Source organism: Streptomyces sp. LARHCF249, from assembly GCF_052871255.1.
Window position 1 is genome coordinate 340,584 of record NZ_JBIXJQ010000001.1, and the last position, 111,583, is coordinate 452,166.

General features: G+C 71.6%; 104 protein-coding genes and 1 pseudogene (1 of these 105 running past the window's edge). 61 read left to right on the top strand and 44 right to left on the bottom strand.

Features of this window, described 5'->3' with window-relative positions; translation table 11 throughout:
* Window positions 1-242: 242 nt before the first annotated feature.
* From ACIPUC_RS01745 to ACIPUC_RS01765, 5 genes are all read left to right on the top strand, one after another.
* Entirely contained in the window at window positions 243-446 is a 204-nt protein-coding gene (locus tag ACIPUC_RS01745) for a cold-shock protein (protein WP_030224351.1), read from the top strand.
* 299 nt (window positions 447-745) lie between these two features.
* Window positions 746-2,257: a DEAD/DEAH box helicase gene (locus ACIPUC_RS01750; RefSeq protein ID WP_446586189.1), complete on the top strand. Its 1,512-nt coding sequence runs from the start codon at window positions 746-748 to the stop codon at window positions 2,255-2,257.
* A gap of 120 nt (window positions 2,258-2,377) precedes the next feature.
* Window positions 2,378-2,683 (top strand): SCO5918 family protein, encoded by a 306-nt coding sequence (locus tag ACIPUC_RS01755; protein ID WP_446586190.1) that lies wholly within the window; start codon window positions 2,378-2,380, stop codon window positions 2,681-2,683.
* 195 nt (window positions 2,684-2,878) lie between these two features.
* Window positions 2,879-3,217: a MerR family transcriptional regulator gene (locus ACIPUC_RS01760; RefSeq protein WP_446586191.1), complete on the top strand. Its 339-nt coding sequence runs from the start codon at window positions 2,879-2,881 to the stop codon at window positions 3,215-3,217.
* Between the two features lie 275 nt (window positions 3,218-3,492).
* Window positions 3,493-4,518: an AraC family transcriptional regulator ligand-binding domain-containing protein gene (locus ACIPUC_RS01765; RefSeq protein WP_446586192.1), complete on the top strand. Its 1,026-nt coding sequence runs from the start codon at window positions 3,493-3,495 to the stop codon at window positions 4,516-4,518.
* A 335-nt stretch (window positions 4,519-4,853) separates the two neighbouring features.
* Here ACIPUC_RS01765 and ACIPUC_RS01770 read toward each other — a convergent pair whose 3' ends face one another.
* Both ACIPUC_RS01770 and ACIPUC_RS01775 read right to left on the bottom strand, forming a co-directional pair.
* Entirely contained in the window at window positions 4,854-5,405 is a 552-nt protein-coding gene (locus ACIPUC_RS01770) for a hypothetical protein (RefSeq protein WP_446586756.1), read from the bottom strand.
* 302 nt (window positions 5,406-5,707) lie between these two features.
* Window positions 5,708-7,168 (bottom strand): amidohydrolase family protein, encoded by a 1,461-nt coding sequence (locus tag ACIPUC_RS01775; protein WP_446586193.1) that lies wholly within the window; start codon window positions 7,166-7,168, stop codon window positions 5,708-5,710.
* A 324-nt stretch (window positions 7,169-7,492) separates the two neighbouring features.
* Here ACIPUC_RS01775 and ACIPUC_RS01780 point away from each other — a divergent pair, with 324 nt between their 5' ends.
* Window positions 7,493-8,074 (top strand): HPP family protein, encoded by a 582-nt coding sequence (locus tag ACIPUC_RS01780; protein WP_446586194.1) that lies wholly within the window; start codon window positions 7,493-7,495, stop codon window positions 8,072-8,074.
* 127 nt (window positions 8,075-8,201) lie between these two features.
* Window positions 8,202-9,236: a sulfotransferase family protein gene (locus ACIPUC_RS01785; RefSeq protein ID WP_446586195.1), complete on the top strand. Its 1,035-nt coding sequence runs from the start codon at window positions 8,202-8,204 to the stop codon at window positions 9,234-9,236.
* Window positions 9,237-9,346: 110 nt separating this feature from the next.
* On the opposite strand, the gene ACIPUC_RS01790 is transcribed toward ACIPUC_RS01785, so the two are convergent.
* Window positions 9,347-9,586 carry a hypothetical protein gene (locus tag ACIPUC_RS01790; RefSeq protein WP_446586196.1) on the bottom strand — a complete coding sequence of 80 codons (240 nt, stop codon included), beginning with the start codon at window positions 9,584-9,586 and terminating at the stop codon, window positions 9,347-9,349.
* A 92-nt stretch (window positions 9,587-9,678) separates the two neighbouring features.
* Window positions 9,679-11,286 carry an FMN-binding glutamate synthase family protein gene (locus ACIPUC_RS01795; RefSeq protein ID WP_446586757.1) on the bottom strand — a complete coding sequence of 536 codons (1,608 nt, stop codon included), beginning with the start codon at window positions 11,284-11,286 and terminating at the stop codon, window positions 9,679-9,681.
* 391 nt (window positions 11,287-11,677) lie between these two features.
* Here ACIPUC_RS01795 and ACIPUC_RS01800 point away from each other — a divergent pair, with 391 nt between their 5' ends.
* Together ACIPUC_RS01800 and ACIPUC_RS01805 are read left to right on the top strand one after the other, a co-directional pair.
* Window positions 11,678-12,097, top strand: a complete 420-nt coding sequence (locus tag ACIPUC_RS01800) for an SSI family serine proteinase inhibitor (protein WP_446586197.1) — start codon at window positions 11,678-11,680, stop codon at window positions 12,095-12,097.
* A gap of 219 nt (window positions 12,098-12,316) precedes the next feature.
* Window positions 12,317-12,787, top strand: coding sequence for a flavodoxin family protein (locus tag ACIPUC_RS01805; RefSeq protein WP_446586198.1), 471 nt, complete (start codon window positions 12,317-12,319; stop codon window positions 12,785-12,787).
* A gap of 46 nt (window positions 12,788-12,833) precedes the next feature.
* On the opposite strand, the gene ACIPUC_RS01810 is transcribed toward ACIPUC_RS01805, so the two are convergent.
* Window positions 12,834-13,481, bottom strand: coding sequence for a DUF6461 domain-containing protein (locus tag ACIPUC_RS01810; RefSeq protein WP_446586199.1), 648 nt, complete (start codon window positions 13,479-13,481; stop codon window positions 12,834-12,836).
* Window positions 13,482-13,685: 204 nt separating this feature from the next.
* Here ACIPUC_RS01810 and ACIPUC_RS01815 point away from each other — a divergent pair, with 204 nt between their 5' ends.
* The 4 genes from ACIPUC_RS01815 to ACIPUC_RS01830 all read left to right on the top strand — a co-directional run bounded on the left by ACIPUC_RS01815 (window position 13,686) and on the right by ACIPUC_RS01830 (window position 19,136).
* Window positions 13,686-14,384 (top strand): DUF4232 domain-containing protein, encoded by a 699-nt coding sequence (locus ACIPUC_RS01815; protein ID WP_446586200.1) that lies wholly within the window; start codon window positions 13,686-13,688, stop codon window positions 14,382-14,384.
* A 113-nt stretch (window positions 14,385-14,497) separates the two neighbouring features.
* Window positions 14,498-15,946 carry a DUF7824 domain-containing protein gene (locus ACIPUC_RS01820; RefSeq protein ID WP_446586201.1) on the top strand — a complete coding sequence of 483 codons (1,449 nt, stop codon included), beginning with the start codon at window positions 14,498-14,500 and terminating at the stop codon, window positions 15,944-15,946.
* A 101-nt stretch (window positions 15,947-16,047) separates the two neighbouring features.
* Window positions 16,048-17,088 (top strand): VWA domain-containing protein, encoded by a 1,041-nt coding sequence (locus ACIPUC_RS01825; RefSeq protein ID WP_446586202.1) that lies wholly within the window; start codon window positions 16,048-16,050, stop codon window positions 17,086-17,088.
* A 320-nt stretch (window positions 17,089-17,408) separates the two neighbouring features.
* Window positions 17,409-19,136 (top strand): ABC-F family ATP-binding cassette domain-containing protein, encoded by a 1,728-nt coding sequence (locus ACIPUC_RS01830; protein ID WP_446586203.1) that lies wholly within the window; start codon window positions 17,409-17,411, stop codon window positions 19,134-19,136.
* Here ACIPUC_RS01830 and ACIPUC_RS01835 read toward each other — a convergent pair.
* Entirely contained in the window at window positions 19,096-20,364 is a 1,269-nt protein-coding gene (locus ACIPUC_RS01835; protein WP_446586204.1) for an NAD(P)/FAD-dependent oxidoreductase, read from the bottom strand. The genes ACIPUC_RS01830 and ACIPUC_RS01835 overlap by 41 nt on opposite strands.
* 158 nt (window positions 20,365-20,522) lie before the next feature.
* Between ACIPUC_RS01835 and ACIPUC_RS01840 the strand changes: the two genes are divergently transcribed.
* The gene (locus tag ACIPUC_RS01840) at window positions 20,523-21,434 is read left to right on the top strand and encodes an NAD-dependent protein deacetylase (RefSeq protein WP_446586205.1); all 912 of its coding nucleotides are present in this window, start codon (window positions 20,523-20,525) and stop codon (window positions 21,432-21,434) included.
* A gap of 76 nt (window positions 21,435-21,510) precedes the next feature.
* Here ACIPUC_RS01840 and ACIPUC_RS01845 read toward each other — a convergent pair whose 3' ends face one another.
* Both ACIPUC_RS01845 and ACIPUC_RS01850 read right to left on the bottom strand, forming a co-directional pair.
* Entirely contained in the window at window positions 21,511-22,236 is a 726-nt protein-coding gene (locus tag ACIPUC_RS01845; protein WP_446586206.1) for a hypothetical protein, read from the bottom strand.
* A 226-nt stretch (window positions 22,237-22,462) separates the two neighbouring features.
* The gene (locus tag ACIPUC_RS01850) at window positions 22,463-23,191 is read right to left on the bottom strand and encodes a helix-turn-helix domain-containing protein (RefSeq protein ID WP_446586207.1); all 729 of its coding nucleotides are present in this window, start codon (window positions 23,189-23,191) and stop codon (window positions 22,463-22,465) included.
* Window positions 23,192-23,450: 259 nt separating this feature from the next.
* Between ACIPUC_RS01850 and ACIPUC_RS01855 the strand changes: the two genes are divergently transcribed.
* Window positions 23,451-24,677 carry a serine hydrolase domain-containing protein gene (locus tag ACIPUC_RS01855; protein ID WP_446586208.1) on the top strand — a complete coding sequence of 409 codons (1,227 nt, stop codon included), beginning with the start codon at window positions 23,451-23,453 and terminating at the stop codon, window positions 24,675-24,677.
* A 19-nt stretch (window positions 24,678-24,696) separates the two neighbouring features.
* Here the strand turns inward: ACIPUC_RS01855 and ACIPUC_RS01860 are convergent, their stop codons facing one another.
* Entirely contained in the window at window positions 24,697-25,296 is a 600-nt protein-coding gene (locus ACIPUC_RS01860) for a TIGR03086 family metal-binding protein (protein ID WP_446586209.1), read from the bottom strand.
* Between the two features lie 187 nt (window positions 25,297-25,483).
* On the opposite strand from ACIPUC_RS01860, the gene ACIPUC_RS01865 reads away from it, so the two are divergent.
* On the top strand, window positions 25,484-25,981 hold the full coding sequence (locus ACIPUC_RS01865) for a DUF2975 domain-containing protein (protein ID WP_446586210.1): 498 nt from the start codon (window positions 25,484-25,486) through the stop codon (window positions 25,979-25,981).
* Window positions 25,981-26,193, top strand: coding sequence for a helix-turn-helix domain-containing protein (locus tag ACIPUC_RS01870; protein ID WP_446586211.1), 213 nt, complete (start codon window positions 25,981-25,983; stop codon window positions 26,191-26,193). The genes ACIPUC_RS01865 and ACIPUC_RS01870 overlap by 1 nt, the downstream gene beginning before the upstream one ends.
* Window positions 26,194-26,302: 109 nt before the next feature.
* Here ACIPUC_RS01870 and ACIPUC_RS01875 read toward each other — a convergent pair whose 3' ends face one another.
* Window positions 26,303-27,514: an FUSC family protein gene (locus tag ACIPUC_RS01875; RefSeq protein WP_446586212.1), complete on the bottom strand. Its 1,212-nt coding sequence runs from the start codon at window positions 27,512-27,514 to the stop codon at window positions 26,303-26,305.
* A 163-nt stretch (window positions 27,515-27,677) separates the two neighbouring features.
* Window positions 27,678-28,712, bottom strand: coding sequence for a glycoside hydrolase family 26 protein (locus ACIPUC_RS01880; protein ID WP_446586213.1), 1,035 nt, complete (start codon window positions 28,710-28,712; stop codon window positions 27,678-27,680).
* Between the two features lie 378 nt (window positions 28,713-29,090).
* Here ACIPUC_RS01880 and ACIPUC_RS01885 point away from each other — a divergent pair, with 378 nt between their 5' ends.
* The 3 genes from ACIPUC_RS01885 to ACIPUC_RS01895 all read left to right on the top strand — a co-directional run bounded on the left by ACIPUC_RS01885 (window position 29,091) and on the right by ACIPUC_RS01895 (window position 34,309).
* A complete protein-coding gene (locus ACIPUC_RS01885; protein ID WP_446586214.1) occupies window positions 29,091-30,212 on the top strand; it encodes a nucleotide disphospho-sugar-binding domain-containing protein in 1,122 nt (373 codons plus the stop codon).
* Window positions 30,213-30,416: 204 nt separating this feature from the next.
* On the top strand, window positions 30,417-32,105 hold the full coding sequence (locus ACIPUC_RS01890) for a hypothetical protein (RefSeq protein WP_446586215.1): 1,689 nt from the start codon (window positions 30,417-30,419) through the stop codon (window positions 32,103-32,105).
* A complete protein-coding gene (locus ACIPUC_RS01895) occupies window positions 32,093-34,309 on the top strand; it encodes an MMPL family transporter (RefSeq protein WP_446586216.1) in 2,217 nt (738 codons plus the stop codon). The genes ACIPUC_RS01890 and ACIPUC_RS01895 overlap by 13 nt, the downstream gene beginning before the upstream one ends.
* Window positions 34,310-34,361: 52 nt before the next feature.
* Here ACIPUC_RS01895 and ACIPUC_RS01900 read toward each other — a convergent pair whose 3' ends face one another.
* Genes ACIPUC_RS01900 through ACIPUC_RS01915 form a run of 4 tightly spaced genes read right to left on the bottom strand, consistent with a single transcriptional unit; the run spans window position 34,362 to window position 38,364 of the window.
* Window positions 34,362-34,793, bottom strand: coding sequence for a VOC family protein (locus tag ACIPUC_RS01900; RefSeq protein WP_446586217.1), 432 nt, complete (start codon window positions 34,791-34,793; stop codon window positions 34,362-34,364).
* Window positions 34,794-34,841: 48 nt separating this feature from the next.
* Window positions 34,842-35,195: a UBP-type zinc finger domain-containing protein gene (locus tag ACIPUC_RS01905; RefSeq protein WP_446586218.1), complete on the bottom strand. Its 354-nt coding sequence runs from the start codon at window positions 35,193-35,195 to the stop codon at window positions 34,842-34,844.
* Entirely contained in the window at window positions 35,192-36,691 is a 1,500-nt protein-coding gene (locus ACIPUC_RS01910) for an ATP-binding protein (protein WP_446586219.1), read from the bottom strand. Before ACIPUC_RS01910 ends, ACIPUC_RS01905 begins: the two co-directional genes overlap by 4 nt.
* A complete protein-coding gene (locus ACIPUC_RS01915) occupies window positions 36,688-38,364 on the bottom strand; it encodes an FAD-dependent oxidoreductase (RefSeq protein ID WP_446586220.1) in 1,677 nt (558 codons plus the stop codon). The genes ACIPUC_RS01910 and ACIPUC_RS01915 overlap by 4 nt, the downstream gene beginning before the upstream one ends.
* A 221-nt stretch (window positions 38,365-38,585) precedes the next feature.
* On the opposite strand from ACIPUC_RS01915, the gene ACIPUC_RS01920 reads away from it, so the two are divergent.
* Both ACIPUC_RS01920 and ACIPUC_RS01925 read left to right on the top strand, forming a co-directional pair.
* A complete protein-coding gene (locus ACIPUC_RS01920) occupies window positions 38,586-39,590 on the top strand; it encodes a DUF4872 domain-containing protein (RefSeq protein ID WP_446586221.1) in 1,005 nt (334 codons plus the stop codon).
* A 152-nt stretch (window positions 39,591-39,742) separates the two neighbouring features.
* Window positions 39,743-40,234 carry a hypothetical protein gene (locus ACIPUC_RS01925; RefSeq protein WP_446586222.1) on the top strand — a complete coding sequence of 164 codons (492 nt, stop codon included), beginning with the start codon at window positions 39,743-39,745 and terminating at the stop codon, window positions 40,232-40,234.
* Window positions 40,235-40,270: 36 nt separating this feature from the next.
* Here the strand turns inward: ACIPUC_RS01925 and ACIPUC_RS01930 are convergent, their stop codons facing one another.
* On the bottom strand, window positions 40,271-41,644 hold the full coding sequence (locus ACIPUC_RS01930) for an FAD-dependent oxidoreductase (RefSeq protein WP_446586223.1): 1,374 nt from the start codon (window positions 41,642-41,644) through the stop codon (window positions 40,271-40,273).
* Between the two features lie 440 nt (window positions 41,645-42,084).
* On the opposite strand from ACIPUC_RS01930, the gene ACIPUC_RS01935 reads away from it, so the two are divergent.
* The 4 genes from ACIPUC_RS01935 (at window position 42,085) to ACIPUC_RS01950 (ending at window position 44,949) form a co-directional block, all read left to right on the top strand.
* Window positions 42,085-42,570 carry a lamin tail domain-containing protein gene (locus ACIPUC_RS01935; RefSeq protein WP_446586224.1) on the top strand — a complete coding sequence of 162 codons (486 nt, stop codon included), beginning with the start codon at window positions 42,085-42,087 and terminating at the stop codon, window positions 42,568-42,570.
* Between the two features lie 98 nt (window positions 42,571-42,668).
* Complete coding sequence (locus ACIPUC_RS01940) at window positions 42,669-42,956, top strand: transglycosylase family protein (protein ID WP_446586758.1); 288 nt, start codon at window positions 42,669-42,671, stop codon at window positions 42,954-42,956.
* 346 nt (window positions 42,957-43,302) lie between these two features.
* On the top strand, window positions 43,303-44,058 hold the full coding sequence (locus ACIPUC_RS01945; RefSeq protein ID WP_446586225.1) for a hypothetical protein: 756 nt from the start codon (window positions 43,303-43,305) through the stop codon (window positions 44,056-44,058).
* A 315-nt stretch (window positions 44,059-44,373) separates the two neighbouring features.
* Window positions 44,374-44,949: a putative glycolipid-binding domain-containing protein gene (locus ACIPUC_RS01950; RefSeq protein WP_446586226.1), complete on the top strand. Its 576-nt coding sequence runs from the start codon at window positions 44,374-44,376 to the stop codon at window positions 44,947-44,949.
* Here ACIPUC_RS01950 and ACIPUC_RS01955 read toward each other — a convergent pair.
* Window positions 44,939-45,940, bottom strand: coding sequence for an Acg family FMN-binding oxidoreductase (locus ACIPUC_RS01955; protein ID WP_446586227.1), 1,002 nt, complete (start codon window positions 45,938-45,940; stop codon window positions 44,939-44,941). The genes ACIPUC_RS01950 and ACIPUC_RS01955 overlap by 11 nt on opposite strands.
* Before the next feature lie 513 nt (window positions 45,941-46,453).
* On the opposite strand from ACIPUC_RS01955, the gene ACIPUC_RS01960 reads away from it, so the two are divergent.
* Entirely contained in the window at window positions 46,454-47,215 is a 762-nt protein-coding gene (locus ACIPUC_RS01960) for a CAP domain-containing protein (RefSeq protein ID WP_446586228.1), read from the top strand.
* 96 nt (window positions 47,216-47,311) lie between these two features.
* Here ACIPUC_RS01960 and thpD read toward each other — a convergent pair whose 3' ends face one another.
* From thpD to ACIPUC_RS01985, 5 genes are all read right to left on the bottom strand, one after another.
* Window positions 47,312-48,211, bottom strand: coding sequence for an ectoine hydroxylase (gene thpD / locus ACIPUC_RS01965; RefSeq protein WP_446586229.1), 900 nt, complete (start codon window positions 48,209-48,211; stop codon window positions 47,312-47,314).
* 62 nt (window positions 48,212-48,273) lie between these two features.
* A complete protein-coding gene (locus ACIPUC_RS01970) occupies window positions 48,274-48,678 on the bottom strand; it encodes an ectoine synthase (RefSeq protein WP_446586230.1) in 405 nt (134 codons plus the stop codon).
* A gap of 29 nt (window positions 48,679-48,707) precedes the next feature.
* Complete coding sequence (gene ectB, locus ACIPUC_RS01975) at window positions 48,708-49,973, bottom strand: diaminobutyrate--2-oxoglutarate transaminase (protein ID WP_446586231.1); 1,266 nt, start codon at window positions 49,971-49,973, stop codon at window positions 48,708-48,710.
* A 97-nt stretch (window positions 49,974-50,070) separates the two neighbouring features.
* Window positions 50,071-50,625, bottom strand: coding sequence for a diaminobutyrate acetyltransferase (ectA, locus tag ACIPUC_RS01980; RefSeq protein WP_446586232.1), 555 nt, complete (start codon window positions 50,623-50,625; stop codon window positions 50,071-50,073).
* Between the two features lie 277 nt (window positions 50,626-50,902).
* On the bottom strand, window positions 50,903-51,988 hold the full coding sequence (locus ACIPUC_RS01985) for a DUF5937 family protein (protein WP_446586233.1): 1,086 nt from the start codon (window positions 51,986-51,988) through the stop codon (window positions 50,903-50,905).
* 99 nt (window positions 51,989-52,087) lie between these two features.
* On the opposite strand from ACIPUC_RS01985, the gene ACIPUC_RS01990 reads away from it, so the two are divergent.
* The 3 genes from ACIPUC_RS01990 to ACIPUC_RS02000 all read left to right on the top strand — a co-directional run bounded on the left by ACIPUC_RS01990 (window position 52,088) and on the right by ACIPUC_RS02000 (window position 54,693).
* The gene (locus ACIPUC_RS01990) at window positions 52,088-53,374 is read left to right on the top strand and encodes an MFS transporter (RefSeq protein ID WP_446586234.1); all 1,287 of its coding nucleotides are present in this window, start codon (window positions 52,088-52,090) and stop codon (window positions 53,372-53,374) included.
* Window positions 53,375-53,428: 54 nt separating this feature from the next.
* Window positions 53,429-53,878 carry an SRPBCC family protein gene (locus ACIPUC_RS01995; RefSeq protein ID WP_446586235.1) on the top strand — a complete coding sequence of 150 codons (450 nt, stop codon included), beginning with the start codon at window positions 53,429-53,431 and terminating at the stop codon, window positions 53,876-53,878.
* Window positions 53,879-54,084: 206 nt separating this feature from the next.
* Window positions 54,085-54,693 carry a response regulator transcription factor gene (locus ACIPUC_RS02000; protein ID WP_446586236.1) on the top strand — a complete coding sequence of 203 codons (609 nt, stop codon included), beginning with the start codon at window positions 54,085-54,087 and terminating at the stop codon, window positions 54,691-54,693.
* A gap of 28 nt (window positions 54,694-54,721) precedes the next feature.
* On the opposite strand, the gene ACIPUC_RS02005 is transcribed toward ACIPUC_RS02000, so the two are convergent.
* The 4 genes from ACIPUC_RS02005 to lanKC all read right to left on the bottom strand — a co-directional run bounded on the left by ACIPUC_RS02005 (window position 54,722) and on the right by lanKC (window position 61,185).
* Complete coding sequence (locus ACIPUC_RS02005) at window positions 54,722-56,494, bottom strand: ATP-binding cassette domain-containing protein (RefSeq protein WP_446586237.1); 1,773 nt, start codon at window positions 56,492-56,494, stop codon at window positions 54,722-54,724.
* Window positions 56,491-58,335, bottom strand: a complete 1,845-nt coding sequence (locus ACIPUC_RS02010; protein ID WP_446586238.1) for an ATP-binding cassette domain-containing protein — start codon at window positions 58,333-58,335, stop codon at window positions 56,491-56,493. Before ACIPUC_RS02010 ends, ACIPUC_RS02005 begins: the two co-directional genes overlap by 4 nt.
* A gap of 88 nt (window positions 58,336-58,423) precedes the next feature.
* Window positions 58,424-58,558: a SapB/AmfS family lanthipeptide gene (locus tag ACIPUC_RS02015; protein WP_030962357.1), complete on the bottom strand. Its 135-nt coding sequence runs from the start codon at window positions 58,556-58,558 to the stop codon at window positions 58,424-58,426.
* Window positions 58,555-61,185: a class III lanthionine synthetase LanKC gene (gene lanKC / locus ACIPUC_RS02020; RefSeq protein WP_446586239.1), complete on the bottom strand. Its 2,631-nt coding sequence runs from the start codon at window positions 61,183-61,185 to the stop codon at window positions 58,555-58,557. The genes ACIPUC_RS02015 and lanKC overlap by 4 nt, the downstream gene beginning before the upstream one ends.
* 498 nt (window positions 61,186-61,683) lie before the next feature.
* Here lanKC and ACIPUC_RS02025 point away from each other — a divergent pair, with 498 nt between their 5' ends.
* Entirely contained in the window at window positions 61,684-62,931 is a 1,248-nt protein-coding gene (locus ACIPUC_RS02025; RefSeq protein WP_446586240.1) for a globin domain-containing protein, read from the top strand.
* Between the two features lie 36 nt (window positions 62,932-62,967).
* A complete protein-coding gene (locus ACIPUC_RS02030) occupies window positions 62,968-63,585 on the top strand; it encodes a pyridoxamine 5'-phosphate oxidase family protein (protein WP_446586241.1) in 618 nt (205 codons plus the stop codon).
* Between the two features lie 67 nt (window positions 63,586-63,652).
* On the opposite strand, the gene ACIPUC_RS02035 is transcribed toward ACIPUC_RS02030, so the two are convergent.
* Window positions 63,653-64,012, bottom strand: coding sequence for a hypothetical protein (locus ACIPUC_RS02035; protein WP_446586242.1), 360 nt, complete (start codon window positions 64,010-64,012; stop codon window positions 63,653-63,655).
* A 124-nt stretch (window positions 64,013-64,136) separates the two neighbouring features.
* A complete protein-coding gene (locus ACIPUC_RS02040) occupies window positions 64,137-64,832 on the bottom strand; it encodes an SMI1/KNR4 family protein (RefSeq protein WP_446586243.1) in 696 nt (231 codons plus the stop codon).
* Between the two features lie 152 nt (window positions 64,833-64,984).
* On the opposite strand from ACIPUC_RS02040, the gene ACIPUC_RS02045 reads away from it, so the two are divergent.
* A complete protein-coding gene (locus tag ACIPUC_RS02045; RefSeq protein ID WP_446586244.1) occupies window positions 64,985-65,620 on the top strand; it encodes a TOPRIM nucleotidyl transferase/hydrolase domain-containing protein in 636 nt (211 codons plus the stop codon).
* Here the strand turns inward: ACIPUC_RS02045 and ligA are convergent.
* Window positions 65,608-67,668: an NAD-dependent DNA ligase LigA gene (ligA, locus tag ACIPUC_RS02050; protein ID WP_446586245.1), complete on the bottom strand. Its 2,061-nt coding sequence runs from the start codon at window positions 67,666-67,668 to the stop codon at window positions 65,608-65,610. The two genes, ACIPUC_RS02045 and ligA, sit on opposite strands and share 13 nt — an antisense overlap.
* 11 nt (window positions 67,669-67,679) lie before the next feature.
* Here ligA and ACIPUC_RS02055 point away from each other — a divergent pair, with 11 nt between their 5' ends.
* Entirely contained in the window at window positions 67,680-68,069 is a 390-nt protein-coding gene (locus ACIPUC_RS02055) for a hypothetical protein (protein ID WP_446586246.1), read from the top strand.
* A 54-nt stretch (window positions 68,070-68,123) separates the two neighbouring features.
* On the opposite strand, the gene ACIPUC_RS02060 is transcribed toward ACIPUC_RS02055, so the two are convergent.
* The 5 genes from ACIPUC_RS02060 to ACIPUC_RS02080 all read right to left on the bottom strand — a co-directional run bounded on the left by ACIPUC_RS02060 (window position 68,124) and on the right by ACIPUC_RS02080 (window position 72,359).
* Window positions 68,124-68,624, bottom strand: a complete 501-nt coding sequence (locus tag ACIPUC_RS02060) for a hypothetical protein (RefSeq protein WP_446586247.1) — start codon at window positions 68,622-68,624, stop codon at window positions 68,124-68,126.
* An 87-nt stretch (window positions 68,625-68,711) separates the two neighbouring features.
* Entirely contained in the window at window positions 68,712-69,293 is a 582-nt protein-coding gene (locus ACIPUC_RS02065; RefSeq protein ID WP_446586248.1) for a maltokinase N-terminal cap-like domain-containing protein, read from the bottom strand.
* Between the two features lie 139 nt (window positions 69,294-69,432).
* Window positions 69,433-69,678: a hypothetical protein gene (locus ACIPUC_RS02070; protein WP_446586249.1), complete on the bottom strand. Its 246-nt coding sequence runs from the start codon at window positions 69,676-69,678 to the stop codon at window positions 69,433-69,435.
* Between the two features lie 164 nt (window positions 69,679-69,842).
* Window positions 69,843-71,012 carry a serine hydrolase domain-containing protein gene (locus ACIPUC_RS02075; protein ID WP_446586250.1) on the bottom strand — a complete coding sequence of 390 codons (1,170 nt, stop codon included), beginning with the start codon at window positions 71,010-71,012 and terminating at the stop codon, window positions 69,843-69,845.
* A 222-nt stretch (window positions 71,013-71,234) separates the two neighbouring features.
* Window positions 71,235-72,359, bottom strand: a complete 1,125-nt coding sequence (locus ACIPUC_RS02080; RefSeq protein ID WP_446586251.1) for an endonuclease/exonuclease/phosphatase family protein — start codon at window positions 72,357-72,359, stop codon at window positions 71,235-71,237.
* A gap of 165 nt (window positions 72,360-72,524) precedes the next feature.
* On the opposite strand from ACIPUC_RS02080, the gene ACIPUC_RS02085 reads away from it, so the two are divergent.
* From ACIPUC_RS02085 to ACIPUC_RS02095, 3 genes are all read left to right on the top strand, one after another.
* Window positions 72,525-73,460 (top strand): class I SAM-dependent methyltransferase, encoded by a 936-nt coding sequence (locus tag ACIPUC_RS02085; protein ID WP_446586252.1) that lies wholly within the window; start codon window positions 72,525-72,527, stop codon window positions 73,458-73,460.
* Complete coding sequence (locus ACIPUC_RS02090; RefSeq protein ID WP_446586253.1) at window positions 73,457-73,981, top strand: hypothetical protein; 525 nt, start codon at window positions 73,457-73,459, stop codon at window positions 73,979-73,981. Before ACIPUC_RS02085 ends, ACIPUC_RS02090 begins: the two co-directional genes overlap by 4 nt.
* Window positions 73,982-74,103: 122 nt before the next feature.
* Window positions 74,104-74,655: a pyridoxamine 5'-phosphate oxidase family protein gene (locus ACIPUC_RS02095; RefSeq protein ID WP_446586254.1), complete on the top strand. Its 552-nt coding sequence runs from the start codon at window positions 74,104-74,106 to the stop codon at window positions 74,653-74,655.
* Between the two features lie 98 nt (window positions 74,656-74,753).
* Here the strand turns inward: ACIPUC_RS02095 and ACIPUC_RS02100 are convergent, their stop codons facing one another.
* Window positions 74,754-77,618: a glycoside hydrolase family 48 protein gene (locus ACIPUC_RS02100; protein ID WP_446586759.1), complete on the bottom strand. Its 2,865-nt coding sequence runs from the start codon at window positions 77,616-77,618 to the stop codon at window positions 74,754-74,756.
* 341 nt (window positions 77,619-77,959) lie between these two features.
* On the opposite strand from ACIPUC_RS02100, the gene ACIPUC_RS02105 reads away from it, so the two are divergent.
* Both ACIPUC_RS02105 and ACIPUC_RS02110 read left to right on the top strand, forming a co-directional pair.
* On the top strand, window positions 77,960-79,468 hold the full coding sequence (locus ACIPUC_RS02105; protein WP_446586255.1) for a cellulase family glycosylhydrolase: 1,509 nt from the start codon (window positions 77,960-77,962) through the stop codon (window positions 79,466-79,468).
* Between the two features lie 15 nt (window positions 79,469-79,483).
* The gene (locus ACIPUC_RS02110) at window positions 79,484-81,244 is read left to right on the top strand and encodes a glycoside hydrolase family 6 protein (RefSeq protein WP_446586256.1); all 1,761 of its coding nucleotides are present in this window, start codon (window positions 79,484-79,486) and stop codon (window positions 81,242-81,244) included.
* A gap of 53 nt (window positions 81,245-81,297) precedes the next feature.
* Here the strand turns inward: ACIPUC_RS02110 and ACIPUC_RS02115 are convergent, their stop codons facing one another.
* The gene (locus ACIPUC_RS02115) at window positions 81,298-82,452 is read right to left on the bottom strand and encodes a hypothetical protein (RefSeq protein WP_446586257.1); all 1,155 of its coding nucleotides are present in this window, start codon (window positions 82,450-82,452) and stop codon (window positions 81,298-81,300) included.
* 177 nt (window positions 82,453-82,629) lie between these two features.
* Here ACIPUC_RS02115 and ACIPUC_RS02120 point away from each other — a divergent pair, with 177 nt between their 5' ends.
* The 13 genes from ACIPUC_RS02120 (at window position 82,630) to ACIPUC_RS02180 (ending at window position 96,577) form a co-directional block, all read left to right on the top strand.
* Window positions 82,630-83,454 (top strand): NAD-dependent epimerase/dehydratase family protein, encoded by an 825-nt coding sequence (locus ACIPUC_RS02120; RefSeq protein WP_446586258.1) that lies wholly within the window; start codon window positions 82,630-82,632, stop codon window positions 83,452-83,454.
* Between the two features lie 131 nt (window positions 83,455-83,585).
* Window positions 83,586-84,236: a GntR family transcriptional regulator gene (locus tag ACIPUC_RS02125; protein ID WP_446586259.1), complete on the top strand. Its 651-nt coding sequence runs from the start codon at window positions 83,586-83,588 to the stop codon at window positions 84,234-84,236.
* The gene (locus tag ACIPUC_RS02130; RefSeq protein WP_446586260.1) at window positions 84,233-85,141 is read left to right on the top strand and encodes a dihydrodipicolinate synthase family protein; all 909 of its coding nucleotides are present in this window, start codon (window positions 84,233-84,235) and stop codon (window positions 85,139-85,141) included. The genes ACIPUC_RS02125 and ACIPUC_RS02130 overlap by 4 nt, the downstream gene beginning before the upstream one ends.
* Entirely contained in the window at window positions 85,138-86,859 is a 1,722-nt protein-coding gene (gene araD, locus ACIPUC_RS02135; protein ID WP_446586261.1) for an L-arabinonate dehydratase, read from the top strand. Before ACIPUC_RS02130 ends, araD begins: the two co-directional genes overlap by 4 nt.
* Before the next feature lie 59 nt (window positions 86,860-86,918).
* Complete coding sequence (locus tag ACIPUC_RS02140; RefSeq protein WP_446586262.1) at window positions 86,919-87,890, top strand: carbohydrate ABC transporter permease; 972 nt, start codon at window positions 86,919-86,921, stop codon at window positions 87,888-87,890.
* On the top strand, window positions 87,839-88,714 hold the full coding sequence (locus ACIPUC_RS02145) for a carbohydrate ABC transporter permease (RefSeq protein WP_446586760.1): 876 nt from the start codon (window positions 87,839-87,841) through the stop codon (window positions 88,712-88,714). Before ACIPUC_RS02140 ends, ACIPUC_RS02145 begins: the two co-directional genes overlap by 52 nt.
* Window positions 88,711-89,886, top strand: coding sequence for a Gfo/Idh/MocA family protein (locus ACIPUC_RS02150; protein ID WP_446586263.1), 1,176 nt, complete (start codon window positions 88,711-88,713; stop codon window positions 89,884-89,886). Before ACIPUC_RS02145 ends, ACIPUC_RS02150 begins: the two co-directional genes overlap by 4 nt.
* The gene (locus ACIPUC_RS02155; protein ID WP_446586264.1) at window positions 89,883-90,722 is read left to right on the top strand and encodes a DUF6807 domain-containing protein; all 840 of its coding nucleotides are present in this window, start codon (window positions 89,883-89,885) and stop codon (window positions 90,720-90,722) included. Before ACIPUC_RS02150 ends, ACIPUC_RS02155 begins: the two co-directional genes overlap by 4 nt.
* A gap of 50 nt (window positions 90,723-90,772) precedes the next feature.
* A complete protein-coding gene (locus ACIPUC_RS02160) occupies window positions 90,773-92,113 on the top strand; it encodes an ABC transporter substrate-binding protein (protein WP_446586265.1) in 1,341 nt (446 codons plus the stop codon).
* On the top strand, window positions 92,110-92,913 hold the full coding sequence (locus ACIPUC_RS02165) for a rhamnogalacturonan acetylesterase (RefSeq protein WP_446586266.1): 804 nt from the start codon (window positions 92,110-92,112) through the stop codon (window positions 92,911-92,913). Before ACIPUC_RS02160 ends, ACIPUC_RS02165 begins: the two co-directional genes overlap by 4 nt.
* A 2-nt stretch (window positions 92,914-92,915) precedes the next feature.
* Entirely contained in the window at window positions 92,916-94,214 is a 1,299-nt protein-coding gene (locus tag ACIPUC_RS02170) for a pectate lyase family protein (RefSeq protein WP_446586267.1), read from the top strand.
* A 64-nt stretch (window positions 94,215-94,278) separates the two neighbouring features.
* The gene (locus ACIPUC_RS02175) at window positions 94,279-95,430 is read left to right on the top strand and encodes a pectinesterase family protein (RefSeq protein ID WP_446586268.1); all 1,152 of its coding nucleotides are present in this window, start codon (window positions 94,279-94,281) and stop codon (window positions 95,428-95,430) included.
* Window positions 95,431-95,452: 22 nt separating this feature from the next.
* The gene (locus ACIPUC_RS02180) at window positions 95,453-96,577 is read left to right on the top strand and encodes a right-handed parallel beta-helix repeat-containing protein (RefSeq protein ID WP_446586269.1); all 1,125 of its coding nucleotides are present in this window, start codon (window positions 95,453-95,455) and stop codon (window positions 96,575-96,577) included.
* Window positions 96,578-96,631: 54 nt separating this feature from the next.
* On the opposite strand, the gene ACIPUC_RS02185 is transcribed toward ACIPUC_RS02180, so the two are convergent.
* Entirely contained in the window at window positions 96,632-97,675 is a 1,044-nt protein-coding gene (locus ACIPUC_RS02185; protein WP_446586270.1) for a LacI family DNA-binding transcriptional regulator, read from the bottom strand.
* Window positions 97,676-98,013: 338 nt separating this feature from the next.
* On the opposite strand from ACIPUC_RS02185, the gene ACIPUC_RS02190 reads away from it, so the two are divergent.
* The 5 genes from ACIPUC_RS02190 to ACIPUC_RS02210 all read left to right on the top strand — a co-directional run bounded on the left by ACIPUC_RS02190 (window position 98,014) and on the right by ACIPUC_RS02210 (window position 104,141).
* Entirely contained in the window at window positions 98,014-99,351 is a 1,338-nt protein-coding gene (locus tag ACIPUC_RS02190; protein ID WP_446586271.1) for an ABC transporter substrate-binding protein, read from the top strand.
* Window positions 99,352-99,435: 84 nt separating this feature from the next.
* Window positions 99,436-100,488 carry a carbohydrate ABC transporter permease gene (locus ACIPUC_RS02195; RefSeq protein ID WP_446586272.1) on the top strand — a complete coding sequence of 351 codons (1,053 nt, stop codon included), beginning with the start codon at window positions 99,436-99,438 and terminating at the stop codon, window positions 100,486-100,488.
* A gap of 4 nt (window positions 100,489-100,492) precedes the next feature.
* Complete coding sequence (locus ACIPUC_RS02200; protein ID WP_446586273.1) at window positions 100,493-101,386, top strand: carbohydrate ABC transporter permease; 894 nt, start codon at window positions 100,493-100,495, stop codon at window positions 101,384-101,386.
* A gap of 65 nt (window positions 101,387-101,451) precedes the next feature.
* Complete coding sequence (locus tag ACIPUC_RS02205; protein WP_446586274.1) at window positions 101,452-102,891, top strand: GH1 family beta-glucosidase; 1,440 nt, start codon at window positions 101,452-101,454, stop codon at window positions 102,889-102,891.
* A 152-nt stretch (window positions 102,892-103,043) separates the two neighbouring features.
* Window positions 103,044-104,141 carry a baeRF2 domain-containing protein gene (locus ACIPUC_RS02210; RefSeq protein WP_446586275.1) on the top strand — a complete coding sequence of 366 codons (1,098 nt, stop codon included), beginning with the start codon at window positions 103,044-103,046 and terminating at the stop codon, window positions 104,139-104,141.
* Here the strand turns inward: ACIPUC_RS02210 and ACIPUC_RS02215 are convergent.
* A complete protein-coding gene (locus tag ACIPUC_RS02215) occupies window positions 104,138-104,593 on the bottom strand; it encodes a YbhB/YbcL family Raf kinase inhibitor-like protein (protein WP_446586276.1) in 456 nt (151 codons plus the stop codon). The genes ACIPUC_RS02210 and ACIPUC_RS02215 overlap by 4 nt on opposite strands.
* 106 nt (window positions 104,594-104,699) lie before the next feature.
* Here ACIPUC_RS02215 and ACIPUC_RS02220 point away from each other — a divergent pair.
* Window positions 104,700-104,872: pseudogene (locus ACIPUC_RS02220) on the top strand (TetR/AcrR family transcriptional regulator); the annotation flags it as partial.
* 97 nt (window positions 104,873-104,969) lie between these two features.
* Window positions 104,970-105,770, top strand: a complete 801-nt coding sequence (locus ACIPUC_RS02225) for a VOC family protein (RefSeq protein WP_446586277.1) — start codon at window positions 104,970-104,972, stop codon at window positions 105,768-105,770.
* Between the two features lie 28 nt (window positions 105,771-105,798).
* Here ACIPUC_RS02225 and ACIPUC_RS02230 read toward each other — a convergent pair whose 3' ends face one another.
* The 3 genes from ACIPUC_RS02230 to ACIPUC_RS02240 all read right to left on the bottom strand — a co-directional run bounded on the left by ACIPUC_RS02230 (window position 105,799) and on the right by ACIPUC_RS02240 (window position 107,189).
* The gene (locus tag ACIPUC_RS02230; RefSeq protein WP_446586278.1) at window positions 105,799-106,197 is read right to left on the bottom strand and encodes an ATP-binding protein; all 399 of its coding nucleotides are present in this window, start codon (window positions 106,195-106,197) and stop codon (window positions 105,799-105,801) included.
* Window positions 106,198-106,420: 223 nt separating this feature from the next.
* Window positions 106,421-106,657: a hypothetical protein gene (locus tag ACIPUC_RS02235; RefSeq protein WP_446586279.1), complete on the bottom strand. Its 237-nt coding sequence runs from the start codon at window positions 106,655-106,657 to the stop codon at window positions 106,421-106,423.
* An 85-nt stretch (window positions 106,658-106,742) separates the two neighbouring features.
* Window positions 106,743-107,189 (bottom strand): Fur family transcriptional regulator, encoded by a 447-nt coding sequence (locus ACIPUC_RS02240; protein ID WP_446586280.1) that lies wholly within the window; start codon window positions 107,187-107,189, stop codon window positions 106,743-106,745.
* Between the two features lie 316 nt (window positions 107,190-107,505).
* Between ACIPUC_RS02240 and katG the strand changes: the two genes are divergently transcribed.
* Window positions 107,506-109,695 (top strand): catalase/peroxidase HPI, encoded by a 2,190-nt coding sequence (katG, locus tag ACIPUC_RS02245; protein WP_446586281.1) that lies wholly within the window; start codon window positions 107,506-107,508, stop codon window positions 109,693-109,695.
* A gap of 58 nt (window positions 109,696-109,753) precedes the next feature.
* Here katG and ACIPUC_RS02250 read toward each other — a convergent pair whose 3' ends face one another.
* The 3 genes from ACIPUC_RS02250 to ACIPUC_RS02260 form a co-directional block, all read right to left on the bottom strand.
* A complete protein-coding gene (locus tag ACIPUC_RS02250) occupies window positions 109,754-110,128 on the bottom strand; it encodes an STAS domain-containing protein (protein ID WP_446586282.1) in 375 nt (124 codons plus the stop codon).
* 60 nt (window positions 110,129-110,188) lie between these two features.
* Window positions 110,189-110,578 carry a DUF2267 domain-containing protein gene (locus ACIPUC_RS02255; RefSeq protein ID WP_446586283.1) on the bottom strand — a complete coding sequence of 130 codons (390 nt, stop codon included), beginning with the start codon at window positions 110,576-110,578 and terminating at the stop codon, window positions 110,189-110,191.
* Between the two features lie 88 nt (window positions 110,579-110,666).
* Entirely contained in the window at window positions 110,667-111,101 is a 435-nt protein-coding gene (locus ACIPUC_RS02260) for an Hsp20/alpha crystallin family protein (RefSeq protein ID WP_446586284.1), read from the bottom strand.
* 137 nt (window positions 111,102-111,238) lie between these two features.
* On the opposite strand from ACIPUC_RS02260, the gene ACIPUC_RS02265 reads away from it, so the two are divergent.
* On the top strand, window positions 111,239-111,583 hold the 5' portion of the coding sequence (locus ACIPUC_RS02265; protein WP_446586285.1) for a type III effector protein. 339 nt of this gene lie beyond the right edge of the window; only the first 345 of its 684 coding nucleotides appear in the window; the start codon lies at window positions 111,239-111,241; its stop codon lies beyond the right edge, outside the window.

Below are 111,583 nucleotides of genomic sequence, written 5' to 3' on the forward strand. Positions count from 1 at the left end.
CCTGAGGGTTTTTCACGGCTTCAAAGAGGGCGCCGATATTTACGACCCGGGTCACCGTGCCGTGCTACTGTCGATCTCAGTTGCAGTTGTGGTTCCCAAAAATTTCAAGCACCCAGTCGGATTCGCGTCCGCTGCAAGCGCTTGTGCATTTCCGGTCCTTTTGGTCCGGCGGGGCAATCATCGCGGCGACACGTGATCCGCACGTTGCGGATCGCGTTGTACTGCCCCAAAGGAGATTTGACATGGCTACTGGTACCGTGAAGTGGTTCAACGCGGAAAAGGGTTTCGGCTTCATCGAGCAGGACGGTGGCGGCGCTGACGTGTTCGCCCACTACTCGAACATTGCCGCCCAGGGCTTCCGCGAGCTGCAGGAAGGCCAGAAGGTCAGCTTCGACATCGCGCAGGGCCAGAAGGGCCCGACGGCCGAGAACATCGTTCCCGCCTGACGCTGACGCGTACTGTGCAGCTGGGGCCCGCATCCCTCGGGGTGCGGGCCCCAGCTGCGCGTTTTCCCCGCAGTGAGTTCACCTGGGGGACGATCCGATTAATCCGCGGCCCACCGCACGAGATCCTCATCCGGGGAACCCGCCTTCGCGCCGCGTCCCCGTTTCCAGCGCCTGAGCCCGCACGTATTTTCGTCGGCCAGATTCGCTTTCACGTTCCATTCGGCCCATTCTCGCAATTCTCCGTGCGCGCGTCGCTGTGGGAATTCCTTGATATGCGCCGCATTCGAGGAAGGTTCCGCATGAACCGCACACGCACGAACACCCGCTCCGCCGCCTCCCGCACGGGCGGGAGCCGGTTCGGCTCGGCCGCCCCCAGCCGTTCCGGCGGCCAGGCCCGCTCCGGCGGCCAGGCCCGCTCGGGAGGGCAGGGCCGCTCCGGCGGCTACGGCCGCCGGCCCGCCGCCGTACAGGGCGAGTTCGCCCTCCCCCGGACGATCACCCCCGCGCTGCCCGCCGTAGAGGCGTTCGCCGAGCTCGACATGCCCGCCCCGCTGCTCGCCGCCCTCGGCGCGGAGGGCGTGAGCGTCCCGTTCCCGATCCAGGGCGCGACCCTGCCGAACACCCTCGCGGGCCGCGACGTGCTCGGCCGTGGGCGCACCGGCTCCGGCAAGACCCTCGCCTTCGGCCTCGCGCTGCTCGCCCGTACCGCCGGACGGCGGGCGGAGCCCCGCCAGCCGCTGGCCCTGGTGCTCGTCCCCACCCGCGAGCTCGCCCAGCAGGTCACGGACGCCCTCACCCCCTACGCCCGCTCCGTGAAGCTGCGGCTGGCCACGGTCGTCGGCGGCATGTCGCTCGGCAAGCAGGCCGGCGCGCTCCGCGGCGGCGCCGAGGTGGTCGTCGCGACCCCCGGACGCCTCGCGGACCTGATCGAGCGCGGCGACTGCCGGCTCGACCAGGTGGACATCACCGTGCTCGACGAGGCCGACCAGATGGCTGACATGGGCTTCATGCCGCAGGTCACCGCCCTGCTCGACCAGGTGCGCCCGGGCGGCCAGCGGATGCTGTTCTCCGCGACCCTCGACCGCAACGTCGACCTGCTCGTGCGCCGCTACCTGAACGACCCGGTCGTCCACTCCGTCGACCCCTCGGCCGGCGCGGTGACCACGATGGAACACCACGTGCTGCACGTGCACGGCGCCGACAAGCACGCCACGACCACGGAGATCGCCGCCCGCGACGGCCGCGTGATCATGTTCCTGGACACCAAGCACGCCGTCGACCGGCTGACCCAGGACCTCCTCAACAGCGGCGTACGGGCCGCGGCGCTGCACGGCGGCAAGTCCCAGCCCCAGCGCACCCGCACCCTGGCCCAGTTCAAGACCGGGCACGTGACCGTGCTGGTGGCCACCAACGTCGCCGCCCGCGGCATCCACGTCGACAACCTGGACCTCGTGGTCAACGTGGACCCGCCCACCGACCACAAGGACTACCTCCACCGCGGCGGACGCACCGCCCGCGCGGGAGAGTCCGGCAGCGTCGTCACCCTGGTCACCCCCAACCAGCGACGCGACATGACCCGCCTCATGATGACCGCCGGCATCACCCCGCAGACCACCCAGGTCCGCTCCGGCGAGGCCGAGTTGCAGCGCATCACCGGCGCCAGGACCCCGTCCGGCATCCCCGTCGTCATCACCGCGCCCGTGAGCGAGCGCCCCAAGCGCAGCGCCGCCTCCCGCGGACGGCGCGGGCGCCCCTCGCAGGCCTCGCGCCGCGGCGGCCAGCGCCAGGGCACGTTCGACGCTGCGGCCTAGTGCTGTGGCCGGAAAGGTTCACCGACTCCTTTCCGGCCACAGCACCAGCGCGCCGGCGCGCCCAGGCCACAAGCCACAACCCTTTCCGTACTTTCCCCTTCCTCTCGTGAGTGAGGCATCATGCGCTGCGTCATCGCCCGGTTCCCGTTCGACCTCACCAAGGCCGGCGTGCTGGAATCGATGAAGGGCGTCAAGCCCGAAACCGTCGTGTGCGAATCGGTGATCATCGGCCGTCGCGTCTATCCCGTCATGCAGGTGGGACAGGTCATCACCCGCCAGGACCGCCGCGACTTCAGCGCCGGCGAAGTCATCCGGGCCATGGCCCAGCTCGGCTTCACCGTCCGCGGCCTGTCCGAGCCTCCCGCCCCGGCCCTGAGCCCGCTCCAGCAGGCGTCCGCGATGCTCGGCAGCCGCGTCTCCGTCTGAGCGGCAGAACGACACCGAAGGCCCCGACCGGCACACGCCGGTCGGGGCCTTTGCCGTGCGCGGCGTCCGCGAGCGCGAGCACCCGCCCTCGGGGACGGAAACACACCTGGGCCTGCGGATGGTGTTGAATTCCCTCCGGGGCCCTGGTGCGTACGGTACCGGGGCCCCTCGACGCGCTCCCAAGAAGAGGTGCAAATGACAGCGGACGACTCGCTCGGCGACCGGCTGGACGACGATGACTACCCCGCCTACACGATGGGCAGGGCAGCGGAGCTGCTCGGTACCACGCCCGGCTTCCTCCGTGCCATCGGTGAGGCGCGCCTGATCACCCCGCTCCGCTCGGAGGGCGGACACCGCCGCTACTCCCGCTACCAGCTGCGCATCGCCGCCCGCGCCCGGGAACTCGTCGACCAGGGCATGCAGGTCGAGGCCGCCTGCCGCATCGTCATCCTCGAGGACCAGCTCGAAGAGGCCCAGCGCCTCAACGAGGAATTCCGCCGCGCCGCGGGCACACCACCCGACACGTCCGGCTGACCCGGCGCCGCGCCGCCGCGCGGGAGGACAAGGGCAAGCGGGGGGTGCAGGGGCGCGCCCTGCTGCCGGTGCGGGCCGCTGCTAGTAGCGCGCGGCGATACCCCTGGCCGCGAGAATCTCCAGTGCGCCGGGAACCATGTACTCCAGCGCGCGGCCCCCGGTGAACGTATATCAACGGGGTCCGACATCCCCGGCCGGCCCGGGGGCGTTCCTCCAGCGCTCACGGCGAGGGCCTCGAACGACAGTTCGTGGCAGCTGGTAGCCTCGGCCTTCCTATGCAGTCTTCCCCCATCAACGGCACGGTTTCGGCCCACCTCGCGCGTTCCCTCGTAGGCGCCATGACCGGTGCGGACACGGGCAGGCTCGCACGCCTGCCCGACCTCGCCGCCGAGGTGCTGGACAACGACCTGTCCAGGATCTCGACCCCGTCGCTCGTGACGGTGTGGGAGAACCTGGTCCTGATGGAACCGCGCACGCTCATCGGTCCCCTGGTCCTCGAGGACTCTCCGATCGGAACCTTCGGCATCTGGGACTACCTGATCACCACCGGCCCCACCCTGCGCGATTCGCTCACGCAGGCCGTGGATCTCATAGCCGCCCTCGGCGATCCGGCCGCGGAGAAACTGATCGTGGAGGATGACGGACCTCACTTCACCGTCCGCCACGCCACGGGCAGTTGGGGGCCGGACGTGGTGCAGGCAGTCGACCTCTTCGCGCTCTCGCTCTTCCTGACCCGAGCCCGGGCCGCGACCGGCCGCCACGTCATCCCGTCCCGCGTCACCATCACCCATCGTCCACCACCACGGGCCCGGCAACTGGCCGGATTCTTCGGCACGGACCGGATTCACTTCGACGCGCCGTACAACTCGATCTCCTTCGGCGAGGACGACGTACGCGCGCCGCTGCCCAAGGCCCAACCGGGCATGGACCGGCTCCTGGCGCACCACGCGGAACTGGTCCTGGCGGCATCCCGGCCCGTACGACAGTGGAGCGACCGTTTCCGGACGGTGCTGACCGCGGCCTTCCAGGAAGACAACGTGAGCCTGGAGAACGTGGCGCATCGTCTGGCGACGAGTCCCCGCACCCTCCAGCGACGGCTTGCCGAGAACGGCACGACCTGGCGTGCGCAAGTCGAGTCCGTACGGCACGAGCACACGATGGAACTGCTGCGCAGCACCGATCTGCCCCTGCAGTCGATCGCGGGCCGGGTCGGGTACAGCGATGTCCGCACGCTGCGGCGTGCGGTGCGCCGCTGGGAGGGGCAGGCCCCGCGCGAGGTCCGCGCCGGCGCCCTCTCTTGACGTCTTCTCAGAACATGGGAAGAGAGGGCGTTTGAGGGAGGGAAGCCGGGTTAGACGCGTGGATACCGGAAGCTGCCGCCTGCGGGTCGGCGGCTTTCGGAGCGGGCCTCAGCCGCATGGCGGCACTACACCGGCGCCATACGGCCGGCTCGCCCGCACGGCGGGCTGCCGCCCGGACCAGTACGGAACCCGGCCGGCCCCGGGTTCCCGGCTCCTCCCCGGCCGGGAACCCGGGGCCGCGCCCGGCGAACCCCCGACGACGGCGCTCATACCGCCGCCCCCGGGCCATGGACCCGACGGCAGCAGCCCGCACTCCCCCACCGGACGGACACGCTTCAGCGGCTACGCCGGGCGCCGCCACCGCGGTGCGGGCGGCGGCGGGAAACCGCTTCGGGAGCGGCCTCGGGGGAAGAGAAGCCGCCGGCCACGGCCACACGTGCCGGGCCCGGTGAGGTCGGGACGGGCGAAACGGGAGCGGATGCCGCGGAGGCTCGAGCAGCCGTCGGGCGCTGGGCCCGGCCGAGGACGGCGGTGTGGGAGATCAGGGGTGCGCAGCCCTGGCAGATCTCGGCGAGGGTCCAGACTTGGCCGACGGCCGGGTTGTGGATGAGGACGAGCAGCGGGGCGCCGGTGCAGGAGGCTCTGGTGTCCTCGTGGAAACCGCATTCGGCGGCCCGGCAGGCACACGCGGCGTCGGGGCGCACGGTTGCGAGCCGGGCGTGCGCACGTACGTGCTCCGCGGCGAACCGTCGCATGGCCGTCGTGTCCTTGGACCGGGGCGGCATGCGGCACGCCTCGGTGCTGCAGCTGACGGAGACGGTGTGGTCGCCGTGGCCGGTCAGACGGACGGTCCAGGTCCGTCCGGGGACACGGGATCCGGGAATCATGGTCAAGGCAGAGTTGTCCGTTCACATAAGCGGTGGTTTGCCCGTTGTTCGACGAGTCTCAGGTGGAGACGGGGATATTCACGCGACGCCGAGGCCGACGCCGCCGCCAACCCCGGCTCCGGGAAAGGCATCGGCTGGTACGGCGGCCCGGTCGTGAGGAGAAGCGCACCTCAGATGAGGGGCCCGAGGGGGCAGTTGCCGAACACGCCCTGCAGTCTTTGTCGCACGCCGTTCGGCGGGTGTCAACGACATGCACCCGTTCCTGGCGGTCCCGCTCGCGCAGGGAACCGGGCGGATCGGGGTCAGATGGTCCGAAGCCGGGAGGCCGCGGCTTCCGCTTCGCGTACGACGCGGCCGGGATCCACGTCGACGAGGCGTCCGTCGAGCTTGAGCGGCCGGCCGTTCACGAAGACCGCATGGACGTTCTCCGGTCGGCCGTTGAGCACGATCTGGTTGATCCAGTCGAACCGTGGGGCGAAGTTGAGCGCGGCGGGGTCGATCACGATGACGTCGGCGCACTTGCCGGGCGTGAGCGACCCGATCGTGTCCGCCATGCCGATCGCTTCCGCGCCGCCCAGCGTGGCGATGCGCAGCACGTCCTGGACCTGGGGGAACACCGACGCCTTCAGGGAGCGGACCCGCTGCAGGCCGACGGCCGTCTTCATGAGGGCGAAGAAGTCCGAGGTGTCGTTGGTGCCGCCGTCCTGGCCGAGCCCGACCTTGACACCCCGGCGGCCCAATTCCGGCAGCCGCATGATTCCCGAGGCGAGCCGCATGTTGCTGAGCGGGCAGTGCGAGACCCTCACGTCGTGCGAGGCGACAGCGGTCAGCTCGTCGTCGGTCAGGTGGATCGCGTGGTTCACCAGCAGTCGCGGGCCCAGTGCGCCGATGTCCGCCAGGACTCCGATCGGGTCGTCCGCGCGCTGCTCGCCGCGTTCGAGGACGTGGCTGTTGAGCATGACGCCGAGGTCCTGCGCGATCTCCCAGTGAACTCGGTTGAGGCCCTCGATGGCCCGTGCCGCGTGCGTGGCGACCTGCGCCGAGGCGAGCGGCACCGGGTCGATGAGCTCCCTCTTGGCCCGGGTGATCAGCGCGGCGTCCCGCTCGGCCTGGAACATGGCGTAGGTGAAGCGCACGCCCGTATCGGCCAGGGCGCGGACGTACTGGACGGTGGTGTCGTACGGGATGGCGTCCACCCAGTCCACGAGCGTGGTCACACCGGACTGCAGGGAGTCGAGGGCGCCGAGGCGGACGAAGCGGTACATGTCCGACGGAGCGATCCGGGAGAACGTCCCCCTGTTGCAGTCGGCCAGCCATCCGAAGAGGTCACGGTCCGCACAGCCCCCTCGCATGGACGACTGCCACAGGTGTGTGTGGACGTCCACGAACCCCGGCATCACCAGCTTCCCGGCGGCGTCGATCACCCGGGTGCCGGGCGGGGCCGGCAGCCGCTTGCCGACTGCCGAGATGAGGCCGTCGCGCATGAGGACGTCCGCCTGCTCCACCGCGCCGAGCGGGCCGTCGCCGAGGCCGCGGTCCATGGTGAGCACGAGCGCGGCGTTCCTGAGCACCGAAGCGCGACCCGTCGGCTTTCCTTCCTGCGGCTGCGTACGGCCGGCGCCGAGGACGAAGGGAACGGCTGCGGCCAGGCCCAGGCCGGCCAGTACCCCGCGGCGGCTGGGCGGCTCGGGGCGGGGATGGGGGTGCGGAGCCGGATCCGCCGGAGCTGAGGCGGTGCGGGGACATTCGCGGAGCTGGTCCATGTCGTGTTGCCTCCCAACGGCCACGGATGGATCGCCCTTCCTGCGCCGACGCGACGTCAGACGAAAGCGGAAGAGGGTTCCTGGATCGTCCGGCAGGCGAGGCGGCTTCCGATAGAGGCGCGTCAACATTTTGTGGAATTTTCTCCGCCGCCGCAGACCGGCGGGACCCCGACCGCGGGCGGGGCGGCACGGTACAGATAGGGTCGTTGCGGACGTCCCCGGCCGACACACCCGCCCGGGCCACCCCTGCCTCGGCACCACCCCCGCCCGGCGCCCTCCGCCCCGCCCCCGGCCTGTCGGCCGCCCATCCCGGAAATTTCGCCCATGAGTACCCACGCGGCGCTGCGCCCCCAGCCCACGCTCGCCCCGACCGACGCCACCACCCCGCCGGACCCCACCGCGCCGCGCCAGGGGGCGAAGGGATCCGTTCGGGCCCCGGCCCGGCCCACCCCGGCAGCGGCCCTGCACAGCATCGGCGCGGTGACCGCCGTCCTGCTGGGACTCGTAGCGATCGGCGCGATGATCCGTGAGCCGGTGCTGATACCTCCGCTGGCCGCCAGCGCCGCGTTGGTCCACAGCGCCCCGACCCTGCCGCTCGCCCAGCCGCGCAGTGTCGTCATCGGCCACCTGGTGGGCAGCGCCGTCGGCTACGCCGTTCTCGCGGCGGCCGGCAGCAGCGCATGGGCCGCGGCCGTAGCGGCCGGTGTCACGCTCGCCCTGAACATGGCCGCCCGCACCCCGCACTCCCCGGCCGTCGCCACCGCCGTGATCATCGTGCTCCAGACCCCGCTCCCCGGCCGCTTCGTTCCGCTGCTTCTCGGTTCGGCGGTCTTGCTCGTACTCACCGGATACGCCGCTTCCCGTGTGCGCCGCAAGGCTCCGAGGTACCCCGCCTACTGGTGGTGAGCCGGCGGAGCCGACGCGGCGGCGCGGTCAGCGAGCAGTGCTCCCGACTCGGAGAGGGGTGGGGTGGTGGCGCTCGGGGAAGTCTGCCGGCGATCGGTACGGGTCGTTGTCGAAGGGGATGGCTGCCATGCGCACTCTGACGTTCATTGTCGGTACGGGCCGCAGCGGGTCGACCGCGCTGTCGGGCATCGTCCATGCGCATCCGGACGTACTCAGCCTGAACGAGCTGTTGTCGTCGGTGCAGAGCCGGGGCTTCCCGGAAGGCTGCCTGGAGGGAGGGGAGTTCTGGCGGCTGCTGGCCGATCCCAACCCGCTGTTCGAACGGATGATCCGCAGCGGCGTGCCGATGCCGGAGTTCGTCTACACGCGCCGCCCCGGACGCTTCGCGACAGAAACCACCGGCATCCCCGCCCTGTCCCTGATGGTGCTTCCGCACCTGACCGACGACCCGGACGGCCTGTTCGACGAGCTGGAGAAGCAGGTGTGCGGCTGGCCGAACCGAACCGCCGTCGGCCATTACGAAGCCCTGTTCGAGCTCCTGTGCGCGCGATTCGGGCGTAGCGCGGTGGTTGAGCGGTCGGGCTATTCGCTGGAGCGGGTGCCGCTGTTGCGCAAGGCCTTCCCGCAGGCACGCTTCGTACACCTGTTCAGGGACGGGCCCGACTGCGCGCTCTCCATGAGCCGGCACACGGGGTACCGGCTGATCTTCCTGCTGCGGGACGTCCTCGCCCGGACCGGCGCCGAGCGCGTCGAGGACCTGACCGAGGACCAGGTCCGTTCCCTGCCGCCCGAGCTGTCGCAGCTGCTGGCCGAGCGTTTCGATTCCGCGCTGGTGCTGGATGCCGAGCTGCCGTCGCCCGGCTTCGCGGCGCTGTGGTCGGACATCATCGTCCGGGGTGTGGCCCGTCTCAGCGAGGTGCCCGCACGGGTACGGACCACGCTCGCCTACGAGGACCTCCTCGACGATCCCCGCAAGGAGCTGACGCGGCTGGCCGGCTTCATCGGTGTCGAGCCGCTCCCGCAATGGCTCGACGCCGCTGTCGCGCGTCTGGACGGCAGTCGGCGCGGCGCGTCCCTGCGCCTGCCTGCGGCTGAGCTCGCGGCACTACGAGAGCGCTGCGCTCCCGGCGCACACGCCCTGGCGGGCGCCGACGGGAAGTAGGGCCGGCCACAACGGTGCCCTCACCGCGCCCAGCGCATGTGAGGGCCGCCGGGGCACCGGCCCTGGGGTGCGGCGCACCGGCTCTGGGGTGCGGCGGACCGGCCCCTTCCTCAGTGGTCCTCACTGCGCGACGGCCGCGGGCCGTCCGGGTCCGGCCGGGCCTGTTCCTCGCGGCCGATGCCCGGACGCCGGCGCTTGGCCGCATGGCCTCCGGCGTCCGCGTCGCCGCCGCCCGAACGCCGGACGACGGCGTCGTCGGCCTGCTGGCGGGCTTCTCGGTCCCCGCTCTCCCCGACCGCCTCGGACGGGGTGGTGCGCGGGTGACCCCGGGACTTCTCGTGAGCCGTCATATCGGCCTCCTCAGGTGGTGCTGGTCTTCAGCGACTACCCCGCCCCGTCCCTCTTAGACGCACCTCTCGGCGCAGCAGCACGAGGCCGGGGGTCAGGCGCGCTGTCCAGGCGACCACCCCGGGTGGGTGAAGCGGTCCGGGTCGGCCGCCTGCCACTCGGATGCCCACTCGGCGGGCGGCGACGCCAGCAGCTGCCCCGGGGTGAGCCACGTGTACAGGTCGGCGTAGGAGCGGACGGTGTGCGGGGCCACCCGTTGGAGGAGCATGTCGGGTCGCAGTCCGCGCGGATCGTCGACGCCCATCGAGGCCATGATCTGGAGGGTGCTCTCGACCGTGGCCTGCTGGTAGCGCCGTACGCGCTGCGACTTGTCGGCGATGTCGACCGCGCGGGCGCGCCGCTCGTCCTGGGTGGCCACCCCGACGGGACAGGTATTGGTGTGGCAGCGCTGGGCCTGGATGCAGCCGATCGCGAACATCATGGCGCGGGCGGCGTTGGTGTAGTCGGCCCCTTGGAGCAGGCGTTTGACGAGGTCGCTGCCGGTGGCGACCTTGCCGCTGGCCCCGATGCGGATGCGGTCGCGCAGCCCGGCGCCGACGAGGGCGTTGTGCACGGCCATCAGCCCCTCGCCGAGGGGCAGGCCGACGTGGTCCGCGAACTCCAGCGGCGCCGCGCCCGTGCCTCCCTCCGCGCCGTCGACGACGATGAAGTCCGGTGTGCTGTCCTCCTCGAGCATGGCCTTGCACACGGCGAGGAACTCGCGGCGCGATCCGACGCACAACTTGAACCCGACGGGCTTGCCGTCGGCGAGCTTCCGCATCCGGGCCAGGAAGCGCACCAGGTCGCGCGGTGTGGAGTACACGCGGTGGAAGGGCGGCGAGACGACGGTCTTCCCCGGCCGGACCCCGCGGACCCTCGCGATCTCCGCGTTCACCTTGGCGCCCGGCAGGACGCCTCCGATACCGGGTTTGGCCCCTTGGCTGATCTTCAGTGACACGCACTTGACCTGGTCGAGGGCCGCCTTCTCGGCGAACTCGCGCTCGTCGAAGCCGCCTTCGTCCGTCCGGCAGCCGAAGTATCCGGTGCCGATCTCCCAGACGAGGTCCCCGCCCGGACGCAGGTGGTACTCCGACAGGCCGCCCTCGCCGGTGTCGTGGGCGAAACCGCCCAGCTGCGCACCGGTGTTGAGGGCGAGTACGGCGTTGGCCGACAGAGAGCCGAAGCTCATCGCCGAGACGTTGAGCAGGGCCATGTCGTAGGGCCGGGTGCAGTCGGGGCCGCCGATGCGGACCCGTGGCGGGGCGGTGCGCACCGGCCGGGGAGCCATGGACGGGACGAGGTACTCGCTGCCGGACCGGTAGAGATCGAGTTCGGTACCGAACGGCTCCTCCGCGTCGGTGCCCTTGGCGCGCTCGTAGACGATGCTGCGGGTGTCGCGGTCGAAGGGGCGGCCGTCGAAGTTCCGCTCGATGAAGTACTGCTGGAGTTCCGGCCGCAGCGCCTCCATCGCGAAGCGGAGGTGCCCGAGCAGCGGGTAGTTCCGCAGAACGGAATGCCGTCGTTGCACGAGGTCGTGGACGGCCACCAGCGTGAGGAGGATCAGGGGGGCGCCCGCGGCCGACCACCAGGGTGAGACCCGGACGGCGGCGACGGAGGCCGCCACGCCGAGCGAGCCGGGGACAGCCACCACCAGTAGTTTCAGCACACCGTGCTTGTGTCCCGAAGTCCGGCCGCCAATCGGCCGGGTTGTTTTCGTTTCACCACACCCTCGGCGCCCCGGCCGCGAGCGGCTCGGGCAAAACCGGCGGTATCCGGTCAGCCTGGATGGCCGTTCAATGAACCGCGCACGACCGACAGCAGGTCAGCGACCCGCCGACGGCCGTCCCGCCCGCTCTCACCGTCCGCCGGGGCCGGCGGCACACCCCCTCTGAACTGCCCGAACGACCGTTCGGTTGCCGACAAACGAAGCAGATGTCTGTAAATCGGTGATCGATGTGCAGGCGCCCTTCACACCCGACAAACTCGGCAGCGTCCAGTCGATATATCGCAGCCAACTGCTGCATCCACCCTTCGAATCGAAAGAGAGTTTTGTCGTGCGTCACCGCATCGCTGTCGTCTCCTCCGCTGTTCTCCTGACCCTGGCCGGCGCCACCGGCATCGCGGAGGCACAGCCCGCCGGCCTGTACGCCCCCTCCGCCGTGGTCCTGACCGTCGCTCAGGGCGAGGACGAGGCCACCGTCGTGCGGGCGTCCACCCTCAGCTGCGCACCGACCGCGCAGGGAACGCACCCCGACCCCGAGGCCGCGTGCGCGGCCCTCGACGCCGCCGCCGGCACCCTCGACACGCTCCTGGACGCCCCGGACTCGGACCGCGCCTGCCCGATGCACTACGACCCCGTCACCGTCACGGCAGACGGCGTCTGGCAGGGCAGCCGCATCTCCTGGAAGCACACCTTCTCCAACGCGTGCGTCATGTCCGCGACCTTCAACGGAAACGCCGTCTTCGCGTTCTGACCGGCCCCCTCCCCGCGTGCCGCCCCCGCCCCTCCCCGGGCGGGGGCGGACGTGCGTCCCCTCTGGACGACGGCGACCCTCGCAGCAGTGTGCGACCCGACCAACTGCATGCCGGAAGCCCTGTCCCGGTACGGCGTGGCCGTCGTCACACCCGCGTGCTGTCACATCCGGCGCCGCTGCGCTGTCCCCGCTGCGGAACCGAGAGAAGGGATCGTCAGGATGAAGGCCGTCATCGTGTGCGTCTCCGTGTCACACGGCAATACGCGTCGTGTCGCCGACACCATGGCCCGGGTGCTGGACGGGAAGGTCGTCTCCCCCGAGGAGGCCGACCTGGAGGAGCTGGCCGACGCCGACCTCGTGGGCTTCGGCGCGGGCGTCTTCTACAGCAGGCTCCACCCCCGCCTCACCGACTTCGCCAGGTCACTTCCCACCGGCCGCGGCCGCGCGTTCGTGTTCGCCACCAGCGGGCTCCCCGAGCTACCGCTGGCGCCCTTCACCCGCCCGCTGGTCCAGCTCCTCGAAGGCAAGGGCTTCGAAGTGGACGGGAGCTTCTCGTGCCGGGCGTTCGACACCTGGGCGCCCTTCAAGCTCGTCGGCGGTATCAACAGGGAGCGGCCGAACATAGGGGACCTGACCGCCGCTCGGGCATTCGCCGAACGGCTGCGGGACGGGAGAGGGCCTGTTTCCTGACCGTGCCGCGTCGGGGCTGCCCGGCCCGCTGTCCTCGGCGAATGGACTACGCCGGTTCCAACAGGACAGCCGGCAGGGCACCGCTCACGATCGGGTCCTTCGGCAGCGAAAGCCCGAAGAACCCCTCGACGATGCCCAGCACGGTGCGGTGTACCTCTCTTCCGTCCCGCTCCGGGTCAGGGAGGCCGGCGGCGGTCAGCAGCTCCTGTACGCGGGCGGCCGTCGCCGGGTCGCCGTCAACCCCCTGGTAGCCCCACGAGGCGTCCAGGTGCAGATTGCAGGCACTCAGCAGGCGGCCGTCGTGGAAGTACTGGAACTGCGGCGGGACCGGCTTGCCGTTCTCCTCCTCGTACTCCAGAAGGCAGACGTGCACGCCGCCGCGCGAGACCGGTGCCAGCGGACCGAACTCGCCCGGCCAGCCGCCGTAGGCGACCGCGTACGTCCAATCACCGGCACGGCCGAGACGCAGTCCGATGCCGTCGTAGGAGTCGCCGTAGGAGTCGTCCATCAGCTCCAGAAGGGAGCTTCCGGTGTGCTCCCCCACCGCCACGGCAACGTGCCGCGTCTCGTACAGCACGGCCGCGGCGAGGCGATCGGCGAGCTCTTCCGGCGACAGGCCGCGGGCGAGCACCACGTGGTAGCCCCCGAAGGCGATGGATTGGGGGGCAGCAAGCCAGGTCATGTCGTCCGTCATGACCGTCATTCTGACGGCCGCCTCTGACAACGCGGCCACCGTGGGGTACCGCACCCTGCGAAGGCCCTGACCCCGTCCCCACGACGGAACCGTCACCACCGCATACGAGAGCTGTAACGGTCCGGGCGGGGGCGTGAATCCAAAGCGGGGGCGGGCAACCTGTCCACACCAATCCCAGTACGTCAGCAGCCACGGGGGCTCGTGATGCGCACTCTCCGCAAGACCACCCACGCCCGGGCGCTCGGCGCCCTCGGCCTCGCCGCCGCCGCGCTCCTTGCCGCCACGGCCTGCGAGCCGGGCAACGACAAGGCGGGCGCCACCCCGCCGCCGAAGTCCTCCCCCTCCCCCGCCGCATCGCCTTCCACCCCCTCGGCCTCCGCGCCGTCCTCTGCCGAGCCCTCCGCGTCCCCTTCGGCACCGGGCCGCCCGGGCGAGGCCGAGGGCGACCCGAAGGGCATCGACGGCAACTGCCCCGACGAGTACACCGACGTCAAGGTGGAATGGGCCGTGCCGCCCACGAAGGACGACTCGAAACTCCTGCTGACCGTCACCAACACCGGCACCAAGCCGTGCAAACTGCGGACCTATCCGGTACTCCGGCTGGAGGACGGCCACGGCCGGCTCGTCGGGGTCTTCGAGAACTCCAAGCCGCAGCAGGAGGTGACCCTCGCCCCCGGCAAGGAGGCGTACGCGGGTCTGCTCCTGCGCCAGGGCAACAGCGACGTCAGCACCCTCGTGAAGAACATGGCGCTCGCGCCCCACGGTCAGCGCCCCGACGGCAACACGGGCGAGGGCGTGCTCCTGGAGATGCCGAAGGGCGGCGTGCGCGTGGACGACAAGGCCCGTGTGACGTACTGGAACAGCAGCTCGGAGGCCGCGGTGTCGCCGCTGTTCGCCCACTGACGCGGGCCACCCGACACCGGTCGCGGTGGGGGTCGGCACGGGCTGGACGACGGCTTCCCACCGTGCGGCAGCGGGCGACGATCTCGCCCGTGGGATGCCTCTAGCGTTGCAGCATGATCTGGACCGCCTCTCAGGACGCCCTGCCTCCCGTGCCGCCCGCGCGGCGACTCGACGCCGCGCCCGAGAACCTCGCCGAGGCCGTCGAGCTGACGGCAGCTCATCTCGACTCCCGCGCGCACACCGTGGCAGAGTTCGAGCGCTCTCTCGATGGGCTGGTACGGCAGGCGCACCGCGACCGCCACCCGCTCGCGCGGGCACTGTCCACCGCGCTGGGCCACCGCTACACGGAGGAGGAGATCGAGGCACACGAGCTCGCCGGGGTGGACGTCGTGGTGGCCTCGCTGTTGGGGCGGATTCCGGGGTACAGCCTCAAGCCCGCGTACGTGCGGCGCCATCGGGGGCACGAGGAGTGCGCGCAGGGCGGGCTGGAGCTGGTGATCGCCGCGCGGGTGCGCGAGATCGGGTACGCGCTCATGTCCAAGGACCCCCTGCCGTTCCTGCTGTCCACGCCGACCTGGGACACGGGCACGCTGGAGGCGGCCGAGCTGGTCGAACGGCTCGTGGAGTACCGGCGGTTGGACGTCGAGCCCGGACCTGCCGACCTGGGGCAGGCCCTGCTGCGCGTACGCCGTGACGATCCGGCGGCCGGAGCGGCGGCCGAGGCCGCCGCCCGGCTCGGAACCGCCGAAGGCATTCGGCTCGCCGCCTGGCTCGGCCCGGACGGTGAACCGGGCCCGGCGCTCCGCCGGGTCGTCGAGCCCGACCCGCGGGCACACCGGGCCTGGGAGCGGACCGGTGCCGCGGTGCCGCAGGTCGCCTTCGTCAGCGGTGAACGTCCCGTCCTGGGGCGGGAGTTCCCGGAGGCCTTCCACTGGCTGGGCCGTCCGCACGAGGGATTCACGCAGTGCTACCACTGGCACGACGGGCATCCCGTACGGGCGGCGGTGCTGCCCGAGGACCGGAACGCCCAGGCCGCGTGGCTGCTGCCGCACGTCACACTGGCAGCGACGGCCGGCGATCACGGCGGAGCCTGGATGCTGCCTCACCTTGCCGGGCTGGGCGGGCCTGCGGGACCGGCGCTGCACGCCGCCGTGGCGGCGGGGCTGGGCGGCCGGTACGCGGAGAGCCGGCGCCCGGCGGTGGAAGCCCTGCTGGTGCTTGCGGCCCGGGGCGAGCTCGACGCCCCGCTGCTCGGCCGTGAGCTCGCCACGATGGTGGCCTTGGGAACGGTCAAGCCCAACCGGCTTGCCGAGGCAGCGCGTTCGGCTGCGGCGGCGGGTGCGCATGCCACGCTGTGGACCGTCCTCGCCGAGGTACTGGCGACGCTCCTGCCGTCGGCGCGGGGGGCGGGCGAGGTACTGGCTGTCGCCGCCGCGTGCGCGGAGCGGTGCGGGGCCGTGGGTCCGGTCCCGGACGGAGTGGCGGCGGCCGCGGCCCGTCGCGGGTCCTCTCGGCTCGTTGCCGAGGCCCGCCGGCTGAGTGCCGCACTCACCGGCGGGTGACCCGGACCGCGTTCCGGAGGTGTCCGTCCCGGGAGGCGAGATCGATTGTCAGTGGTGGGTGAGACGGTAGGTACATCGAGTCGGAACGAGGGGGAGCGGCCATGTCCGGAAACCAGAACTACATCAACCACGTTGCTCTTGTGCTGGATGCCAGTTCGTCCATGTCGCACCTGAGCAGCAAGGTCGTCGAAGTCGCCGACCAGCAGATTGCCTACCTTGCCCGCCGATCGGGGGAACTGGACCAGGAAACCCGCGTCACGGTGTACGTCTTCGCGGACAAGGTGGAGTGCGTCATCTACGACAAGGACGTGCTGCGGATGCCGTCGCTGAAGCAGCTGTACCGGGTCGGTGGAATGACGGCTCTGCTGGCGGCCTCGCTGAAGTCACAGCGGGAGCTGGCGCAGACGGCTCAACTGTACGGCGACCACAGCTTCCTGACGTTCGTGCTGACGGACGGGCAGGAGAACGCCAGCCACCGCTGCCCGGATGCCCCTGCCAGGGATCCGCGTGAACTGGTGAAGGCCGTGGCGGAGATGATCGCGACGCAGCAGGACAACTGGACGCTGGCCGTCCTTGTGCCGGATCAGATGGGCAAGCGCGAGGCCATGCAGTGCGGCTTCCCGAAGGAGAACATCGCCGTCTGGGACGCCACGAGCACCCAGGGTCTGGAGGAGGCCGGGCAGGTCATCCGGGAGGCCACCGAGAAGTTCATGGTGGGCCGCACCCAGGGCATCCGGGGATCGCGGGCGGTGTTCTCCACCGGTGCGGAGGCGGTCAACAAGGACACCATCAAGGCGGCCGGTCTCGCTCCGGTGAATCCGTCCGACTACCAGCTGATCCCGGTGGCTCGTGACGCGGCGATCCGGGACTGGGTCGTCGAATCCGGGCACACCTACCGCACGGGTGGCGCGTTCTACCAGCTGAGCAAGCCGGAGAAGATCCAGGCGCAGAAGCAGATCGCGGTGCTGGAGAAGAAGACCGACCGGGTGTACACGGGCCCGGAGGCCCGAGCCCTGCTCGGCCTGCCTCACACGGAAGCCCGCGTCAAGCCGGACCACAACGACGACTTCACGATCTTCGTACAGAGCACCAGCGTGAACCGGAAGCTGGTACCGAACACGCGGCTGCTGCTGATGGGGTGACGCCGGGCACGCCCCGCCGGGCCGCCGATGCCGCTACGTGCTCGCGGCCGCGCGGGCGGTTTCGCTCGCCGGTCCCGCCGGGTCCTGCGGTGTCCGCTGCTCCGGCCGGGGAGCGGGATTGGGCTGGCGGCGCTACGTGACCGTGGTCCTGGACGGCCGCGGAAAACAGCGAGACGAGACGGTTCGGGCCGCAGTACGCTGGTCCTATGTGCGTGTACTACTTCTTCCTCTGATCCGTCGCGCGATCCGGTCAAGCCGCCGTGCGACCGGTTCGCGCTACCCCTCGCCAGGAAGCAGGTTCACGCCCCCAGAGGATTCCCATGCGCCCGACCCGCCCCACCACACTCACCACCAACAGCGCTCACTCCTCCACCGCGCCCGTCTCCCAGCTCGCCCTCAGCGACGTCTCGAAGGCGTACGGCGACCGCGTCGTGCTCGACCAGGTCTCGTTCACCCTGCGCCCCGGCGAGAGGGCCGCCGTCATCGGCGAGAACGGCTCCGGCAAGTCGACCCTCATGCGGCTGATCGCCAGGGCCGAGACGCCCGACCACGGTCAGATCGTCAGCCGCTTCCCCGGCGGCGTCGGCCACCTCGCGCAGACCCTCGATCTCGGGCCGGACCACACCGTGCGGGACGCCGCCGACGCCGCCCTGCACGAGATACGGACGCTGGAGCGCCGGATCCGGACCGCCGAGGCCCGGCTCGCCGACGCCGGGCCCGCGGAACTCGACGCGTACGGAGATCTGGTCACCGCTTACGAGGCCCGCGACGGCTACACGGCCGACGCCCGCACCGACGCGGCGCTGCACGCCCTCGGCATCGGACACATCGGCCGCGAACGGACCCTCGGCTCGCTCTCCGGCGGGGAGCAGTCCCGGCTCGCCCTCGCCTGCGTACTCGGTGCGGCACCGGAACTGCTGCTGCTGGACGAGCCGACCAACCACCTCGACGAACCCGCCGTAACGTGGCTGGCGGAGCGACTCCGCGCGCACCGGGGCACGTCGGTCGTCATCACGCACGACCGCGCGTTCGTCGAAGCCGTGGCGACGACCGTACTGGAGGTCGACCGCGATCTGCGGACCGTCACGCGGTACGGGGACGGCTGGGCGGGCTACCGGACCGCCCGCGCCGCGGCCCGCCGGGCCCGCGAGCAGCGTCACCAGGAGTACCTCGGGGAGCTCGCCCGGACGCGGAGTCTCGTCGAGGCCGCCGGGCACCGCCTGGCCGCCTCGGGCAAGGACCCCAAGCAGGGCTTCGGCAAGCACCGCCGCTCGCACGAGGCCAAGCTGTCCGGGCAGGTCAGAGCGGCCCGACGGCATCTGGACCAACTGCTGCGCGAACCGGTCGCGGCGCCGCCCGCGCCGCTGCGGTTCACCGCGCGGATCGACGAGGACGGCGGGATCCTGCCGCAGGACGCGCCCTGCGTGGCGGAACTGGCCGAGGTCCGGGTCGGCGGACGGCTGGCCGTACCGGAGCTGACGATCGGGCCGGGCGCCCGGTTGCTGGTCTCGGGTCCGAACGGGGCCGGCAAGTCGACGCTGCTGCGGGTGCTCGCCGGCGAACTCGCCCCGGACCGGGGCACGGTGCGGTGCGCGACATCCGTCGGCTACCTCCCGCAGGAAGTCGTGTTCGATCCCGGCCGGCACCCGCTGCTCCACGGCTTCGCAGCCGGGCGCCCCGGCGACCCGGAGGAGTACGCCGAGGAGCTCCTCGGCCTGGGGCTGTTCCGCGGGGAGGACCTGCACGTGCCCGTGGCCGCGCTCTCCGTCGGCCAGCGCCGCCGGCTGGAGCTGGCCCGGCTCGTGACGCGCCCCGCCGGACTGCTCGTACTCGACGAGCCGACCAACCACCTGTCGCCGGCCCTGGTCGAGGAACTGGAGGAGGCCCTGGCCGCCTTCCGGGGCGCGGTGGTCGCGGTCTCCCACGACCGCCGCTTCCGCTCCGCCTTCACCGGACCCGGACTGGAACTCTGCGCGGGCACCCCGGTGGCGGGCTCGGCACGACACGTCACAGGTGCTCGGGTGGCACCGTCGCCCGGCGGTGCTTGATGTTGACGGCCGAAGCCTTGGCCAGCGCCAGGGGGTTCAAGAAGCGCAGCGGACCGATCAGGCGGGAGGCGAACAGGTGCATGTGCCGCGCCAGCGCTGCATCGCGCGCCGCCGCCGAGAACATCAGCCGCTCCACGGGGTTGAACGCACGGGCCTTGGCGAAGTCGGCGGCCAGGTACTGGTGGCCCCGCAGTCCGCGCCGGTGTCTGCGTGCGTACATTGCGAGCGACCTGTCGAGGTCGCCCCGACCGGTTGCGGCCGAGGCGACCGCCTCTGCCAGCCACTGCGCGGACTGCAGGGCCCACCCGCAGCCCACGCCCCACAGGGGATCGCCGGTCAGGGCGGCGTCGCCGATGAGCGCGACGCCCGGTGCGGTCGGCTTGCGGCTGTGGAGCGGGTAGTTGACCGTGCCGATGATCTTCGTGATGCGCTCGGCGGAATCGATGGGCGGTGCCTCGGGTAGCGCACGGACGAATGCGACGAAGCTGCCCTCCAGGTCATCCCGGAAGGCCGGCAGCCGCTTCTTCTCCGGGAGCACCGCGATGACGGTCACCCCGTCGTCGTTCGGAAACGCGTAGGCCATGTCGGGCTCGAGGAACCAGGCCTGAGCGATCCCCTCGTGCAGCGGCAGATTGCGGAAGTGCGCGAGATAGCCGAACCGCGTGTTCTCGTACAGCCGAGCAGGCACCCCGGCGAACTCGGCCACGGCCGAGTCCTTGCCGTCCGCGCCCACCACCAGGCGGGCCCGGATCTCGCGCTCGCCCTGCGGTGTCGACGCGCGCACCCCCACGGTTCGCCCGGCCTCCCGGACCAGTCCGGTCACCTGGTGGCCGAGGAGCAGATCGACCCCGGGGGTTTCCCTCGCATGGGACCTGATCAGCGGGTCGAGGGTGCTGCGCCGGATGTTGTACGCGTACGGCAGCTCGGGGCCCTTCGGCGCGGCCCTCGGCTCGATCCATCCCCAGCGGGTGTACCAGCGGGCCTGGTTGCGGACGGCCCCCGCCTTCTCGAGAGCGGTGATGAGGCCGAGTTCGTCCAGCACGGGGTAGGCGCAGGCCGTGAGGGAGTGGGTGCACAGCACCTTGTACGCATCGGGGTCCGAGCGGCGTTCCAGCAGTGCGACGCGGACACCGCGTCGAGCGAGCAAGATCGCCGCGGCGCTGCCGGCGAGGCTGGCTCCGCTGATGACGACGTCGTAGTCGTGTCCCGCGCTCTCAGGCTCGGTCATGGCGCTGAGCGCTCCCTTCGGGGGGTGTGGTGCCGTTGGTGGGAGTGGTGCAGTCCACAGCTGTCAGGTACATGAACAGTTGTCAAGGGGTGGGCACACCTGGCACACGGTCGCCGTTCCGCCGCGCCCCTGCCCACCCCGTTCCGTACGCTGGCGGCATGCGCATGCGCCCCACTCTGAGCTGGACCCCTCCCGAGGACCTGCGGCCCGGCACCACGGACCTGGAGCCGGTCGCCGATCTGCTGAGGACCGGCGGTGTGCTGGTGCTCAGCGGGGCGGGCATCTCCACGGAATCGGGCATCCCCGACTACCGGGGTCAGGGCGGGAGCCTGAGCCGGCACACCCCGATGACCTACCAGGAATTCACCGCCGACGCCCGGGCCCGGCGCCGGTACTGGGCGCGCAGCCACCTCGGCTGGCGCACGTTCGGCCGCGCCCTGCCCAACGCCGGGCACCGCGCCGTGGCGGCGTTCGGGCGGCACGGCTTGCTCTCGGGTGTGATCACCCAGAACGTCGACGGCCTGCATCAGGCCGCGGGCAGCGAGGGCGTCGTGGAACTCCATGGAGGCCTGGACCGGGTCGTCTGCCTTTCCTGCGGTGCCTTCAGCTCGCGCAGGGAACTCGCCCGGCGGCTGGAGGAGGCCAATGCGGGCTTCGAGCCGGTGGCCGCCGGACTGAACCCGGACGGGGACGCCGACCTCACCGACGAGCAGGTCGGGGACTTCTCCGTAGCGCCCTGCTCGGAGTGCGGCGGCATCCTCAAACCGGACGTGGTGTTCTTCGGGGAGGCCGTTCCCCCGCGGCGCGTCGAGCACTGCCGCGCGCTGGTCGGTGCGGCGACCTCGCTGCTGGTCCTGGGCTCCTCACTGACGGTGATGTCCGGGCTCCGGTTCGTCCGCCAGGCAGCCCAGGCCGGTAAGCCCGTGCTGATCGTCAACCGGGACCCGACCCGCGGCGACCCGCACGCCGTCACCCGGGTCGCGCTTCCTCTGGGGCCGAGCCTCACCAGCCTGGCCGGCCGACTGGGCATCCCCGTCGACGGCCAGACAGCGGCCCCGGTCACTCCATGACAGCCATGACCACGTTCAACGGGTGCACGGGATCGGAGCCGGTTCGGGGGCTCGGTGATCAGCCCGAAGGCGGTGGTCAGGCCGGGGCGTTCCAGGCGGTCGTCAGCCCGTCCAGCCACGCGGGCGGCAGCTCCGCGGCGTCCCACTCCTCGCGCAGCTCCCGCGGCGCGGCGAGGAGCCGCTCCAGCACGGCGATGCTCGTGGCGGAGTGGAGGAGCGAATAGCGGCCGTGCACCGTGATGGCGCTGTCCGGTCCGTACGCCGCGAACAGCCGCTCCAAACGGGCCCGGTGGGCTGCGGTGAACTCCGTCAGCCGCCCGGCGTACCCGGCCCGCTGCCGGGGGCTCATCGTGGCGAGGACGGCGGCGAGCACCTCCTCGGTGACCTCCGGATCCAGCTTTGAGCCCGCGGTGAACGACAGGTACAGAGGTGTGACTGCGACCCGCGCCCGCTCCACCTCCATACGCCCGGCCCGAGGACGTTCCCCGGCTGCGCCCAGCCCGTCTGCCCCCACGACCTCCAGCAAGGTCCGTTCGACGACGGCCCCGAGCTCCTCCTGAAGGCTCCCGGCGCCGTCGAGCCAGCCCGACTCGTACGCCTCGCCCTTGTCCCCCGGGACGCTCCAGCCGCCGCTCAGCTCCTCGTGCGCGAGAGCCAGCGCACCCGCCTCCAGGAGCCCGATCAGTTGCCGCGCGTCGTCGGAAGGGACCCCCGCCCGCGCGAGGAGCTGCAGCAGCGTCGTCCTCGCGTTGTCGACACTGACCTCGTCCGGCCACTGCCGTCCCTCATCGGCCGCGCTCATCGGATCCTCCTCGTCGCTCGGGTGGTGCGGGGGTGTGGAACGAATCGCTCCCCCACCGGTCCAACGCCCAACAGCCGGGCCGTGCTCCCCGGCGGGCGCAGCCCGGGCAGTCGGCACTCTGGTCCCCGCCGCCGACCTGCTCGCGCGCTGCCCACAGGCATCCAATCAGCCGGACCCCACAACTGCCGCCAACCATCCGCCCCGGCCTCGCCGACATCTGAAGAGGTCATTGCCCTCGCCCGGCGCTCCGGGCCGTCCGGGTCTGCCGCCACTGCTCCATGGCCTTCTGGAGGGACTCGCTCACGAGGAGGAGGAACTCGGCGGAGGACTCGAAGCGGGCGCCGGCCGGGGTGGCGGCGCCGAGGATCTCGGTTGCGCGCTGCGACGCGGCCACCAGGGCGTCGTTCATCTGCACCGCCGCAAGGGTGGCCCGGAGCCAGACCTCGTCGTCGAGGGCATAGCGTTCGCGGCGCCCGCCGGGAGTCCGTTCCCGTCTGAGCATTCCCTGCTGTTCGAGGAAGGTGACGGCGTGCGAGACGGACGCCGGGCTGACGCGGAGCCGTTCGACCAGGTCTGCGGCGGCGAGGGCGCCGGAGTCGGTGATGTACAGACAGACCAGCACCCTGGCCGCCATCCGGGGCAGCCCCTGCTGTTCCAGGAGAGCGGTGAAGGACTCCGCGAAGTCCTGGACCTCCCGGGGGTCGCGCCCGTGGCCGCTGTCGGGGGCCGGGGGCGGCGGAGGCTGGGCCTGCTTGCGGCGGCGCGCACGCTGCTGTGTGGCCTCGTGTGCGCGGGTCGCCCCGTAGCCGTCGGGCCCGCCGTTGCGGGTCACCTCCCGCATGACGGTCGAGGCGGGCCGCCCCAGGCGTCGGCCGATCTCCGTGTAACCGAGTCCCTGGGCAAGCCCCGTAGCGATGTGCTGGCGCTCCTCATTGGTGAGCCTGCCTCCGGGCATCGGCGCCCTCCTCCTCCGTCGACCAGCGGGGCTCGGGTCCCCACACTCCGCTGCGCAGTATGCATTCACTCAGAGTCCATTGCAATATTCGCCTCGACCACCCCCCTTGCGTTCAGCGTCACGGTCATTGCAATTTTCTGCCATTCTCCCAATCAGCAGGACCTAGTTGAGCCTCATGGTGCGTTGACAGAATTCTAAACGCAATATAGCGTCGCCTTCGTTCAGTGGTTCTCGAATACTGCGGGCAAGGGGGCTCATCATGGGAACGGGCAACGGCTTCTCCAAGGCGGGGCTGGACAGGGTGCGCGACGTGCTGGCACGGCACGTCGAGTCCGGGAGGATTCCCGGACTCGTCGCCCTGGTCAGCCGGGGCGACGAGACGCACGTCGAAGCGATCGGCACGATGCGTCACGAGGGTGGCGCGCCGATGCGCCGGGACACGATCTTCCGGATGGCGTCCACGACCAAGCCGGTCACGATGGCGGCGGCGATGGTCCTTCTCGACGAGTGCAGGCTGCGGCTGGACGACCCGGTGGAGCGGTGGCTGCCCGAACTCGCCGACCGCCGGGTGCTGAAGCGGATCGACGGCCCGCTGGACGACACCGTGCCGGCGCGGCGACCGATCACCGTGCGGGACCTGCTGACCTCCACCTTCGGGCTCGGCATCGATCTGACGGCACTGGGCTCGCCGATCATGACAGCGATCTTCGAGCGGGGCGTCTTCAGCCAGGGCGCGACGCCGCTGCCCGAGCCGGACGAGTGGATGCGCCGCCTCGGCATGCTGCCGCTGATGCGCCAGCCCGGAGAGCACTGGCAGTACCACCTCAGCCACGACGTACTCGGCGTCCTCGTCGCCAGGGTCTCGGGCCTGCCGTTCGAGACGTTCTTGCGCGAACGCGTCCTCGACCCGCTGGGGATGAAGGACACCGGCTTCCACGTGCCCGCCGGCAAGATCGACCGGCTGCCGCCCAGCTACGCCCCCGATCCGCAGACCGGAGAGTTCACCGTGTGGGACGAGGCGGTGGGCGGCCAGTACAGCGCACCTCCGGCGTTCCAGGCAGGCGGCGGCGGGTTGGTCTCGACCGCCGACGACTACCACGCGTACTTCCGGATGCTGCTGAACCACGGGATGCACGGGACCGAACGGATCCTGTCCCGGCCCGCCGTCCAGCTGATGACCACCAACCGCCTCACGCCCGAGCAGGAGACCGCCCGAACCGCCCTGGCCCGCAACGCCGTCCACGTGTCGTTCGGCCAAGGGCAGCAGGGCGGCTGGGGCTTCGGGATGGCGGTGCGCACCTACCGCGGCGACTACGCGCCCATCGGCCAGTTCGGCTGGGACGGCGGAACCGGCACCTCGGCGTACGCCGACCCGAACGAGCAGCTCACCGGAATCCTGCTCACCCAGGTCGGGCTGTCCATTCCGGACCCGGCGCAGCTCATCCACGACTTCTGGACGACTCTCTACCAGGCGATCGACGACTGACGCCGAGCCGCTCGCGGCCTCACGGGGACGTCGGCGGCGTCCATCCCGGATCACGTCCGCTCAGCCCCACTGCCCGGTCCAGCAGCGGGGCGTCGTCCGGGACGGGCACGACCTCTCCGAAGATGTCCGCCCGGCCCTCGTCCTCCAGGGCCGCCAGCAGGAACGCGTACGAGGCATGCAGCGCGGCCTGATCGGGTGCGTACTCCTGGCCGGTGGCCCGGGCCAGGTCCCAGCCGTGGATGACCAGTTCGTCGACGGCCACCGCGGCCGCGATCTCGCCGGGCAGGTCCACTCCGCCGGCCCGGGTCGCGCCGGTCCAGGCGGCCGGATCCCTCCAGGCCTCGGCCAGTTCGCCGAGGACCCGGGGCAGTTCCTCGCGCCAGCCGGCGGGCAGGGAAGTAGCGGCCGCGCCGGGATCCGAGTCCGTCGTCGGGCCGAGGTCCTTGCGGGCCGCATCGCGGAACGCGGCGGCGAGGCCCGCGATGTGGCCCAGCAGGTCGCCGACCGCGTAATCGGGGCAGGGCGTCGGGTCGGCGAGACGGGCGTCCGGGACCCCCGCCGCGAGACGGGCCACGATCCGCGCTTGCGGTCCGAGGTCGAGAGTGGTCGTATCGGGCATCTGCCGCTCCTCCGGAACGATGGCTCTGAAGGGTAGACCGACGGCGGAGCCCGAACTCATCGACACACTGATGTCCCTTCCCAGCCGGTTCCAGCACGTCGGCGTGGCCCTCGTCTGCCGCGCCGACCCTTGCAGCGCGTATCGATTATCGATAGATTCTCATCGTGAATCGATCGAGGGAGTGGTCATGGGAAAGCTGACAGTGCTCGCGCTGCGCGCCGTGCTCGTGGTGCTGCTGGCCGGCACGGCGTTCGTACAGGCAGTGATGGTGCCGCTGTTGGCCGCGGACCTGAACGATCTCGACGGGGACCTCGCGCACCTGCGCACCCCGATTCTCGTGATCATTCTCCTGGGCGTCGTGACGGTCCAGGTCGTCCTGGTCTGCGTGTGGCGGCTGGTGACGATGGTGCGACGCGGAACGGTGTTCTCCCACGCCGCCTTCCGGTACGTGCACTTCGTGATCGGCGCGCTCGTGGCGGCCGCCCTCCTGGTGTTCGCGCTCGGGGTCGTCCTGGCGCCGGGCGAGGCCGTGCCCCCGGGCATGGTCCTGCTGATCGGCGGGGCCGGCTTGGCGGTCCTGGGGGTTGCGCTCATCGTGCTCGTCCTGCGGATGCTGCTGGCCCAGGCCGTGGCGCGCGACGTCGCGGCGGCGCAGATGCAGGCCGAGCTGGACGAGGTGATCTGATGCCGATCGTCGTCGACATCGACGTGATGCTGGCACGGCGGAAGATGTCCGTGGGCGAGCTCTCGGACCGCGTCGGGATCACGCCCGCCAACCTGGCGGTGCTCAAGAACGGCCGGGCCAAAGCGGTACGGTTCACGACCCTGGCCTCGCTCTGCGAGGTCCTCGAGTGCCAGCCGGGAGACCTGCTGCGCTGGGAGTCCGAGGACGGGTGACGTCGGCGGACGCCTCGGTCGCCCCTGCCGTCCCGGACGCGGACGCGTGGGGCAGGGCCGCGCCGGAGGCCCGTCCACGCTCGTGCCGGGCGCCGGAGCGCCGGCCCTCTCACTCTGACGGCACCCCCCGGCCTGAGCGGCGGCGCAGGCGCCCGCGCAGGCGGCCGGTGCGCCGGCTGCGGGTGTGGTGGTCCAGTTCCTCCAGCAGGCGCTGGGAACGTTTGTCCACGCCCAGTTCGTCGAGGACCCGGTCGATCTCCGCGAGCAGTGCGCCGTGCAGCTGCCACTGGGCCGGGTCCTCGCCGACGTCGGCGAGCAGCAGGTCCGCCAGCCGGTCCCGGTGCGCCCTGGCCACGGCCAGCTCCCCCGTCAGGCGGGCCTCGGCCTCTTCCGCGTTGGCGCTGACCTGGGCGGTGATCAGCTGGGCGAAGCTCTCCACGGCGAAGGCCGTGTGCACGAGCACCTGCCGCAGCGCGATCGTGGTCCGCGTCGCGAAGAGCGGACCGTCGGGCCGCGCCTTGGCCAGGTCCGTCAGCGTGCGGCAGGCCACGCGGAGCACCACCGCGCAGATCTCCAAGGTGTCCAGGCCCGTCCGGAGCACCAGCCGGAAGAGCAGACCCTCCTTGACCCGCGGGTTGAGGCGGAGGCTGTCCTCGGCCTGTCGCAGGGACGCGTCGACCTGCGCGATGTCGTTGTCGAGCCGGCGTGCCTCGTGCAGCCGGGCGGCGGCCTGCTCCACCTTGACGGTCCCGAGGGATTCTTCGCCGAGGTGGTTCAGGAGCCGGCTCATGCGCGTGGCGAGGTCGGTGATCGCCGTGCCTGCCGGGCCGACCCAGAGGGGCGGCGCGACGAGCAGGTTGACCAGCAGCCCGACCGCAGCGCCGATCAGCGTCTCCAGGACCCGGTCCCAGGCGGTGTCCGCCACCTGGGTGACCCCGAGGACGAGCATCGCGCTGATCGCGACCTCGGGGACGAACTCGTCGACCCGGACCAGGTGGCCCACGACCAGGGAGGCCAGGATGAGCAGGCCAAGGCTCCACCAGGTCAGGCCCACCAGCACGCTGAAGGCGATCGCGATCAGGACGCCGACGACCACGGAGTTCACCCTGCGGATGCTGGTGGTCAACGTGGAGTAGAGGGTGACCTGGACGACGAGCAGGGCGGTCAGCGGGGCGGTCAGCGGGTTCGGCTCGCTGCTGAGGCGGAGCGCGATGACGTAACTGACGACGGCCGCCGCGGTGGACCGCAGCGCTTGGACCGCGACGGGATCGCGACGGCGGCGAGCGATACGGGCGGCGAGGCCGCTGATCATTTCCGGCATACCTGCGCGCATTCCCCCGGCGGAGCCGGGTGACGCGGTGCGCGAGGTTTTCGACCCCTTGGCGGCGACGAAGTACACGTGTGAGCACACGCGGCAGCAGGCGCACTGCGCACCGCCCGCTCCGGGACCTGCCGGACGAAGCACCCGGGCGACTCCACGCCCATCAGCCTGACCTCGGGGTCCTCACGGCCGAAGACGGAAGGCCGCGGCCCTGCTCGGTGGACAGGAACTCCTGAAACACTCGTGCGGAGCGCGGGTTCTGGCTGCACTGCCACACGCCGTGCGGGCAGTAGTCGGTAATGCTGTGGTAGAGCGGTTCGTGCTCGGCGATCCATGCCAGCATGCGCCGCATGTACTCGGGGTTGTCGCCGTTCCGGAACAGCCCCCACTCGGGGTACGAGATCTGCTTGCCGTGCGCCCTCGCGAAGTCGACCTGCTGCCGGAGTCCGTACGGCTGGGCGGCCTGCTCGTCGAAGGTGCGGCCGGGCTCCTGGTCGTAGGAGTCCATGCCGATGACGTCGACCACGTCGTCCCCGGGGTAGCACGTGGTCCAGGCGATCGCGTCGCTGCCGCGGTTGGGGGCGAAGTCGAAACGGAACTGCTGTCCCTCCACCGAGCGCATGGCAGCCACGATGCGCCGCCAGTACCTCTTCCAGTTCTCGGGGTCGGGCCGGCACCGGTGGGTGTAGTCGAAGCCGTTCATCTCCCAGCCGAGCACGATCACCGTGTCCGGCACCCCGAGGTCGACCAGACGCTCGGCCAGCCGCTGGAAGTGGTGGTCGTACTCGCCCTGCGCGCCGGAGCGGATCAGCTCGGCGACCCGGCCGTCGGGGACGCCGGCCTCGTTGCCCTCCAGCATGGGCACGTTCAGGACGAACAGCCGATCGGCTCTCGCCCTGCGCCACTGTGCCCAGCTGCGCAGGGAATCGGGTGCGCCCTCGATGTTCGACCAGGTGTCGCCGGGCAGGTAGGTGTGGCCGGCGCGCAGCTCGGTACCGCCGAGCCAGCGCGAGAGTCCCTGCATCCTCTCGACGCCGGGCGAGCCGTAGTGGAGATAGGCACCCACTGCGACCTCGTCCCCGGCGTTCCTGCCGGGAGCCTCGTGCGGCGGCGTGGCGAGGACGCCCCCGGTGGCGAGCAGGCCGGCTGCGACCGTACCCATGCAGGCGCCCGCCAGCCGGCGGCCTCGATGGGACATGGCGTCTCCACATGCTTCGCGAACCGATATGTCTGGCAACGACGTTAGGCATCTCATCCGATCGCGGCCTGTCCGGTGCCCCGATGCTGGGCCGTTCGCAGTAGACGGCCACTTTCGCTTGGTCCGACCAGGTGAACACCGCCACCCTCCTCCGCGCGTACCGGTGGCCCACACGCCGGCCGGGCCGACCGCCATCGCGTCGCCACCGCCGCCGTCCAGGAACACATCGCCCAGGGCCCGGAAAGAGCCGTCCCAGAATGTCCGATTATCGACCCCCTCGGGGGGAACACCGCGTGCGGTCCCGTCAGTTCACCGAAGGAACCGGGGCGAGCCCGCACGACTCGTCCTCGACCGTCAGGACAACGGCAAGGAGAACCCGTGCGCATACTCTTCACCGGACCGGCCGCGGCCGGCCACCTGTTCCCGATGATCCCGACCGCGCAGGCCCTGCGCGCCGCCGGCCACGAGGTGCTGTTCGCCGGCTCGCAGCCGCTGAACCCGCTCCGCGAGGCCGGTTTTCCGATCGTCGAGATAGGCGACGGCCGCAACATCCGGGAGGTGTTCCAGCAGTCCACCGGCGAGGAGGTGCGCTACGTCACCCCCGACATGACCTCGGACGAGATCCTCGACAGGGCGGCCCACGGCTTCGCGCTCGTCTCCCGCTCCACGGTGGACGGTCTGCTGGAGGCCGCCGACAGCTGGCGCGCCGACCTGCTGGTCTACGACTCGTTCCAGGCCTCCGCCCCGCTGGTCGCGGCCAAGCTCAAGATCCCGTCGGTCATCCAGAACTTCGGCGTCACCTCCGGCCTGGACATGGTCGGCCGGCTCGCCGCCAACTTCACCGAGGCGTACGAGACGTACGGGGTGGCCGGCCCCGCCGAGCCCACCGCGCTGAACATCGTCCCCGCCTCGCTCGGCGGCGACCCGGGCGGCCTGCGGATGCGCTACCTCCCCTACAACGGCGGCGGCACCGTCCCCGCCGAGCTGCTCCGCCGCGACACCCGCCCGCGCGTCGCCATCACCCTGGGCACCGTGCTCACCGAGATGGACGGGGTCCGCTCCATCGTCCGCCTGATCGAGGCCGCCGCGTCGGTGGACGCCGCATTCCTGCTCGCCGTCGGCGACGCCGACCTCACCGCGCTCGGCACGCTCCCGGACAACGTCCGCCCGCTGCCCTGGGTCCCGCTCGCGGAGCTGCTGACCGCCTCCGACGCGCTGATCCACCACGGCGGCTCCGGCACCCTGCTCACCGCCCTGCAGGCCGGCCTGCCCCAGCTCCTGCTCCCCCAGGGCGCCGACCACTTCACCAACGCCGACGCCCTCACGAAGACCGGCGCCGCCCTGTCCTCGGCCTCCGACGACGTCGACGCCGCGCTCCTCGCCCGCCTCACTGCCGACCCGGCCCTCCGCGAGGCCGCCGCCCGCCTCCGGGCGGAGAACGCCGCCCTGCCCACCCCGGCCGAAACGGTCCCCGCTCTGGAAGCGCTGGCCGCCGCCTAGTGCTGTGGCCGGCGTGGGGCCGACGGAGGATGCCGGCGAGGTGGAGTGCGGCCTGGCCGGGCGATCGTCGCATCGCCCGGCCAGGCCGCGGGGGCATGACTGTGAACGGTCAGAGGCGCGTGGGCGCGCCGTCGGCCGGGTGCGCGGGCCTTCGACGATCATGTGATCCGGCAGCCCCACAGAGCAGCCGAACGGAGCCGGCCCGTGACATCAGTCGAACTCTCCCCGCGCCCGGTCGCACCGCGCCGCCCGCGAGCCGCGGCCGCCCGCGAGCCGTGGCACCGGCGCCATCGCGTGCCGCTGATCGCCACGGGTTCCGTGCTCCCGCTCTACGCCCTGTGGGCCACGGCCCTCGCGACCGGCGGCGGGGATCTCGCGGCGCAGGAGGCGTGGGCGGGGTTCGTCGCGCGCCACCCCGGTTCCGTCTACAACCTCTCCTGGCACGGCGGACTGCACACCGGCTCCTACAGCCTGATCTCGCCCTATGTGATGGCGGTCTTCGGGGTGGTGCCCGTGACACTGGCGAGCGGCCTCGTGTCCACCTGGCTGGTGGGGCGGATCTGTGCCCGCTGCGGTGTGCACCGGGCCCAGTGGCCCGCCCTGCTGGCGGCCTTCATGCTCTGGTGCCAGGCGGCCTCGGGGCGCACCACCTTCCTCCTGGGCATTGCCTTCGGGCTCGCGGCGCTGCTGGCGTTCCTGAGCGGGCGCCGCGGCGCGGTCACAGGCGGCTGGGCGGCATCGGCCGCGATGGCCAGCCCCGTCGCCGGGCTGTTCCTCATGCTGCTGGGCGCAGCCTGGCTGCTGACGTACCGTCGGGCACAGGCCGTCGCGTTGCTGGTGGCTCCCGCCGCCGTCCTGGGCCTGACGGCCTGGCTGTTCCCCTTCCACGGCCAACAGCCCATGGGCTTCGTACGGATCTGGCCGCCCCTGCTCATGGCCGTCATCGTCGTTCTGGCGGCCCCGCGCTCCTGGCTGCTGCCGCGGTCGGCCGCGGCGGCGTACGCGGTGGGCGTCGGACTGGCCTATCTGATCCCCTCGCCGGTCGGGACGAACGTCGAGCGGCTTGCCCATCTCGCGGCGCCGCCGGTGCTGCTCGCCGCCGCGATGGCGCACGTCCACGCCGTCGGGGCGGTCGGGCCCCTCAGGCGGCTCGGGACGGTTCGGCGGGCCTCGCTCGTCCTCGGCCTCGTCCTCGCCGTGTCCTGGGTGGGCGGCAATACGGCGGCCCACGTCATGGACACGGCGAGGGTTCCCCGGTGGGCCGCGGAGACCGGCGGTGTCGTCCACGCCCTCGAGCGGCTGGGAGCGGACCGGTCCAGGGTGGAGGTGGCCATGGCGCGCAGCCATCGGGAGGCGGCCGTGCTGGCGCCGCACGTCCCCCTGGCACGCGGCTGGAACCGGCAGGCCGACGTCGAGCGCGGACCGCTGTTCTACGACGGGTACGACGGAGCCGGCGTGCCCGCGGGAACGTTCACTGCGGACGCCTACCGCGCCTGGCTCGACCACTGGGCGGTCGGCTTCGTCGTCCTGCACGACGGCCCGCTCGACGCCGCTTCGGAGCGCGAACACGCGCTGGTGGCGAGCGGGCCCGCGTACCTGGAGCCGGTGTGGCGGGACGAGAGCTGGCGGATCTACCGGGTCAAGGATCCGGTGCCGGTGGTGGATCCGCCCGCGTCCGTGGTGCGCTCCGACGCCGCGGAGATGGTCGTACGGATGCCCGTGCCCGGAACCGTAACGCTGCGGCTGGCCTACTCACCGTGGCTCCGGGCCGAGGGCGGGGACGGATGCCTGGCACCCGCGCGCGGCGGACTCACCCGGCTGACGGTGAGCCGGCCGGGTCATGTCACGATCGGCTCCGCGTACGGCCGTGAGGCGCGCCGATGCGCCCGTTGACGGGGGTGCCGCCCCGCACCGCGGGCGCGGGCACGCCGGTGTCGGGCCGACTCGCCCTGCTCTGCGTCCGCCACCACCGGCTCGTCCTGCTGATGTGGCTGCTGCTCCTGGGTGCCGGGCTGGGCTCGGTCGGACCCGTGGTGGACCGGCTGGACCGGCAGCCCTGGAGCGTGGCCCCTCATGAATCGGTCCGGGGAAACCGCCTGTTGGACGGCACCCGGTCGTTCGCAGGGCAGGTCGACGCGGTCGTGGCGGGCATGCCGGTAGCCGATCCCCGGTTCCAGCGGGAGCTGGCCGCCGCGCGGCGTGACCTGTCCGCCGTCCCCGGTGTGCACGCGGTGACCGCCCCTGTCACATCCACCACGCCGGGCCGCCACGCCACCCCTGCTCCGGCCGGTGCCTCCGATTCAGCCGCTTCCGCCGTTTCCGCCGACGGGCGCGCCGCCCTGCTGTCGGTCCGGCTGGAGCGCGGACTCCCCGATGCCGTACGGCAGAAGACCGAGGCGGCGGTCGCATCCCGGATGCGGGACATCGCCGGCTCCGTGCCCGGCGTCGAGGTGACCCTCGGAGGCAGCGACCGGGCGCGCCGCGCGGTGGCAGACCAGTCGCTGGCCGACACACGGCGCAGCGAGATGATCACCCTGCCCGTGACCTTGGCCGTGGTGTACGTACTCTTCGGCGGCTTGGTGGCGGCCTCCGTACCGGTGTTGGCAGCCGTGTGCACGGTCGGCGCGGGGATGCTCTGGCTGCTGGTCCTGTCGCGCTGGTACGACCTCACCTCGCCCGCACTCTCGACGACCACGATGGTGGGGCTGGCCCTGGCCATCGACTATTCGCTGGTGACGGTGGGGCGGTTCAGGGAGGAGCGGGCCGCGGGCCACGACGTCGCGGAGTCGGTGGTGCGGACCATGGCCACCGCGGGGCGCGCGGTCCGCTTCGCCGCGCTCGTCGTCGCCGCCGCCCTCTGCGGACTGGCCGCCTTCCCCAGCGACTTCTACGCCGCGATCGGCCTGGCCGCCGCGGGGACCGTCGCCCTCTCCCTCGCCGCCGCGCTGACGCTGACCCCGGCACTGCTGGCGGCCTTCCCGAAGCGGATCGGAGCGTGCGCCGCCCGTGGCACCGGCTCCGGCGCGTTCGCCCGGCTGGCCCGATGGACCCGGCGGCACGCGCTTTCGGCCGCCGTCGGCGTCGGGGTGCTGCTGCTCGCCTGCGCCACCCCTTTCCTCCGCGTCCACCTGGTCAGCCCGGTCGGGGAGCAGCAGCTCCCGCCCGCGGCGGAGGCACGGCGCTATGCCGACACCGTGGCGGAGCGGTTCCCCCAGCACCGCGCCGACGCGGTGGTGGTCGTGGCCCGCACCGACCCGGCCCGGCTCCAGCAGTGGGCGGGCCGCTTCGCGGGCGGCCCGGACGTCGAGGCGGTGGGCGCGGCCACGGCCGCGGGCCCCGGGATCGCGCTCGTCCGCGTGGTGCCGAAGGCCGACCCCGCGGGCGGGCCCGCCGACCGGCTCGTCCAGCGCATGCGGGCGGACCGCCCGACCGATTTCCCCGTCTGGGTCACGGGACGCAGCGCCCTCGACATCGACTTCAGAGCCGAGGTCGTCGACCACGCCCCTCGGGCCGCCGCCCTGATCGCGGCGACCACCTTCGTCTTCCTGCTGCTCATGACGGGTTCGGTGCTGCTCCCGCTCAAGGCGATCGCGATGAACACCCTGTCGCTGGGCGCGTCGTTCGGCGCCCTGGTCCTCGTCTTCCAGGACGGCTGGGGCGCCGGCCTGCTCGGAGTGCACACGCTGGGCGGACTGGGCTACTGGCTCCCTGTGGTGGTGTTCGCGCTGGCCTTCGGCCTGTCGATGGACTACGAGGTGTTCCTGCTCTCCCGCATTCAGGAACTCCACGACTCCGGGGTGGACAACGACCTCGCGGTCGAGGTCGGGGTACAGCGCTCCGCCCGGATCATCAGCTCCTCGGCCGCGCTGATGTGCATCGTCTTCATCGGATTCGCCACGGGGGAGCTGCTGGTCATGAAGCAGCTGGCGATCGCGCTGACCGTTGCCGTCGTCGTCGACGCCACGCTGGTGCGGTGCGTCCTCGTTCCGGCCACGATGACACTGCTCCGCGACGCCAACTGGTGGGCGCCGCCCGCGCTCCGCCTGCGGATCCGCGGTCCGCGGGCCAAGGCCCCGGCCGCGGCCTCCTCCGACTGAGACCTGCGGGCGCGGATACCGCCGTCGGTCCGGTGCGCCGGGCCCGCTCGCCCTACCCGCCGAAGTCGGGCAGGACGAGCGATCCGTCCTCGGCCAGGGTGAAGCCGGGATTGTGCGCGACCTCCCAGGCGTGGCCGTCCGGGTCGGTGAAGGCGCCCGAGTAGAAGCCGACGGGGTTGACGGCCGCCGGACTGGTGACCGTGCCGCCGGCCCGCTGGGCGGCCTCGAGCAGGGCGTCCACCTCGGCGTCCGAACGCACGTTGTGTGCCAGCACGATGCCGTCGAAGCCGGCGGGGGGCCCGGCGGGCAGACCGCAGTCCGCGGCCAGCTTCCCCCTGTCCCAGAGCACCAGGGCCAGCCCGCCCGCCTGGTAGAAGACCGTCTCCTCGACTTCCTGGCCGCGCCAGCCCAGGGCCGTGTAGAAGTCCTTGGCGCGGGCGAGGTCCGCGACCCCGAGGGTGACGAGGCTGATCCGCTGTTCCATGCAGCCACCGTACCGGCCGGGATCGGCCCGGCGCCGGGACCGGGCCGTTCAGCGGTGCAGCAGCCGCGCCCAGTCCTGCGGAACCCGGTCGGCCGGTCCCGGCGCCGGCTGGTCCGCAGGGTGGCCGCCCGGCGGCGTCAGCTCGGGACCGGACTCGTACAGCGTGCTGCTGCCGTAGTCCCAGAACCACTCCTCGCCCGGTTCGAAACTCTGCACCACCGGATGACCGGTGGACTTCCAGTGGGCGGTGGCGTGCTGGGCGGGGGACGAGTCGCAGCAGCCGATGTGGCCGCACTGGGCGCAGCGCCGCAGGTGGAACCACCAGCCGCCCGCCGCGTCGCACTCGGCGCAGCCTGGGCCGGCGGGCGGGACGCTCGGATCGATTCCGTTGATGTCGGTCATACGGGCTCCTCGGCGGTCTCGGTCTCGGTTCCGGTTCCGGGCGCGGTCCCGGTCTCGTTCTCGGGTGCCGGGGTCGTCAGCGGCAGCAGCACCTGGAAACGGGTGTCGCCGGGTGCGGACTCGACCTGGAGGCTGCCGTGGTGCTTGTTGACGACGATCCGCCAGGAGATGTCCAGGCCGAGACCAGTGCCCTCGCCGACCGGCTTGGTGGTGAAGAACGGATCGAAGATGCGGCTGCGGATGTCCGCCGGGATGCCGGGCCCGGTGTCCCGGAACTCCACCAGCAGCCGGTCGCCCTCCCGTGCCGTGCGGACCGTCAGCGTGCCGTCGCGGCCGGTGCTCCCGATGGCGAAGACGGCGTTGTCGATGAGGTTGGTCCACACCTGGTTGAGCTCCGCCGGGTAGGCGGGCACGTCCGGCAGGGAGCGGTCGTAGTCCTTGACCACCCGGATCCGGGGGCCGATCTTGCCGGACAGCATCAGCAGGGTGCTGTCGAGGAGTTCGTGTACGTCGACGACCCGGTGCGGGGCGCGGTCGAGCTGCGAGTACTGCTTGGCGGCGTCCACGAGGTGGGAGATGCGGGTGGTGGAGTCGTCGATCTCGTCCATCAGCAGCTCGGTCTCGACCGTGTAGTTGAGCCAGCCGATCGCCCCCGGCAGGATGTCCTCGGCCACGGCCGCCGCGACCTGCTCCAGCCAGTCCGTGTCCAGCCCGGCCTGTACGAAGGTCGGTGCGATCCGCCAGCCCTCCGGGATGCCGTGGTCGTCGAGCCAGTCCGCGAGCTCGTCCTCCCGGTCGGAGGCCTCCAGGGGGCTCAGCACGGGTGCTTTCGCGACGCGTTCGGCAGTGCGCTCCTGGATCTCGATGAGGTCGGCGAGCGCCTCTCGGGAGTAGGGGCCATGTGCGATGACGGCCAGCTTGTGCCGCATCTTGCCCACCCGTTCGCGCAGCGCCGCGGTGGCCCGGACGGCCGCCGCGGCCGGGTTGTTGAGCTCGTGGGTGAGCCCAGCGGACAAGGATCCGAGCGCCAGCAGGCGTTCGCGCTGCCCGATGGCCCGCTGGGTGTTCTTCGCTCCGAAGAAGAGCCCCTCCAGCAGGTGCGCGGCCATCGGGAACCATTCCTGCATGAAGTCCGCGAACGACTGCGCGGGCAGTACGAAGAACCGTGTCGGCTCGGTCACCCGCATCGAGTTGTTGTACGTCTGCGGTACCCGGTCGCCCAGGTAGGCCTGCATGGCCCCGGCGTACACCCCGCGCTGTGACGTCCGGCTCACCTCCACGTCGTCGCCGCCGACCCGGCGGGACAGTACGACCGTGCCCTCGATCATCACGTAGAAGCAGGTCGCCGGGTCGCCCTCGGTGTACACCGGACCGGCCTCGAACCGCTCCACCCGCCCCTCGGCGCACAGCCGCCCGAGCTGCTCCGGGGAGAGCTTTTCGAACAGGAACAGCGAGGCGATCTCCTGCGGACTGCAGGGCATGGCGTACCCGCTCATGACTGTTCCAGGTACCGGTGGACGAGCATCACGGCCATGGCTCCTTCTCCGACGGCGGACGCGACGCGCTTCGCGGACTCGGCGCGTGCGTCGCCCGCCACGAACACACCGGGAATGCTGGTCTCCAGGTGGTAGGGCGGCCGGTCCAGCTCCCACTCGGCCGGCGGGCGGCCGTCCGGCGTGAGGTCCGGCCCGGCCAGGATGAAGCCGCGCTCGTCGCGCAGCACGGTGCCTTCCAGCCAGTCGGTCCGCGGGGCCGCTCCGATGAAGACGAACATCCACTGGGCGTCGACGAGTTCGGTCGCGCCGCTGACGGCGTCCCGCAGCGCGAGCTGTTCGAGGTGCCCGTCGCCGTGCGCCGCCTCGACGGCGGTCCGGGTCCGCACGGTGATGTTCGGTGCCTCTTCGATCTGCTGGATCAGGTAGTACGACATCGACGCCGTCAGGGACTCCCCGCGGACCAGCAGCGTCACCGACTTCGCGCCGCGCGCCAGGTACATCGCCGCCTGCCCGGCGGAGTTTGCGCCGCCCACGATGTACACGTCCTGCCCCTGGCAGGAGGACGCCTCGGTGAGCGAGGAGCCGTAGTAGACCCCGCAGCCGGTCAGCCGGTCGCAGCCCGGTGCCTGGAGCTGCCGGTACGACACGCCGGTCGCCAGGATGACGCTGTGCGCGGTGACCGACGAGCCGTCGGAGAAGCGGACGACGCGCGCCGCGCCGTTGGCCTCCAGCCCCGTGACCTCGCGCGCGGTGAGGATCTCGGCTCCGAACCTGTTGGCCTGGCGGCGGGCGCGTTCGGTGAGCTGGGCGCCCGAGACGCCGTCGGGAAAGCCGAGGTAGTTCTCGATGCGGGAGCTCTGCCCGGCCTGCCCGCCGGTCGCCGACCGCTCGACCAGCACCGTACGCAGCCCTTCGGAGGCCCCGTAGACGGCCGCGCCGAGGCCGGCCGGGCCGCCGCCGATCACGACGAGGTCGTAGAAGTCCGCGGCCGGCGTCGTCGCGAGCCCCACGTGGGCGGCCAGGGCGGCCGCCTCCGGCTCGATCAGCACGGTGCCGTCCGGAGTGATCACCAGGGGCAGCCGCTGTCCGTCGGCCCCGGCCGCTTCCAGCAGTCGCCGTCCCTCGGGCTCGTCGGAGGAGTACCAGCGGTACGGCACCTGGTTGCGGGCCAGGAACTCCCGCACGTGCGAGGAGTGCGCCGACCAGCGGTGCCCGACGACCTTGGTGGCGGGCACCGGCCGGTAGTCGCTGGAGCGCCAGGCCGTGAGCAGGTCGTCCACGACCGGGTAGAGCTTCTCCTCCGGCGGGTCCCACGGCTTGAGCAGGTAGTGGTCGAGGTCGACGACGTTGATCGCGTCGATGGCCGCGTTGGTGTCGGCGTACGCGGTCAGCAGCACGCGCCGCGCGCCCGGGTACACGTTGAGTGCCTGTTCTAGGAACTCGATGCCGTTCATCTGCGGCATGCGGTAGTCGGCAAGGATCACGGCCACCAGGTCGCCCCGCAGCTTCAGCTCGCGCAGCGCCTCCAGTGCCGACTCGCCTGACTCGGCGCGCACGATCCGGTACGCGGCGCCGTAGCGGCGCCGCAGGTCGCGGGCGACAGCGCGGGAGACTCCCGGATCGTCGTCCACGGTCAGGATGACGGTCCGCGCTGTATCGGCGACCTGTGCCATGCGTCTCCCACGAACGGCGTGCACCAGCTGGACCAGCGGCACGGCGAGCCGCCGCCCTCGCCGGTCCCCGACCATCGTACGTTCGTTCGCCCTGGTCCGCTCCGGAACGCCACGGCTGCGCATGCCCGTGGGGGTAGCGGCCGGCCCGCCGCAGGACGACCACGGCAGCGCCGCCACCCCGGGGCGCGAGGCCCCGCCCCGCCCACGGATAGGCTGACCGCATGACTGTGCTCGTGTACGAAGACTTCGGCACCGGACGCCACCGTGAGGCCTCCCTGATCCGCCACGCGCTCGGCAGCGTCCACGACGAGGAGCTCGTGGCCGGCCTGGCCGGCGGAATCGGCTTCATGTACTTCGTCTTCGAGTACGCCGGCCGGCTGCCCATCGCCACCATCGTGGCCCAGGCCCATCCCGAGCCCTGGGTGCAGGTCGCGCTCGGTCGCCTGGGTATCCCGTACGACGCCACGCGCGCGATGAAGCCCCGCTGGGGCCGGGTGCGGGCCGCGCTCGACGAGGGCCAGCCCGCCTTCTGCGTGGTCGACCGCTCCTCCCTGCCCTGGCACGAAGCCGACCCGGACGCCGAGATGACGGGCGCCGACCCGTACACCGTCGTCATCGCCGGGTACGACGGTGACGACCTGCTGATCGAGGACGGCGCCGATACCCCGTACCGGATCGACCGCGAGGAGTTCGGCGCCGCCTGGACCGCGCACCGCAACGGCCGCCACCAGCTGATCGTGCCCACCGGGCCGCCCGAGACGGAGCCGGACGTGGCCGGGGCCATCGCCTCCACCGTCACGCACCTCACCGGGCCCGTCCTGGGGAACAAGTTCGACGTGAACTTCGGATTCTCCGGGATGGAGAAGTTCGCCGCGCAGCTGCGCGACGGCACCACCAAGACGGGCTGGGAGCGCCGGTTCGGCAGCTCCCCCGAGGCCTTCCGGGCCGGCACCGGGCGGCTGTACGCCTGCCTGGAGGAGGAGTGGACCGCCCCGGGCGCGACGCGTCCGCTGTACGCCGATTTCCTCGACCTCGTCGAGCGCCCGGAGGCCGCCGGCCTCTTCAGGGAATCCGCCCGGCACTGGTCGGAGCTGGCGGCGCTCGCCCGCGACGCGAACCCGGAGGCCGGCGTCGAGGAGCGGCGTGCGTTCTTCAACGCGTGTGCGGAGCAGGTGGACCACTCCCTGGACCTGGAGCGGCAGGCGGTCCGGGCGCTGCAGAAGTAGCGCTGCCCGGGCTGTCACCCGGATTCCTCCCTTCTCGTTGCAGCAGGCTGCGGCCCTGCGCGCTTCCCAGCGGGTGCACGGCCCACACGAATGGGGGAAGCTGGGTACTGCCGCAGCGTCGGCGGCGGCCAGCGAGTGGCGAGGGGTCTTTCGTGAACGTTTCAGCAGCCGGCCGACCCGCACGCGCATCCCGCCGCAGGGCGCGGATGACCACCCTCCTGTGCACGGTGGCGGCCCTGACGGCCGCCATGGTCCCGGCCTCCGCGAACACCGGAACGGGATCGGCGCGTGGTATCGCCCCACCGGATCCGGTCGTGGTCGTCGACTGCTTCTCGCAGGCCCAGATTCGCCCCGAGGAATACCTCCTGGCCTGCGGGGACGGGAACAACCGCCTCGTCGAACTCCGCTGGGACACCTGGGGGCCGAGGATCGCCACGGCCACCGGCACCGACATGGTGAACGACTGCCGCCCGTACTGCGCGGCCGGGCGTTTCCGCGCCTACCCGGTGAAGGTGACCCTGAGCAATCCGGACGCCTGGCCCGAGCACCCCGACGTCCAGCGCTTCACGACCATCCGGCTCGTCTACACCGACACCGCACCGAGCCCGGTCCCCAAGGAAGTGACCTACAAGCTCGTGTACTGACCGACGCAGCAACCGGACGGGCGGGCGGGCAGGCGCTCAGCCCGGGATGAGCGCATCCCACTGCTCGCGGGTCGGGCCGTCGTGCTGTGGCGAGAAGTCCGGGCGGGCGGCCAGCCAGGCCGTGACGTGTCGGTCCACTTCGTCGGAGCCGTAGGCGTCATGGGCCGGTCGCAGGAGATGGCGTACCTGGGCTCGCGCCCTCATGACGACGGGATCGTCGAAGGCACAGGCGCCCACGGCCGCTGCCCGCCGATCCGAGGGGATTGTGCTCTCGGCGAGGCGCTGCGCGTTGGCGCTGTCGGCCGTCACCTGCGCGTCGAACCAGGGGCGGAGGTTCTCGGCCGTCCAAGTGTGGTAGCCGGTGGGGTCCTCGGCTATCTCGTCGGCATGGTGGGCGATGTGCTGGGCGGCGCGCAGGCCGATCGAGACGCCATGGCCCGACGTGGGGTTCGTGTGGATGAGGCTGTCCCCGGCGTTGACCAGGCCGGTGACGATGGGTCCGTCGTCGTCGGCGAAGGCGGTCCAGCGGTTGTCCAGGCCGGCCATGGCCAGGACGGCGGACTGCGGTTCGGGCGCCAGGTCGAGCCAGGCGGCGGTGGCGGGGAAGCGGCGGGCGGCGGCCTCGAAGACGGCGGGGTCGGTGAGCGCGCCGCGGGTCGGATCGCCCGTGGAGAGCACCAGGTTCACCGCGAAGGTGTCGTTGTCGGAAGGGAAGACGCCGGCGAGCGCGAACGGTGCGGCCGAGCCGGTCTTCACCCGGCCGGGGTCACGCGGGCCGTCGGCACGCAGGCGGTACCAGCGGCACAGGTAGGCGATCCCGGCGCGGTGGCTGTCGACCACGGGCGGGCGGCAGCCGGCCGCGGTCAGCCAGGCGGGAACCGGCGAGCGGCGGCCGGACGCGTCGACGACGAGGTCCGCCCGGTGCGCTTCCGCGCCCACCTGCACGCCGGTGACCCGCGCGGGGCGGCCCTCGTCGATGGTGAGGGCGTGCACCCGGGAGCCTCGCCGCACGTCAACGGTGCGTTCCCGCCGCACGGCCGCGGCCAAGGCGGCCTCCAGCACGATGCGGCGGGTGCGCAGGGTCACCAAGTCCTCGTCGCCGGCCCGATGCGGCGGATGCTCACCGAACCAGTCGAACTCGTGGTACTCCCGGGCTCCGCGTACCAGCAGGTCCGCGTAGACATCAGGGGCCTCGGTGCGCAACACGGTGCGCACGGGCGCGAGGAGCGAGTGGGGCTGGGTGGCATGCGGTATTCGAGGCCTGTCCCAATGGAAGAAGTCCCGGTTCAGGTCCTCTCCGGCCTGCCGCGCGTCCTGCTCGAACAACGTGACCGCGTGGCCCCGTCGGCCAAGCATGAGCGCTGTCCCCAGCCCGCTGATACCCCCACCGATTACCGCAACCCGCGCCACTGAGCTCCCCTTCGCGTCGTGTTGCGGCACGATCCTACTGCTTGGTGATCTTCCGGCAGCACCCGCACGCCAGAGCGGACCGGCGTACCCACGTGCGAAAACGTCGGGGAGGCGGCTGTTACAGAACCCTGAACCCGTTCGGCGCACCACACACGGGCTGGCGCGAATACCCGGGTTCTATGGCCGAAACCCCTGTGCCCCGATGTCGCACAGGCCGTCGCGACCCCCAGACGAGGCCACGTCAACGGGGCATTGACGGATGCCCCTTGCAAGGGAGAGTTACCGACATGTCCGTATTACGCAACACACGTTCTGAGTTATGGCGTTTGGCGGTGGATGGGAACAGAGTGTGGCTCCCCGGCAGAACACCGGGAACCGCACGGAGCCCGTCCGGCCGGCACGAGGCCGGACCGGGCTGACTTTTCGAAGGAGTCGTCTCCATGTCTGCTTCTCCCGCCGCCCACCGCCTTCTCGCCGCGGCCCTGGCCGCCGGCGCCCTGGTCGGCGCGGCCGCCATCCCGGCTGCCGCCAACGACGACGACCGGCGCGACCACCGCGGCCGGGGCCGGTACTCCTCGATCGTCATCGGCGACGTCCAGCACGACACCCGCGGCCGCGGCAACCGCGCTCTGAACCGCGAATGGGTCGAGGTGGAGAACACCGGCCGCCACTCCGTGGAGCTGCGTGGTTTCACCCTCACCGACGGCGACGGCAACCGCTACCGCTTCCGGGACTTCCGTCTCGACGGCCGCTCCAGCGTCAAGGTCCACACCGGCCACGGACACAACACCCACCGCGACCTCTACCAGGACCGCAGCCACCAGATCTGGGACGAGCGGGACACGGCCACCCTGCGCGACGACCGCGGACGTGTCGTCGACGCCCAGTCCTGGGGCCGACGCGGACACCACGACAACCGCCGCTGACCCGTGGTCTGCCGAACAACGAAGGAGGACTGTTGCTTCGATTCCAGAACCGCCGGCGAACCGGAAGCACCATCGTTGCGCTGCTGTGTTCAGCGTTCCTGTGTCAGGCGATACTGACCGCTGCCAGCGCCGATGCGGCCGGGGCTTGGAGACCTCGCGTCGACTGGGACGCTATCGCCCGGTGCGAGTCGGGTGGTAACTGGCGAGCCAACACGGGCAATGGGCACTACGGCGGACTGCAGTTCACCCGGTCGAGCTGGAAGGCCGCGGGTGGCCTCAAGTACGCCCCCCGAGCCGACCTGGCCACGAAACCGGAGCAGATCGCCACTGCCAAGAGGCTTGCCGCGCTCCAGGGCATGGATGCTTGGACGTGCGCCCGCCGATAGAGACAAGGGCGGGCATCCGCCGCCCGAAGGGCGTCCAGGTTTGTCGTCACACACAAGCCGACGGACGCCCTTCACCTTGGCGGCGCATTCTGCCGGGATCAACACGATCGCTCGTACTCGACCTGCTGAAGAGGATTTCCGCCACCGAAGTCAAAGGTGCGCGCAGAGCCGCTCTCGGTGAAACCGCACTGGGTGTAGTGCGCGTGTGCTGTGTTTCGCCGGGACGGGGATCTCGGGCTCCGAGAGAATCGAATGGTGGGAAACCTGCCGGAAGGAGAACTACAGCCGCCTGCTGGTGAGTAGCATCCGTCAGCAACACCGTGAGGTATGAGGAAAGTGAGCCGTGATGGCAAACGAGCCCGAGACCACGCCAATCCACGACGTGTACGCGCAGCGGTTCGCCGCCGATCTCGAGACCAATCGCAAGGAGCAGGACGCCGTCTCCTCGCAGATCGCGGAACTCGAGGTGCGGCTGAAGCAGTTGAAGGAGGACGAGAGCTGGCTCTGCGGCGTCCAGGGCGCGCTCCCCGCGGCGGTCGCGGACGCGACCGCAGCCCAGTCCCCCGCCCAAGACACCGGCCCCGTGCCACCCGCATCCGCGGAGGCCGCCGCGGCCGGAACCGTTCCCAAGCCGCGGCAGGGGCGGAAGGCGACGGGCGGGACGGCACGTGACAAGAAGGCGACCCGGGCAAAGAATCCTTCCGGCGGCCCCTCGGCCGGGGTGAAGGCCAAGACCACCGCGCGCAAGCCCGCCGCGGCGGGCTCCCAGAAGACGGCCGAGCCGGCGGCGGGCAAGGCCGCGGAACCGCCCCTGCGCGAGCTCGTCCTGGCCCTCCTGGTCAGCGCCGGCGAGCCCCGCATGGTCAGCGAGGTCGCCACAGAACTGACCCAGGCCCACCCCGCCCGGCCGGCCTCCGCTCAGGTCGTGCGCAACACTCTCGAGGCCCTGGCCAAGAAGGGGTCCGTCGAGAAGGAGCACCGGCAGGGCTCGGTGATGTACACCGCGTCCCCGCCCGCGGCCGCCGAGCCCGCAGGTGGGGTTGGGGGCGTACCGGCTCCCGAGACGTCGGAGGAGAAGGTGTCGGCGTCGGCGGACGTGTGATCCGTCACCGGCGCGGGGGGGGGCCCCCCCCCCCCCCCCCCCCCGCGCGCGGGGCCCCCCCGCCCCCCCCCCCCCCGCGGGGCCCCCCCCCCCCCGACGGGGGCACCGGCCCCGGCGCGCCGAAGGCCACGCGGCCCCTCACCGCGTGGCCTTCGGCGCGGCCAGGCGCACTCGGACCGGTCGGACCTAGGCCGTCTCTTCCGGATCTTGCCTGACCCACGCCGCCCGGCACCGCACGACGCGGGCTTAACTGGGGGCACCTCCCAGCGGTAGCTGGGGGAGCAAGATCCGAAAGAGACGACCTAGGCTCGGGTCATGAGCACTCCATCCGTCGCCCGGACCTGGGAGATCCTCCCGGACCGGGGCTACTCCACCGCCTGGGTCGACTTCGCACCCGACTCCCTCTCCGCCCGCGGACGCGCCGTCGGCCTGATCCCCGAGCCGTACTGGGTCTCCTACGAGCTGGAGACGGCCGGCGGCTGGGTGACCACCCGTCTGGGGGTCACCGTCGAGACCGCCGCGTCGACCGAGTCCCTGGACCTGCGGCACGACGGGCTGGGCCGCTGGACCGTGAACGGTGCCGAACGACCCGACCTCGAGGGAGCGCTCGACTGCGACCTGGGCCTGTGCCCGCTGACCAACACCATGCCCGTGCTCCGGCACGGCCTGCACCGGGAACCCGGAGCGGGCCCTGCGGTCTTCACGATGGCGTGGGTCTCGGTACCCGAGCTGACGGTCAGTCCGAACCAGCAGACGTACACCCACCTGGCCCGCGCCGAGCACGGAGCCCGGATCCGCTACCGGTCCGGGGATTTCCGGAGCGACATCGAGGTCGACCAGCGCGGCATGGTCCTCGACTACCCGTCCCTGGCGACCGCGCTCACCCGCTGAGTCCCGTCGCGAGTTCGAGCACCTCGTCCACGGGTCGACGTGGTGTGCCGGGGGCCGGGGGGCCGTACCCGAGGCGGAGCACCATGTGGACGAATCCCATGGTCGACTGCGGATCCCGTACGGCCCAGCGCAGCTCGGGGTATTCCAGTGCGTGGGAGGTGAGCGAGGTCGCGAGTCCGTCCAAGGTGGCTTGGAGCAGGACGCGCTCCATCGCCTGGCCCGCTTGCAGCCAGTCGGCCCGCCGGTCGTTGACCGTACCCAGCAGGGCGAGCTGCGGGGTGCTCTCGAACGTGGCCGCCTGGCGCCCGGCCACAGGACGCCTGCCGGCGAAGTCGCGCACGGGCGCCTTGCCGTCGTACTGTCGCGGCCCGAAGGCGTGGTCGGGGATACCGTCGGTCGGTGCGTCCCTGGCATCGGGGCCGATGCGTGTCCAGCGTTCCATGTCCTCGGTGGCCGCCGGGTCCAGGGCATCGCGGCCCTCGGCGTCGTGAACCAGGTCCAGGAGCCTGGCCACGTGCCATGCGGAGGGGAAGACCAGTCGCGCTCCCTCCAGGATGGCGCAGCCGCACAGTTCGTCCCTGATGCCTGCGGGTATCTCCTCCTCCGTGAAGGGCTCGCGGCTGGTATGCCGTCGGTGGATCGCCGGATACAGCGCGGCGAGGTCGCCGTCGGCGGTCACGGGGGCGTCCAGCCGCACCGCGGCGAGCAACTGCGGGTCCTGGGGATCGGGGAGCAGGCGCGTGGCCGGCTCCCAGCCCGCGTGGACGGCGGCGACCCGCAGGTTGAACAGAGCCGCGCCGCAGCCCAGGTGGAGGGCGCGCGTGGTGGGGTCGGCGCGCGGCATCGAGCGTTCGAGGTCGGACCGCATGTGGAAGACGCGACTGTCGCGGAAGAAACGGAATCTCCACGGCTGCGCATTGTGCATCGACGGGGCGGCCGTGGCATCCACGACGAGCGCTGTCACGGTGTCCGCGTCGAGGGTTTCGGGCATCGGGCCTCCCCAGGGGAGCCGGCGGGCCGCGCTGGCAGACAGCCTTCCTCTTCCTTTCACGATAGGCCGGGCACCTGGAAACCGCCGCTCAGCCGGTGACCGACGACCCCGGGCAGCGCATCCGGTTCCCCGACGAAACAGTGATATGCGTCACAGCCGAGGGGAGGGTCACGGAAGCATTACGTCCACTAAGGCCTCACAGAAATGTCGAGATTTGTCGCACTGGAGTCGACATTCCCCCCGCCCACCGAAATGGGCGTCTCCGGGAATGCGGCGACGTTCCGCAACGCGCCACGTCACAGGCGTTTCTGATGGTCCTCATCTGCTCCGGGCAGCCTGCCGGGGGCGCGGCCAGCACGACTTCCCGCCCATTTCAAGCCCGGCGTACGGCGCCGCCGCGCGGGTCGGCGCCGAGACTTGCCAGCCCGTTGCCCGGCTTCTAAGAATGGCGGCCCGCCCGGCGCTCCGGCAGCTCAGGCGCAGGACGCTTCGCAGAGACCAAGTGAGGCCAGCATGCAGAAGCACCGCAAGAGGAAGCACTACAAGAAAATATCGATCGCCGCCGTCACCCTGGGCATCGTGGGCATACCCACGGCCGCGATCGCATGCCTGGACACGCAGGAGACGGCCGCCACGAGGGCCTTCGGGAGGCAGGGCCCGCGCCCCTTCCCCAGCGCACCATCGCCCAGCGCGCCGCTCCCGACGCAGGCGGACCCCGCGGCCACCCCCATAGGGACGCCCGAGCCGACGGGGCAGCCCACGGCGGACCCTCAGACGGCACAGCCGCCCACCGCGACGGCGGAGCCGCCCACGGCGACGCAGCCCGCCAAGCCGGCCCCGGTCCGGCCGAAGCCCCCGGTCGCCACGAAGCCGCCCAGCACGCCGACCGCCGCGCCGTCAGGCCCCACCGCCGAGGTGGTGGCCCTCGTGAACCAGGAGCGCGCCAAGGCCGGCTGCTCGGCGCTCACCGTCAACGCGAAGCTGACGGCTGCCGCACTGAACCACAGCAAGGACATGGCCGCGCACTCCACCATGTCGCACACCGGATCCGACGGCTCGGACCCCGGAGAGCGCATCACCCGCGCCGGCTACAGCTGGACCACCTACGGCGAGAACGTCGCCTACGGCTACAGCACGCCCGAGCAGGTCATGACCGGCTGGATGAACAGCCCCGGGCACAGGGAGAACATCCTCAACTGCGCGTTCAAGGAGATCGGTGTCGGCCTCGCACAGCCGAACTCCTACTGGACGCAGGCCTTCGGCGCGGCCCGCTGACGTCGCCGGACACCCCGAACCCCGCAATGGCGGGGAGCACGGCCCGGACGGGCCGTGCTCCCCGCCATTCGGCGGTGACAGGGGTAAGAGCGGGTGTCAGCGCACGGGGGTCACGTCCCGCGCCGCGATGAAGCCGGGGCGGCGGACGGGGGCCGCGAAGGGCTCCACAGGGGCGTTCTCGACACTGTTGAACACGAAGAAGACGTTGCTGCGCGGGTACGGTGTGATGTTGTCGCCGGAGCCGTGCATCGCATTGCAGTCGAACCAGGTGGCCGAGCCGGCCTGCCCCGTGAACAGGCGGATCCCGCAGGCCTCCGCGAACTTCGCGAGGGCTTCCTTCGAGGGCGTGCCCGCGTCCTGCATCTGCAGGGACTTCTTGTAGTTGTCCTTCGGCGTCTCGCCCGCGCAGCCCAGGAAGGTCCGGTGCGAGCCGGGCATGATCATGAGCCCGCCGTTGGTGGGGTAGTTCGGCGTCAGCGCGATCGACACGGAGACGGTCCTCATGCGCGGCAGTCCGTCCTCCGCGTGCCACGTCTCGAAGTCGGAGTGCCAATAGAACCCGCGGGCTCCGAAGCCGGGCTTCACGTTGATCCGGGACTGGTGCACGTAGACGTCCGAACCGAGGATCTGGCGCGCGGTCCCCACGACACGGGGGTCCGCCGCGAGCCGGGCGAAGACCTCGCTGATCCGGTGCACTTCGAAGACCGAGCGCACCTCCTGCGACGTGCGCTCGATGATCGAGCGCTCGTCGGCGCGTATCACGGGGTCGGCGACCAGGCGGTCCAGCTCGCTGCGGTAGACGTCCACCTCTTCGGGCGTGATGAGCTGCTCCACCGGGTGGAACCCGTGCTGCTCGAATCCCTCCAGTTCACGCCTCCACAGGGGCCCCGGCGTTCCGGGATCGGACCATATGACGGGGTCCTTGCGGCCGATCAGGGCCTCCTGGGCGCCCCTGGTCGGGTAGACGTCCGCGATGCGCTCGGCTGTGGTGCTCATGATGGTGCCTGCCTCTCCTCTCTCGTTCTCCGTGTGGGTGTCCGCGTACCCGTCGTCCGCCGTCAGGCGTGGTCCGGCTCCGTGAGCAGGGGGTAGACACCGTTCTCGTCGTGGTCCTCCCGCCCCGTGACGGGCGGGTTGAAGACGCACAGGCAGCGGAAGTCCCGCTCGACGCGCAGGGTGTGCCGCTCGTGGCCGTCGAGCAGGTACATGGTCCCGGGGGTGATGCGGTACGTCTCGCCCGTCTCCTCGTCGGTGAGTTCCGCGTCGCCTTCCACGCACACGACGGCTTCGACGTGGTTCGCGTACCACATCGACGTCACCGTCCCGGCGTAGAGCACCGTCTCGTGCAGGGAGAAGCCGACGCGTTCCCGTGCGAGGACGATGCGCTTGCTCTCCCAGGTACCGGAGGCGGACTTCACGTGCCGCTCGGTGCCCTCGATGTCCTTGAATGAACGGACGATCACTGTGGCCTGCCTTTCTCCTGCTCGTGCGGTCAGGCCGTCTCGCGGACCGAGCGCGTCAGGATCTCCAGCCCCTCGTCCAGCTCCGCGGACGACACGGTGAGCGGCGGCAGCAGCTTCACCACCTCGCTCTCGGGGCCGGAGGTCTCGACGAGGAGGCCGTGCTCGAAGGCCTGGGCGCACACCTCGCCCGCCCGGTTCCTGTCCTGGAACTCGATGCCCCAGACCATGCCCTTGCCGCGGTGGCTCGCGCCCAGGGCCGGGTCGGAGCAGAGCTCGCGCAGGGCCTCGTCGATCCGGTTGCCCTGGGTGAGGGTCCGCTGGCGCAGGACGCCGTCGCGCCAGTAGGTGTCCAGGGCGGCGGTGGCCGTGACGAAGGCCGGGTTGTTGCCGCGGAAGGTGCCGTTGTGCTCGCCGGGCTCCCAGATGTCCAGCTCCGGCTTGAACAGGCAGAGCGCCATGGGGAGTCCGTACCCGCTGATGGACTTGGAGACCGTCACGATGTCCGGTGTGATGCCCGCGTCCTCGAAGGAGAAGAAGCTTCCGGTGCGGCCGCAGCCCATCTGGACGTCGTCGACGATGAGGAGCATGTCGCGGCGCCGGCACAGGTCCGCCAGCTGTTGCAGCCATTCGGGGCGGGCGACGTTCACTCCGCCCTCTCCCTGCACGGTTTCGACGATCACGGCGGCGGGCTGGTTCAGGCCGGACCCCTGGTCCTCCAGGAGCCGTTCGAACCAGATGAAGTCCGGCACTTGGCCGCCGAGGTAGTTGTCGAAGGGCATGGGGGTGGTGTGTACGAGGGGGATGCCCGCCCCGGCCCGTTTGAAGGCGTTGCCGGTCACCGCGAGCGAGCCGAGGGACATTCCGTGGAAGGCATTGGTGAAGGAGACGACCGATTCGCGGCCCTTGACCTTCCTGGCCAGCTTCAGTGCCGCCTCGACGGCGTTGGTGCCGGTCGGCCCGGGGAACATGACCTTGTACGGAAGACCGCGCGGGGCGAGGATCGCGGACTGGAAGGCCTCCAGGAAGTCCCGCTTGGCGGTCGTCGACATGTCCAGGGCGTGGGTGATGCCGTCCCGTTCGATGTAGTCGAGGAGCGCGCGTTTCAGTACGGGGTTGTTGTGGCCGTAGTTGAGCGACCCGGCTCCGGCGAAGAAGTCGAGGTAGTCGCGGCCCCGCTCGTCGCGCAGCCGGCTGCCGCTCGCCTGCTCGAAGACGGTCGGCCAGGCCCGGCAGTAGCTGCGGACCTCCGACTCCACGGTCTCGAAGACGGTCAGAAGCGGCTCGGTGATGGTCAATGCGCTCTCCAAACGTTGTGCGGCGTGGCTGCGCCCTGCGGGACCGCCACGCGGGGTGGTGCGGTGAACCGGCGAAGAGGGCCGGCGGGCCCGGATGTCAGAAGCCCGGCAGCGCTATGCGGTGGAGCACTTCGGTGGCGTGTGCGTCGCTCTCGGGGAAGTGACCGGGCTCGAAGAGCACCTCGCGGGTGAGTGAGGCGCCGTGGCGGGCGGCGTACGAGGCGAACAGCCGCTCCGAGGCGGTGTTCCCCCGCTCGATGGTCGTTTCCAGACAGCGCAGGCCGTCCTGCCGCCGCGCCTCGCGGGCGGACAGCCCGTCGAGCAGCGCCCCGGCCACTCCCTGCCCGCGCAGGGCCTCGTCGACGGCCACCTGCCAGACGAACAGGGTGCCGGGGGCCCCGGGCCGCCGGTATCCGCTGACGAATCCGACGGGCCGCCCGCTCGGGTCGCGGGCCACCGCGGAGGTGGCGGCGAAATCACGGCACCAGAGGAGGTAGCTGTACGGGGAGTTCAGGTCCAGGACTTCAGAGTCACGGGCGATACGCCAGAGGGAGGCTCCGTCTCCCACGTCAGGGCTGTCGAAACGCAACTCCACGGGAAGTTCCAGGAGGGCGCTTCGGCTGCGGGCCAGGTCTGCGGGTGCAGTGGTCATGCGGAGGGAAGTTACCCAGCACGAGCCCAAATTGCATGGGGCTGGAGGGTTCCGTGCTGCGGCAGGGCGTGATAGATGGCGAAGCACGCAGAAGCCCTGCGTTCACCCTCGCCAGTGCACTGAATATGGCGATTTAGCATGAAATATTAGCCCAAGACGAGCGAGTATAACGAGAATGTAACTCCTTCACGCAGGACCAGAACTGGCTTGTAATGGTCGCCACTTCGCTCACCGAGACCGTTTCGCTTTCGCCTGACGGGGCAGGATGGGCGGCTGCTCAGCGCAGTACGGCCGCCAGCAGGTCGGTGCCCAGCGCCGTCAGGTCGGGCAGGTTGAGGGTGTAGCGGACGTAACGACCGTGCCGCCGGGCCGTGAGCAGGCCCGCGCGGCGCAGGACGGCGAGGTGGCGGGACACCTCCGGAGGGGAAAGCTCCCAGGCGTGGGCCAGCTCGCCGGTGGTGTGCGGGCCGCGGGCCAGGGTGCGCAGCAGCCGCAGCCGTACCGGATGGGCGAGTGCCTCCAGCCGCAGTGTGACCGTTTCCAGCGATACCGGCTCCGATGGACTCGGCTCCGCCACGGGGTACTGCACCACCGGCTGCCACCCGGGCGCGTGGACCGCCACCAGGTGCGGGCGGCCGAAGACGCTGGGGATGAAGGTGACCCCGGTCCCCTGGGCGGCGGTCGCCTTGTCCTGCAGCTTGTCCACGATGATGCAGTCGCCGTCCGGTGCCAGGGTGACCGCGCCGGAGACCGATGCGAGTGCCGCCCCGATGCCCTGGCGCTTCAGCAGGTCGTTCTTCACGCGCAGGTCGGTGGCGAGCTGCACGGCGACGCCCGTCCAGGCGGCGTCGAAGAAGGCCTCGGCGCACTGTTCGAGGGTGTGGCGCACCCGCGCCCGCACGGCGGCCGGGTCCGCCAGCAGCCTTTCCGCAAAGGCCTCTTGGCGCGCGCCGCGGGCCTGGGCCACGTCCAGGGCCCGCTCGCGCGCCGTCGCGTCGGTGAGCGGCGACGGCGCGGCGAAGTGGACCCGGCTGCCGCCGCAGGTGGTGACGAGCGCAGCGGTCACGTACGTGGCGTCGTCGATCCGGTCGACGTCGTCCAACTCCTCGGCGAGGGTGGCCCGGGGCCGGGCGGGGAGCAGGAAGTCGGCTTGTGAGGAGCGCCAGAGGAACTCCGCCTCCCGCAACCGCTCGGCCAGCTCCGGCCGCAGCCCCGCCCAGACGTCCCCGGCCCAGCCGGCGAGCTGCGGATGGTGCCCTGGTTCGGCCAGCACGTGCAGCATCGCGGTCAGCTCGGCCAGCGGGGAGGCGGCGAACCGAAGTCGCTCGGACGGCAGGCCGCTGATGTCGATCCTCAACGTCACCCCCTCATCATCACCGACCGGACGGACGGCGACGGCGTCGATTGACGGTGTCCGTCAACCGGCGGGGCCCGCCCGGCGGTCCGACGCACCGTTGGCGCCATGGCAACCACCACCAAGATCCGGCCCCGTGCCCTCATCCGCGCCTCCGGAGGCCCCCGCTACGCCGTCGCCCTGGCCGTGGACGCGCTCGGCACCGGCCTGCTGCGGCCCTTTCTGCTGCTGTACGGGGTGACGGTGCTGAGGCTGTCCGCGCCGGCCACCGGCATCGCCATGACGGCCGGCGTCGTCGTGGGTCTGGTGTGCATGCCCGCGGTGGGCCGATGGCTGGACCGGGGAGCGCGCAGCACGGTCGTGGCAGCGTCGATGCTGGTGCGGGTGCTGGGCGTGGCGCTGCTGCTGGCCGCTCCGGCGGGGCACGTCTGGCTGTTCGCGGCGGCGGCGCTCTTCCTCGGCATCGGCAACCAGGCGTGGCCGGCCGCGCACGCCGCTCTCGTGGCCACGGTCGCCCACGGCCGGGAACGCGATGCCGCTCTCGCGGGAGGCCGCGCCCTGCGCAACGCCGGGCTGGGCGTGGGCGCGCTGCTCGCCACCGCATGCCTGGCGGGCGGCGCCACCGCATTGCAGGCGCTGGCAGCCGTCACCGGGCTCGCCTATCTCCTTGCGGCGGGCCTGGCGTGGTCGGTCCACCTGCACGCGCGTCCGGCTGCTGCCCCGGCCAAGGACGGGGACGCCGGGCCCGCACCCCGGACGCGGGCGCTGCTGGCCGCCAACGTGATCTACGTCTTCTGCCTCAACGTCCCCGAAATCGCGCTCCCCCTGGTCCTGGTGACACAGCTGGACGCATCCCCGGTGTGGTCGGCAGCCATCTTCGTGGCGAACACGGTGCTGGTGGTCACCCTGCAGGTTCCGGTCACCGTCCTGATGTCCCGCTTCTCCCGGCGGACCGTGCTGGCTCTCGCCGGCGTCGTCCTCACCGCGTCCTACCTCGGGTTCCTGGCGGCCACCTCACTGGGACACGGCTGGGCTGTCCCGGCCGTAGCCGCGGTGTCCGTGGTCTGCACGATCGGCGAGATCATCTATGCCGGCAGCGCCACCGCGCTCGTCACCGACCTCGCCCCGGCCCATGCCCTGGGACGCACCCTCGCCCGCTTCGAGCTCTCCACGGGCTTCGGCCTCGCCGTCTCCCCGGCGGCCATCACCGCTCTCGCGCCCCACGGCCCGGCCGCCCTCTGGGGCAGCCTCGCCGCTGCGACGCTCCTCTCCGCCTCCGCCGTTGCCACCGAGAAGGATCAGGGACGCGGCCCGGCCGTGGGTGAGGACACCGTGCCGCCCGGGCCCGTGCATGGGGCCCTCAGGGGCGGGCAACCGCGCCTCGAGACGTCCTGACGGACGACCCGCACCGCATGGTGCGCGGCTGCCGATGACACGGAAGGGGTGCGCATGTCGCACGTCGAGGAGTACGTCGAGGTCAACGTCCCGGTACGCACGGCCTACAACCAGTGGACGCAGTTCGAGGAGTTCCCCGCCTTCATGGAGGGGGTCTTGCGCATCGACCAGCGCACGGACACGCTCACCCACTGGGTGACGAACGTGAACGGTGTGCGGCGCGAGTTCGACGCGCAGATCACCGAGCAGCTGCCGGACCGGCGCGTCGCGTGGATGACGGTCGACGGGGAGGCCCGCCAGGCCGGGCTCGTCACCTTCCAGCCGATCGACGCGACCACCACCAAGATCGTCCTGCACATGAACTGGGTGCCCGACGGCCTGGCCGAAACGGCGGCCGACAAGCTCGGCTTCGTCAAGCGTCAGGTCGTGGGCGACCTGAAGCGGTTCAAGCTGTTCATCGAGTCGCGCGGGGTCGAGACGGGCGCTTGGCGCGGCGAGGTCTGACCGCGACGAACGGCGCGCCCCGCCGAAGGCAGGGCAGGACGGGCCCGGTCTTCAAGGAGGTAACCCGCCTAAGCGAAGCGGAATCCTTGGGTATCTCGGCCAAGTTGCCCGTACACCTCTCCGCGCCCCCCGCAGTGACGTTCCATCACCCCTGTACGGGGCACCCGCATGGGTGCTGTTGGTTCGTCTACCGAGGAGAGCTCACCGTGACGAAGGTCCTCGTCCTGCACAGCGTCAGCCTGGTCAGGTCGGCACTGGCCGCCCTGCTGAGATCGGAAGGACCCTTCGAGGTGACCTCGGCGGGCTGGCGGACCGCGGCACGCCAGGCCGAGTCCTTACGGCCAGACGTGACGGTCGTCGACCTCGACTGTCCGGGGACGACGGCCGTTCTGGCCGACAGCCGACGCGCGGACGGCCAGGTCCTCGCGTCCCCGTCCTCGGTACTGGTGCTCGCGTCGACCGGCGCGCCCGGTTCCCTGCACCGGGCCTTCCGGGCCGAGGCCCGCGGCTACGTCGACAAGGACGGCTCGCCGGGGCGCCTCGTACGGGCCGTCCGGAAGGTCGCCGCCGGGGAACGGTTCATCGACGCCTCACTGGCCTCCGCCTTCATGGAGGCCGACCCCGTGCCGCTGAGCCCGCGGGAGGTCAGCGTGCTGACCCGGGCCGCGGAGGGCGATTCCATCGCCGAGATCGCCCGCACCCTGCACCTGGCGAGCGGGACGGTACGCAACTACATGGCCGCGGCGACCCGCAAGACCGGTGCGCGCAACCTCATCGACGCGATCCGCATATCCCGGCGGGAGGGCTGGGTCTGATCCGCCGCGGACGGGGCCGAGGACCGCGTCATTCGTCCGCGGTCCCGTTCCACTTCCCCACGAGATCGCGGTACAGGGGCGACCTGGCCGGAAGTTCCGCATGCGTGCCGCACACGGCGCGGGTCCCGTCGAGGACGAGGACCCGGTCGGCGCGGGCCGCGGACGAGACGCGGTGGGCCACGACGACGAGGGTGCCGGGACGCTCGGCGAGGGCCCGTTCGGCACGCTCCTCGGTACGCGGGTCCAGGTGGCAGGTGGCCTCGTCGAGCAGCAGCAGCGGCGCCGGCGACAGGTAGGCGGCGGCGAGTGCGAGGTGCTGGCTCTCGCCCCGGGACAGCTGCCGGGGGGACACTTCTCCGTCCAGGCCGCCCAGGCGCTCCACCAGGTCGTCCAGCCCCAGGGCGCCGATGGCCCGCCACAGGCGGAGGTCCCCGGGGACGGGAGCGCCTCCCGGAGCCGGAGACAGGTGGCTCAGGTTCTCCCGCACCGTGCCGGAGAACACGTAGGCCTGCTGCGGCAGCAGGGTCCGCCGCGGGTCCGGTCCCGCGGCACCCGGCTCCCGGCGGGCGGCCGCACCGGCGACGAGGACCGTCCCCGCGTCGGGTGCCAGCATCCCGGCGAGCAGCGCGGTGAGCGTGGACTTGCCGATGCCGCTCGGCCCGACCACGGCGAGGTGCTCCCCCGGCCGCACCACCAGGTCGAGGGTGTCGAGTACGGGGGCCGCGCCGGGGCCGTAGGCGAAGGTGACGCCCCTGAGCTCGGCCGCGGCGGAGGGCTGCCGGCCGGTGTGGGCGAGTGCCCGGGGCTTCGTCGCGCGGCCGCCGTCCGGGGCCGGCGGCAACGGATCACAGAAGCGTTCGAGGACCACCAGCAGGCGGGTGCCGGCGGAGCCCAGGGCCGTCATCAGGGAGTTGAGGGCGGGCAGCAGCGCCGTGACCACGTACGTGAGACCGCCGGCCAGCGTACCGGCGGTGATCCCGTGCCCGAGCAGCCAGGGGGTCGCGGCGAGCAGCGCGATCACCGGCAGCCGGCCCGCCGTTGCCAGGGCCACGGTGCGCAGGGCCGCCCAGCGCGCGAGCCTGCGCGCCAGCCGCTCCTGGGTGGCGATCAGGGGCTCCACCCGGGCTCGTGCCGCCGCCTGTCCACCGCAGGCGGCGATGTCGCGCAGACCCTCCCCCAGCGCCGCCACCCGGTCCGACAGCGCCTCGTCGGTGTCCAGGGAGAGCCGTTGCACGGACGCCATGGGGCGGAGCGTCGCCAGGAAGGCGGCCATGCCCAGCAGCAGCGGAGGCAGCACGACCACGAGCAGCACGGGAGCCAGGGCGGCCATGCCCGCGAAGGCGCCCACGGCGGTGAAGACGAACGAACGTGTCGTCAGGACGAGCCCGGCGAAGGAGTCCCGGGCCATTTCCGTCTGCTGCGTGAGCCGGGACACGGCGCCCGTGTCGGGAGCGCGAGCCGGGTCGGCGACGGCGCGATCCAGTGTCTGACCGACCGCCCGCCGGACCAGGCCGTCGCGCAGCGGCTCCACGAGGTCCGCGAGTCCGGCGAACACACCCCGCAGCGCGAACCCGCCGAGCAGTGCTCCCGCTCCGGCCGCGGCCAGCCAGGCGAGACCGGTGGCGGTGCGGCCGGCGAGGAAGCCGTCGTCGAGGGCGCGGGCCACGCCGTAGCCGCCGAGGAAGGTGTGCGCGGACTCGAGGAGCGACCACGCCGCCAGCCGTCCCGCAGCGCCCTTGCGGCCGCGCAGGAACCGGCGGCCCTCGGGGGCCACCCGACGCCAGGCCTCGCTCTCGGTCACCGCGCCGCCTCCGCTGCCGTTTCCGCTGCCGTTTCCCCTGCCGCCTGCGTCGCCGGCCCTGTCGCCGGCCCTGTCGTCGCTTCCCCTCCGGCTCCCGCCTTCCCGTCGGCAGCGAACACCGACCGGTAGTCGGGTTCCTGCTGCCACAGCTCGCCGTGGGTGCCTGCCGCGCGCACCCGGCCGTCCTCGAGCCATACGACGAGGTCGGCGCGGACGGCGGACGAGAGGCGGTGCGCGACGACGATCCGGGTGCCGGGCCGGATCTCCTGGGCGAGCGCCCGCTCGACCTCCCGGGCCGTGACGGTGTCGAGGCTGGAGGTGGCGTCGTCCAGCACGAGGAGCCGACCCGCGTGGCAGAACGCCCTGGCCAGACCGAGGCGTTGGACCTCGCCGCCGGACATCGGGGCGTCGGCGAGGCGTGTGCCGTACCCGTGGGGCAGCCGCCGTACGAACAGGTCGGCGCCCGCGGCACGGGCCGCGGCGCGGACGGCTTCCGGGCCGGGGCCCGTACCCGCGCCGAACGCGATCGCGTCCTCGACCGTGTCCCCGAGCAGCACGGGCCGGTCGAAGGCATACCCGACCTCACGGCGCAGCGCTTCGGCGGTCACCTCCCGCAGGGGTACGCCGTCCAGCAGGACCTGGCCGGCATCGGGGTCGGTGAGCCGGCCGGCCACGGCGGCGAACAGGGTCTTGCCGGCGCCGGACCGGCCCACCACCGCCACCGTGCTGCCTCCGGGGATCACCAGGCTGATGTCGTGCAGGACCGTCGATCCGCCGCGCACGACCCGCACGTCGCGCAGTTCCAGGGTGCCCGGACCGCCCTCCGGCAGCTCCGACCGGCCGTGGTCGAGTGCGGGCAGGGCCAGGAGGGCGGCGGTCCGCCGGGCGGCGGCGCGGCCCCGGACCACGGCGGCCAGCCCGCCGGTCACGGCGCCGACCCCGGCCGCGAGGGCGGCGTACCGTACGGCGGCGAGGAGTTCGCCGATCCCGATGGCTCCGGCCGACAGGCGGATGCCGCCGACGGCGAGGACCGCGTACAGGAGCATCGGCATGAGGGCCGCGGACCGGGCCGCCGTTCCCCCGTAGACCCGCCACATCCGCCTGCCCTCGGTACCGAGTTCCGGCAACCGGGCGAGGATCCGCGTGCGTTCGCGGTCGGCGGTACCGGCGGCGGCGATCGTGCGCGCCCCGGCCAGTGCCTCGACGAGGCGGCCGGCGGTCGCGAGCTGCACCTGCTGGTAGCGGGCGACGCTGCTGAGGGTGTCGCGGGCGAAGGCCCGCAGCAGGAGCACCAGCAGCGGAACGCCCAGGAGGAAGGCGAGCGCCGTCCACGGGTCGATGAGGAAGAGTGCGGCCACCGCGCCGACCGGCGGCAGCAGTGCGGCGACGGCGTGCGCGGCGGCGGCCGGGACCTTTCCGGCCTCGGTGGCGTGTGCGGTCAGCCGGGCGGCGGTTTCGCCGGGTGCGTGGCGGGCGGCGTGGTGCGGAGCCGTCCGCAGCAGCCGGGCGAGCACGAGCCTGCGCAAGCGGGCGGCGGAGCGGCCGTCCACCTCGCCGGTCAGCCGTGCGGCGGCGGCGTCCAGCGCCACTTCGGCCGCGATGACCGCGGCGCACAACAGGGTCCAGGCGGGGCCCGACGGCGCTCCGCGGAGCAGCAGGTCGAGGGTGTGGCCGAGGACGGCGGGTTCGGCGAGTGCTGCCGCGGCGGCCGCCACCGTGCATCCGAGGACGGCGGCGGTGCGGCCGCCACTGTGCCGGGCCACGGCCACGAGGGCCTGGTCGGCGCCTCGTTCCACGGCCGGCGTCTCGGCTCTGTCGACCGCCGCGTCGGGGGGCGTCATCGGCGGATGCCTCCAGGGATGTGCGGTGCCTCCAGGAAGGTGGTGCGGGCCCGGGCGGCGAACCGCCCGGGCCCGAGGTGACCTGAGATCAGTTACAGGTCGTGATGCTCAGGCTGCTGTCGCCGCAGAGCAGCAGGCTGGCCCGGCTGCCGCCGCCCGTCATCGCGACCTCGGCGGTCTCTTCCTTCGGGGTCTCCATCGACTGCAGGTCAAGAAGCGTCATGTCAGATTCCTCTTCTTCTCATGAGTGGTGCGATGGGTCACGGCCCCGAACGGGACCGGCTTGGGGGCCGCTGCGCGCCGGCGCAGCGGCGGGAGGAACGGCAGGTGCGCGCGCCCGCCGGGCGCGGCGCTGCCGAGGGCGAGGAGAGCGCCGGCCGTGCCCGTGGCGAGGTCCATGGACAGCCGCATCATCTGCTCGCCCGGGAAGGCCAGATGCCCCTGGTACGGCACGGCGTGCCGGGCCAGTGCGTCGATCTGGCGGGCGACGGCGTCGGGTCCGGTGCCCGGGCCGGGTGTGGTGGTCCGGGCCAGGTAGAGGATCATCCCGGCGGCCCCGCGCAGCAGCCCGGGCTGGGCGTAGAAGGTCGCCTGCGCCGCCCGTACGATCTCGCGCCGGGCCTGTTCGAAGCGCTCGTCGGGACCGTGCTCCAGCCAGTCGTCGAGCACCATGCCGATGCCGACACTGCCCTCGCCGAGGTACGGCATCGTGCGCCAGCCCTCGTTCACCTGGAGGGTGCCGTACGCGCTGGTGACGCAGCGGTCGAGGTCGCGGTGGAGCGCGTGGGCGGCCTGGATCAGCAGTTCCTTGTCGCCGGTGCGTTCGTACAGCCGCACGAGGAGCAGGGCGGGCCCGGAGTTGCCGTACAGCAGTCCCGCGCGGGCGGGCCGCTGCCCGGCGATCAGTTCGGCGCAGCGCAGGGCCGCGGTGTGCAGCTCGCTCTCGCCGCTCGCGGTGCCGAGCGCGTCCAGGGCGAGGCCGATGCCGGCGAGCCCGCTGTGCAGGTCGGGGCCGGCGCTCTGCCAGGGCTGGTGGAGCAGTTGGTCGGCGAGGGCGAGGGCACGTTCGTGGTGTCCGAGCCGGTGCAGCGTCCAGGCCGTGCCGGCCAGGCCGTCGTAGAAGCCGAGCGGAGTGCCGGAGAGCGGTTCCCCGGTCCGGTCGAGCAGCCACTGCTCGGCCTCGGGCCAGGGGCCGGCGCCGGTCTCGGCGAGGGCGTGGAGTACTCCGGCGATCCCGTAGCCGAAGCCGATGCCTCCCCCGGCGGTCGCGAACTGGGCGATGTCGCCCGGGACGAGGCGGTCCTCGCGGTCCGGGGTGGCGCTCGCCCGCAGGGCCGCGGCCATCGAGGTACGGGCGGCGGGCCATTGCCGCGGTTCGACGGGCAGGTAGGGTCCGGCCGGTGCGGGCAGGCGGTCGCCCGGTGCGCCCTGCGGGACGCCGGACAGGATCTCCTCGACGGCCTCGTCGAGGAACCGCCGCGGTACGGGGAACTGCGCGGCCGCGACGGCGGCCAGGTGGGCGGCCTTGGCCCGGTCCAGGACGAGCAGGCTGGTCAACGGGAGGAACAGGGCGAGGCGCAGGCAGGCGAGGGCGTAGCGGTCGACGGAGAAGCCGCGCCGCTCGGCAGGGGCGACGAAGGCCGGGTTGGCCACGGTCTGCCGCAGTCCCTCGTCGACGTGCGCGGCGGCTTCGAAGTCGAGCAGTGCGACGGAGGGTTCGCCCGTCTCGTCCTCCGCCACCATGATGTTGAAGAGGTGGAGGTCGTTGAAGACCACGCCGCGGGCGTGCACGGCGTCGACGGCCTCGGTGACCCGCCGGTGGATGGCGAGGGCCCACTCGGTGTACGAGGCGAGCTCCGCCGGGTCGGGGTCCGCCTCGATCAGGGGGTGGCGGCGGGCGAAGTACGTGTTGAGGGGCTTGCCGGCGAGGTGTTCCAGCACCAGGAAGTGGTGGTCGCCGACCGTGAACGCGCCGCGGACCGCCGGGACGCAGTCCAGGCCCGCCAGCCGCTCCAGCGCGGCCTGTTCGCGGTGCAGCCGGGTCACGGCGTCGGCGCCGTCGGCGGCGAGTCCGGCGTAGGGCCGGGCCTCCTTGAGGACCACGCTCTCGCCGGTGCGGCTGTCCTTGCCGAGGTAGACGCCGCCGCCGTTGGAGAAGTGCAGCGCCCGCTCCACCGTGAAGGGGATGCCGGTCAGGGTGATCGCGGAGCGCGCCGCGAGGTGCGGCTCCAGGAAGTCGGGCAGTTCGAGCCACTCGGGCGGCTGGAAAGCCGGTCCGCGCCGGTCCGGTACGAGCCGCCCGTCGGGGGTCTCGATGGCCGGGACCAGTTCGCCGTGCTCGTCGTAGCAGTGCCGCAGGGTGAAGCTGCCGTAGCGCAGGTGGACCGGTCCGGCGCCCCAGCGCAGATCGCTGAGGATGTACGGGCCGGCCGCCCCGGCCAGCGCGGCGTCGAGGTCCTCCGCGATCCGGCGGCACTGCTGTTCGCCGGCCGGGTACACGGTGATGAACTTGCCGCTGGCCGCGCGGTCGGCGTACTTGGCGTTGCGCAGGTGCAGCAGGTACCGGCTCGGTATGAACTTGAAGGCGATGCCGCGGGCGGTGCAGTACTCGTACACCGTCGTCAGCAGCGACTCGGCGTTGTCGAGCGTGGCCGAGACGTGGATCTTCCAGCCCTGCGCGGGCAGTTCGGCGCCGTCCGGGCGCAGGGCGAGCCAGTCGCCGCTCCGGTGTGAGCGCCACCCCGACGGGACGGGGGCGAGCGCGGCCGGGTAGCTCTCGCCGGCCCGCCGGTACGGCGCGTCGTAGAACCAGCGGTCGGCGTCGCAGAAGGCGGCGTACCCCTTGTTCACACCTGCTCCCTCGGTCGGTGGCAGACCCGACCGTGTCACGCCCGGCAGACGCGGCGACAGTCACGGCTGTCACCGGTGTGGTGTGCAGTACTCATGAGTCACGAGGGCAGCGGGGGCTGCGGACGCCTCCGGCGTCGGCTACCGCGGCAAAGCCGGGGAGAGGGCGCGGGGAGGTACGGGGGGGCGGGGAGATGCGGGGGCGGGGTGATGGCGACGTGAAGATCAGGTGGTCGCGAAGTGTCCCTTAGCGGGAATACCGGTCCAGACGGTGTCGGCGCCCTGCCGATCGCGCCCTTCGGCTACTTCTGAGTCACCCAGAGGGTCATGTAGCGTCCGGAGCCGTTTGATCCGTTTCAGCGCCCCCGCCCCACCGTGAGGACTCATGCCCGCCACCTTCGGCCCCTCGACCACCGCTCTTCCAAGACGACGGAGCGACGCCGCCCCGTGGTCCGCCGGCGGGAAGCCATCGCGCATATCGGATGGAGGAGCGCTGGTCCTTTGAGGTTCCGGATCAATCGCTCAGGCCACCACCACGCATCCGCGCTCCCGTACCCGGAGGAACCGGCACCCGCTCCGCCCGCCCCTCCCGTTGAGCCGGAGGCCGCCGAGCCGCCGCTGTCGGCCCACGAGATCGACCTCATACGTGCCTCCGTCGCGGTGGTCGAGCCGCTCGCCGCAGACATGACGGTGTACTTCTACGCGATCCTCTTCGCCCGGTACCCCGAGGTCCGTCCGATGTTCCCGCCGGGGATGGACGCCCAGCGCGGCCGCCTGCTGCGCGCGCTGCTGCGCATCGTGGACCTCGTCGACGACCCGGAGAACCTGGTCCGCTTCTGCGAACACCTCGGGCGCGATCACCGCAAGTTCGGCACGCTGAGCGCGCACTTCCCGGCCGTCGGCGAATGCCTCCTCGCCTCCCTCGCCCGCTACGCCGGCCCCGCATGGACCGCGGACATCGCCGCCGCCTGGACCAAGGCCTACGGCGCGGTCGCCGACGTCATGATCAGTGCAGCCGAGGCGGACGAGGCGGTACGGCCCGCCGTATGGCCCGCCACGGTCGTGCACCACGTCGCGCGCGGACACGGGATCGCCGAGGTCACCGTGCGTCCCCACATGCCCTACGCGTACGCCGCCGGACAGTTCGTGAGCGTCGAGACCCCCTGGTGGCCGAAGCACTGGCGCTACTACTCCCCCGCCAACGCCCCCCGCGAGGACGGCACCCTCACCTTTCACGTGCGGGCGGTGCCCGGCGGCTCGGTCAGCAGCGCCCTGGTGCACCGGGCGGCGGTGGGCGACGTGGTCCAGCTCGGCGCGCCGATGGGGGACATGGTGCTGGACGCCGCCGTCCACCGCGAACTGCTCTGCGTCGCCGGCGGCACCGGCCTCGCGCCGATCCGCGCGCTCGTCGAAGAGGTCGCCCGTCGCGGCGGGCGCCACCAGGTGGACCTCTTCCTCGGTGCCCGCACCGGTGCCGAGCTGTACGGGGTCGACGACATGCTCCGGATGGCGCAGCGCCACCACTGGCTGACCATCAGGGGCGCGGTCTCCCACGAGTACATCCCCGGAATCCGGGGGTCCCTGCCGGAGGTGCTGGCCGAGTACGGACCGTGGTACCAGCACGACGTCTATCTCAGCGGCCCGACCCAGATGGTCGTCTCCGCCAACGAGACGCTCACCCTCAACGGCACCTTGCCCGAACGCATCCACCACGACCCGTTCGAAACACCCGTCCTGTCCATGCCCTGAGCCACCCGCTTGCCCGTCCTGCCAGGAGAACGCCCCATGACCTTGCCCCCGCCGTCCTTCGGATCAGCAGGCGAACACCGGCTGCAGCAGCACATGGGCACCGCCGAACGTGCCGCCCGGTTCTACGACCAGCAGGTGCGGCCGTGCCTCACACCCGAGATGCGGGACTTCATAGGGCGCCAGTCCATGGTCTTCCTGGCCACCGCCGACTCCCACGGGGAGTGCGATGCCAGTTTCCGGGCGGGCCCGCCGGGATTCGTGCACGTGATCGACGACCACACCCTCGCCTACCCCGAATTCCGCGGGAACGGGGTGCTCGCCAGCGCCGGCAACATGACGGAGAACCCCCATCTCGGAATGCTGTTCGTGGACTTCACCCACCACCACGTGGGTCTTCACGTCAACGGCACGGCCCGGCTCTACAGCGACGCGGGCCTGCGTTCCCTGCATGCCGGATTGCCCGTCGACGTAGCGCCCGGCCGCAGCCCTGAGATGTGGGTCCATGTGAGCGTCGAAGAGGCCTACATCCACTGCTCCAAGTACATACCCCACCTGGAGCCGGCCCCCCGTCCCTCCGGCCATGACGCCGCGCGGCCCAAGGACGCGAACTATTTCACCGGCCTGGGCGCGGCGCTGGGCACCCGCCACCCGTAGACGCGAAGGACGCACCACCAGGCTCTCGCCGGCGGGGCCGGCGCCCCGCGCCGGCGGGGCCCCTGCCTCATCGGAACTCGTGGACCACCTGGATCGCGCCGACGATGTGAGCGTTGAAGTCGTCCAGTTCCTCGGCCGGAACCCACAGCTCGAGGATCGTCTCGCCCCCGGCCTGCTGAACGGGGTACCGGCTCAAGAACTCCGAATCGACCTCGAACCGGGTAACGAAGCCGACGCCGCTGTGCTTCACGTTCCAGTCCCTCGCGATCCTGATCGCGTAGTCCTCGTTGAGGACCGGGTAGAAGATCGGCTGCTCGGGGAGCCGCGGAGGCCAAGCACGCCAGTTCAGCTCACGTACCAGGTCCAGCTCCTCGGGGCCGGTGGGGCGCCACAGGGTCGTCGTTGCTCGCCGGCTGGTCATGTGCATCGCTCTCTGAACACGCGAGGCCGCTGGTACGGCTCGTCCGAGACGGCACGATACCGGCGCCGGGAACTCGGCAGCCATGCGGTTTCCGCCCGGGGCCACCGCCCTGGCGAGCACGTATCAGGCGCTAGTCCCAGGGGACGGCGGCGAATACCGGGCCGCCGACGGCCCGGTCCAGGCGGTATCGCCTGAGCACCCGATCGAAGCGGGCCCGGCTGCCCGGCACGGCTCCGCGGAGGTCGGCGATCACCGCGCCGTCCGGTACCCGCGCGGCGAGCCCGGCGACCACCGGGTCGGTGCCGGGGCGCGCCCGGAGTCCGGCCGCGGGGTGCAGCGGCAGCTCGGGGCCGTCCAGCTGCAGCTGGTCCCAGAAATCGTCGGCGTACGGCTGGACGCCGTCCTCGAAGCCCGTCTCGTCGACCAGCTCCTCCGCTGTCCCGATCAGGCGGTCGAGCCAGTGCGGCAGCGACTCGGCCTCCACGAAGAGTCCGCCCTCGCGGTACTGCATCAGCACCTGGCCCCACCGGCCGTCGGCCTCGATGTCGACCCAGGTGACGCCGCCACCGCCGTCGTCGGTGACCAGCCAGTGGGGGTGCGGGAGGCCGTGCTCGCCGGCCTGCCGGGGGTGGCCGGTCAGCACGAACTCCACCGGCGGTACCGCGAAGCCGCCCAGTCGGCCCAGTAGTTCCCGCGCCGCGCTCGGCACCGGGACGGGCCAGCGGTCGAAGTCTGCGGCTGTCGCTCCGGGTTGTACGTCGAGGTCGAACGGGACCCGGGCGGCCAGCGCCCGGAGTCGCTTCACGAAGGCGTCACCGGAGATCACCCGCCCACGCTACCGGACCCCGACGCGGGGGCGTCCGGGGCGGCTCCCCGAGCCTGCACGAGCAGGGCGCTGTCGGGCCTTGCTCGGACCGCTGGGAACGACCGAGCCGGATATTGCGTGCAGCGCCGTCGGTGGAGATGCAGACTCCCTCCATGGCGGATATGCAAACGTTCCAGAACGAGGTCACCCGCCGGGCGGCCCGCGGTCCCGACGGGCCCGCGAGTGGCCTGGCCGTGCCGGTGGGGGTGCGGACGGCGGTGCTGCTGGAAGGACCGAGCGACCTCGCGGCCGTTGAGGCGCTGGCCGCACGGCGCGGCCGGGACCTGTCCGCCGAGGGGGTGTGCGTGGTGCAGATGGGCGGGGCGATGAACGTCGGGCGCTACGCCCGCCTCCTCGGTCCGCCCGGCGCCGGCCTGCGCCTGGCGGGACTGTGCGACGAGCGCGAGCAGCCCTTCTTCGATCGCGGTCTGCAGCAGGCCGGGGCACCGCGGGGAAACGTCTTCGTGTGCGCGGCGGATCTGGAGGACGAGCTCATCCGCGCACTGGGCACGGCACGGGTCGAGGAGGTCATCCAGGCCGAGGGCGACGACCGTGCCTGGCAGACCTTCCTGCGCCAGCCGGCACAGCACGGCCGCAGCAAGGAGCGGCAGTTGCGGCGGTTCCTCGGCACGAAGAAGGGCCGCAAGATCCGCTACGGCCACCTCCTCGTCGAGGCCCTCGACCACGCACAGGTACCGGCGCCCCTCGACGACCTCTTCACCACCCTCGGAACGGATCAGCCCAGGTAGTCGGTGACGAGTTCGGCGAAAGCCTCCGGTGTCAGGACCGTGACACCCAGTTCCCCGGCCTTGAGGGCCTTGGAGCTCGGCTTGCCGCTCGGTGACGGTGCGCAGACCAGGTAGGTGGTCTTGGAGTTCACGCTGCTGCCCGCCCTGCCGCCGGCCCTCTCGATCAGGGTGTTCATCTCGGAGCGTCCCAGCTTCTCCAGCGGGCCGCTCATCTTGCCGGTCACGACGACGGTCGCGTTCGCCAGCGGGCCGTCGCCGGCCGGCTGGACCTCCTGCGGTTCCTTCATGTTGACCCCGGCCGCGGCCAGCTTGTCGATGACCGGGGCCAGGGAGGCGACCTGCTCGACGATGACGGGAGCCTTCTCCCCGCCGATGCCTTCGACTTCCTGCATCAGCGCGGCGTCGGCCCGCTGGATGGCGTCCATGGTGCCGAAGTGCGCGGCGATACGGCGGGACATGCTGCGTCCGGTGCCGAGGACACCGAGGGCGCAGAAGACCCGGCTGAGCGGGCGGGACTTGGCGGCCGTGATCTGCTCGGCCAGCTTCGCTCCGCGCTTCGCGCTGCCGGAGGCCGCGGTGAGCTGTTCCCCGGTGAGGGTGAACAGGTCCGCGACGTCCGTGACGGCGCCGGCCTCGATCAGGGCGTTGACGTACGTCTTGCCGAGGCCGTCGATGTCGAGCATGTCGCGGCCGGCGGCGTACTCGATCAGTGCGGGCAGGGCGCAGGCGGTTCCCTTCGCGCAGCGCCACCGCTCCTGGTCCTTGTTGACGGCCCCTGCGCAGTTCGGGCAGGCCGTGGGCAGCGGCACCTGCTGTGCGCCGGCGGGGCGCAGGCCGGCGACGGCGGCCTGGACGCGGGGAATGATGTCGCCCGCCTTGTAGACCGTGACGGTGTCACCGAGGTGGAGGTCGCGGCGTCGGATGTCGGCCGGGTTGTGGAGGGTGGCCCGGGTGACCGTGGAGCCGTCGATGTCCACCGGTTCGAGGATGGCGGTCGGGGCGAGCACTCCGGTGCGGCCCACGTCCCAGACCACGTCCTTCAGTACGGTCTGCCGCTCGACGGCGGGGAGTTTGAAGGCGATCGCCCAGTACGGGAACCTGCTGCCGGAACCGGCCGCAGCCTGCTCGGCCGCGTCGTTCGCCTTGATGACGACCCCGTCGATGCCGAACGGCAGCGCGGCGCGCATCGCGGCCATCTCATCGACCTTCCGCTGTGCGTCTGCGAGGGTCGCGGCCACGTGCAGGCCGGCGGGCGTGCCGGCCGTGGTCTGCACGCCGGCCTCGGCGACGGCGGCCAGGACCTCGGCGTGCGTGGCCCCGGCCGGCGCGAACGCGACGTCGTCGAGCTCGACCGCTCCGTACGCCCAGAACGTCATCGCGAGCCGGTAGGGACGGTCCTTCGCGCGCAAGGTGCCGGCCGTGCCGTTGCGCGGGTTGGCGAAGACCTGCGCGCCGTGTGCGGTGCGGACCTCGTTCGCGGTCTCGAACTGCGCTTGCGTGAACAGGACCTCGCCGCGCACTTCGAACGTGGCCGGAACGGGCAGGTGCTCGGGCAGGCCCTCGATGGTGCCGATGACGTGGCTGACGTCCTCGCCGTGGGTTCCGTTGCCGCGGGTGATGATCTGCTCCAGCCGCCCGGCGCGGTAGCGGGCGGCGACGGCCGCCCCGTCCATCTTCGGCTCGACGGCGAACCCGCCGGCGGGCTCCTGTCCCAGGCGGCGCTGGAGGGAGGCCCCCCAGGCGAGAAGGCCGGCCGGGTCGAAGACGTTGTCCAGGCTGAGCAGGCGTGTGGTGTGCGCGAGGTCACCCGCCGGGGCGGCACCGTCCGCGACGAGGCCGGTCGGCGAATCCTGGGCGACTTCCTCCGGGTGCGCCTGCTCCCAGGACAGCACGGCGAGCCGGAGCCGGTCGTACGTGGCGTCATCGACGGGGCTGTCACCGTCGCCGTAGTACGCCCGCGAGACCTCGCGCAGGCGGGCGACGGCCGCCGCGTAGTCATCGCGGCTGGACATGACGGACAACGCCTCATCGGCGGGGATGTTCTTCATGCCCGTGATCCTTGCTCACGGGTCTGACAACGGCGGCGGCCGGTGGGCGGCGGGGAAGCGGTCCGCGGCGCCGGAGTCCCCGGCGCGGCCGGTCATGGTCGGCCACGGCAGCCGAGTTCGACCGGCCGAACACCCAGCACTCGGCGTCGGATGCGGGTATCAACCAGGTCGTCACCACCTGGACCTCCGCGAACGTCCGCAGCTGTGCGTCCACCAACTGCGGCATCGTCTACTCGGTGGGCGCCAACACCGGTCTCAACGCCTCGTGTTGGGCCCACGGCCAGTGGGTGAACCAGAACGGCGTCGCTCACGACAAGTGGGTCAGGCTCTACTCCGGCAACTGGATCTGGGGCGGCCTGCTGAAGGGGAACGAGACGGGCGGCGTCTCCACGCGCTGCTGAACTCCGCTCGAGTAGGACCGGGGCCCGGACCGATGTGGTCCGGGCTCTGCGGGTTCAGCGGCCGGCGCGGTGGTCGTACACCGTGAGGGAGAGGGCCTTCATCGCGGCCTGGGCGTGTTCGGCGTCGAGTCCCCGGTCGAGGGCCTCCAGAGCGGCGGCCGCCGACACCCGTACCGCGAGGGGCAGGCCGTCGTACGCGGCGACCCGGTAGGCGACGGTGCGGCGGGCATCCCGTTCCTCCTCGCTCACGCCGTCCGGGGTCAGGGGGAAGACCGCAGCCTGGTAGGTCGCGATGCTCACGAGGACCGCGTCGGCGATCCCCTCCGCGTACCCGCCGGCCCGGACGACGCCGTGCTCGGGCTGGAAGAACGCCGTCACCTGACGGCGGGAGAGGAGCGAGCCGATCCCCGCGCCCAGGCCGGCCGCGCCCCCGGCCACCAAGGCCGTCATCCGGCCACCCAGGAGATACCCGAAGCAGGCCCCGCCGACCGCCCCGCACATCACCAGCACGAAGGTGATCATCAGGTGTACGCGGGTGGCGATGGAGGACGTCATCCCAGCAGTATGCACAGCGCCCTCCGTCACTCCTCGGGGCGGCCCGTTCTCGTGGGCGGGCTTCCCCGCCCGCACTCGCCGTGCCGCTTACCGTGGCGTCGCAACGGTCGCGAGTACGCCCCGAGCAGCCGTTCCGTTCGGCCAGGTCCAGCCGGCGACGAGGTGTCCGGACGTGCTCCGCGCCGCCTCCGCCTGCCGCAGGACGCGGTTGACCTCAACGGCAGGGCCGTCGTCAGGGCCGGCTGCCCGCACGATGACGGTCGGGTCGGGGGTATCGCTCTCGCTCTGGTGCTGCGGCGTCGCCTCGCCGCGCAGGAGCGCGCCCAACTGGGCCATCACCACCGGGTCGTGGACGCCGTCGTAGATCCACCGGGTGCCCAGCACCCCGTGCTCGGAGGTACCGATCAGCGCCTCTTCGGGAGCGCCCTCCAGGGCCGCACCCCGGTAGCCCAGCGGGACCAGGTAGGCCACCGGCTCCGGCGCGGCGGCGTCCGCCACGACCATGAACTCGATGCCGACCGCGCCCTCCGGGTCGTCCAGGCGGAACCCGCCGGCCCTGACCAGTTCCGGCGTCTGCGCGCCGCCCAAGTACCAGCTCTGCTTCGGCAGCCAGCCGGTGAGCAGCTCCAGCTTGGTGGGCGTCATGGTGGTGTGGTGGATGGCTGCCATGCGGGCTCCCTCACGCGTGGGTCCGGGCCCGTCGTTCGACGGATGTGATCGAACCTACAGGAGGAGGCCTCCAGGCGTGGAAGCGCCGCAGGGGCAGTTGGCCTCGTTGCCCAACCACCCCTGCGGCCCTGTCCCGTTGCTAGTTGGCGCCGAGGTGGCCGGCCTCCGCCCACTCCTTCTCGCCCTCCGCGGTGCAGTTCGAGGTGTAGACGGGACCGACCGCAGCCGGAACGGCCGCGAGAGAGGCACAGTTGGACGCGTAGGCCTTGTGGCCGCCGGAGAAGTAGTCGATGGCGACACCGTCGTCGGCCAGGGCGGCGCCGGCGCCACCGAGCAGGATGCCGGCGGCCAGGACAGATGCGGTCAGAGCGGAACGGATACGCATGACTCTCCTAAGGATTCCTCGAAGACGCGCTGGTGAATGTGCGCGTCGGCCGGTGCAACATCACGATGGGGCAGCAGGCAACGGCGATTCACTCCATTGGCTCCGGCACTGCCCTCGACTGCAGGAACGCCAGGGCCCCATGGCCTACCACTCGTCGACGCGATTCAGCGGCACAGGGCCGTGTCCACGACACGCTCGAGATGCCGTGTGGTCGCCCCGTCGGTGGGGACGCTGGTCACCGCGATGTTGGCGGCGCGGCCGTCGTCGGTGGCTCCGCCCCGGGTCTCGTACCCCGCGATGTCACCGCCGTGGCCCCAGTAGACACCGCCGCACGACAACGGCCTGCTCATCAGCCCCAGTCCGTAGCCTGCGCCCGTGTTCCCGATGGGGATGGTGGTGCGCATCCGGGTGAGCTCGGCCGCCGGCAGGAGGTCGCCGGCGAGGAGCGCCGTGAAGAACCGGTTGAGGTCGGAGTTGGTGGAGATCATCTGGCCTGCCGCCCACGCCGCGGAGGGGTCGATCTCCGTGACGTCGCGCAGGGGCGCTCCTGCCGCATCCCGGTGGTAGCCCTTGGGATGGGGTTCTCGGACGGTCAGGTCACCGGGTGAGGGGAAGTAGGTGTGGCGCAGCCCGGCGGGCTTGATGATGCGCCGGTCCATCTCCTCGGCGAGGGGCCGGCCGGTGACCTTCTGGACGATCAGGCCGGCCACCACGTAATTCGTGCTGCTGTACGCCCATTTCGTCCCGGGAGCGAAGTCGGCCTTGTGCTGGAAGGCGATGTCCAGGAGTTCGCGGGGTTCGATGTAGCGGTGCTGAAGGATGTCGTCGTCGACGAGGCTTTCGTATTCGGGAAGTCCGCTGGTGTGCTGGAGGAGCTGACGGACCTTGATGCGGTGTCCATCGATACCCTCCCCGCGGAGGAGTCCCGGCAGGTAGGTGTCGACCGGGTCGTCGAGGCCGATCTTCCCCTCACCGACCAGTTGCAGCACGACCACCGCGGTGAACACCTTGGTGTTGCTGCCGATCCGCACCTGACCGTCCTTGGGCACCTTCGAGCCTGTGGCCAGGTCGCCCACCCCTGCGGTGTAGGTGCGGGTGCGGCCCTCGCGGTCGGTGACGCTCGCCAGCGCGGCGGGCAGGCCGTCGGTACGCACCAGCGCGCTCAGGCCCTGTTGAACGGTGTCCGGCCTGCCGGCCGCGGACGCCATGGGCGGCGCGACGGCGCCCCACACCATGGCGCCGACGGCCACCGCGGCCACCGCCGGCCCTGTTCTGCTTCGGCCGCTACGTTGCCGCCGGGAAGAACGAAGCCTCTGCCAAGCCTGCTCGCGCACGAGTCAACTCCTACGGGATCGTTGGGAAACCAGCGGTATGTGCCGGTCCCAGCTTGTCCGGACAGGGCCGCCACGGGCGATCCTGCCAGCGGCCCTGCTCCCGGTGGGGCTAACCCCCCGCTGCGCGCCGACGCCCCGGCGGGCGGTGGCGTCGGCGGTCCCGTCTCCGAGCGGCCGTCCGCGGCGCTGCCTCATGGGCGCTCCGGCGGCTGAGGCCGGTACTCAGCGCAGGCGCAGGACGCTCCTGACTCCGGCGTGGTCGGAGGGCCACAGGCCCGACGGGGTGCGGTCGGCCGGCGAGGCTCCCACCCGGTGGGTTGACAGTGCCTTGAGGCCGCGGCCGCGGTAGAGGACGTAGTCGATGCGCTGGGTGAGGGTGGAAACGGTGTTCATCAGGTCGGCGGCCTGGCAGCAGGTGAAGCCGGGGCCCCGGACGCGGCCGCGGTGGGCGGTCCAGGCGTCGGTGAAGCCGGCGGCCAGGAGGTTGTTGTAGGTCTGGGTGGCGGTTCCCGGCGTTGCGCCGACTCCGCCGGCGGCCGAGTTGAGGTCGCCGAGGAGCACGGTGGGGAGCTTCGTGTTCAGCGGGCCTGCGAGCAGTTCGTTGCCCTGCAGTTCCTGGACGGTCCGCGAGGCGGGCTCCAGATGGGTGGTGACCACGCGGGCGGTGTGGCCGCGCAGGGTGGCGTCGGCGGCGGCCCAGCCGCGCCGGATCTCGAGGGGGGGACCGGGCGGGCAGCCGAGCCCCACGACGCAGAAGGACACCGAGTTCTGGAACGTGGCGGCCTGCGCGTTGGCCACGGAGAAGACACGCGCCGGCAGGTCGGTGCGGGCCAGGAGCACGTCGCGGTCGGTGAGGCGGATGTCCTGCAGGCCGCCGCCGGGGTTGCGCCGCGGGGCCTCGAAGTCGCTGCCGACCGTGACGGTCGCGACGGCCGCGTAGTGCTTGCCCCGGGCCGAGAGCTCGTCGAGGAGGATCTGCAGGAAGTCGTACTCGACATGGGTGGCGCGGCCCGGTCCGGCGGGGGTCTGGCTGAGCCACAGCACGGCTTCCTGGAGTCCCACCAGATGGGGGTTGCCCTCGGCGATCTCGTCGGCCAGCGCCTCGGCGCGCTCGGGGAAGTTCGTCGCCTCGACGTTCCGGTACACCGCGCTCACCGCGTCGACGAGCGCCGACGGGTTGGTGGCGGCGAGGACGGGCGCGAGGTCTGCACCCAGGTAGAGGTTGCGGGTCATGACCCGCAAGGTGGCAGCCGGGTTTTCGGCGGCGGAGGCGGAGGCGGCGGCGGGTGACCCGGGTGCGAACAGCGCGAGCGCGCACAGGGCGGCTGTGAACCAACGGCGCGGCATACAGGCAGACCTTTCGGTAAAAGGCGGGTGAAACTCGCATCTTCACCGAAACCTAAGGCGGCCGATCGGACACGGCGATCCGGGTGTAGGCCGGGCAGCCGATCCATGCCGCGCGCTGCGGGCGGCCCGCCGGGCTCGGCAGGGAAGGCCGTAGGGTTCTGCCCCGTGCACCGACTCGAGATATCCGATCTGATCACCGCGATCGATCCACACGACGGCCACCGGATCCCGGTCCGGCGCGCCGAGGTGATCCAGCGGCTGCGCGAGAGCGGTGACGAGCGCGCGGCCGTGATCGTCGCCGGGCTGCCCGCGGACCGGGACGGCGTACTCGACCCCCACGCCGTGGACCGCCTGCTCATCAGCGTGCACACCGAGCTCCAACGCCTGAGTGAGGAGCTGCGGATCGGCGAACGGCTGGTCCACCTGCTCGGCCCGCTCTTCACCGCGATCCGCACGACCACCGGGCAGCCCGGGCCGTACCGCCTGGTCGACGTCGGGTGCGGGCTGGGCTACGCGGTCCGCTGGCTGGCGGCCACCAACGCCCTCGGCGCGGACGTCGAGCTGGTCGGGGTCGACCTGGACGCCGCGCTGGTCGGCGAGGCGGACCGGCTCGCCCGCGCGGAGGGCCTCGGCTGCCGCTTCGTCCACGGCAACGCCTTCGACCTTCCGGAGGCGGCGACCGTGTACATCTCCACCGGGGTGCTGCACCATTTCCGGGGTGCAGCCCTGGCCGAGTTCTTCCAGGCCCAGGCCGCCTCACCGGCGCAGGCTTTCTGCCACTTCGACATCGCCGCGACCCGCCTCGCACCCATCGGCGCCCGGGTCTTCCACCGCGCCCGGATGCGCCACCCGCTCGGGCGCCACGACGGCGTGGTCTCCGCCCAGCGCGCGCACAGTGACGAGACACTGCTGCGCGCCGCCGCCGTTCCCGGCATCCGGCCACTGCTGTACGAGCCGCGTGGCGCGGTGAACCCGTTCTGCACCACGCTGCGGCCGGTCATCGGGGTCCGCCCGCACCTGGAGGCGCCGCTTCGCCAGGCCCTCGGGCGGGCCGCACGCCGGCTCGTCGGCCCGGAGCACCTCGCCGAGGCCGTCCGATGACGCCCGCCGCAGTGCTCGCCGCGCTGCTCACGCTCCTCGGTCTGGTCGACGCGACGTTCAGCGGCTTCCGCGCCCATGCCGGCCGCGACGCCCGCATCCGCAAACACCGGGCCACCGCCCGAGCGGCCCTGCGGGGGCTGGCCGTCGGAGCCGTCCTGCTGCTCGCCCCGGCGCTGACCGCCGCTCTGCTGCTGCTGACCGCATCCGACCCGGCCCGGACGTACGACGCCCTGGCGGCCGGAGGCCTCGGCTACCTGGTCCCGCTCACCGTCTACGCCGCCGCCGTCCTGCTCTCGCTCACCGCCTACTTCCTCCTGCCGTTCCGCGCCAGCACCCTCGCGATGGTCATCGGCCTCGGCCCGCTGACCCTGCTGCGCCCGCTCGCCATCGCGGCCGCCTGCCTCGGCGCGCTCCTCAACGGCGGCGGAGGGCCGGGCCTGCTGGTCGGCGCGATCGCGGGCGCCGCCGTGCTGTGCGTGGAGCCTTCCGTGCACCGACGCTGGTACCGCCCCTCGCTCTGACAGCCGGCGGCGATCCTGGCCCCGAGACCGGACGTGACCGGCGGACGTCCACCGGCTGCCCGTACGCGAGCGCGCCGGCCTACGGACAGCAGGTCACCATGGGGGGAGGAAGGAGATCCGCCATGCCGACACAGGGGAAGCGACCCACGACCGATCTCGACGCCCGCTACAGCTCCGCGCTCACCTCCCGCCCGGGCGCCGCGGACGTCACCGCCACCGAGTGGGCCGAGGCCCAGCGGGAGCTGGAGGCCGCCGAGATCTTCTGGGTGTCCACGGTGCGGCCCGACGGCCGACTGCACGTCACTCCAGTGATCGCCGCCTGGCACGGCGGAGTGCTGTACTTCTCCACCGGCAAGGAGGAGCAGAAGGCGAGGAACCTCGCCCATGACGGGCACTGCGCGCTGACCACCGGCGGCAACTCGCTCACCGAAGGACTCGACCTCGTGGTCGAGGGCACGGCGCAGCCGGTCGCCGATCCGGCGGTGCTGGAGGAGGTGATCGCCGCGTACGAGACGAAGTACGGGCCGCACATCACCTCCCCGGAGGGCACCTTCCACGGGATCGGGGATGCGTTCCGCAGGGGAGACGCGGTGGTGTTCGCGGTCGCCCCGGCCACCGCGTACGGCTTCGGCCGAAACGACGGTGTCTACACCCATACGCGGTGGAGGTTTTAGCGAAGCGCTGCAGGGTGGATGCGTCGAGGCCGGGCCGGCCCCGTGCGGGGCGGCCCGGCCTCTTCGTACGCGGCGCTGTCTCCAGGCGGGGCGGGCTGTTATTCGAGCAGCTCCGCGTACGAGCCCATGGCCAGGGCGATGTCCGCCTGGGCCCAGAACCGGTGGTACGTGAAGACGGGCGCGGCGCCTCCCGCGAGGTAGGCCTCGATCTTCGGCCAGGCCGGGTCGTCCTGGTAGAAGCTGCGGATCGAGGCGAAGGTGGACGAGGAGTTCACCGTGTCGCCGTTCGGCATGGTGCCGGTCCACGCGCCGGGTACGTACACCGGGTCGTCGAAGCGGATGTAGTCGGACCGGGTCTCCTGGACGGCGATGCCCAGCGGGTCCCGGTGGTGGGTCCACATTCCGTCGAGCAGGGCCTTGGCGACCCGCTTGGCCTCGGCGTGCCCGGACTTCGCCGCGTAGTAGGTGAGTGTCTTGGCGTATGCGGCGGCCACGCCCACGTCGTCGGTGTAGTCGGCGACGGTGACGTGCAGGCCCGCGTTGGCTCCGGGGCTTGCCGGGTTCCACGTGTCGGGGGCACCCGACCACTGGAGGGTCGACGGGATGCGGTAGGTGCCGTCGGGGTTGATCGTGGTCTTGGACAGGGCCCAGCCTACCCACTTGTCGAGGACGGTCTTGGCGGCCGTGTCGCCCGTCTGCTGGTAGTACTCGGCGACCCTCTCCATGGACCAGGCCTGGAAGCCGAACCACTGGTTGGACGCGGGGTCGTGGTAGACCGGCTTCTCGTCGTAGAAGAGGCCGTGGAAGGTGGGGGTCCCGGCGGGAGGCTGTGCGTACCGTCCCTGCCAGCTGTTGGTGGCTCCGCCCGCGATGGCGCCCTCGTCGGACTGGAGCCAGCGGTAGAACTCCAGCTGCCGGTCGAGGCTGGTCGCCCAGTCGGCGGCGCCCGTCTGCGACTTGGGCTTGAGCGGGGCGTACTCGCTGAGCGCGTAGGCGGCGAGCGGGTTCTGGTAGCCGCCGTGGGCATGGCTGGAACCGATCCGCCAGGCCCATCCGGCGGACGTGTCGGTGGCGCCGCCCCATGCGTAGTACCAGGACAGCAGGTAGTGCGCGCTGTCCTTGCCGGTGCCGGCGGGACAGGCGGTCGGCCCGACGCAGTTACCCGACTTCTTGAAGTACTTGTCGAACATCGCGTACCGCAGGTAGTCGCCCATCTTGGCCGCCTTGGAGACGGTCCCGGCGACCTGGGCCCCCTTGCTCTGCTGCTTGGCCCAGACGTCGGCCCAGTAGGCGGCCTGCACGGCGCGCGCGTCGGCGTCCGGGGCGTTGGTGAACTTCCACTGCTTGGCGTAAGAGGAATCGCCGGTGAAGAGGTCGAGGAAGCCGTTCCTCCCGCCGAAGGTGAAGTTGTCGCAGGTGGGGTGGGGGACGGTCTCCCAGACGGACTCCTGCGGGCCGCGCTGGAAGGTGTTGATGTACGAGGGTCCGGTCGCGGCCGGTCCGGCGGAGCACTTCCCCGGCTCGTTGCCGAAGCCGTAGACGTTGTCCACGTCCTGGAGCCAGTGCATGCCGTAGACGTCGTCCGTGCCGTACGCGCTCTTCAGCTCGCCGGCGATCGGGTCGGCGCCGGCCGTGACCGCGGGCTCGAGCCTGGCCGGGTACTGGGACGGCAGGTCGTGCTCCGGGGCGTAGGTGGCGGGCTTTCCGGGTGTGTAGAAGGAGTTGGTGGGCTGGTCGGCATGAGTGGGGATCATGAATTTCTCCATGGTGTCCCACGCGCCGTTGAACCTCGTCCAGTCACCGGTGATCTTCCCGTACATCGCATCGAGCCAGATCAGGTAGCTGTACGCCTCCGAAGTCGTCTCGTGCCCGTGGTCCGGGGCCTCGACGATCAGCGTCTCGACGGAGTGGTAGGGGACGCCCTCGGGCGAGAAGTAGCCGTTGGCGGGGTTGGTGATCTTGCCGTGGAGGTCGAGGAAGCGGGCGTCGTACGTGGAGTCGGCCGCCAGCTGTGCGACGGTGACCTCGGCTTTGGCGTGGCCCGGAGCGGTGGCCGTGAAGACGGCCGTCCCGGTGCCGGTGGCGGCCGCGGCGACGGTGACCTTCTGGACGGTGTTCCAGTTCGCCGGGGTGAAGGCGAGGGAGGCCGGGGTGGCGGCGAGGTTGGTGTTGCCCGAGGTGCGCGCCACGCTCACCGTCACGTTGGCGGCGGGCGCGGTGGAGAGTTTCAGCTCGAAGGTTCCGGTCTCCCCCTGGCGGACCGAGAGCTGGGCGGGGGTGGCGACGAGGGCCGGTCCGGCGGCGACGGTGATGCCGACCGGGGCCGACTCGGCGGAGGCGCCCTGGCTGTCGTAGGCCTTGGCGTAGAGGGAGTGCGGGCCGGCCGGGAGCCCGGTGGCGCTGTGCGTGAAGGGCGCGGTGGTGTCCGTGCCGAGGAGGGTGGTGTCGCTGTAGAACTCGACCTTGTCGACGGTGGCTCCGTCGGCCGCGGCGGCGGTGGCGGCGAGCGGGACGGGGTCCCCTGCGGTGTACACGGCGCCCGCGGCCGGGCTGGTGAGCAGGGCCACGGGCGGCTGGTGGGCGCCGGTACAGGGGGTGCCGTTGACCGAGAAGGAGCTGGGGGCGGCATTGCTGCCGGTGTAGCCGAACTGGGCGCCCGTGGTGACGGCCGCCCCGGCCGCGACGGTCCCGTTCCAGGCGGCGTTGGTCACCGTGACGTTCTTGCCCGACTGCGACCAGGTGCCGTTCCAGCCGTTGGCGAGTTGCTGGTCTCCCGTGTAGGCGTAGGTCAGGCTCCAGCCGTTCAGCGGGGTGGCTGCGCGGTTGGTGAGGGTCAGCTCGGCGGTGAAGCCTGATCCCCAGTCGTTCGTCTTGTAGTCGACGCTGCACTGTACGGCGGCGGCGTGCGCGGTGGGCGCGCCGACGGCGGTGAGGCCGAGGGGCAGGGACAGGGCCGCGGCCAGCGCGGTCAGTCCCGTCAGCCTGGTCAGGGGGCTGCGCTGTCGTGGGGCGCGTGGGCGGCGTGGGCGGCGTGGAGGCACGGTGGTTCTCCTCGCGATGGGGGGAGGTGGGGGTGTGCCGAAGAGCGAGGAACAAGCTCTGAACCAGTGGGAGCGCTCCCACTGTGCCGACGGGAGGCAACGGCGTCAAGACACATGAAGAGTCGAAGGCATTCCGGTGAGGAATTCGACCAACTCCTCTTTTACTTGGTGCCAGTTGGCGCTACGGTCTGCCCACACCAGTGGGAGCGATTCCGTCAGTCGGCGCGTCGTCAGGTACGCGCCCTCGCTGCAAGGAGTCGCTCATGCGACATCCCCCGCGCTTGTCCGTGCTGCTCACCGGGGCAGCGCTCACCATGGCGAGCACCGCTCTCGCGGTGGCCGCTTCGGCCTCAGGAGCCGCGGCCGCACCCGTCTGTACCGTGCAGTACTCCGTCGTCGGCTCCTGGTCCGGCGGCTTCCAAGGCGCTGCCACGGTCACCAACAACGGTGACCCGCTGAGCGGTTGGAGCCTCGGCTTCGACTTCTCCGACGGACAGCGGATCAGCCAGGGCTGGGGCGCGACGTGGTCCCAGTCGGGCGTGTCCGCCACGGCCGTGAACGAGAGCTGGAACGCGGCGCTCGGCACGGGCGCGAGCGTCACCACCGGCTTCATCGCGTCCTGGTCGGGCACCAATTCACCGCCCACCGCGTTCACGCTCAACGGCACTCCCTGCACCGGAGGGCCGGGGCCCACACCCACCCCGACCCCCACCCCGACCCCGACGCCCACCCCCACGCCGACACCTACCGGCCCGGCCCCCGGAGCGCCTCAGCTGAGCGTCGCCGGCAACCGGCTCACCGACCAGAACGGCGCCACCCGACGCCTCCTCGGCGTCAACCGCTCCGGCGGCGAGTTCATGTGCGTCCAGGGCCACGGCATCTTCGACGGTCCGGTCGACGACGCGTCCGTGAAGGCCGTCGCGGACTGGAAGGCCAACACCGTTCGCATCCCCCTCAACGAGGAGTGCTGGCTGGGCCTGGACAACATCAAGCCCGAATACCGGGGCGCGAAGTACGTCGAGGCCGTCAGAGGGCTGGTCGACCGGGTGCTCGCCCACGGCATGACCCCGATCGTCGAACTGCACTGGACCCACGGCCAGTACACGGGCAACTCGGCGGGCTGCGCCGACGTCCACGCCTCCTGCCAGAAGCCGATGCCGGGCGCCCAATACACCCCGGCCTTCTGGACCTCGGTGGCGAACACCTTCAAGGATGACCGGCGGGTCGTCTTCGACCTGTTCAACGAGCCCTACCCCGACCGGGCGACCAGCACGGCGGCCCAGGCCTGGGCCTGCTGGCGCGACGGCGGGACCTGCCCCGGCATCGGCTACGAGGTCGCCGGCATGCAGGACCTGGTGGACGCGGTCCGCGCGACCGGGGCCCGCAACCTCGTCCTCGTCCCCGGCATCGCGTACTCCAACGACCTGAGCCAATGGCTCGCCCACTCCCCCACCGACCCGACGGGCAATCTCGCCGCCGCCTGGCACGTCTACAACTTCAACGCCTGTGCCAGCGAAAGCTGTTGGGACACCACCCTCGCCCCGGTCGCCGCCCGTGTCCCCCTGGTGGCGGGCGAGATCGGCGAGAACACCTGCGGACACGCGTTCATCGACCGCGTCATGAACTGGTTCGACGACCGCGGCCTCTCGTATCTCGGCTGGACCTGGAACACCTGGAACTGCAACTCCGGTCCCGCCCTGATCACCTCGTACGACGGCACCCCCACCCCATTCGGCATCGGGCTGCGCGACCGCCTTCACGCCCTGGACTGAAAGGCACCCCACGACATGAGCCGCACAACCAGCCGTACCATCAGCCGCACGACCAGCCGCACCGCCCTCCTGGCGGCCCTCAGCCTCGTCACGGCCGCGGGCGCCACCGCCACCGTGTTCGGCACCACCGCCGGTGCCGCCACCCCCGGCTGCAAGGTCGACTACCAGATCACCAACCAGTGGAACACCGGATTCGGCGCCAACGTGACCGTCACCAACACCGGTGACCCGGTCTCCGCATGGACCCTGGAGTGGTCCTACGCGAACGGCCAGCAGGTCACCCAGGGCTGGAACGCCGCCCTCACCCAGTCGGGCACGGCCGTGACCGCCCAGAACGTCTCCTACAACGGGTCGCTGGCCACGGGCGGTTCCACGTCCTTCGGCTTCAACGGCTCGCACAGCGGCACCAACGCCGTCCCCGCGACCTTCAAGCTCAACGGCGTCACCTGCAACGGAGCCACCCCGCCGACCACTCCCCCCACCACTCCGCCGACGACGCCGCCCACCACCCCGCCGCCGTCCGGCGGCAAGGCCGACAACCCGTACGCCGGCGCGAAGACGTACGTGAACCCCGAGTGGTCGGCCAAGGCCGCCGCCGAGCCCGGCGGGAGCAAGGTGGCGAACCAGCCCACCGGCATCTGGCTGGACCGCACCGCCGCCATCGCGGGCGCGGGCGGCCGCATGGGCCTGCGCGACCACCTCGACGCCGCCCTCGTCCAGAAGGGCAGTGGCGAGCTCGTCGTCCAGCTGGTCATCTACAACCTGCCGGGACGGGACTGCGCCGCGCTCGCCTCCAACGGCGAACTCGGCCCGACCGAGATCGGCCGCTACAAGACCGAGTACATCGACCCGATCGCCGCGATCCTCGCCGACCCCAAGTACGCCGGACTGCGGATCGTCACCACCGTCGAGATCGACTCGCTCCCCAACCTCGTCACGAACGTCTCGGGCCGTCCCACGGTCACCCCCAACTGCGACGTGATGAAGGCGAACGGCAACTACATCACGGGGGTCGGCTACGCGCTGAACAAGCTCGGCTCCATCGCCAACGTCTACAACTACGTGGACGCCGGCCACCACGGCTGGCTGGGCTGGGACGACAACTTCGGCGCCTCCGCCGAACTGTTCAAGCAGGCCGCCACCGCCGAGGGCTCCACGCTCGCCAAGGTCCACGGCTTCATCGTCAACACCGCCAACTACAGCGCGCTCAAGGAGGACCACTTCAAGATCGAGGACTCCGTGGCCGGGGTCTCCGTACGCCAGTCGAAGTGGGTCGACTGGAACCGCTACACGGACGAGCTCTCCTATGCCCAGGCCATGCGCGCCAAGCTGGTCTCCCTCGGCTTCGACGCGAACCTCGGCATGCTGATCGACACCTCCCGCAACGGCTGGGGCGGCACCGCCCGGCCCACCGGCCCGGGCGCCACGACCGACGTCAACACCTACGTCAACGGGGGCCGCTACGACCGGCGCATCAACCCCGGCAACTGGTGCAACCAGTCCGGCGCCGGCCTCGGCGAACGGCCCCAGGCCGCACCGGCCGCGGGCATCGACGCCTACGTGTGGATGAAGCCCCCGGGCGAGTCCGACGGCGCCAGCAAGGAGATCCCGAACGACGAGGGGAAGGGCTTCGACCGGATGTGCGACCCGACCTACACCGGGAACGTCCGCAACGGCAACAGCATGTCGGGTTCCCTCCCGGACGCGCCGCTGGCGGGCCAGTGGTTCTCGGCCCAGTTCCAGGAGCTCCTGAAGAACGCCCAGCCGGCGCTGTGACGAAGCGCCCATGAGAGCCGTGAGCCGTACGGAGCCGCCCGGTTCCGTACGGCTCACGCGCTCCGCAGGGCCGTGACGAGGTCCCGCAAGCGGTCCAGGCCCGCGCGCGGAACCAGGCCCAGGTGGTAGAGGTGCGCCTCGCCGAGACCCGCGGCCACATGGTGTGCGGCCAGCGCGGTGAGGTCCGCCTCGTCCGCGGGCAGGGTCTCGGGGCGGAAATAGCCGCCGACGGCGGTGGACCGCGGCGCCAGGTCGCGGAGGGCGGCGACCGGACCACCACCGGGCTCGGCCGCCCAGCAGTTGGCGACCACCGCGTCGACGCCGTCGGTCACGGCCTGCCCCAGGGGTGCGAAGGCCCCGGTGGCCCACGGGGACGCGGAGCCGTGCACGGTGATCCGGATCCCGGGCGCGGCGGTGCGCGCGGTGGCGACCAGGCGGGTGTGCAGGGCGGACGCGGACGCGTCTGCGCAGCCGCGCAGCACGGCGACCGTCTGCGGCCCGAGGGCGTCCTCGAGCGTCTTCGGCGGGTGCGCCGGGCCGACGGCCGCGCGGACCCGGTCCGCGATCCGTTCGGGATCGAGGCCCGCCGCCCGCTGTGCGCGCCGGCAGGAGGCGCAGAAGCACAGCGAGAGCAGCTGTCGCTGGACAGGGGTCCACTGGGCGAATTCGGTCTTGTCATGGTGCCCGCCGTGGTCCACGCCCAGCGGACCGGCGGCCTCCAGGATCAGGCCGTCGGCCTCGCCGAGCACGGCGACCTCGTGGACGAGGGTCGCGCAGTAGTCGGCGACCTGGGGTGCCTGCGGGCACAGGGCGTACGTGTACGGCTCGTCGAACGCGTTGCGCCGTACGAGGTCCGGGTGCTCCCTGCCCAGTGCGCTGTTGTGGGTGAGGACGGTCCACGCGTCGACCCGCAGTCCCGCGCCGGCGAGCGCCTTCCGGGCCGCGGCGAAGGAGCCGGGGACGGTCCACCGGGAAGCGCGCGGCACCAGCCTCATGCCCTGCCACGCGGCCGGGCGGATCGGGAGGTAGCAGGCGGCGTGCGCGGCGTCCACCAGGCGGCGCCGCGGGTGGAGCGGGGTGGCGGCGCGGGTGCTGTGGTAGTTCGCCGCCACGGCCACCCTCTCCACGCCGACCTCGCGCGCCCGGTCGACAGCTGCCGGGTCGTCGGCGAAGTCCCAGGGGTACGCGTATCCGGTCGCCGTCACCATCGGAACCTCACCGCCCGTGCGTGGATTCAGGAATGCTCGGGCAGGTGAACTCCCGCCATGCCCCGGAGCGTTGCGAACAGTAGGCACCCGCGCTCGAGATCGTCAAGCAGCTGCCCGCCGTGGACGATCTTTCGCATCGCCCTCCCGCGCGTTCACATATGTGACTACCTTCTGCGCATGGAGACTTCACACACCCGCAGACCCCGCACCGTCCTGCTCACCGGCGCGGCCGGGGGCGTCGGCACCCTGATGCGGGAGCTGCTGCCCACGTACGGATACGAGCTCCGGCTGCTCGACCTGGTGCCGGTCGACGGCGCCCCGGACGCGATCGTCGCAGACCTCGCCGACCGCGAGGCGCTGCGGGAGGCGGTCAGGGGTGTGGACGCCGTCGTCCACCTCGCCGGGATATCCCTGGAGTCCACCTTCGAGAAGGTACTCGCCGCCAACGTCACCGGCCTGCACCACCTCTACGAGGCCGCCCGCGAGGAGGGGGTGCGCCGCGTGGTCTTCGCCTCCAGCAACCACGCCGTCGGCTTCACCCCGCGCCCGCGGGGCGGCGACCCGCTGGTCCCCGTCGACACCCCGCGCCGGCCCGACAGTTTCTACGGCTTGTCCAAGTGCTTCGGGGAGGACCTCGCCCAGCTCTACTGGGACCTCCACGGGATCGAGACCGTCTCGGTGCGGGTCGGCTCCTGCTTTCCCGAGCCGACGTCGGTGCGGATGCTGTCGCTGTGGCTGAGCCCCGCCGACTGCGCACGGCTGCTGCACGCGGCGCTCACCGCCGAGAACGTGGGGCACACGGTCGTGTTCGGCTCCTCCGCCAACAGCCGGCTGTGGTGGGACCTTTCCTCGGCGCGGGCCATCGGCTACGAGCCGCGGGACGACTCGGAACGGTTCGCGGAGCGGCTCATCGCCGAGCAGGGGATTCCGGACGAGGGCGACCCCGACGACCTGTTCCTCGGCGGGCGGTTCTGCACCGAGCCGCCGCGCTGGCCGCACTGACGGCCGATAGAAAGCGCTTTCACATCTTCGTGCGCGAAGCATTGACGAAACACCAACTGCCCCATAGCTTCACGTCATTGCACTTCGTACGTCATATATGAGACGCGATACACGAGATCTGAGAGTGCGTCATGGCCTTCGCGCCCACCCCCATCCCGTCCCGCACCCAGTACGTTCTGGAGGCGATCAAACACGACATCCTCACCGGAGTCCTGAGCCCCGGCCAGGCCCTGGTGGAAACCGAACTCGCAGCCCACTTCGGGGTGTCGAAGACCCCGGTGCGCGAGGCGCTCAAGACCCTTGCCGGCAGCGGCCTCGTGGTGATGAGCCAGTACAAGGGCGTCACCGTGCGCATGGTCGACGCCGACATGGCCCGCGAGGTATACGACGTACGGCTGCTCCTGGAGCCCGAGGCGGTCCGCCGCACGGTAGCGGCGCGCGCCCCGCTCGACGCGGCGCGCGAGGCGCTGCGGCGGGCCGCCGGGGCCGAGGATCCCGCCGAACGCTCGCTGGCCAACCGCGAGTTCCACCGCGCCCTCTATCTGCCCTGCGGCAATCCGCTGCTCGGCCGGATGCTCGACGAGGTGCGCGACCAGGCCGCCCTGGTCTCCACCGTGGCCTGGGCGGCCGTCCCCTCGTGGGAGCACGAGGCCGCCGAACACGAGGAGATACTGCGGCTCGCGGCCGCCGGCCACGCGGACCGGGCCGGCCTGGCCGTCCACGACCACATCGCCTCCTTCGTCCAGCGGGCCTTCCCCCGGGAGAGCGGGGAGGGCGAGTGACCACGACGTTCGAAACCTTGAGGACCGCGCTCGCCGGGGTCGTGGCCATTCCCGTCACGCCCTTCACCGCGGTCGGCGAGCTCGACACCGCGGCTCACCGCACCCTGCTCCGCCGTCTGATCGACGGCGGGGTGCGCACGCTCACGCCCAACGGGAACACCGGCGAGTTCTATGCCCTGACGCCCGAAGAGCGCCGCATGGTCACCGAGTTGACCATCGACGAGGCGGGCGGCGACGCCACGGTGCTGGTCGGCGTCGGCCACGACGTGCCCACGGCGGTCGCGGCCGCCCGTCACGCACGGGCCTGTGGCGCACAGATGCTGATGGTGCACCAGCCGGTGCACCCGTACGTCTCGCAGGACGGCTGGGTCGACTACCACCGGGCCATAGCCGAGGCCGTACCCGAGCTCGGTGTCGTTCCCTACATCCGCAACCCGCAGCTGAGCGGGGTGCGGCTCGCGGATCTCGCAGACGCCTGTCCGAACGTGGTCGGCGTCAAGTACGCCGTCCCCGACGCGGCCGGGTTCGCCGGCTTCGCCCGTGACGCGGGACTCGACCGGTTCGTCTGGGTGGCGGGGCTCGCCGAGCCGTACGCCCCTTCCTACTTCGCGGGCGGCGCGACCGGCTTCACCTCCGGCCTCGTCAACGTCTGCCCTCCGCTCTCCCTGGAGATGCTGTCGGCCCTGCGGGCAGGCGACTACCCGGCCGCGATGAAGGTGTGGGAGCGGATCCGCCGCTTCGAGGAACTGCGGGCCGCCAACGGCAGCGCCGACAACGTCACCGTCGTCAAGGAGGCCCTCGCCTCGCTCGGTCTGTGCCGCCGCGACATCCGCCCGCCCAGCCGCGAACTGCCCGTGTCCGCACGTGCCGAGGTCGCCGCGATAGCCGCCGGATGGCAGGCATGAGCAGGCAGCCCGAGCAGCTGCGCAGCCACCAGTGGTACGGCACGGACGGATTGCGCGCGTTCAGCCACCGCTCCCGCACGCGCCAGCTCGGCTACCTCCCCGAGGAGCACCTGGGCAAGCCGGTCGTGGCGGTCCTCAACACCTGGTCCGACATCAACCCCTGCCACGTCCATCTCCGCGACCGCGCGCAGGCCGTGAAGCGGGGCGTGTGGCAGGCCGGTGGCTTCCCGCTCGAATTCCCGGTCTCCACCCTCTCCGAGACCTTCCAGAAGCCGACGCCCATGCTCTACCGGAACCTCCTCGCGATGGAGACGGAGGAGCTGCTGCGCTCCTACCCGGTCGACGGCGCGGTTCTCCTGGGCGGCTGCGACAAGTCGACCCCGGCGCTGCTGATGGGTGCGGCGTCGGTGGACCTGCCGGCCGTCTTCGTGCCGGCCGGACCGATGCTGCCCGGCCACTGGCGGGGCGAGACCCTCGGTTCCGGCACCGACATGTGGAAGTACTGGGACGACAAGCGGGCGGGCCTGATCGGTGACTGCGAGATGGCCGAGCTGGAGAGCGGCCTGGCCCGCTCCCCCGGCCACTGCATGACGATGGGCACGGCCTCCACGCTCACCGCCGCAGCCGAGACCCTCGGCGTGACGATGCCGGGCGCGTCCTCGATCCCGGCGGTCGACTCGGCCCATGACCGGATGGCGGCCGCCTCCGGGATGCGGATCGTGGAGCTCGTACGGCAGGACCTGCGGCTGTCGAGCGTCCTGACCCGGGAGGCGTACGAGGACGCGGTCGCCGCCGTCCTGGCGCTCGGCGGGTCGACCAACGCGGTCATCCACCTGATCGCCATGGCCGGCCGGTCCGGGGTGGAGCTCACTCTGGACGACTTCGACCGGATCGCGCGGACCGTGCCGGTGCTGGCCGACCTCCGCCCCGGAGGGCGGTTCCTCATGGAGGACTTCCACTTCGCCGGCGGCATGCCCGGATTCCTCTCCCGCCTCACCGACGTGCTCCATCTCGACCGGCCGACCGTCTCCCACAGCACGCTGCGAGAGCGGCTCGACGGGGGCCGCGTGCACGACGACGAGGTGATCCGGGTGCGCGACCGGGCACTGGCGCCCGAGGGCGGGGTCGCCGTGCTGCGCGGGAACCTCTGCCCGGACGGCGCGGTCATCAAGCACATCGCCGCCGAGCCGCACCTGCTGAAGCACACCGGTCCGGCGGTGGTCTTCGACGACTACCGCACGATGCAGCGGACCATCGACGACCCGGCGCTCGGGATCACCGCGGCTCATGTGCTCGTGCTGCGGGGCTCCGGGCCGAAGGGCGGCCCGGGGATGCCGGAGTACGGGATGCTGCCGATCCCCAAGTACCTGCTGGAGCAGGGCGTGCGGGACATGGTGCGCATCTCCGACGCCCGGATGAGCGGCACGAGTTACGGCGCGTGCGTACTCCATGTCGCCCCCGAGTCGTACGTCGGAGGGCCGCTCGCCCTGGTCCGCACGGGCGACGCGATCACCCTCGACGTCGCGGAACGCACCCTTCACCTCCACGTTCCCGAGGACGAGCTGGCGCTCCGGCGGGAGGCGTGGACCCCGCCGCCGGCCCGTTACGCACGCGGCTACGGGGCGCTGTACAGCGAGCAGATCACCCAGGCCGACACGGGATGCGACTTCGAGTTCCTGGCCCGGCCCGGGGCGACCCCCGATCCCTACGCGGGCTGACTCCCCTCGCGCATCCGGCGAATCCGCCTGTCCGAAACACCGAGAACGGAGCCACCGTCATGGCCTCAGCTGTGACCCGACCACCTCAGGCCCCGGTGCCGAAGGCCCCCAGGGCCTCCCGGGCCCCCGAGGTACCCGGCCGCCGCCGCACGGGAGCCGCCCCCCGCCGACTGCCGTACCTGCTGATCGCGCCCGCCGGGCTGCTGATGCTCGGCTTCATCGCCTACCCCGTGCTCAGCGTCTTCTACTACAGCCTGCAGCACTACAACCCCACCAAGCCCTGGCGCAACGGCTTCGCCGGCTTCGACAATTTCGTGCACGTCTTCACCGACGACCCGCACTTCTGGGGGACGCTGACCTTCAGCGCGAAATGGGTCGCCGTCGAGGTGAGCCTGCAGCTGCTGTTCGGCCTGGCCCTCGCGCTGATCGTCAACCAGACGTTCGCGGGCCGCGCCCTGGGCCGGGCCCTGGTGTTCTCCCCGTGGGCGGTCTCCGGAGTGCTGACCTCCGCCATCTGGGTGCTGCTCTACAACTCCCAGACGGGCATCACCCGTTATCTCGCGGACATGGGAATCGGCGAGTACGGCGCGTCCTGGCTGTCCGACACCTCCACGGTCTTCTCCGCGGTGGTCGTCGCCGATCTGTGGCGCGGCGTCCCCTTCTTCGCGATCCTCATCCTCGCCGACCTCCAGTCCGTACCCAAGGACCTGTACGAGGCGGCCGAGGTGGACGGGGCGGGCCGGCTGCGGCAGTTCCTCCACATCACGCTGCCGCACCTCAGGGACGCGATCGTGCTGTCCACCCTGCTGCGAGCCGTGTGGGAGTTCAACAACGTCGACCTCCTCTACACCCTGACCGGTGGCGGCCCCGCGGGCGAGACCACGACGCTGCCCCTCTACATCGCCAACACCAGTGTCGACGCCCACAACTTCGGATACGCCTCAGCGCTGACGACGGTGGCGTTCGTGATCCTTCTCTTCTGCTCGATGGTCTATCTGCGCCTGAGCAAGTTCGGAGGCGAGAGCAAGTGAAACGGCGGCGCGCCTGGGACGAGATCCCCCGGTGGCAGATCTACCTGCCGCTCGGCATCTACCTCCTGTTCACCCTGATCCCCTTCTACTGGATACTGCTCTTCGCGCTCAGGCCGGCGGGCTCCACCTCACTGGTGCCGTGGCCCATGACCACCGAGCACTTCGAGAAGGTGTGGACCGAGCGGAGTTTCGCGACCTTCTTCCAGAACAGCCTGCTCATCGGCCTCGCGACGCTGGTGATGACCACCGTGATCGCGCTCGCCGGCGGCTACGCCCTGGCCCGCTTCGACTTCCGGGTCAAGAAGGGCTTCATGCTGGCCCTGCTGTGCTCCCAGTTCGTGCCCGGTGCGCTGCTGCTCGTACCGCTGTTCCAGACCTTCGCCAGTCTGCGGATGATCAACTCTCTGGGCAGCGTCATCATCGCGGAGACCGTCTTCCAGCTCCCCCTGTCCATGATCCTCATCAGCGGCTTCATCAAGAACGTGCCGTACTCCCTGGAGGAGGCCGCCTGGGTCGACGGCTGCCACCGCTTCAGCGCGTTCCGGATCGTCGTCCTGCCGCTCCTGCGGCCCGGCCTGGTCGCCGTCGGCTCCTTCGCCTTCGTCCACGCCTGGAACCACTTCCTCTTCGCGCTGATGTTCCTCAGCAGCCAGGACAAGCAGACCATTCCGGTCGGCCTCAACACCCTCATGGGGGCGGACAGCGTCGACCTGGGTGCGCTCGCCGCGGGCGGCGTGATCGCAGCCGTGCCCGTCGTGATCGTGTTCGCCTTCATCCAGAAGTGGCTGGTCACCGGCTTCAGCGCAGGGGCGGTGAAGGGATGAGCAACGGCCCCGGCACCCTGCGCACCCCGCTTCCCGTGGTCCTGGCGGGCGCGCGCGGCCACGGCCGGTCGCACCTGCTGAACATCCGCCGGCTCGAGCGCCTCGGCCTGGTCCGCCTCGCCGGTGTCTGCGAGCTGCGGCCACTCGGCGCCGAGGAGCTGGACGGGTTCGGCACACCGGACCAGTCCTCGGACCTCGACGCGCTCATGGCCTCCACCGGGGCCCGGATCGCCGTGATCTCGACGCCGATCCAGACCCACACCGATCTCGCTCTGACCGCCGCCCGCCACGGGGCGCACGTCCTCCTCGAGAAGCCGCCGGCCCCTTCGTACGCGGAGTTCCGCCGGATGGCGCAGGGAGTCGCGGCGGCCGGCACCGCCTGCCAGATCGGCTTCCAGTCCCTCGGCTCGCATGCCGTTCCCGCCATCAGGCGGCTGATCGAGGAGGGCCATATCGGCGAACTCCTCGGCGTCGGCGCGGCCGGTGCGTGGGTCCGGGACGAGGCGTACTTCCGGCGCGCGCCCTGGGCCGGCCAGCGGGTCCTGGACGGCGTCGACGTCGTCGACGGCGCCCTCACCAACCCGCTGGCCCACGCCGTCGCCACCGCGCTGGCCCTCGCCGGCAGTACCCGCGCCGAGGACGTCGAGTCCATCGAGGCCGAGCTCCTGCGCGCGAACGCCATCGCATCCGACGACACCTCCTGCGTCCGGATCTCCACCACGACGGGCAGCCGGGTCACCGTCGCGGCGACCCTGTGCGCCGAGACGGACTCCGAGCCGTACGTGATGGTCCACGGCAGTCGGGGCCGCGTCACCTTCTGGTACCGGCAGGACCGGGTGCTGCTCCAGCGGGCCGGGCACGGCCCGGAGGAGGTGGTCCACGGCCGGACCGATCTCCTGGAGAACCTCGTCGGGCATGTGACCGACGGCGAGGCACTGCGCGTACCGCCCGCGCAGACCGGGGCGTTCATGCGGGTCGTGGAGGCGATCCGGCTGGCGCCCGATCCGGTGGCGCTGCCGGAGGCGTACTGGCACACCGAGGCGGGCGCGAGCGCGCCCCGCCGGGTCGTCGACGGGATCGGCAAGCTCGTCGACACGAGTGCCCACACGCTCGGCCTGTACTCCGAACTCGACGCCCCCTGGACCCTGCCGTTCAGGGCGGAGACCCGATGAACCCCGCACTGGTCCTGTGCTGCGCCGGCCGTCCCGTGGCCCACTACACCACCCGCCCCGCCCTGGCGGGGGACCACTCCCCCCGGCCCCATCTGCATCCCGTCACGACCCTGGCAGGGGTCCGTGTCACCGAGCTGATGCCCCAGGACCACCCGCACCACCTCGGCGTGGGCGTGGCCGTACCGGATGTGGCGGGCCGCAACTTCTGGGGCGGGCGCACCTTCGTCCGCGACCGCGGGCCGACCCCGCTCGACAACCACGGCGTGCAGCGCCACGACGGCTTCACGCTCCGCGCCCCCGACGGGTTCGTGGAGCGGCTGAGCTGGACGGCCGGGGACCGGGTGCTCCTGCGCGAACACCGGACCGTGGCCACGGCGGTGCTGAGCGAATCGGCCTGGGCCCTGGACTTCACCTTCTCGCTCACCGAGGTGTCGGGCCAGGCCCTGTCCATCGGCAGCCCGGCCACCAACGGACGGCCGGGCGCGGCCTACGGCGGCTTCTTCTGGCGTGCGCCCAAGGAGGCCGCGCCGCCGGCCGTCTTCGGCGCGGACGCGGACGGCGAGGCTGCCGTGCACGGCTCCCGCGCCGGCTGGGTCGCGCTGGCCGGCGAGGGCTGGACCCTGGTCTTCGCCGGTGCGACCGAGGAGACCCGGCGCGATCCGTGGTTCGTACGCGCCGCCGAGTACCCGGGAGTGGGGTCCTGCCTCGCCCACGACCGGCGGCTGCCCGTCGCCGCCGGAGCGACGGTCGTCCGGCGGGTGGTCACCGTGGTGGCCGACGGACGGCTGGGACGGGCAGAGGCGGCGGCGCTGGTGCACAAGGCGGTCCCCGCATGAGCCGCTCCGCAACACCATCCCCGAAAGACCGCGAGAGAAGAGAGCCGACGATGACCATCTTCCGTGACGGGCGGCGCAGAGCCGTCTGTGCCCTCGCCCTGACCACCGCGCTCGCCCTGACCTCCACCGCCTGCGGAGACGACGGCAGCGGCGCGGCGGGCGACAAGGGCGGCGAGGGACCGGGCAAGGGACAGATCACCTTCTGGGACAACAACGGCGGTGTCCGCACCGACGTCTGGAAGGCGATCATCGAGGACTTCGAGAAGCAGAACCCCGACATCAAGGTGAACTACGTGGGGATCGCCTCGACCGAGGTGCAGTCCAAGTACGACACGGCCATCCAGGGCGGCGGCCTTCCGGACGTCGGCGGCGTCGGAGCCGCGATGCTCGCCGGGATCGCCGCGCAGAAGGCCCTGGAGCCCCTCGACGCGCGGGTCGAGGACAGCGCGCTCAAGGGCAAGCTCAACGCGGGCATGGTCGAGAGCGTGAAGTCCGCGGGGGGCAAGGACAAGCTCTTCACGGTCCCCACCTCCGCCAGCAACGGCGTCCTCTACTACCGCACCGACCTGTTCCAGGCGGCCGGCCTCGAGGCTCCCACCACCTGGTCCGCCTTCTACGCGGCGGCCGACAAGCTGACGCAGAAGGACGCGAACAGGTTCGGCTACACCATCCGCGGCGGCGCGGGCTCCATCGCCCAGGCGCTGGACGCCATGTACGGCCAGAGCGGGGTCACCAGCTTCTGGGACGGTGACAAGTCCACGGTCAACGACCCCAGGAACGTGGCCGCGCTGGAGAAGTACGTGGGACTGTTCAAGAAGAACACCCCGGCGGCGGACGTCAACAACGACTTCACCAAGATGGTCGCCCAGTGGGACAGCGGCGAGATCGGCATGGTCAGCCACAACCTGGGCTCGTACAAGGACCATGTGAAGGCGCTCGGCACGGAGAAGTTCCGGGGCGTTCCGAACCCGACCATGGACGACGGCACCCGGGTGCAGGTCTCCCACCCGGTCGACGGGCTCGGCCTGTTCTCTTCGAGCAAGAACAAGGCCGCGGCCTGGAAGTTCATCGAGTTCGCCGCCTCACACGCCTCCAACAGCAAGTGGAACGAGTCGGCGGGCGCGATCCCGGCCAACACCGAGGCGGCCCGGGACCCCTGGATCCAGCAGGCAGAACCGACCAGGCTCGCCGCCGAGGTCCTCTTCAGCGGCAAGGCCGCCATCGTGCAGCTGCCGTACTACCTGCCCGACTGGAACACCATCTCCAAGGCGGACAACGAGCCCGCGTTCCAGAAGGTCCTGCTCGGCAAGTCCACGTCGAAGGAGTTCCTGGACAGCCTCGCCGGGCAGCTGAACACGGCGCAGGCCGAGTGGAAGACGCAGAACAAGTGAGCGTCAGCCGCCGCCAGGTGGTCGCGGCGGGGACGGGGCTCGCGCTCGCCCTGGCCGCGGCCCCCGCCGCAGCCCTGTCCCGAGGAGACGAGCGCATGCGCACCCTGTACATCGCCGGCGATTCCACGGCCGCGCAGAAGTACGCCGGCGCCGCCCCGGAGACGGGGTGGGGCATGGCACTGCCCTTCTTCCTGCACAGGGACGTGGCGGTCGCCAACCACGCGGTCAACGGGCGCAGCACCAAGAGCTTCATCGACGAGGGCCGGCTGGACGCGGTCCTGGACCTGATCCGGCCCGGCGACCTGCTGCTGATCCAGTTCGGCCACAACGACCAGAAGGCAGCCGACCCCACGCGGTACACCGAGCCCTGGACCTCGTACCAGGAGAACCTGTGCCGGTACGTCGACGGCGCGCGAGAGCGCGGGGCCCTGCCGGTGCTCGCCACCTCCGTCGAGCGCCGCAGGTTCGACGCGGACGGCACCGCCCTGCGCACCCACGGGGAATACCCGGCCGCGATGCGGCAGGTCGCCCGGGAGGAAGGCGTCACGCTCCTCGACGTCCAGGAACTGTCCCTGGCGCTCTGGCAGGAGCTCGGCCCCGAGACCACGAAGGCGTACTTCAACTGGACCGCGACCGAACAGGACAACACCCACTTCAACCCGCCGGGCGCGATCGCCGTGGCTCGGCTGGTCGCCGCCGGACTCCTCCACACCGGCGTCCTCGCCCCGGGCGACACCCGCCGCACGGACGAGGAGGTTCCCGTCCGGTGGATCACCTGGCCGAATGACAAGGAGAGCTGAGCATGCGACACACAAGGATACGGGTGGTGGGCGCCGCCGCCCTCGCCCTGAGCTTCACCGGTCCCGCATGGACCGCGCAGCCGGCGACGGCCTCGCCGGCCGCTGCCGAACCCGCCCGCCAGGTTCTTCCGGCCGGCGACGGCTGGGCGTCGGAGGGGACGGGGACCAGCGGCGGCGCCGCGGCCGATGCCTCCCGTGTCTTCACCGTCACGACGTGGGAGGAGCTCCGTGGGGCGCTCGCCGTCGCGGGCACGGAGCCGCGGATCGTCAAGGTCGTGGGGACGCTGAACGCCACGGCCGCCGGCTGCGCGGCCTTCGAGGCTCCCGGGTACGACTTCGAGGCGTACCTCGCGGCCTACGACCCCGCGGTCTGGGGATACGAAACGGAGGTCAGCGGGGAGCAGGAGGATCTGCGCGCGGCCTCCGCCAAGGCTCAGGGGAAGGCCGTCAAGGCGTACGTCCCCGCCAACACGACGATCGTCGGCGTGGGCAGGAATGCCGGGATCACGGGCGGCAGCCTGCAGATCCAGGGCGTGGACAACGTCGTCGTCCGCAACCTGACCGTGGAGAGCCCGCTCGACTGCTTCCCGCAGTGGGACCCGACGGACGGCGCGACGGGGGCGTGGAACTCCGAGTACGACAGCATGGTCGTGTACGGCTCCACCCATGTGTGGGTCGACCACAACACGTTCACCGACGGAGCCCACCCGGACAGTTCGCTGCCCTCGTACTACGGTGAGCCCTACCAGCAGCACGACGGCGAGCTGGACATCGTGCGCGGCGCCGACCTGGTCACCGTCTCGTGGAACGTTTTCGCGGACCACGACAAGACCCTGATGATCGGCAACAGCGACAGCGCGGGTGCCACCGACCGCGGCAGGCTCCGTGTCACCCTGCACCACAACCTCTTCGAGAACGTCGTCGAGCGGGCGCCCAGGGTCCGCTTCGGCAAGGTCGACGCGTACAACAACCACTTCGTGGTGGCCGCCACGGGATACGCCTACAGCTTCGGCATCGGATTCGAGTCCCAGCTCGTCGCGGAGAAGAACGCCTTCACGCTCGCCGACGGCGTCCAGCCCGGCAAGATCCTCAAGAAGTGGAAGGACGCCCCGGTCACCGCTGCGGGCAACGTCGTCAACGGTGCGCAGGTCGACCTTCTCGCGGTCCACAACGCCCAGTTCCCCGACGAGATCCTGCGCGCGGACGCGGGCTGGACGCCTTCGCTGCGCACCCGGGTGGACGTGCCGCGGGCCGTGCCCGCCCTCGTCGGCCACCGCGCGGGCGCGGGCCGGCTGCGCTGACCTTCGGGCCGTCTCTCCACCTTTCTGCTCTTCCCCTTCCTTTTCGCAGCGAAGGAGCTCCCCCATGCCCTCGCACCATCCACCGGCCGTCCTCGGCCGCCGTTCCCTGTTCACCGCCGGCGCGGGTGCGGCGCTCGCGCTCGCCCTGCCGGCCGGTCCCGCCGCCGCCCTCCCAGGTCCCGCCGCCGGCCCCGTCGGCGCCGGCCCGTTCGGCCGGTTCGGTTCACCCGCGGCCCGGCTCACCGACCGCACCCTGTACGTACACCCGGGCGGCCTCGGCGACCACACCGGCGTCCGGGCCGCGGTGAGCGCGGCGGACGGACCCGGCTGGACGCTGGTCCTCGCTCCCGGGACGTACCGGGAGACCGTCGCCGTCGGCCCGGACCGCGGCGCCATGACCTGGATCGGCGCGAGCGAGAACCCCGGCGACGTCACCGTGGTGTACGACAACGCGGCCGGAACGGCCCGGCCCGACGGAGGCACGTACGGCACGACCGGTTCGGCGACCACGACCGTCCAGGCCGACGGATTCACGGCGCAGTGGATCACCTTCGCCAATGACTTCCTGCGCACCGACCTCCCCGGGAATCCCGGCACGCAGGCAGTCGCGCTCAAGGTCCAGGGCGACCGGTCAGCCTTCTTCCACTGCCGGTTCCTCGGACACCAGGACACGCTCTACGCCGACTCGACGGGCTTGGCCGCGGTCGCCCGCCAGTACTTCGCGCACTGTTACGTCGAGGGCGATGTCGACTTCGTCTTCGGCCGGGCCCGTGCCGTGTTCGAACACTGCCACTTCCGCACCCTGCTCCGCACCGATCTGCCGGGTGCCCCGTACGGCTTCGTCTTCGCCCCTTCCACCGCCCGCGGCAACCCGTACGGCTTCCTGGCCGTCCGCTGCCGGGTGACGAGCGAGGCACCGGACGGCTTCTACAAGCTGGCCCGGCCCTGGGTCCCGGGCTCCGACCCGACCGCCTGGCCGTCGCTCGTCGTGCGCGACAGCGTGCTCGGCCCCGGCATCGATGCCACCGCGCCGTACGCGAACATGCGCGACGCCCATCCGTGGCAGGCGCAGCGCTTCGCGGAGTACCGCAACACCGGTCCGGGCGCGGAGATCGGCGTCCCGCAGAACCGCCCTCAACTCACCCTCCCCGAGGCCGAGTCGGCCACACGCGATCACCGTCTCGCCGACTGGCGTCCCCTGCCCGCCTGTTCCTGACCTACGAGAGGACCCGCACGTCATGTCTCACAGCGGAAGCAAGCGCAGCACCCTCGTCGCCCTGTCCCTCCTGGCCACCACCGCCGGCTTCGGCGCACTGACCACCCCCGCCCATGCCGCCACCGTCGTCGTCGCCACCGCGACCGAGCTGGCCGCCGCGGTCAAGAACGCCACACCCGGTACGGTCATCCAGGTCCGCGGCGGCACCTATTACCCGACCGCCGTCCTGCAGTCCACCGCCAACGGCACCGCGAGCAGCCGCATCCGGCTCCAGCCCTACGGCTCGGAGGCGGTGAAGATCGACGGCTCGAAGCTGCCCGCCGGGTCCTGGATCTTCAAACTGACCGCCGACTACTGGACCGTCTCCGACCTCACGTTCCAGAACTCCCCCGACAGCGCCGTCGTCTGCACTTCGTGCACGGGCACCGAGTGGTCCCGCATCAAGACGATCAACGGTGGCGACTCCGGCTTCACGCTCACCGGCGACGACACGAACAACAACGTCGTGAGGAACCTCGACTCGTACGGCCATTACGACGCGGCCAACCACGGCGAGAACGCCGACGGAGTCGCCGTCAAGTTCGGTTCGGGCACCGGCAACCTGATCACCGGGGCGCGGCTCTTCAACAACTCCGACGACGGCATCGACCTGTGGTCCTGGTCCAGCCCCGTGACGATCGAACACACCTGGGCCTACGGCAACGGCAGGAACCGCTGGTCGGACTCCGCCTTCGCGGGTGACGGCAACGGCTACAAGCTGGGTGGCGACGGCGAGGTCGTCGCCCATGTCGTCAACAACTCGGCGGCCTGGGACAACGCGGGCAACGGTTTCACCGAGAACAGCAACAGGGGCGCCATCGTCATCAACCGTACGACCGCCTACGCCAACGGGAAGTGGGGCTACTACTTCGCGACCGGGGCGGCCCGGCTGGCCCGGAACCTGGCCGTGGGCAATGCCTCGGGGCTCGCGAAGCGGGGCTCCTCGGTCGTCTCGGCCGCCAACAACTGGGACTCGGGGATCGTCACCCCGCCCTTCCTCAGCAAGGACGCCACCAGCGCGTACGGCGCCAGGAAGGCCGACGGTTCGCTCCCGGCGACGACGTTCCTGACGACCGGCTCCACGACGATCGGATCGACGATGAACTGAGGTCACGGGGAGGGGCTTTCGGGCCCCTCCCCACACCCCCCGGGGGCCTGCCCGTCAGGAGGAGTCACGCACGATCAGCTCGGTCGGCAGGACCCGGCGCGGCCCCCCGGCCATCGCGGAAGCGGCTCCGGACGCCTCCGCGATCTCCTGGAGGAGCAGCCTGGTCATCGTGCGGCCCATCTCCTCGATCGGCTGGCGCACGCTGGTCAGCGGGGGATCCATCAGGCGGGCCACGGCCGAGTCGTCGACCCCGACGAGGGCGACGTCCTCGGGAACCCGTCGCCCGGCCTGGCGCAGCACACCGCGCGCGCCGGCCGCCATCACGTCGGAGGCGGCGAAGACAGCGTCCAGGCCGGGGGCGCGTTCGAGGAGCTCGCCCATCGCCAGTCTGCCGCCCTCTTCCGTGAAGTCCCCCGTCGCCACGAGCGACTCGTCGGGGGCGAGGCCGGCCTCGGCGAGACCCGCGCGGTAGCCGCCCAGGCGCGCACGGGCCACATACATGTCGAGTGGCCCGCTGATCGTCGCGATCCTGCTCCGTCCGCGCGACGCGAGGTGGGCGACGGCCGCCCGCCCCGCGCCGATGTTGTCGGAGTCCACGTAGGCGACGGGTTCGGCCTCCGAGCGCCGGCCGTTCATGACGAGCGGCAGCCCGAGCTCCCGTACCCGCTCGGGCAGCGGATCGTCCGCGTGGACGGACGCCAGCAGCACGCCGTCGACCCGCTGGGCGGCCAAGTACTGTTCGAACCGCTGGCGTTCACGTTCGGTCCGAACCAGGGTGAACAGCAGCTGCTTGTCCGCCTCGGCGAGTTCGGCGCTCACCCCCCGGATGAGATCGAGGAAGTACGGCTCCGCGAACAGCCTGGCCTCGGTCTCGGGGATGACCAGGGCCACCGCGTCGGTCCTGCTCCCGGCCAGTGCCCTGGCCGCGTGGTTGGGGATGTACCCGAGCTCGGCGACGGCGCGGGCGACGGCCGCTCGGGCCTGCTCGCTCACCCGCGGCGAGCCGTTGATCACCCGCGAGACCGTGCCCCGGCCGACGCCGGCCAGGGCCGCGACCTCTTCCAGGGTGGGCCTGCCGTTCTGCCGGCTTCCGCTCACGACTTCGAACTCCCCTCGTGCGACAGCGCGTCCCGCGCCCGTCCGGTCGCATGGAACACGGTACGCCGAGCCGTACGGTGGGAGCGCTCCCAATCTACTCCCAATCTACTCACGATCTCCGCCCGACACCACGTCTCGCGTTCAGAACCTGACGGTACCCGTCGATCAAGGGGGCGCCCACGCCCTCGAACGCCGTCTCGTAACGAATCCGCGTTCATGTCTTGACACTCGCACTCGCCAGGCACCAACCTTCCGGCAGCGACGTGGGAGCGCTCCCATTCGGGGGCCCGCCGGACCCCCTGGCGCGCGACGAGCACCACCTGGACGAGGAGAGTGGAATGCGCACTTCCAGCAGCAGACGCGGCCGCCGTGCCGCGATCGCGGCGGTCGCCGTACTCACGGCCGGCACGGCCCTGCTCACCGGCTGCGACAGCGGCGGCAGCGACGACGGCGCGGCCGCCGAGGAGAAGATCACGCTGCGGATCGGGACCTTCGGTTCCTTCGGCTACGACAACACGACCGGCGCCAAGCTCTACGCAGAATACGAGAAGACCCACCCGAACATCACGATCGAAGAGTCGAACGTCGCCGACGGCCAGAAGTACTGGGACACGCTCAAGCTGCGCCTGTCCCGCGACAGCGGTCTCGCGGACATCCAGGCCCTGGAAGTGGGCTACATCGCCGAGGCGACCGGGCCCGCCATGGCGGGCAAGTGGGCCGACCTCGGCACGTCGGGCGGCGCGGACCTCGGCGCGTTCCTCGACTGGAAGGTCAAGCAGGCCACCACCGCCGACGGCAAGGTCATCGGCCTCGGCACGGACATCGGCCCGATGGCCATCTGCTACAACAAGGACCTGTTCGCCCAGGCCAAGCTGCCGACGGAACGCGCCGAGGTCGCCAAGCTCTGGGCCGGCGACTGGTCGAAGTTCCTCGCGGCCGGCGAGACGTACAAGAAGAACGCCCCGGCCGGGACCGCCTTCCACGACTCCGCGAGCGGCCTGTTCAACGCCGTCGTCTCCAGCGAGCCGGTGCAGTACGCCAACGCGAAGGGCGAGCTGGACTACGAGAACAGCCCCGGCGTGAAGAAGGCCTGGGACACCGCGGTGGCGGCAGCCAAGGGGGAACTGACCGCGAAGCTGCGCCAGTTCGACGAGAAGGGCACCTGGAACGCGGCCTTCAAGAACTCGAAGTTCGCCACCGTCGCCTGCCCGAGCTGGATGACGGGCATCATCAAGGACCAGGCGGGCGCCGAGAACCAGGGGAAGTGGGACATCGCCGAGCCGCCCGTGGCCGGGAACTGGGGCGGCTCGTTCCTCGCCGTGCCGAAGTCCGGTAAGCACGCCAAGGAGGCCGCCGAGCTCGCCGCCTGGCTGACCGCACCGGCGCAGCACGCCAAGGTCTTCGGCGTGAACGGCAACATCCCCTCCACCAAGGAGACGCTCACCTCGCCGGCCGTGCAGGACGCCAAGCTGCCGTTCTTCGGTGACGCCCCGGTCGGCAGGATCTACTCGGCGGCCGCGGCCGGTATCACGCCCGCCCCGATCAGCCGCTGGGACGGCCAGGTGAAGACCTTCCTCACCGACAACGGCATCCTCGACATCGAGCAGCGCGGCACCGATCCGGCGAAGGCGTGGGAGAACGTCAAGAAGCTGGTCGACGACAAGATCGATCAGTAGCGGGGCCGCGAACGGCCCGCCGCCGGCGGGCGGCGGGCCTTCACCGTCCGTACCACCGCACGCGCTGACCTGGAAGGACGCCCCGTGGCCACCTCCGTACGGGCGACGAGCGGCGGCTCCCCGCCGCCCTCCACCCCGACGCCCACCCCGAGTCCCAGCCCCGCCCCCGGCCCGCACCGTTCCGGCCGTGCCGGATGGCGGAGCACGCTCTACCGCCTGGATCTGAAGGCGATCCCGTACGTCTTCATCGCGCCTTTCTTCCTCACCTTCGCCGCCTTCGGGCTCTTCCCGCTCCTCTACACGGGCTGGCTGTCGCTCCACCGGGTGGAGCTCGGCGGCAGCGCGCAGTGGAAGGGCCTGGAGAACTACAGCTCTCTGGCGACGAGCGAGTTCTTCTGGAACGCGCTCGCCAACACCTTCACCATCGGTGTGATCTCGACCGTTCCCCAGCTCCTGATGGCCCTCGGCCTGGCCCACCTGCTCAACTACAGACTCCGCGGCCGCGGGTTCTTCCGCGTCGCTATCCTCGCTCCGTACGCCACCTCGATCGCGGCCGCGACGCTCGTCTTCGCCCAGCTGTTCAACACGGACTACGGCCTGATCAACACGGCCCTGGACTGGGCCGGCTTCGGCCCGGTCGCCTGGGAATCCTCCAAGTGGCCCGCGCAGATGGCCATTTCGACGATCGTGACCTGGCGCTGGACGGGCTACAACGCGCTGATCTACCTGGCGGCGATGCAGGCCGTACCGCAGGACCTCTACGAGGCCGCGGCGCTGGACGGGGCATCGCGCTGGCGCCAGTTCCTCAGTGTCACCATCCCCTCCATCCGGCCGACGATCCTTTTCACGATCATCGTCTCCACCATCGGCGCCACCCAGCTGTTCGGCGAGCCGATGCTCTTCGGCGGCAGCGTCGGCATCAGCGGCGGCAGCGGCAACCAGTTCCAGACGCTGAGCCTGCTCATGTACGAGAAGGGGTGGGTGACGGGCGCGCTGGGCCAGGCCTCCGCCATCGCCTGGGTCATGCTGCTGCTCCTGCTGCTCATCGGCGGTATCCATACGGCGGTCTCGCGCACGAACCGATCGAACCGATCGAACCGCTTGAACCGCTCGAACCGCAGGAAGCCGGGGAGCTGACGTCATGGCCCACACACGCGACACGACCACCGCTCCGACGCCCCGCGCCCGACGTCTTCGCCCGTCAGCAGGCCGTCAGCACCACGCGGGACCGTTGACCTACGTCCTGCTCGGACTGGCCGCGCTGATCTCCCTCTTCCCGCTGTACTGGAACCTCGTCGCCGCCTCGCACTCCGGCGAGCGGGTGGTCGAGGCGCCGGCCCCGCTGCTGCCCGGGCCCCGGCTCTTCGACAACCTCGCCTTCGCCTGGAACCAGGTCGACATGGGCGAGGCCCTGGTCAACACCACGATCGTGGCCGGGCTCGTCGCCCTGTCCACGGTGCTGTTCTCCACCCTGGCCGGCTTCGCCTTCGCCAAGCTGCCCTTCAAGGGCCGGGGAGCCATGCTGGGACTGGTGGTGGCGACCATGACGATCCCTCCGCAGCTCAGCGTGATCCCGCTCTACCAGATCATCACCGACCTCGGCTGGGTCGACCAGCTCCAGTCGGTCGTCCTGCCCTCGCTGGTCGCCGCCTTCGGCGTGTTCTTCATGCGCCAGTTCCTCATCGAGGCGCTGCCGGTGGAGCTGGTGGAGGCGGCCCGGATGGACGGCGCGCACAGTCTGCGCATCATCTGGCACGTGGTGTTCCCGGTCGCCCGGCCCGCGATGGCGGTCCTCGGGATGCTCGTCTTCGTCCAGGCCTGGAACGACTTCTTCTGGCCGTTCATCGCGCTGACTCCCGACGGCAACCCGACCCTCCAGGTCGCCCTGGCCGGCCTCGGAGCGGGCAACCACACCGTCGACCAGGCCGTGGTCCTGACCGGCGCGCTCCTGTCCACGCTGCCGCTGCTGCTGGTCTTCGCCGTGCTCGGCAAGCACATCGTCGGCGGCATCACGGCCGGCGCCGTCAAGAACTGATCCGTTCGATCCTCTTGTCGACCTGTCCCCGCCTCATCCGTACTCCGCGTTGGGAGCGCTCTCCTATGACCGCGTCCGAGACCCGGCCGCTCACCGCCATCCGCTCGTTCCCGCCCGACTTCCTGTGGGGCACGGCCACAGCCGCGTACCAGATCGAGGGCGCCGCCCGTGAACACGGCCGGACACCGTCCATCTGGGACACCTTCTCGCACACCCCGGGCAAGGTCTTCGCAGGCCACACCGGTGACGTGGCGGTGGACCATTACCACCGGTTCCGCGAAGACGTCCGGCTGATGTCCGAACTCGGCCTGGGCGCCTACCGGTTCTCCGTCTCCTGGTCCCGCGTCCAGCCGACCGGCCGGGGCCCGGCCGTCCAGCAGGGCCTGGACTTCTACCGGCGGCTCGTCGACGAGCTGCTCGCCGCAGGCATCGAGCCCGCCCTCACTCTCTACCACTGGGACCTGCCCCAGGAACTGGAGGACCTGGGCGGCTGGCCGGAGCGGTCGACCGCCGAACGGTTCGGCGATTACGCGGCACTCGTCGCGGACGCGCTCGGAGACCGGGTGAAGCGCTGGACCACTCTCAACGAGCCCTGGTGCAGCGCCTTCCTCGGGTACGGGTCCGGCGTCCACGCCCCGGGCCGCACCGACACGGTCGCCGCCCTGCGCGCGGCCCACCACCTCAACCTGGGCCATGGGCTCGGCGTCCAGGCCCTGCGGGCCGCGCTGCCCGCGGACAGCCAGCTCGCGGTCTCCCTCAACCTGCACGAGGTCCGTCCCCTGACCCCGTCGCCCGAGGACCTGGACGCGGCCCGGCGCATCGACGCCGTCGGCAACCGGATCTGGCTCGGCCCGATGCTGGAGGGCGCCTATCCCGAGGATCTCCTGGCGGACACCGCGCACCTGACCGACTGGTCCTTCGTCCGGGACGGCGACACGCTCACCAGCCACCAGCCCCTGGACCTCCTCGCGGTCAACTACTACACTCCGACGGTCGTCTCGCACGTCGCACGGGGCGGGGAGAAGCCGCAGGACGACGGGCACGGCAACAGCGAGCACTCGCCCTGGCCCGGAGCGGAAGACGTCGGCTTCCACCGGGCGCCGGGCGAGCGTACGGCGATGGGCTGGCCGGTCGACCCGAGCGCGCTGTACGACCTGCTGACGCGCACCGCCGCCCGGTATCCCGGTCTGCCGCTGGTGATCAGCGAGAACGGCGCGGCGTACGAGGACGAGGTCCGCCCGGACGGCACGGTCCACGACCCGCAGCGCGCCGCCTACGTCCACGCACACCTCGACGCCGTGCACCGGGCCATCGCCGCCGGGGTGGACGTGCGCGGCTACTTCCTCTGGTCGCTGCTCGACAACTTCGAGTGGTCGTACGGCTACGCCAAGCGTTTCGGTGCGGTCCACGTCGACTACGACACCCTGGAGCGGACGCCCAAGTCGAGTGCGCACTGGTACGCGCGCGTGGCGCGGACGGGCGAGCTGCACGCCCCCGGATCCTGAGAGCGCAAGGGATGACATGCATCGCAGGACGCATCCCTCAACGTCTCGGCGGTCGCGGCGGAGGTCAGCAGCCGGTTCGGGGTCCGGTCCTGGTTCCGGCCCGCCCGCGGGCGCATCATCGGAAGGGGGGCAGCTGGGAGTGGTGATGAGGAATGAGGCTGTCGTTCCTGGAACCCCTGTACACGGAGCCCGGCCCGTTCGCCTCGGTGTACGTGGACACCTCGCGGGACGTCGCGCAGCCCGACCGGGCCCTCGACCTGCGCTGGCGGCGGCTGCGGGCCGACCTCACCCGGCAGGGCGCGGACCAGGCGCTGCTCGGCGTGCTGGAGGAGGCGGTCGGCGCGGACGCGGAGGTGCCCGGAACGCACGGGCAGGCCATCTTCGCGGCCCACGGCTCGCTCGTCCTGGACGGGGAGCTGCCCCGGCCGCCCGCCCGCGACTCGGCCCGCTACAGCACCCTGCCGGAGGCGATGCCGCTGGTCACCCAGCATCTGCCGGAGATCCCGTACCTCGCGGTGGTGGTGCACTACGGCGGGCTGCCGACGGCCGAGACGCACGGCTGGGTGACGGTCGAGGCGGAGTCCGGCACCTGGCCGGCCTCCGCGGTCACCCCGGGTGAGCGGCTGCACCACAGGGTGCCGGTGGCGAGCTGGCACCACAGCGCCGTCCGGCTGGGTCACCAGCTGGACGCCTGGGCGCGGCGCATCCGCGCCGACGCCCTCGTCGTCGCCGGGGACGAGTGGGCGGGCAACGTCCTGGTCCGCCGACTGCCGCACTCGATTCGCGACAAGGTCGTACGGGCCCGGGGCCCCACCCCGACGGACACCGGCCGGGCCCTGCTCGAGCCGCAGCTCGGCAGCGTCTTCCGCGGCCGGATGGCCGAACACGACCGGGACCTGGTGAACGTCTTCATCGGCCGCCGGGCCCTGCGCGGGCCCGCGGTGGAAGGGCTGGCCGCCGCCGTCGGCGCCCTGCAGCGCGGCCAGGTCGCGGCGCTGCTGCTGAACCACCCGCCCCCCGCCTCGCTGCGCCTGTGGACCGGCCCGCGGCCGACGCAGCTCGCCCTGAACGAGGAGGAGCTGGTCTCCTGCGGGGTACGGGCGCCCCGCGAGGAGCCCGCCGACGAGGTCCTGGTGCGGGCCCTCGTCGGCACCGCCGCCGAACTGGTCGTCGTACCGGAGGACGAACTGCTGCTGGACGAGGGCGTGGGGGCGCTGCTGCGGTACGCCGACCCCGCAGCCACGGTCTAGAGCCGCTGGTACGTGCCCACGAGCGTGCCGCCGGCGAGCTCCTTGCCCCGCACCGCGCTGTGCACGGCGTCCACGCTGGGCCGGTCGGGCAGCCGGACCGGCCCGGACAGTGCGTACAGGCGGAAGAAGTAGCGGTGCGGCCCGTGCCCGGGCGGTGGCATCGGCCCGCCCCAGCCCGTGCGTCCGAACCCGTTGGGCCAGGACGTCCCGCCGTGCGGGTCATGGCCCTCCTCCACCCCGCCGGTCCACGGGTCGATGCCCGTGACCAGCCAGTGCAGGAAGGTGGTCCCCGGCGCGTCCGGGTCCTCGCACAGGAGCAGCAGCTCCGCGGTGCCCTCGGGCGCGGCCGTCCAGGTCAGGGGCGGTGAGACGTCATCCCCCTCGCCGGTGTACCGGCGGGGGATCTCGGCGTGGTCGGCGAAGGCGGAGCTGGTCAGCTGAATTCCGGTCACGGCCGCCGCACTACCCGGTCCGCGCGTGCCCGTACCGCTCCGGGCCCGCAATCCACCCGCGTGGTGCACGGCAGGGGCGCCCACGCGGCGATGCCGGTGGCCGGTGCTGTCCGTCCTGGGCGGCTCACTGCTGTCCCCGGTCGAGCTGAGGTTTGCCCGCCCCGACATCGACGGGACGAGGCCGCGTCGAACCTGGCCGAGATGGTCCTGCGCATGCTGGGAGTCGTACCGGACGAGGCCCACGAGGTCGCCCGGCGCCCGCTGCCCGACCTCGGCTGACAGGGCCGGGCCCGGCGGCGGCAGCGGTCGATCGACGGGCGCGTGTCGGTGTCCGGTGCCACGCTGGGTCGTACACGATCCGCGAAAGGCAATCGCCATGATCACCACTGACTTCGCCCCCGGCTCCCCCTGCTGGCTCGACCTCGGCGCTCCCGACGTCCGTGCCGCCGCCGCTTTCTACGGCTCGGTACTCGGATGGGACTACGAGTCCATGGGCGAGGGGGAGGACATGGAAGGCGGCATGTTCCGCAAGGACGGAAAGACCGTCGCCGGACTCGGCAAGCTCACCGAGGAGGGCGCGCGGTCGGCCTGGATGATCTACTACAGCGTCACCGATGCGGACGCCACGACCCGGGCCGTCGAGAGCGCCGGAGGCACGGTGCGGGTGGCGCCCAGGGACCTCGACGAGTGGGGCCGGATGGCCCAGTACAGCGACCCGCTGGGAGCCCAGTTCGCCGTGTGGCAGCCCGGGACGAACAAGGGCGCCGATCTGGTGGACGCGCCGGGCTCGCTGTCCTGGACGGAGCTGTACACGAGCGACGCCCCGGCCGCGAAGGAGTTCTACGGCGGGGTCTTCGGCTGGCAGTTCAGTGACATGGAGCTGCCGGGCGGCGGGGGCACGTACGCCCTCATCACCCCCGCCGGGCAGCCCGAGGAGCGCATGCACGGCGGCCTCATGGAGCTTCCCGCGGAGAACCTCACCCTGACGAACGGACGGCCGTACTGGCACCCGGTCTTCAACGTCCCCGATTGCGACGCCGCGGTCGCCAAGGTCACCGAGAACGGTGGCAGCGTGCAGATGGGGCCGGAGGACGCCGAGGGCGTCGGCCGGCTGGCCGTGTGCCTCGACCCGTCGAACGCCGACTTCGTGGTGCTGACTCCGGCTCCGGGGTCGTAGCCCTCGCGTCGGTCGCAGGGGCAGTGCCTCAACGCGGGACGTGGACGTGGATGGTCTTGCCGCCCCTCGCGCCGTGGTGGCGGATCTCCACGTCGGTCCCGAGCCGGTTGACCAGGTTCCATCCCCATCCGCCCTCGCCCCGGTGACCGGGCCTTCTGGGCTGCGGCTCGGCGCTGCTGGTGTCCGTGACGTCGACGTCGACTCCGTCGGGTTGCAGGTGGAGGTCGAGCGCACAGCCTCCGGACGTGTGGCGGACGGCATTGGTGACGAGCTCGCTGATCACCAACAGGGCGTCGTCCAGCACGAGGGGCGGCAGCTCGGGGCCCTCGTGCGCGGAGGGCGTGAGGAAGCCCCGAGCGGCGTGGCGGGCGTCGGCCGCCGCGCCCCGACCGTTCAGGTCCAGGTGCAGTGTCGAGGGGAGAGGCATCGATTCGACTCTCCAGAAGCCTCGTGTCCGGTGAGGAGCTTGGCGTAAACGCTTACCTAGGTTCACCTGCCCGGTCGCGCCCCGTGTACTCGCCCCGCAGGCGGCGGAGCCGCGCTGAGGTCCGGATGACCGCGCTGGGGCACGGCCCGTCACGGACGGTATGGGGCTTGGGCGAGGCGGTCGGCCACGTCGTCGCTCGACCACCACGGGGTGGGCTGCCACCTCAGTGCGCGCTCCAGCGGAACTTGCCGCCGCCGACCCACCGGACCTCGTCCGGGTCGTCAAGATCGTGGATCGTGACGCCTGCGCGCGCGGCGATCAGGAGCACGTCCGTCATGGACCGGGCGGTGCTCACCATCTCGCCGTCGATCTCCACGATCCGGAACGGCGGGTGGGAGGGATGCACGCCGAGTACCGTGACCCGCGCCGTGGAGATGTAAGGACTCGCGCTTTCGGTCATGCGCCACTCGCCTCCATTTCATGACCGGGGCGCCGGATGCACCGGATCCGTATGGCGCCTGCCCTGGCAGGGGCGGTTCATTCAGTCAGGACGGACGTCCTTGCGGGAAGCCCGGAAGATCCGGAGCGCAGGAGGGGCACAGCCCCCGGTAGGTGACCTCGACCTCGGACACCGTGAAGCCGAACCGCTCCTCCGCCGGGAGGCCCGCCAGTGGATCGCCGGTCGGGTGGACGTCGCGGATGGTGCCGCAGCCGGAGCACACCAGGTGCTGGTGCGGGTGGTGCGCGTTGGGGTCGTAGCGCTTCGCGCGGCCGTGGGCGGAAACCTCCACGACCTCACCGAGCAGGACCAGTTCGCCCAGGGTGTTGTAGACGGTCGCCCGGGAGATCTCGGGCAGCAGCCGCGCCGCGCGGGCGTGCACCTCGTCGGCCGTCAGGTGCACGTGCTCACCGTCGAGGATCTCCGCGACGACGCGCCGCTGGGACGTCATGCGCCAGCGGCGCCCTCGCAACCGCTCCAGCAGGTCACTCATTTCCGGTTCACCTGTTCACAACTCGGCGGGACGACAGAAGTCTAAAGGCCTGCGTTCCGGTTATGGCGGGAAGCGGACACCGGTGGCTGCGGCCGGACCAATTCCTCTTCCGGCCGCCTCCACGCAAGGTCGAAATGATCAGAAGATCCGACTGCTTGTTACGCGGGGATGCTCTGCGTGTTCTCGTAGCAGTGCGGTCTGCGGTGCGAAACCATACGGACGCCGGTTGCCGCCCCGCGCTCGAGTCGGAAAAGCAGACAGGGTCAAGAGCGGGCAGCCGGCAGATGGAAACACTGCGACAGGAAGAAGGACGGACGTGTCCGGCAGCGAAAGCGAGAACCCGGCAATCCCCTCCCCCACCCCCACGCCGACTCGTCCCAGGACGAACCGTGACTGGTGGCCGAATCAGCTGGACCTCCAGGTTCTCCACCAGCACTCGCCGCAGTCCAATCCGATGGGTGAGGGCTTCGACTACGCAGAAGAGTTCGCGGGCCTGGACGTCGACGCGCTGAAGCGGGACGTCTTCGAGGTGATGACGACGTCGCAGGACTGGTGGCCCGCCGACTACGGCCATTACGGGCCGCTCTTCATCCGTATGAGCTGGCACGCCGCCGGAACGTACCGCATCGCCGACGGCCGGGGCGGTGGCGGCAGCGGCGCTCAGCGCTTCGCCCCGCTCAACAGCTGGCCCGACAACGCGAGCCTCGACAAAGCGCGCCGTCTGCTCTGGCCGGTCAAGAAGAAGTACGGCCGGAAGATCTCATGGGCCGACCTTCTGGTCTTCGCCGGAAACTGCGCCATGGAATCGATGGGTTTCAAGACGTTCGGATTCGGCTTCGGGCGGGAGGACATCTGGGAACCCGAGGAGATCTTCTGGGGTCCCGAGGACACCTGGCTCGGCGACGAGCGCTACAGCGGCGACAGGGAACTCACCGGTCCTTTCGGCGCGGTGCAGATGGGGCTGATCTACGTCAATCCGGAGGGCCCCAACGGAAACCCGGATCCGATCGCTGCCGCGCGGGACATTCGCGAGACGTTCGGGCGCATGGCGATGAACGACGAGGAGACGGTTGCGCTCATCGTCGGCGGCCACACGTTCGGCAAGTGCCACGGCGCCGTCGGTCCCGAATACGTCGGCCCGGAACCCGAGGCCGGCCCGATCGAGCAGCAGGGCCTCGGATGGCTCAACTCGTACGGCAGCGGCAAGGGCGTCGACACGCTCACGAGCGGGCTCGAGGGCGCCTGGACCGCCGAGCCGACGAAGTGGGACAACGGGTACCTGGACAACCTGTTCGGATACGACTGGGAGCTGACGACGAGCCCGGCCGGCGCCCAGCAGTGGACCCCCAAGGATCCCGCGGCCCAGGGCACGGTGCCCGATGCGCACGATCCGTCGAAGCGGCACGCTCCGATGATGCTGACGACGGACCTCTCGCTGAAGCTGGACCCGGTCTACGGGCCGATCTCGAAGAGCTTCCACGAGAACCCGGCCAAGCTCGCGGAGGCGTTCGCCAAGGCGTGGTACAAGCTGCTGCACCGCGACATGGGGCCCGTCTCGCGCTATCTCGGCCCGTGGATTCCCGAGCCGCAGCTGTGGCAGGACCCCGTCCCCGCGGTGGACCACGAGCTGGTGGGGGACGCGGAGATCGCCGACCTCAAGGCCCGGATCCTCGCCTCGGGACTGTCCGTTTCCCAACTGGTCGCCACCGCCTGGGCGTCGGCGGCCAGCTTCCGCGGCACCGACAAGCGGGGCGGGGCCAACGGGGCCCGGATTCGGCTCGCGCCGCAGAAGGACTGGGAGGTCAACGCCCTGCCCGAAGTGGCCGAGGTGGTGCAGACCCTCGAGCGGATCCGGCAGGAGTTCAACGCCTCGCAGGCCGGCGGGACGAAGGTTTCGCTCGCCGATCTGATCGTCCTGGGCGGGTGCGCGGGCGTCGAGCAGGCGGCGAAGAACGCCGGGCACGCCGTCACGGTCCCGTTCGCGCCGGGCCGTACGGACGCCTCGCAGGAGCAGACCGACGTGGAGTCGTTCGCCGTGCTCGAACCCAGGGCGGACGGGTTCCGCAACTACCTCCGGGCGGGGGAGAAGCTGTCGCCGGAGACCCTCCTGCTGGACCGCGCCAACCTGTTGACGCTGACCGCACCCGAGATGACGGTGCTGACCGGCGGCATGCGGGCCCTCAACGCCGGCTTCGGGCGGTCCCCCCACGGTGTCTTCACCCACCGGCCGGAGACGCTGACCAACGACTTCTTCGTCAACCTGCTAAACATGGATACGGATTGGAAGGCGTCGACCTCGGACGAGAACGTGTTCGAAGGCCGGGACCGCGCCACGGGCGAGGTGCGGTGGACCGCCACCGCGGTCGACCTCGTCTTCGGGTCGAACTCCCAGCTCCGAGCCGTCTCGGAGGTCTACGCGTCCGAGGACGCGGGAGAGAAGTTCGTCCGCGATTTCGTGGCGGCGTGGGACAAGGTGATGAACCTGGACCGGTTCGACCTGGCCTGAGCCCGGTGTCCCGGCCGGCCTCTCGCCGGCCGGCCGGGACGTCTCCGCCGCCCCGTGCTCACTCCGGGCTCGCGGCCGCCTGGTCAGCCGGCCGCGCCCCGTCGCCCGTACCGCCGTCCAGGAGGCGGGTCGTCCGCGTCGCGTGCAGCAGGTGCCGTACGACGGGGGCGGTCACGTTCACCAGCCTCAGCGAGCGGCCGTCCCAGCGGGCGCGGCGGTCCGCCCAGAGCAGGACCCGCAGGCCTGAGCAGTCGCAGAAGCTCACGTCGGCGAAGTCGACGTCGACCCGGCGGACGCTGTCGGACAGGGCCTCGTCGAGGGCATCGCGCAGCAGGGGCGCGGTGTCGTAGTCGATCTCGCCCCCGGCGATCACGATCGCGCGCCGGCCGTGCCAGGTGACGGCCGCCCGGGCGGGCGCCGTCGGCTCAGTCATGGCGTGACTCCCCTCTCCGTGACGGCGGGCGCCCGTCGCGAGGTCGGCGCGAGCGGGGCTTCAGAGAGGCTGGGGCCGGCCGAAGAGCAGGTCGTACCCCACCGGAAGTTGGAGCAGGATGCCCTCCATGAGGTCCTCACCGGCCGCGTCGGCCACCACGCTCAGTACGGCGCCGACGTCCCAGGCGGCCGTCGCGTCGGTCGCTCCGTCGATCCACGCGGCGGTCGCGCGGACGAAGCGCTGGGGATCGAGGGGCTCCTTGGCCTGGAGCGGGTTGAGCAGAACCAGTGCGAAGGTCTCCGGCAGCCGGGCTGCCAGTTCGGATCTGACCTCGCCCACCAGGTGAGCGCCCAGCAGGCCGAGGACGACGCGCGCCGCACGCTCGGCTTCGTCCTCCGAGCGGTATTCGCCGCGCTCGCCGACCTCCTTCAGGAACGCTTCCCACCTCATCGGGACCTCCGCCTGGTGTCGGGAGCGGGGGTGGGGTCGAGAGGAAGGGGAGGGCCCCACACCCGCGGCTGGATGGGACGCGGCCGGGTCAGCCGCTGATCTGCTTGCGGTCCCCGCCACCGCTGATGCTGACCTTGCGGGGCCGTGCGCGCTCGGCGATCGGGATGCGCAGGGTGAGCACGCCTGCTTCGTACTCCGCCTGGATGTTCTCGGTGTCGAGTGTGTCGGCCAGCATGATCTGGCGCGAGAACACGCCGAGCGGACGCTCCGAGAGCTCCTTCTCCACGCTGTCGGCCTGCTCCGCGGGGCGGCGTTCGGCCTTGATCGTCAGCATGTTCCGTTCGACGTCGATGTCGATCGCGTCGGTGGAGACACCCGGCAGGTCCAGGGCGATCACATAGGTGTCGCCTTCCCGGTAGGCGTCCATCGGCATGGCGGTCGGCCGGGACCACGTGCCGTTCGCGTTCATCAACTGGGTGGCGAGCCGGTCGAGCTCCCGGAAGGGGTCGGTGCGCATCAGCATCGTGAAACACCTCCAGTCGGATCGGGCGATACGCCCGTGCGCCTCAACGTGTTTCCGTTGTAGCATGTCATCGAAACGATGACAACATCCCATGTCACTGGAAGGACGACGGGGACGAACGAAGGGGGAAGGCGGCCGTGAGCGGAGCAGGAGCCGGACTCGGAGCCGGAGCCGGAGGGCGCGACCATGGGGCCGGGCCCTCGTCCTTCCTCGCCGCTGCGGCGGCACTGAAGGCGATCGACGAAGCGGTGCGGGCGGCCCAGGCCGGGACCGCCGACACCGCGGCGCCCCCCTCGGAGCACGTACTCGACACGCTGATGCTGCTGCGCCGCGTGCGTGACCAGCTCGCCGACTGGGAGAGCGGCCTGATCGAGACGGCGCGAGACGTCGGCGCCAGCTGGGCGGAGCTCGCGGCCCCCCTGGGCGTCGCCAGCCGCCAGGCCGCCGAGCGCCGCTACCTGCGCCTGCGCCCCGGCGGAGTC

Coding starts and splice junctions, on each gene's coding strand:
- ACIPUC_RS02190 (WP_446586271.1), top strand. CDS start 98,014: ATGCGCACTTCCAGCAGCAGACGCGGCCGCCGTGCCGCGATCGCGGCG.
- ACIPUC_RS02120 (WP_446586258.1), top strand. CDS start 82,630: ATGGAGACTTCACACACCCGCAGACCCCGCACCGTCCTGCTCACCGGC.
- ACIPUC_RS01850 (WP_446586207.1), bottom strand. CDS start 23,191: ATGCCCGGAGGCAGGCTCACCAATGAGGAGCGCCAGCACATCGCTACG.
- ACIPUC_RS02260 (WP_446586284.1), bottom strand. CDS start 111,101: ATGCTGATGCGCACCGACCCCTTCCGGGAGCTCGACCGGCTCGCCACC.
- ACIPUC_RS01875 (WP_446586212.1), bottom strand. CDS start 27,514: ATGCCGGAAATGATCAGCGGCCTCGCCGCCCGTATCGCTCGCCGCCGT.
- ACIPUC_RS01880 (WP_446586213.1), bottom strand. CDS start 28,712: ATGTCCCATCGAGGCCGCCGGCTGGCGGGCGCCTGCATGGGTACGGTC.
- ACIPUC_RS01840 (WP_446586205.1), top strand. CDS start 20,523: ATGCGCATGCGCCCCACTCTGAGCTGGACCCCTCCCGAGGACCTGCGG.
- ACIPUC_RS01870 (WP_446586211.1), top strand. CDS start 25,981: ATGCCGATCGTCGTCGACATCGACGTGATGCTGGCACGGCGGAAGATG.
- ligA (WP_446586245.1), bottom strand. CDS start 67,668: ATGAAGAACATCCCCGCCGATGAGGCGTTGTCCGTCATGTCCAGCCGC.
- ACIPUC_RS02140 (WP_446586262.1), top strand. CDS start 86,919: ATGGCCTCAGCTGTGACCCGACCACCTCAGGCCCCGGTGCCGAAGGCC.
- ACIPUC_RS01855 (WP_446586208.1), top strand. CDS start 23,451: ATGGGAACGGGCAACGGCTTCTCCAAGGCGGGGCTGGACAGGGTGCGC.
- thpD (WP_446586229.1), bottom strand. CDS start 48,211: ATGAGCACCACAGCCGAGCGCATCGCGGACGTCTACCCGACCAGGGGC.
- ACIPUC_RS02035 (WP_446586242.1), bottom strand. CDS start 64,012: ATGCACATGACCAGCCGGCGAGCAACGACGACCCTGTGGCGCCCCACC.
- ACIPUC_RS02175 (WP_446586268.1), top strand. CDS start 94,279: ATGCCCTCGCACCATCCACCGGCCGTCCTCGGCCGCCGTTCCCTGTTC.
- ACIPUC_RS02205 (WP_446586274.1), top strand. CDS start 101,452: ATGACCGCGTCCGAGACCCGGCCGCTCACCGCCATCCGCTCGTTCCCG.
- ACIPUC_RS02090 (WP_446586253.1), top strand. CDS start 73,457: ATGACGCCCGCCGCAGTGCTCGCCGCGCTGCTCACGCTCCTCGGTCTG.
- ACIPUC_RS02095 (WP_446586254.1), top strand. CDS start 74,104: ATGCCGACACAGGGGAAGCGACCCACGACCGATCTCGACGCCCGCTAC.
- ACIPUC_RS01845 (WP_446586206.1), bottom strand. CDS start 22,236: ATGAGCGCGGCCGATGAGGGACGGCAGTGGCCGGACGAGGTCAGTGTC.
- ACIPUC_RS01995 (WP_446586235.1), top strand. CDS start 53,429: ATGTCGCACGTCGAGGAGTACGTCGAGGTCAACGTCCCGGTACGCACG.
- ACIPUC_RS02010 (WP_446586238.1), bottom strand. CDS start 58,335: ATGACGCCCCCCGACGCGGCGGTCGACAGAGCCGAGACGCCGGCCGTG.
- ACIPUC_RS01810 (WP_446586199.1), bottom strand. CDS start 13,481: ATGACGGACGACATGACCTGGCTTGCTGCCCCCCAATCCATCGCCTTC.
- ACIPUC_RS01835 (WP_446586204.1), bottom strand. CDS start 20,364: ATGACCGAGCCTGAGAGCGCGGGACACGACTACGACGTCGTCATCAGC.
- ACIPUC_RS02060 (WP_446586247.1), bottom strand. CDS start 68,624: ATGACGTCCTCCATCGCCACCCGCGTACACCTGATGATCACCTTCGTG.
- ACIPUC_RS01920 (WP_446586221.1), top strand. CDS start 38,586: ATGACTGTGCTCGTGTACGAAGACTTCGGCACCGGACGCCACCGTGAG.
- ACIPUC_RS01780 (WP_446586194.1), top strand. CDS start 7,493: ATGAGTACCCACGCGGCGCTGCGCCCCCAGCCCACGCTCGCCCCGACC.
- ACIPUC_RS01745 (WP_030224351.1), top strand. CDS start 243: ATGGCTACTGGTACCGTGAAGTGGTTCAACGCGGAAAAGGGTTTCGGC.
- ACIPUC_RS01860 (WP_446586209.1), bottom strand. CDS start 25,296: ATGCCCGATACGACCACTCTCGACCTCGGACCGCAAGCGCGGATCGTG.
- ACIPUC_RS01895 (WP_446586216.1), top strand. CDS start 32,093: ATGCGCCCGTTGACGGGGGTGCCGCCCCGCACCGCGGGCGCGGGCACG.
- ACIPUC_RS02210 (WP_446586275.1), top strand. CDS start 103,044: ATGAGGCTGTCGTTCCTGGAACCCCTGTACACGGAGCCCGGCCCGTTC.
- ACIPUC_RS01900 (WP_446586217.1), bottom strand. CDS start 34,793: ATGGAACAGCGGATCAGCCTCGTCACCCTCGGGGTCGCGGACCTCGCC.
- ACIPUC_RS01750 (WP_446586189.1), top strand. CDS start 746: ATGAACCGCACACGCACGAACACCCGCTCCGCCGCCTCCCGCACGGGC.
- ACIPUC_RS01945 (WP_446586225.1), top strand. CDS start 43,303: ATGGCAAACGAGCCCGAGACCACGCCAATCCACGACGTGTACGCGCAG.
- ACIPUC_RS01770 (WP_446586756.1), bottom strand. CDS start 5,405: ATGATTCCCGGATCCCGTGTCCCCGGACGGACCTGGACCGTCCGTCTG.
- ACIPUC_RS01765 (WP_446586192.1), top strand. CDS start 3,493: ATGCAGTCTTCCCCCATCAACGGCACGGTTTCGGCCCACCTCGCGCGT.
- ACIPUC_RS02180 (WP_446586269.1), top strand. CDS start 95,453: ATGTCTCACAGCGGAAGCAAGCGCAGCACCCTCGTCGCCCTGTCCCTC.
- ACIPUC_RS01825 (WP_446586202.1), top strand. CDS start 16,048: ATGTCCGGAAACCAGAACTACATCAACCACGTTGCTCTTGTGCTGGAT.
- ectA (WP_446586232.1), bottom strand. CDS start 50,625: ATGACCACTGCACCCGCAGACCTGGCCCGCAGCCGAAGCGCCCTCCTG.
- ACIPUC_RS01815 (WP_446586200.1), top strand. CDS start 13,686: ATGCGCACTCTCCGCAAGACCACCCACGCCCGGGCGCTCGGCGCCCTC.
- ACIPUC_RS01950 (WP_446586226.1), top strand. CDS start 44,374: ATGAGCACTCCATCCGTCGCCCGGACCTGGGAGATCCTCCCGGACCGG.
- ACIPUC_RS01905 (WP_446586218.1), bottom strand. CDS start 35,195: ATGACCGACATCAACGGAATCGATCCGAGCGTCCCGCCCGCCGGCCCA.
- ACIPUC_RS02230 (WP_446586278.1), bottom strand. CDS start 106,197: ATGCCTCTCCCCTCGACACTGCACCTGGACCTGAACGGTCGGGGCGCG.
- ACIPUC_RS01865 (WP_446586210.1), top strand. CDS start 25,484: ATGGGAAAGCTGACAGTGCTCGCGCTGCGCGCCGTGCTCGTGGTGCTG.
- ACIPUC_RS01830 (WP_446586203.1), top strand. CDS start 17,409: ATGCGCCCGACCCGCCCCACCACACTCACCACCAACAGCGCTCACTCC.
- ACIPUC_RS01910 (WP_446586219.1), bottom strand. CDS start 36,691: ATGAGCGGGTACGCCATGCCCTGCAGTCCGCAGGAGATCGCCTCGCTG.
- ACIPUC_RS02105 (WP_446586255.1), top strand. CDS start 77,960: ATGCGACATCCCCCGCGCTTGTCCGTGCTGCTCACCGGGGCAGCGCTC.
- ACIPUC_RS01990 (WP_446586234.1), top strand. CDS start 52,088: ATGGCAACCACCACCAAGATCCGGCCCCGTGCCCTCATCCGCGCCTCC.
- ACIPUC_RS02080 (WP_446586251.1), bottom strand. CDS start 72,359: ATGCCGCGCCGTTGGTTCACAGCCGCCCTGTGCGCGCTCGCGCTGTTC.
- ACIPUC_RS02150 (WP_446586263.1), top strand. CDS start 88,711: ATGAGCAACGGCCCCGGCACCCTGCGCACCCCGCTTCCCGTGGTCCTG.
- ACIPUC_RS02125 (WP_446586259.1), top strand. CDS start 83,586: ATGGCCTTCGCGCCCACCCCCATCCCGTCCCGCACCCAGTACGTTCTG.
- ACIPUC_RS02200 (WP_446586273.1), top strand. CDS start 100,493: ATGGCCCACACACGCGACACGACCACCGCTCCGACGCCCCGCGCCCGA.
- ACIPUC_RS02070 (WP_446586249.1), bottom strand. CDS start 69,678: ATGCGTATCCGTTCCGCTCTGACCGCATCTGTCCTGGCCGCCGGCATC.
- ACIPUC_RS01775 (WP_446586193.1), bottom strand. CDS start 7,168: ATGGACCAGCTCCGCGAATGTCCCCGCACCGCCTCAGCTCCGGCGGAT.
- ACIPUC_RS01820 (WP_446586201.1), top strand. CDS start 14,498: ATGATCTGGACCGCCTCTCAGGACGCCCTGCCTCCCGTGCCGCCCGCG.
- ACIPUC_RS02115 (WP_446586257.1), bottom strand. CDS start 82,452: ATGGTGACGGCGACCGGATACGCGTACCCCTGGGACTTCGCCGACGAC.
- ACIPUC_RS02235 (WP_446586279.1), bottom strand. CDS start 106,657: ATGACCGAAAGCGCGAGTCCTTACATCTCCACGGCGCGGGTCACGGTA.
- ACIPUC_RS01790 (WP_446586196.1), bottom strand. CDS start 9,586: ATGACGGCTCACGAGAAGTCCCGGGGTCACCCGCGCACCACCCCGTCC.
- ACIPUC_RS01935 (WP_446586224.1), top strand. CDS start 42,085: ATGTCTGCTTCTCCCGCCGCCCACCGCCTTCTCGCCGCGGCCCTGGCC.
- ACIPUC_RS02250 (WP_446586282.1), bottom strand. CDS start 110,128: ATGACTGAGCCGACGGCGCCCGCCCGGGCGGCCGTCACCTGGCACGGC.
- ACIPUC_RS02030 (WP_446586241.1), top strand. CDS start 62,968: ATGACCTTGCCCCCGCCGTCCTTCGGATCAGCAGGCGAACACCGGCTG.
- ACIPUC_RS01755 (WP_446586190.1), top strand. CDS start 2,378: ATGCGCTGCGTCATCGCCCGGTTCCCGTTCGACCTCACCAAGGCCGGC.
- ACIPUC_RS01955 (WP_446586227.1), bottom strand. CDS start 45,940: ATGCCCGAAACCCTCGACGCGGACACCGTGACAGCGCTCGTCGTGGAT.
- ACIPUC_RS02170 (WP_446586267.1), top strand. CDS start 92,916: ATGCGACACACAAGGATACGGGTGGTGGGCGCCGCCGCCCTCGCCCTG.
- ACIPUC_RS02065 (WP_446586248.1), bottom strand. CDS start 69,293: ATGGCAGCCATCCACCACACCACCATGACGCCCACCAAGCTGGAGCTG.
- ACIPUC_RS01785 (WP_446586195.1), top strand. CDS start 8,202: ATGCGCACTCTGACGTTCATTGTCGGTACGGGCCGCAGCGGGTCGACC.
- ACIPUC_RS02110 (WP_446586256.1), top strand. CDS start 79,484: ATGAGCCGCACAACCAGCCGTACCATCAGCCGCACGACCAGCCGCACC.
- ACIPUC_RS02160 (WP_446586265.1), top strand. CDS start 90,773: ATGACCATCTTCCGTGACGGGCGGCGCAGAGCCGTCTGTGCCCTCGCC.
- ACIPUC_RS01805 (WP_446586198.1), top strand. CDS start 12,317: ATGAAGGCCGTCATCGTGTGCGTCTCCGTGTCACACGGCAATACGCGT.
- ACIPUC_RS02225 (WP_446586277.1), top strand. CDS start 104,970: ATGATCACCACTGACTTCGCCCCCGGCTCCCCCTGCTGGCTCGACCTC.
- ACIPUC_RS02255 (WP_446586283.1), bottom strand. CDS start 110,578: ATGAGGTGGGAAGCGTTCCTGAAGGAGGTCGGCGAGCGCGGCGAATAC.
- ACIPUC_RS02240 (WP_446586280.1), bottom strand. CDS start 107,189: ATGAGTGACCTGCTGGAGCGGTTGCGAGGGCGCCGCTGGCGCATGACG.
- araD (WP_446586261.1), top strand. CDS start 85,138: ATGAGCAGGCAGCCCGAGCAGCTGCGCAGCCACCAGTGGTACGGCACG.
- ACIPUC_RS01960 (WP_446586228.1), top strand. CDS start 46,454: ATGCAGAAGCACCGCAAGAGGAAGCACTACAAGAAAATATCGATCGCC.
- ACIPUC_RS02045 (WP_446586244.1), top strand. CDS start 64,985: ATGGCGGATATGCAAACGTTCCAGAACGAGGTCACCCGCCGGGCGGCC.
- ACIPUC_RS01760 (WP_446586191.1), top strand. CDS start 2,879: ATGACAGCGGACGACTCGCTCGGCGACCGGCTGGACGACGATGACTAC.
- ACIPUC_RS01915 (WP_446586220.1), bottom strand. CDS start 38,364: ATGGCACAGGTCGCCGATACAGCGCGGACCGTCATCCTGACCGTGGAC.
- ACIPUC_RS02015 (WP_030962357.1), bottom strand. CDS start 58,558: ATGACGCTTCTTGACCTGCAGTCGATGGAGACCCCGAAGGAAGAGACC.
- ACIPUC_RS02155 (WP_446586264.1), top strand. CDS start 89,883: ATGAACCCCGCACTGGTCCTGTGCTGCGCCGGCCGTCCCGTGGCCCAC.